Origin of the sequence: Mesorhizobium sp. LSHC420B00 (genome assembly GCF_000503055.1) — a bacterium.
Lineage (GTDB): Bacteria > Pseudomonadota > Alphaproteobacteria > Rhizobiales > Rhizobiaceae > Mesorhizobium.
On record NZ_AYVY01000002.1, the window covers coordinates 397,038 to 507,837 of the forward strand.

The following is a 110,800-nucleotide window of genomic DNA, read 5'->3' on the forward strand; positions in this document are numbered from 1 at the left end:
CGACGAGGTGATCGCGGCCAACCCGGACAAGGTCGAGCAGGCGCGTGCCAAGCCGACCATGGCTGGCTGGTTCGTCGGCCAGGTGATGAAGGCGACCGGCGGCAAGGCCAATCCGCAGGCGGTCAACGAGCTGGTCAAGGCCAAGCTCGGGATCGAGTAGGATGTTCGTCCGCACCGCCGGCGAGCGCGATCTGGCGGCGGTGCGCGCATTGCTGATCGAGACATGGCATGCCACCTATGACGCCATCTACGGCGCGGCGCGGGTTACCGAAATCACCGATGAATGGCATTCGATCGCCGCGCTCAAAGCACGGCTGACGCGGCCGAACTCGGAGTTCCTGGTCGCCGACGACGGCAAAAGCATCGGCGGCATGGCTTTCGCCGCCGCCACCACGGATGCCAGGATCGTCATGCTGAACCAGCTTTACGTGCATCCGGCCTGGCACAGGCAAGGCATCGGCCAGGCGCTGCTGGACGAGATCGAGGCCAGCTTTCCGGAGGCCCGAACGCTACGCGTCGAGGTCGAGGAAGCAAATGCTCCGGCCATCGCCTTCTACCGCTCGAGAGGGTTCTTGCCCGCCGGCAACACGGCCGATTGCGGCGGCGCCACAGGGTTGCCGGCGCTGGTTTTGGAGAAGGCGATCGGCTAGCTCGTTCGCCTGACGCTCAGTTGCGTTTCACAGGCAGGTTGGAGCAGCCGGCGGCGAGAAACTCGCACGGCAGGCTGCCGCCGCCGCCCGACGTGTGCGGGGGCGTAGCGGCTTCGATTTTTTCGACCTCGTAATATTTCGAGGTGACGCCCCATTTTTTGACGCCCTGGCACGTCGAGCGCACGCCAACCTCCGTCGCCTTCGCCGCCGTCTTGTAGTAGGTGGTGATCCGGCAGGATTGGCTGACCGGCAGCGCGTTCGCCGGGCTCGTGACCGGCGGCAGGAAGTTCGGGAAAGCAAGCAGTGAGATTGCCGCAATGATCCGGGCGGCGGGCATGGTGTGGGGAAGGTGCAGCATCGTTTGTCTCCATCGATGGCGCCGCTCGCTCGTGGCGAAGCGGCGCGTTTGTTCCCGCAGGATCAGGCCATGAAGCAGGCGCTGCCGCATCTGCCGCGCGGGGGATGGCGGCGGCGGTCCGAACCGCCGCCGTCATCCGCGAGTGGCCGCGTCAGGGCGTTTTCGGCTTGATGAGCTTCTTTATCGGAACAGCGACTTTTGGTGGCCGGACCGTACTGGCTCCACCGCCGACGGCCAGCCCGCCGCTGTTGAGATAGCGCACCGTATAGCGCAGCTCGTAGCCCGGAACTCTGATCCATGTAGGCTTGTGATTGAACTGGTCCGGAGGCCTCGAATACCACTTCGGGATCTGCATGATCTTGGAACCGGCACCGAATCCCGCAGTCTTGGCCGCTACCGCGAAGGCGCTGTCTCTGGGATCGTTCGGCGGCTGGTCGACATTGCCGATGACGACCAGCGAGTCGTATTTTCGCGCGTCGAGCCTGAGTGCGGGAAGGTTCAGCGCAGCCACGTTGCCTTCGCGCATCGTCAGCGCCTTCTGAAGGCCGTCCTCATTGGCGTAGACGTTGAGGTTAATGGCCTCGGATTCCGCATAGACCACATTGTTGTGGAAGTCGCGGGCTGCCAGGCGTGTGAGGCTGTCGAAGGTCACTTCAACCGTCGGCTTGGCTATGGCGTCCGTCACAATCAGGTTGCGTCGCGGCACCGTCCAGAAGATGAGATCGTCGCCGGTGGCTTGCGTGCCGGCATCGGACCCGTCGATTGCCGAGCATTTCGAAATCGGAACCGGCGTCGTCACCGGCAGGGGTGCCGAAAACGAGCTGCGTACCTGAGCATCGATGTAGTTGCCGATGTTGAAAACATCTTCGAGGATGTTGCCGCCTTCGAAGCTCGCCGGGCCGGGTTGCGAGCGGATGATGACCTGGCTGGAATCGGTCTGCCAGCGGCTGCAGAAGACGTTGACGTCTATGGGAATGCCGATGTGACGGTCGGACGTCACCGGGATCGAGACCTTGATGGTGAGGATATAAGGAACTTTGACAAACCAGCTGTTCGGCTGGTTCAGCATCTGCGTCGCAAAGCGCGACGGCCGCCATTGCTTCAGCGATTCGATCGATGCGCGCGATGATCGTCCCTGGGCGGCTAGCTGTGCGTTGGTGGCGTCGACCTTGGCCTGCGCCAGGTTGCGGACGGTGTTGGTGATCAGGAACACGCCGAGTTCGGCTTTGCAGGGCCTGTTCGATTGTGTGGGGTTGCATGGGGCAAGTGCCGCACTGGCAACCGGCGGCCCCGAAGGCGGCGGCTGGGCGGCCGCGATGGCCGCCATCAGGCCGAAGAACAGCATCGTGCAGGTTTTCAACATGGTATCCTCGCTCTGTCGTTGGAAACCACCCTCCGGCTAGACAGCAGCATTTGTCCGATGGCGGTTCATCGCCCGCACGGGGGATGAACCGCGAAAACATCGGGCGGGCCTAGCGACGTCGAGCCGCCGTCCTTTCGGATTGGATGGCTACTGCTTCACGACGCCTTTGGTCGTCGCCTTCGGCGCGACGACCTTGGGCTTGGGGGTTTTCGGACCTGGGTCGACTACCAATGCGGCCGTGCAGGAGCATTTGCCCGAACCGCAGTTCAGGTCGCCCTTGCACATTTTGGAATGCCGCATGTCGGTGCAGTCGGCGGTCCGGAGCAGGAGCAACTGCCTTGCCCGATCGTACCCGACTGACATTTGAAGCTCCATGCCGGATCGGCAGCAAGGCCGGCCACAGCGAGCGATAAGACAAAAAGCGTTGTCGAGATGAGCTTGCGCATGAATACCTCCCGGTTCTATCGAGCGATGGAACCACGGAGCAGCAACGCCTTCATCTCCCGCGCGGGAGATGAATTCGCGTACCGGTGACGATCGTCAATGCTGTCCCTTCAGCACGACGAGATAACCGCGTTCGACGCGAAGCCGGAACGCGATTTGCCCTGCGGTGCCGGGATCCTTGGAAACCTTGTCGATGACATAGCCGCTGGGATGCGAGCCAAGCCATTCTTCCGGTTTGTCGGTGGTTTCGAATGGCTTTTGCAACCGGGCCAGGAAGCCGACTTCGCCTTGATAGTCGAAAGCCACGGCCCAGTCCGCATCCTTTCGCTCGTCGACGAAGTTGGCGAGCGGCGTCAGGTCATAGCGTTTGAACGCGGTTGCCGATGCCACCGCGTGGCCGATGCCGAAAATGACAAGCATGACGACGGCCGAGCTTTTCAGCCTGGCGAGCGGGATCTCCGCCATGAAATACCCGAATAGGATGGTCACGAACGGCAACATCGGCACGACATAGTGGGGCTGCTTGCCGGATATCGCGCTGAATGCCAGCAACACGGCAACGAACGAGAACGACAGCAGGCGCAAGGCGCGCAGATCGGGCGACTTCGTCTCGATCAGGCTGCGTATCCGCGTGCGCAGCTTCAATCGCCATACCTCAGGTATAAAAATCCACGGTATGAACATGACCGGCAGCAGCAGCAGATAGAAATAGAACGGCCGGCCGTGCGAATTGCGCAAATTGCCGGTGACGCGCCCCGCCGATTGGTTCCAGACCAGATCATAGACGAAACTGCCCTTTGTCAGGATGGTCGCCGGCACCAGCCAAATCGCCACCGGAATTAGCGCGGCGAGCACTGCCAGGCCCACTCCAGCGAGGAAGTTCGGTGTCGCCAGTCCCGCCCGCCGGTCGCGCCAGAACGGGTAGAACAGGATGGGCGCGCCGATATGGATGAGCACCACCGGGCCTTTCGTCAGCACGCCCATGCCGATGAACAACCCGGCCAGAACGGCCTGCCAGCGGTCGCCGCTCCGGGCAAAGGCAATCAACGACAACAGCGCGGCGAGCACGAAGACCGTCAGCAACAGGTCGAACAGGATCAGCGTCGAATAGATGACGAACACGCTGCTTCCGACGACCAGCCAGGGGACGCGCCGTGCGATGTCGTCGCGGCCGGGAAACAGGGTCCTTGCCAAAGCCGTCGTCAGCCAGATGACGAGTGAGGAGGCGGCGAAGATGACCAGCATCGCCGCCGGCCGGCTGGCGCCGAAAACGGTCCAGACAAGGTCGATAAGCCAAAACAGCAGCGGCGGCTTCTGCAGATAGGGCGCGAAATTCATCGTCGGGACGAAGATCTGTCCGCTCAGATACATTTCCCAGGTGACGCTGAGATATCGCGTTTCGTCGACGGGCAGCAGTGGCCGGAAAGCGACCGCGATGACGATCAGCCCAAGCAGGAAAAGGTAGGGGAGCAGCCGCTCGGTAGATGTCGGTATCAAAGATCGAGATCCGCGCCAGAAACCATTTTCTTTCCAGCCGAGCATAGTGCCGCGTTTCTGGACCGCGAACGACCGCACCATGATTTTGGCCGAATTGCAACGATGCCGGTTTCGTTTTGCAGATTTTGCGGATGATGTTCTTAAAGGCTTGGAAAACTTACCGGCCGAGCCTTTTGGACCACGGCCGGTCCGGGGGATCTGCGCAAATCAACTGGAGCGCAACGGCGGCGACAATTCGCGCATCAAGAGTTCGAGCTCGCGCTGATCGCCGGTACCGGTCTTGTCGAAGATCGTTGCCAGCTGCGACTTGACGGTGCCATCCGAGACGCCGCCGGCTGCGGCGATTTCCTTTCGCGTCAGGCCGGCGGCAACGTGACCGGCGACGCGCCTTTCTGCCGCGGTCAGTCCGAACAGCGCCGCAATGGCGTCCAGCGCCGGGATTGGTGCCGAACCGGCCGCGGCGATGAAGATCGCCGCGGCGGCGCGCTGCGAGATACGCGCCGAGATTTCACGCCGCGCCAGCGGCATGACATGGGCCACCGCCGGAACGGCCGTCTTGGCCAGCGGAATGTTGATGCCGCAAGGTCCGAGCGCGAATTCGTCGCGCGTGCCGAGCTGGACGGCACGGCCGATCGCGGCATTGGCGTTGGCATAGGTGAAGGAAAGCTGTCCGCGCACGCAAGCGACCGAGATGTTTTCGGCGAGCAGCGCTTCGGCTGTCGGGTTGGCGAAGATGATGGTCATGTCTTCGGCGACGATCAGCACGGGATGGTCAAGGCTTTCGATGATGGAACGGAAGATTTCGGCCTTGCGCCGCTCCGCCTCGAACAGGTCGCCGATGGTCACCGCGCGCCGCACATGCGGCGCCAGCAGGCAGACAAGCTCGAGGTCCTCGCTGGAAATCTGGCGCCTGTCCTTGTCGGTAACCACCATCAGCGTGCCGATCCGGGTCGGCCGCTTCATCAACGCCACCCAGAAGAAATCGTCCAGCCGGTTGGGTTGCACCCATTCGCGCACGATGCGGCTTTCGAGCCATCTCTGTCGCGTATCCGGACCTTGCAGGGCGTAGATCGAATCGACAGTGAACGGCACGTCGATCCCCATCTTGGGAACCGCCGCATAGAACGGCACTTGCGAGCCGTAGTCATGCTTCAACGGCTCAAGAACTGCGGGATCGCCGCAAGACACCGAAAACCGCGCGGAACTGCTGATCGTGTCGATGACGGCGAGCATGGCAAGCTGGCCTTCCGCCAGGCTGCAGATGGCCTCGAGTGTCGCTTGCCAGCGGCCGACGTCGGCAATCGAATCGTAGATCGCCTCAACGACCTGCGGCAATGCGCGACCGGCCGTGCCCGCCAGCGATGACATGAGCCCCTCTCATTTGCCGCCCTTGAGGCGACGAAGCATCAATTCCTAGAATAACGCTGCGTAAGGTTGCCAACAACCCATTTCATCTGCTTCGCGCGGACGCGAGGATCGCATGAACGTATAGTTTGCCCGCCAGCCATTTGCTCGTCGGTTGCGGCAAGACCCTTGCCTTCGCAATGCCGTGACGCCATAAGCAGGAACAGGCGCCGCGAGGACTTGCTACAAGGACTTGCCACGAGGATTTGGATGAAAACTTTCCTTCTGCAGTTTTTCACCTGGTGGAACAGCCAGACGCTGGGAACGCGCTTCCACACCTGGCGGCACGGCAAGATGGTCGGGCAGGACGAGGTCGGCAACGTCTACTACGAGGGCGGCGTCGATTCGGAAGGCCGCACCCGCCGCTGGGTCATCTACCGCGACTATTCGGAAGCCTCGGCGATTCCGCCCGGCTGGCATGGCTGGATCCATCACCGTGTCGACGTTGCGCCGCCAACGGAAGACTACAAGCCCCGCGACTGGCAAAAGCCGCATGTGCCGAACCTCACCGGCAGCCCCGCAGCCTATCGCCCGAAGGGCTCGGTGCTGACCAACCAGCATCGTCCGCAGGTGACGGGCGACTACGACGCCTGGACGCCCGGTTTGTGATCGATCGCCGCGACACGCGCGCGGTTCCCACAGGCACCGTCCCCACGGGCGCGGTCCTTTGTCGCCACAATTGCTGTTTAGCTGTTTGCTGATCCGACAGCAGCAACTAGCCTTGGCGTTAAGAGAATCACCCGGGCGCAAACCACCGGACCTTGCATGAGCATGTTCAGCCGAATTTTGACGGGCGGATCAACCGCGGTCGTTCTCGCTTCTATGGTGGCGCTTGCTGCTGCGCAGGAGTTGGCACCGCCTGCGCCGGACGCGTCGGTGGCACCCGCAGCACCCGCAGTATCCGAGCGCATCACCAATCCCGTCGCTGAATTCGCCGGCATCGACAAGATCACCGGCCGGATCATCACCTTCGACGTCTATATCGACGAGACGGTGCAATTCGGCGCTTTGCAGGTGACGCCGCGCATCTGCTATTCGCGGCCGGAAAACGAAGAGCCGAAGACGGATTCGTTCGTCGAGGTCGACGAGATCACGCTCGACCGGAAAATCCGCCGTATCTTCACCGGCTGGATGTTTGCCGAAAGCCCCGGGATCAACGCCGTCGAGCACGCCGTCTATGATATCTGGCTGAAGGGCTGCAAGCAGAAGTCCGACGTGCCGGCACCCGCTGCCCCCAAAACCAACTAGAACCTGTCAGCGCGGCGGATACGGCGTCTTGCGGAACCGCCTTGTTGTCCGAGCGTTGGGGCTTCTCTAGGGAGGAGGTTGCCATGATGATGGCCAACAAAAGCGAGCTTCTCGACATCGAAAAGGGATTCTGGACCGGCGACGCCGACTATTTCAAGGCCAACGCCGACACCGAATGCCTGGTGGCCTTCCCGCAGATGGCGCGGGTGATGAGCAACGCCGATCTGGCCAAAACCGCGACGGAGCCGAAGCGCTGGCGCGAGCTCGACATCGACCTCAAGGGCATCATCGAGCCCGGCAGCGACATCGTCATGCTGACCTACGAGGCGCGTGCGACCCGGCAAAATGGCGAAGCCTATGCAGCACTGGTCAGTACCGGCTATGTCCACCGCGTCAATGGCTGGAAGATGATGTTCCATGCACAGACACCGCTGGTGACGGCGACCAAGGGCTGACCGGCCGGTAGAGCAATTCCAGGAAAAGTGTGAACGGTTTTCCGTGCGGAATTGCGTCAAAACACAAAATAGACCGGTTCGGCGTTTCCGTGAAACGATGAACCGTTCTAGATCACGGAAAAAACACAGCCTCGCCCTTTAGCGCCTCGGCCAGCATCTTCTCGTACTTGCCACGTGGCACGTCGATTGCGCCGAAACGTTTGAGATGCTCGGTCGTGAACTGCGTATCGAGCAGCGCAAAGCCGCGCGCCTTCAGGCGCTCGACCAGATGAACCAGACAGGCCTTCGAGGCGTCGGTCTCCCTGGCAAACATGCTCTCGCCGAAGAACACCCGGCCGAGCGACACCCCGTAGAGCCCGCCGACCAGCCGGTCGTCGTGCCAGGCCTCGACCGAATGGCAATGGCCCATCCGATGCAGCTCGACATAGGCTTCGCGGATTGGTGCGTTGATCCAGGTCGACCGCCGTTCCTCGCGTCTTTCGGCGCAGGCGTCGATCGTCGCCTCGAAATCGAAATCGATGCGGAATTCGAACAGATCCTTGCGGATCGTCTTCCTCAGGCTCTTCGGGATGTGGAAACCGTCGAGCGGAATGATGCCGCGCGTCTCCGGCCGCACCCAGAACACCTCGGGGTCATTGGCATTTTCGGCCATCGGGAAGACGCCGGAGGCATAGGCTTTGAGCAACAGGTCGGTCGGGATGCGATAGCCGGGTGCGTAGGGGCGGGTCATCGCGTCGCCCCTGTGTCACTCGCCTTTGGCCAGATATTTTTCCAGCCAGTGGATGTCGTAGTCGCCATTGGCGATGTCGGCGTTGCCGACGAGGTCGCGAAACAGCGGCAGCGTGGTCTTGATGCCGTCGACCACGAATTCATCGAGCGCGCGTCGCAGCCGCATCATGCACTCGACGCGGTTGCGGCCGTGCACGATCAGCTTGCCGATCAGGCTGTCGTAGTAGGGCGGGATCTTGTAGCCGGAATAGACGCCGGAATCGACGCGGATGCCGAGGCCGCCTGGCGTGTGGAAGTGGGTGATGGTGCCCGGCGAGGGGGTGAAGGTGCGCGGATCCTCGGCATTGATGCGGCATTCGATAGCATGGCCGTGGAAGCGGATATCTTCCTGGCGCACCGAAAGCCCGCCGCCCGAGGCGACGCGGATCTGCTCGTGCACGAGGTCGATGCCGGTAATCGCCTCGGTCACCGGATGTTCGACCTGCAGGCGCGTGTTCATCTCGATGAAATAGAACTCGCCGTTCTCATAAAGGAATTCGATGGTGCCGGCGCCGGAATAGCCGAGATCGGCGATCGCCTTGGCGCAGACGCCGCCAATATGTGCGCGCTCCTCGGCATTGAGCGCCGGCGAGGGCGCTTCTTCCCAGACCTTCTGGTGGCGGCGCTGCAGCGAACAGTCGCGCTCGCCGAAATGCACGCCGCGCCCGGCGCCGTCGCCGAACACCTGCACTTCGATATGGCGCGGCTTCTGCAGATACTTCTCGATATAGACGGCGTCGTCGCCGAAGGCGGCGCCCGCCTCCGAGCGTGCCGTCTGCAGCGCCACCTCGAGGTCGGCCTGGCTATGCGCCACTTTCATGCCGCGCCCGCCGCCGCCGGCCGACGCCTTGATGATCACGGGGTAGCCGATCTCGGCGGCAATGCGCTTGGCCTCCTTTTCCTCGGTGACCGCGCCGTCGGAGCCGGGTACCACGGGAATGCCGAGGCGCTTTGCGGTGCGCTTGGCCTCGATCTTGTCGCCCATGATGCGGATATGGTCGCCGGTCGGGCCAATGAAGGTGATGTTGTGAGCGGCGAGGATGTCGGCGAACTTGGCATTCTCCGACAAAAAACCGTAGCCGGGATGCACCGCGTCGGCGCCGGTGATCTCGCAGGCGGCGACGATCTGGTGGATGTTGAGATAGGAGTCGCGCGACGGCGGCGGGCCGATGCAGACGCTCTCGTCGGCGAGACGCACATGCATGGCGTCGGCGTCGGCGGTCGAATGCACCACCACCGTCTGGATGCCAAGCTCCTTGCAGGCGCGCAGCACCCTGAGGGCAATTTCGCCGCGATTGGCGATGAGGATTTTCTGGAACATCTTTCGCCTGTTCCCGGCTCTACTCGATCACGACGAGCGGCATGCCGTATTCGACCGGCTGCGCATCTTCGAACAGGATCGCTGTCACCATGCCGGCGCGCGGCGAGGGGATCTGGTTCATCGTCTTCATCGCCTCGATGATCAGCAGCGTCTGGCCTTCCTTGACCTTCTGGCCGATTTCGATGAACGGCTTGGCGTCGGGCGACGGTGCCAGATAGGCGGTGCCGACCATTGGCGAGGCGACGGCGTTCTTCGACACGTCGGGCGTCGCCGGCGCGGCCGCTGCCGCAGGCTGCGCTGCTGCCGGGGCATAGGCTGGCGGCGCTGCGGCGATCGCATGGACGGCCGGCGCCTGCCGCGAGACGCGCACCTTCAGATCGCCCAGCTCGACCTCGATCTCAGTGAGGTTGGTGTCGTTCAGTATGCCCGCCAGGTCGCGGATCAGCTGCTGGTCAACACCGTTCTTCTTTATCGACATTTTCGAGCCTTCTGTTTGTTGGCCGGTCATAGGCGTGCAGCCAGCGCCTGCAGCGCCAGCGTGTAGCCGAGCGGCCCGAACCCGCAGATCATGCCGACGGCGACCGGCGCGACCATGGAGACGTGGCGGAATGGTTCCCGCGCGTGGATGTTGGAGAGATGCACCTCAGCGACCGGCAGCGGCGCGACAGCGCGGATGGCATCGTGAATGGCGATCGAGGTATGGCCGTAGGCGCCTGGATTGATGACGATTGCGGCGGCCTTGTCGGCGGCCTCGTGGATCCAGTCGACGAGGTCGCCCTCATGGTTCGACTGGCGGAAATCGATCTCCAGCCCAAGTGCGGCACCCGCCTGCTTGCAGTCGTCGGCGATCGCCGCAAGCGTCTTGCCGCCATAGATGCCCGGCTCGCGCTTGCCGAGCGCGTTGAGATTGGGGCCGTTCAGGACGAAAACCGTTTTCAAAAAATGCCGACCTTTCCCGGCGCGGCTAAGCCGGCGCGCCGGACCCTCTATAATGGGCATAGACGCTGGCGAAAAGAGCGCAAGTGCGTTCTTTCGCCGTCCACAACAGCCGGAAAACGGCCCGCGCCGGAAACCCGCAGCCTGATCGAAACCCGAACGCTAATCAGAGTGCGGCCTTCGCCGCCTCGATCTTTTCGGCCAGCACTTCCTGGCCGAGCGCGCCGAACACAACCTCGTTGCCGACGACATAGGACGGCGTTCCGGTGATGGCGAGCTTGGTGGCAAGATCATATGTTTTGGAGAAGGCCTCGGTGATGCTCGGGTCCTTCATCTTTTCGCGCAGCGCCGCCTCGTCGGCGCCGAGCGACAGCGCCACCTTGATTGCCGCCGCCTCGGTGGCGCGTCCCTGGCCGCCGAGCAGCGCGTTGTGGAATTCGCCGTATTTCTCCGGCTTCATCAAGTGGAAGGCCATCGAAACGACGCTCGCCTTCTGCGAATCAGGGCCGAGGATCGGGAATTCCTTGAGCACGAAACGCAGGTCCGGATCGGCCTTGGTCAGCGCGCGCATGTCATCGATGGCGCGTTTGCAGTAACCGCAATTGTAATCGTAGAACTCGACGATGGTGACCTTGCCGTTCGGATTGCCGACAACGCCGTCGAAGGCGGAGTTGAAAATCTGGTCCTTGGCGTCTTTGATGACGCCGAGACTGGCGACGCGCTGTTCTTCCTTCTGCTTGGCCTCGAGCGCCTGCTGGGCTTCCAGAAGCACTTCCGGGTTCTTCAGCAGATAGTCGCGGACGATGCCTTCGACTTCGGTGCGGTCGAGCTTGGTTTCCGAGGACGCCGTCTGGACAAGCTGCGCCGTGCCGGCCTTCGCCGTCTGCGGACTTCCGGCGACGAAGCCGAACGCCAGCATGGCGAGGGCGGCTGCCACTCCGGTAGTGCCCAGCAGAATTGCCTTGGTCATGATCCTCGATCCTCTAGCCTGTGTTCGGGTCCGCTCGGTTCGGCTGTGTCGCAGCGTGCGTCCGAAAGGTTCACTTCTTCTTACCTGATGGTGCGTAGTTTATAATGTCCTGCGCGCGAAGCCAGCCCGGCTCGCCCCGCTTCATGCTCTGCTGCGCCCGCATGGCGAAGATCTTCGCATTCTTGTAGTCGCCGGAATAGAAATGCCCTTCGGCGGTTGCAAGCTCGGCCGCCGGGATGTTGCCGAGTTCGCCATAGGCCTGTGCCAGATAGCGGTATCCGGCGGCGTTTTCGCGATCCCGCCCGAGGCCCGTGTTGATCTGCGCCACCGCCTTCTTCAGCGCATCCGGCGTGCCGATAGCCATCAGCGCCTGGCCGTAAGAGACCGGCAGCAGCCCGGACCGCGCCGGATCGAGGCTGACCGACCTGGCATAGGCGTCCGCCGCATCCTTCGGCCGGTTCGCCTTCATCAGGACGTCGCCGCGCAATTCCTGGAAATAGGGATTTTTCGGCTGTTCCTTGATCAGTGCGTTGGTCTTGGTGAGCGCAGAGGCCAGATTGCCGAAGAGATAGGTCATCTGCGCGTCGCCATAGCGCGAGGCGAGGCTGCCGGGGTTCTTGCGCATCAATCGCGACGCCGCGGCCTGTCCTTGCATATAAGCGGCGATCTTGATGCGCATCATGTCGTGGCGCTGCTGCAGTGCCGGCGGGTCGACCTTGTCGACGTAAGGGCTCTGCTTCACCAGCACTTCGAGATTGGCGATACGCTCCTGCGGCATCGGATGGCTGATCTTGTAGGGATCGACTTGGGCGCCCGAGAGCGACAATGCGTTCTGGAAACGGCTGAACGTCTTCAGCATGCCCATGCCGGACTGGCCGGTAGCATTGAGATAAGCGATTGCCGAGCGGTCGGCGGTCATCTCTTCGGTGCGCTGATAGGCGAGGATACTGCGTTGCGCCATCTCGCCGCCGCCGGCCATCACGCCCATGCCGGCCCCAGCGAGGCCGCGGCTATTGCTGGTGGCGCCGGCCACCATGGCGCCGGCGCCAAGCAGCGTCGCCAGGATTGCCATCGTCTTGGCGCGCTCGAGCTGTTCGCGCAACTTTTGCTGGTGTCCGCCGGCGATATGGCCGGCCTCGTGGGCGATGACCCCGATGATCTCGTTGGGCGTTTCGGCTGTCATCAGCGCGCCGGTGTTGATGAACATGCGGCGGCCAGCAACAAAGGCGTTGAAGCTCTGGTCGTTGACCAGCACGATGTTGATGGCGTCGCCCGATAAGCCGGCCGCTTTGAAGATCGGCCGTGCGTAATCCCGCACCAGCGCCTCGATCTCGGCATCGCGCACCACCGGCACATTCTGCGCAAACGCGTTGACCGAGCCAGCCGTGGCTAGCACCGCGGCAAGCGAAAGCGTCGCGAAGGCGCGCCCTGTCCTGGCGATCGTCGATCTGGGTCGGCTTAACATGGCAGGTCCACTGGTAGACGAGCGGGCGAAGGATGAAAAGTCGGCACCTTAAAACTTACCGAACTTGTGATCCCCACATCAATCGGGCATTTGTGCGGCGCGGCCTGCATGGCCGGCACGTGCGGACAAGTGTGGTGGATTGAAAAATGGTTGTTTCGCTTTCGCGCCGCGGCGCCGTCGAGCCGTTCCACGCCATGGACATCCTGGCCGAGGCGAATCGGCTGAAGGCCAAGGGCGTGCCGGTCGTTTCCATGGCAGTCGGCCAGCCGTCCGACCCGGCACCGGCCGGGGTTCGCGAAGCGGCGGCGAGCGCCTTGAAAGCAGGCCGCATCGGCTATACCGACGCGCTGGGCCTCGCCGGCCTGCGCAAGGCAATCGCGGCCCATTATGGCGAGCATTACGGGCTTGACGTGCCGCCCGAGCGGGTAGCCGTTACCACCGGATCGTCGGCTGCCTTCAACCTTGCCTTCCTGGCGATGTTCGATCCGGGCGACCGCGTCGCCATCGCCGCGCCGGGCTATCCGGCCTATCGCAACATCATGGCTGCGCTCGGCATCGACATCGCCGAGATCGAGCTCGGCGGCGCCGCCTATCTTCATGCCGAGCACCTGAAAACCGCGCACCGCGAAAAACCGCTGAAAGGCGTGCTGTTCGCCAGCCCGGCCAATCCGACCGGCGCGGTCATTCCCGCCGGCGATCTCGAGGCGCTGGTCGAGACGGCGCGCGAGCTTGGCATCGCCGTGATCTCAGACGAGATCTACCACCGGCTGGCCTATGCGGCGCCCGACACGACGGCGCTGTCTTTCGGCGCGGACGTGACGGTGATCAATTCCTTCTCGAAATATTATTGCATGACCGGCTGGCGCATCGGCTGGATGGTGCTGCCGCAGGATTTGGTGCGGCCGATCGAGCGCATCGCCCAGAGCCTCTACATCTCGCCGCCCGAACTGTCCCAGATTGCCGCGATCGAAGCGTTCAAGGCGACAGAAGAGCTGGAGGCGGTGAAGGCGCGTTACGCCTGGAACCGCGAGCTCTTGATGCAACGCCTGCCGGACCTCGGCTTTGCGCTTGCCGCGCCCATGGACGGCGCCTTCTACGCCTTCTGCGACGTCACCCGGCACACCAACGACAGCATGGCGTTTGCGCGCAGGATGCTTGCCGAGGCGCATGTGGCGGCGACGCCCGGCCGCGATTTCGATCCGCTGCAGGGCCATCGCACGATGCGCTTTTCCTACGCCGGCAGCCACGACGACATGGTCGAGGCGATGGCGCGTATCGAACGCTGGCTGAAGTAGCGGGGACGACGATGCCGGAGCTTGAACAGGCGCCGCAACGCGGACAGGCGCCCCAACTTGGACAGGCGCCCCAGCTTGAACAGGCGCCCCAGCTTGAACAGGCACTGCGCGAGGTTGCCGCCGAAATGGCGGAGCGTGCCGATCGCGGCGACGTTGCCAGCTATATTCCGCAGCTGAGCAAGATCGACCCGAAAAAATTCGGCATTGCCGCGGTGACCAATGACGGCCGCGTGCTGACCGCGGGCGACGCCGACGAGGCATTTTCGATCCAGAGCATCTCAAAGGTATTCACGCTGACGCTGGCGCTCGGCAATGTCGGCGACGCGCTATGGCAACGGGTCGGACGCGAACCGTCGGGCAATCCGTTCAACTCGATCGTCCAGCTCGAGCACGAGAACGGCATTCCGCGCAATCCGTTCATCAATGCCGGCGCCATCGTCGTTTCAGACATCCTGCTTGCCGGCCATCAGCCGCGCGAGGCGATCGGCGAGATCCTGCGCTTCATCCAGTTCCTGGCCGATGACGACACGATCATCATCGATCGCGAGGTCGCGGCGTCCGAACGTGCCACCGGCTTTCGCAATTTCGCGCTTGCCAATTACATGAAATCGTTCGGTAATCTCAATCATGCGCCGGAACTGGCGCTGGGCGTTTATTTCCACCATTGCGCGATCGCCATGAGCTGCCGGCAACTCGCCCTGGCCGGGCGCTTTCTCGCCAATGGCGGCAACAATCCGGCGACCGGGCATTCCGTCGTCTCGGCCGAGCGCGCCCGCCGCATCGGCGCGATGATGCTGACCTGCGGCCATTATGACGGCTCCGGCGACTTCGCTTTCCGTGTCGGCATTCCCGGCAAGAGCGGCGTTGGCGGCGGCATATTGGGGATCGTGCCGGGCGTCGCCTCGCTTGCGGTGTGGTCGCCTGGCCTCAATGCCAATGGCAATTCCAGGCTGGGCTCGATCGCGCTGGAGAAACTGGCGAAGATGATGAACTGGTCGATCTTCGCGCCATAGTGCCTGTCGCCTGGAATTGGCACGAAGAAATCCCGCGCAGCCAGTCGGCAGCGCGGGATTCTTTTAATCAGAAAGTCTGGCTAATACACGGAAAAGCTTAGAAAAAGCCCTTCCGCTGCCACCAGCCGGCACGCTTCGGCTTGTCCTCGGCCTTTGCTTCCTCGGTCTTTGCCTCGTCGGGGACGATCGAGGAGACGACCGGCACGACCGGAGCATCCACCGGTGCGGGTTTGCGCCGCGACGGCCGGGCTTTCGGCGTTTCCTTGCCAGCCGCCACTTCGGTCTCCTGCCGAACCGGCGCAGCGGTCTCGCCGGAAGCCACCGCCGCGGCTTCGGCGGCCGATGTCTCGGCGCCCGCAATCTCGGCAACTGCTTCCGCCGCGGCCTTCTTCGGCTTGGCGGCACGGCGCGGCTTCTTCGGCTTTTCGGCGCTCGGCGTGTCGTCGTTCGCCGGAGCACGCACCGCAAGCTCTTCGGCAGGCGGCGCACCTTCCGGCTCGCCAGTCACCGGCTCTGCTTCCGATACGGCACCTTCTGTCATGCCGGCCGGCTCGCCGGCGCTGGCTTCGACGCCGTCCTCACCGTCTTCACGGCGATTGCGCTTGCCGCCGCGCTTGCCGCGCCGGCGCTTCTTGCCGTGACCGTCGTCCGCCGCTTCCGCAGTTTCGGCAACCCCGGCCGGCGCTTCACGTTCCGCTTCGGCGCCTTGATCGCCGGCGGCTACGAGGGCGTCGTCCGTCGGCGCCGAAACGGAAGCACCTTCCCCGGCAGCGGCCTGTTCGCGGTCCCCGTGTTCACGATCCCCGTGTTCGCGATCCCCGTGTTCGCGATCCTTGCCGCCGCGCCGTCTGCGGCGCTTGCGGCGCTTGCGATCGCGGCCTTCGCCGTCCTCGCCGGACCTTGGCTGCTGCGGCTGCTGGGCAGGGCGTGGCTGCTCAGCCTGCACCGGTGCCTCCTCTTCCTCCTCGATGACGATCTCGTCCTCGGGTTCTTCCGGCTCGACATAGGCCGGGAACGTGCGGGCCTCGACAAAGCCTTCCGGCTTTTCGGCCAGCGCGCCGCGGAAGATGGCATAGTGTTGTGCACCGACCGTGTCATCGGCTTCGATGGTGATGGTCACGCCGAAGCGGTGCTCGAATTCCACCAGCGTGCCGCGCTTGTGATTGAGCACATAGAGCGCGGTCGCTGCCGGCGTCCGCACCGTGATGTGGCTGCGCGAATCCTTGAGCAGGAATTCCTCGATTGCCCGCACCACCATCAGCGCAACCGACGAATCGGAGCGCACATGGCCGGTGCCGCCGCAATGCGGGCAAGGCTTCATCGTCGATTCCAGCACGCTGGCACGGATGCGCTGACGCGACATTTCCATCAGCCCGAAATGCGAGATGCGGCCGACCTGGATGCGGGCGCGGTCGTTCTTGAGGTGATCCTTCAGCCGCTTCTCGACGGAGCGGTTGTTGCGGTTCTCCTCCATGTCGATGAAGTCGATGACGATCAGGCCGGCGAGATCGCGTAGCCTCAATTGCCGGGCGACTTCCTCGGCGGCTTCCAGATTGGTGTGAAGCGCGGTGTCCTCGATCGAGTGCTCCTTGGTGGAACGGCCCGAATTGACGTCGATGGCGACCAGCGCTTCCGTCTGGTTGATGATGATGTAGCCGCCGCTCTTCAGCGTCACCTGCGGCTGCAGCATGCGGTCGAGCTGTGCTTCGATGCCGTTGCGCACAAAGATCGGCGTCGTGTCGCGGAACGGCTGTACCACCTTGGCGTGGCTCGGCATCAGCATGCGCATGAAATCCTTGGCCTCGCGGTAGCCTTCTTCGCCGGAAACCAGGATCTCGTCGATATCCTTGTTGTAGAGGTCGCGCACCGACCGCTTGATCAGGCTGCCTTCCTCATAAACCAGGGCAGGGGCCGTGGATTGAAGCGTCAGATTGCGGACATTTTCCCAAAGCCGCATCAAATATTCGTAGTCGCGCTTGATCTCTGCCTTGGTGCGGCTTTCGCCGGCCGTACGCAGGATGACGCCCATGCCTTGCGGCACTTCGAGATCGGCGACCACTTCCTTCAGCCGCTTGCGGTCTTGCGCATTGGTGATCTTGCGCGAAATGCCGCCGCCGCGCGCCGTGTTCGGCATCAGCACCGAATAGCGGCCGGCCAGCGACAGGTAGGTGGTCAGCGCCGCACCCTTGTTGCCGCGCTCTTCCTTGACGACCTGCACCAGCAGGATCTGCCGACGCTTGATCACTTCCTGGATCTTGTACTGGCGGCGCACCGGCTTGCGGCGGTTGCGCACTTCTTCAAGCGCGTCTTCGGCGCCGACCGATTCGACCTCGTGATCGTCCGAATGCGAGGATTGCACCTCCTCCAGCATGCCGCGATCATTGTCTTCGGACGTCGCTTCGCCGCTCGTCTCGGCCCCGCCTGTCTCGACCTCCCTTGTCTCTACTTGCGGGACGGCTTCCGAGATTACGTCGGCGTCGACGCTGGCAGCGATGGAACTGGATCCGCCTTCGGACGGCTCGGTCTCGCCGCTATCGGCGACTTCATCACTCTGTCCGGCGGCATCCTCGCTCTGTCCGACAGTATCGGACATGGTGTCGCCGCCGTCGGCAGCGGCATCCAGGTTCTCTGCGACGGCATCTTCGCCGCTCTCGCCATTCTCACCGTCGGACGCGCCTGCCTCGCGCCTGTGCTCGCCGCGGTCGCGGCTCTTGCCGCCACGCCGGCGTCCGCGCTTGCCGCGGTCGCGGCTCTGGCGGTCGTCGCCCTCGGCGGCTTCCTCGTCCTCTTCGTCCTGGGCTTCCTGTGCTTCCGCACGCAGCAGCGCCTGACGGTCGGCGACCGGAATCTGGTAATAGTCGGGGTGTATTTCACTGAAGGCGAGGAAACCGTGACGGTTGCCGCCATATTCGACGAAGGCTGCCTGGAGGGAAGGTTCGACGCGCGTTACGCGGGCGAGATAGATGTTTCCTTTGAGCTGCTTCTTGTCCTGGGATTCAAAGTCGAATTCTTCAATACGGTTACCGCGAACGACGACAACGCGTGTTTCCTCCGGGTGGGAGGCGTCTATCAGCATTTTGTTGGGCATTATTTCGTTTCCCCCCGGCAGCCGTCGGCCGCAGCTTGCGGGGCAATGCCCGCTGCCGTGGACCTGGAACATGGGTGCCGGACAATTGAACGTCCGCCGGCCGCTGCCTGAGCGCCATGGCGGTGCCGCCCGCAGCCGTAGTGGCGCGGTTTGTTGCGGACCTTTCCATGATTGCGCTTGAAGCCATCGTAACCAGCAGAACCTTTTGAACCAAAGCCCGGGAAAAACCGGACCAGCTTGTTTGCTCATACAGAGCCGGCGCGGGACAATCCCGGCCGTTTTGCTCACGCAGGCGATTCCCCCGCCACGGGAGCACGCCTGCGAAAATCGTCGCGATCACCGATGCCTTCTTCGCCTGAAGCGAAAGGAGCCGTCTTGCGTCTGACCTGTAGCAGGAAGCTGCGGAGGAGGACGGTTCCAGGATTGCAGTGATCCACCATCGCTTTTATGATTTGGCGGGTTGGAAGGCAACCCCGATTCCCGACGCCGGCAAAAAGCCGTTCCGCAACGGAAGCCCAGGTTCCAAGCCTTCCATGAAAAGGCTTGGTTAACCTTCTCTGGATACCAATCGTTAATCGAGTTCGCGGCCTGCCGGAACTTTGACAAGCAATAGGGCACTTTGACGAACGATCGGGCATGACGCCAAACAGGAGCGACTGGTAGAAAGATGGGACTGGCAGGCTTCGCAGACAAGGGCCGTCATCATGGAGGCTGGTTGTTCCGCACCGCCTGCCTGCTGCCGCTGATCCTGGCTTGCCTAGTCTTTCCGCCACTTTCGCGTGCTGCCGACGTACCGATCGGCGCCACAAGCTACAAGATGGCCGGCGATGCCACCAAGATGCGCATCGTCATCAATTTCGACCGCGATCCCGACATCAAATGGTTCCTGCTGCGCGGCCCCAATCGTCTGGTCATCGATCTGCCGGCCACGAGATTCGCCCTAAATGCCAAGGATGTGAAGCCGCGCGGCCTTGTCCGCGCCGTACGTTACGGCGGACTCGGCGAGGGAAAATCGCGGCTGATTCTCACCGGCAAGGGACCGTTTGCCGTCGACAATCTCGACGTGCTGAAGAACGATGATGGCAGTGGCTACCGCATCGCCATCGACATGTCGGCGGCGTCGCAGCGGGAATTCGATGCAGCGCTCGCCAATCAGGCGCTGACCACCGGCTCGACAGTCTCTGCCGACAAGGCCGGCAGGGTCGGTACCGGGCCGGTCTCCAATCCGGGCCATCGTTTCACCGTCGTCGTCGATCCCGGCCACGGCGGCATCGACGGTGGTGCCGAGGGCCTGAACGGCACTGTCGAGAAGAACGTGACGCTCGCCTTTGCCATGGAACTGCGCGACAAGCTCACCGCCAGCGGCAAATATGACGTGTTCCTGACGCGCGAAACGGACGAGTTCCTGCGGCTCGACGATCGCGTGCGCATTGCTCGCCAGCATGAGGCCGACCTGCTCATCTCGATCCATGCCGACACGATCAGCCTCAAGGGCATTCGCGGCGCAACCGTCTACACCGTGTCCGACAAGGCTTCCGATCCCGAGGCACAGGCGCTTGCCGACCGTGAAAATCTTTCCGACCAGTTCGCTGGCATGGAGATCAAGGACGACAGCAAGGAAGTGACCGATATCCTGATCGACCTGATCCGCCGCGAGACGCATAATTTTTCGATGAGCTTCGCGCACACTCTTGTCGGCCAGCTTTCCACCAGCGTCGGCCTGATCAACAACCCGCAGCGTTCTGCCGGCTTCAAGGTGCTGAAGGCGCCGGACGTTCCGTCCGTGCTGGTCGAACTCGGCTATCTGTCGAACGCCAAGGACGAAGCGCAGTTGCTCAGCGCCGATTGGCGCAACAAGGCGACCCAAAGCATAACCAACGCCGTTGCACTGTTTGCTTCGGCCAAGAGCGGAACGGGGGCCGGAGGCTGAAACGCCCGCCGGCGCCCACAACCTGAGGCAGCGTTGCACGGCGACAACACCCTGTGCTTTTATTTCCGGCATTCGAAACCGAAATTCCACGCTGCCGTATTTTGCCCACATGGTCGCGACATGGCTTTTGCGATTACGGGTTGGGATCGTCCCGAAAGCTTGCGCGAAGGGCGGCTTCGTTTAGGAAATTCCCGAACCAAGGACTGGAGCGGGTATGATTCGTCTCATTGGCTATTTCTTCGGCATCGGCACGACGCTGGCCCTTTTGGTCGCGGCGGGCGTGGCGATCTATATCGGCCATTTGTCGAAGGACCTGCCCGATTACGAGGTGCTGGCCAAATACGAGCCGCCGGTGACGACCCGCATCCACGCGTCGGATGGCGCGCTGATGGCCGAATATGCGCGTGAGCGGCGGCTTTATCTGCCGATTCAGGCGATCCCGGATCGAGTCAAGGCGGCCTTCCTGTCGGCCGAGGACAAGAACTTTTACAATCATCCCGGCATCGACGTGACCGGCCTTGGCCGCGCCATTGTCGTCAACCTGCAGAATCTTGGCTCGGGAAAGCGCCAGGTCGGCGCCTCGACCATCACCCAGCAGGTGGCGAAGAACTTCCTGTTGTCTTCAGACCAGACCTACGAGCGCAAGATCAAGGAGATGATCCTCGCCTTCCGCATCGAGCAGGCCTATTCGAAGGATCGCATTCTCGAGCTCTATCTCAACGAGATTTTCTTCGGTTTCGGTGCCTATGGCGTCGCCGGTGCTGCGCTCACCTATTTCGACAAATCGGTGAACGAGCTCACCGTGGCCGAGGCTGCCTATCTTGCCTCTCTGCCGAAGGGGCCGAACAACTATCATCCCTTCAAGCATGCCGATCGCGCCTTGGAGCGCCGCAACTGGGTCATCGACCAGATGGTCGAGAACGGTTACGTCACCCATGAAGAAGGCGAGAAGGCCAAGGCCGAGCCGCTCGGCGTCACGCCGCGCCGCACCGGCAACTATCTCTTCGCCGGGGAATATTTCACCGAGGAAGTGCGTCGCCAGATCATCGCGCGCTACGGCGAGAATGCGCTCTACGAGGGCGGCCTTTCCGTCCGTACCACGCTCGATCCGAAGATGCAGTTGATTGCCCGCAAGGCCATGCAGAACGGTCTCATGAAGTTCGATACGCTGCGCGGCTACCGCGGGCCGGTCACGAGCATCGATGTTTCCGGCGACTGGGGCGTGCCGCTGGGCAACGTCAAGCGACTGGAGGACGTGCCGGAATGGTCGCTTGCCGTCGTGCTCGATAGCTCGGCCACCGGCCTGTCCATCGGCCTGCAGCCGACGCGCCAGATCTCCGGCGAAATCGTCAAGGACCGCCTCGAAGGCACCGTCAGCAAGGAAGACATGAGCTTCGCCATGCGCCACGTGGTCGACGGCAAAACCGTCAAGGCGAAGTCGCCGGCCGACGTGCTGAAGCCGGGCGACGTGATTTTCGTGCAGAGGAACGACGGCTCGGACAACAGCTACAGCTTGCGCCAGGTTCCCGAAGTGGAAGGCGGCCTGATCGCCATGGATCCGCATACCGGACGCGTCCTGGCCATGGTCGGCGGTTTCTCCTATGCGCAGTCGGAGTTCAACCGGGCGACGCAGGCCATGCGCCAGCCGGGGTCGTCGTTCAAGCCGATCGTTTATTCGGCCGCCCTCGACAATGGCTATACGCCCGCCTCTGTGATCATGGACGGGCCGATCACCATCCAGAGCGGCAACACGACCTGGACGCCCAAGAATTACGACGGAACGGTGGCCGGTCCGGCGACCTTGCGCTCCGGCATCGAGAAATCGCGCAATCTGATGACGGTGCGGCTTGCCAACGACATGGGCATGAAACTGGTCGTGGAGTATGCCGAGCGTTTCGGCGTCTACGACCATCTCGCGCCGTATCTGCCGATGGCGCTGGGTTCCGGCGAGACGACGGTGATGCGCATGGTATCGGCCTATTCGATCATGGCCAATGGCGGCAAGTCGATCAAGCCGTCGCTGATCGACCGCATCCAGGACCGCTACGGCAAGACCGTCTTTAGGCAGGACGAACGCGGCTGCTCAAACTGCAACGCCGCAGAATGGCAGAACCAGCCAGAGCCGGAGTTGGTCGACAATTCCGAGCAGGTGCTCGATCCGATGACCGCCTACCAGATCACATCGATGATGGAGGGCGTCGTTCAACGCGGTACCGGCGCCACCATCAACGAACTCGGCCGTCACATCGCCGGCAAGACCGGAACGACCAACGACGAAAAGGATGCCTGGTTCATCGGCTATACGCCGAACCTCGTTGTCGGCCTTTATATGGGCTACGATCAGCCGAAAGGTCTTGGCAAGGGCGCGACCGGCGGCGGCCTTGCCGCGCCGATCTTCAAGGATTTCATGCGCGTAGCGCTGGACGGCACGCCCAATGTCGACTTCAAGGTTCCCGAAGGCATGAAGCTGATTGCGATCAATCGCAAGACCGGCATGCGGGCCAACGAGGGTGACGCCGGAACCATCATCGAAGCCTTCAAGCCGGGTACCGGTCCCGCCGACAGCTACTGGGTGATCGGCATGGGTGCGGACGGCTCCAACGCCACCGGCGGGGCGCTGTCGCCGCAGGCCAACCAGGCTATCCAGTCGGGCGGCGGCGGGCTCTACTGACAATCGTTACATCCGGTCGGGCCGGCTTGACGATCATGGTCGAGCCGGCCCATCCCGCTTTACAGGGGCCGGTGCTTTACAGGGGACATTGCCGTCCCTATGTATCGCGCCACCAAACCGCCATTCAGCAACAGGACAGAACAGCCAGCCATGCGCGCGGAAACGCAAAATATTGTCGACGAGATCAGGCAGGCGATCACCCTGCTGAGGAGGCATCTTTGACTGGGACCAGGCCATAAAGCGGCTTGAGTACCTGAATGTCCGCGCCGAGGATTCGAGCCTCTGGAACGAGCCGTTGGAAGCGCAAAAGCTGATGCGCGAGCGTCAGGGCCTCGAGGAAGGCATTGCCGCGGTCAAAGGCCTCACCCAGGCTCTGGAAGACAATATCGGCCTGATCGAGCTTGGCGAGGAAGAGGGCGACGAGGGCGTCGTCGCGGAGGCCGAGGCGGCGATCCGCTCGATGCGCGGCGAGGCCAAGGCGCGCCAGATCGAAACGCTGCTGTCGGGCGAGGCGGACGCCAACGATAGCTATCTGGAAGTCCATGCCGGCGCCGGCGGCACCGAAAGCCAGGACTGGGCCTCGATGCTTCTGCGCATGTATACGCGCTGGGCCGAGCGCCGCCGCTTCAAGGTCGAGGTGCTGGAAGTGCATGACGGCGAAGAGGCCGGCATCAAGTCAGCCACGCTGCTGATCAAGGGCCACAACGCCTATGGCTGGCTGAAGACGGAATCCGGCGTGCATCGTCTCGTGCGTATTTCGCCCTACGACAGCAATGCGCGCCGCCACACCTCGTTCGCCAGCGTCTGGGTCTATCCCGTCATCGACGATACGATCGACATCGACGTTTCCGAATCCGACGTCCGCATCGATACGTATCGTTCCTCGGGATCAGGCGGCCAGCACGTCAACACAACCGATTCGGCGGTCCGCATCACCCATCTCGCCACTGGCATCGCGGTTGCCTGCCAGGCGGAGCGCTCCCAGCACAAGAACAAGGCCAAGGCATGGGAAATGCTGCGCTCGCGGCTTTACGAGGAAGAGCTGAAGAAACGCGAAGCGGTGGCGAACGCCACCGAAGCGTCGAAGAGCGATATTGGCTGGGGCCACCAGATACGGTCCTACGTGCTGCAGCCCTATCAGCTGGTGAAAGATCTGCGCACCGGCGTCGAGAGCACCAGCCCGTCGAGCGTGCTCGACGGCGACCTCGACGATTTCATGGAGGCCTCGCTGTCGCAGCGCATCGAGGGTGGCGCCGGAGAAACGGTGGCCGACATCGACTGAAGGCGGGCACCAACCCGGCAATTTCAATCCATCACGCGAGAGTTACGGCCACGGCGCGAGAGTGACGAGTTCTCAGCTTGAACTTACCTGTCGTTCTACAACTTTGTTTTTCATCAGAATTTCCAAAATCGATTTCCGCTTTTGACGCGAATGCTTCGAGCCTGCCGGTGCCGAGCCCGGAACCACTGCGAGCCGAATTCCGTTATTGGCAACCCTCGCTGCCGGGGGTGATCGTACCAGTCTCGTCAACCCGGCCGGCAGGCTGGTTCCGGCCGCAGAGGTCGGCGTTCGGTTTGCGACAGCAATTCCTTGCGCCGACCAAGGAATCAGCCCAGCATCCAAGCGCTGGGGAGGAAAAAAGCATTTATGGCCGGGCGCGGCGTATCTGCGACCTGACGATCCGGCCACTGGGAAGACACGTTCCGGGAACGGGCAAGCGAGATGCTTGACAACCGTTGATAGGAACTGCGCCCATGCCTGCTCTTACAACCAGACCGGCCCATGCCGTTCACACGGCGCGCCGATTTCTGAATTCCCTTGTCGCGGCAGTGGTTTTGATAGCTGCCGCGATGCCATTCGCGGCGCCTGCTCTGGCGCATGATGCCAAGCCGACCGCGGCGATGCCGCAAGGCTGGAGCTATCCGTTCTCCTGCTGCTCGGGCTATGACTGCCGCGAGGTTGCGCCGATATCTATCGGCGAGCGCCCCGAAGGCTATGTCATCAAGGGGACAGGCGAAGTCGTGGCCTATAGCGACAAGCGCATCAAGAATTCGCCCGACGGCGCATATCACTGGTGCTCGGTCGCCGGCGCCAATGACGGAAAGACCATCTGTCTGTTCGTGCCGCCATCGTCCTATTGATGCATGTCGCCCCCAAAAGCTTGCCCTTGGGCTTGACCCGAGGGTGTGCAGGGTTTTTGGGATCGACACGCCCTCGATTGGGTTACAGCACTTTTGAAACTGCGCATTGCAGACGACAGATCTGCTGACGGAGAGTTGTCAGGAGCGTTTCTTTATGGTGCCTTGCCGTAGGGGCGGCGGGCATTGTGAGGGACTAATCCATGACCATCAAGGCAAGCTGCCACTGCAAGGCGACGACGTTCGAGGTTTCGCAAGCGCCGCAGACGGTGACGCGATGCACCTGTTCCTTCTGTTCGAAACGCGGGTCGTTGTGGGCCTATTACACGCCATCGCAATTCAGACTTACCAGCCCGCCCGAGAATGTTTCGTTCTACCGATGGGGATCGAAAACCATAAAACACGGTTTTTGCGCCACCTGCGGCTGCGGCACCTTCACCGAAACGCCGGACTGGTCGACGGGCGAGCCGAATTTCGACAATCCGAAGATCAGCGTGAATTCGCGGCTGTTCGACTATTTCGATCTCGACAAGGTCGAAGTGGTGGTCATCGACGGCAAGAACCTCTGGTAGACGGTCGAATTGCGGTGGTCGCGCGAGCCGCTGGCAGCCGGGTGGAATGAGCCGGGGAAAGCCGCCGCAGCGGCTTTTGCTGGTCCGCTTTTCGCCGCATTTCATGTTACAAGTCGCTGGAAGGGCTGATGCGGTGCGCCATTGCGCGGCCGTGGTATGGAGAGGGACCACCATATGAAAAAGATTGTGCTCGCCGTCGTGGCGACGGCTGTGCTCGTGAGCGCATGCACCACCGATCCCTACACCGGGGAGCAGAAGGTTTCCAACACCGCTGCCGGCGCCGGTCTGGGAGCGTTGGCTGGTGCCGGGCTCGGCATGCTTGCCGGCGGCAACGACCGCCGCAACGCGCTGATCGGCGCCGGGATCGGTGCGCTTGCCGGCGGCGCCATCGGCGCCACCATGGACCAGAACGAGGCCGAACTGCGCCGGCAGCTTGAGGGCACCGGCGTCAGCGTCACCCGCACCGGCGACCAGATCATCCTCAACATGCCGTCCGACATCACTTTCAACGTCGACCAGGATGCGGTGAAGGCTGGGTTCTATCCGGTGCTGAATTCGGTTGCCCTTGTGCTGAAAAAGTTCCGGCAGACCACCGTCGACGTGTTCGGCCACACCGACTCGACCGGCGGCGACGAGCACAATTTCGACCTGTCGCAGCGCCGCGCCCTGGCGGTCGCCAACTATCTGTCCGGGCAGGGCGTCGATTCCCGCCGCTTCGCCGTCACCGGCTTCGGCAAGACGCGTCCGATCGCCTCCAACGCGACCGCTGCCGGCCGGGCTCAGAACCGCCGCGTCGAGATCCAGCTGTCGCCGCTCACCTGAGGCAAGCGCATGAACCGAGAGCGGCTCCGTACGGGGCCGCTCTAATGGTTATGCCGGACCGCCGGCCGCCGGCGCGCTGCGTTTGTGATATCAGGACCGGGCCGGCTGATCGACAATCGCGGCAACGATCCGGCGCACGATCGGAAGCACAATCAGCAGGCTGGGAAACGCAACAAGCCATGAAGCGCCCCATGCATAGCTCCAGGCCGCAATAAACCCGTCCGTCCAGCCTGCGCCGATTGCCGTCGAAACCGCCGAGACAATCGAGGACATCAGAATCGAAAGAACCAACGGCATCACCACCGCGCCGTAGGAGGGCGGCAGCTTTCTCAATTTGAAGGCTCGGTCCGGTGATGCTTGCATCGAAATCTCCTAATCAGAAAGTGTGCGTAAGCGTTATTGTGAGGACGATCAGGCGGCATGTGCCACCGGCAGCGCCAATTCCCGAATGAAGCTTCGCAGCGAACGCGGCTCGCGGCCAAGCGCGGCGCGCAACGCCAGGCTGTTCCCGCCGAGGCCGTATTTGGCGTAGTGGCTGTGTACTTTGGCCAGCATCTGCAACTGCCGGTCGGTATAGGGAAGGCGGGCTTTCGCCGCCCAGTCCTGAAATGTCGGCTCGCCTGCTGAAACCGGCCGGCCAAGCGCCTCGCTCATCATGGCAACGACCTCTTCGCGGCTGTGCATACCGTCGGCGCACAGCTCGAGGGTCGCATAGGACAAACGCGTTTCGGTCAGTGCGATCGCTGCCACTTCAGCCACGTCGCGATAGTCGACGCGGGCCAGCTTCGCCGTCTTTGGAAACGGCTCGGCGAAAACGCCATGCTCGACGATGGACGGCCAGGCCGCCGCGATATTTTGCATGAAATTGGCCGGGTGCAGAATGGTGTATTCCATGTTCGTCGAATAGAGGGCGGCTTCGACCGGTACCTTGCTTGCGTGGTTCTCCAGCCTCGTGTTGGTGGGCTGGATCACCGATGAGAAGACGAATTTCCGAACGCCTGCACGCGCCGCTGCCTCAACCATGGCAACCCCCATGGCGGCTTCGTCGGGAGCAAAGGCCGGTCCGATGTGGAAGACACCGTCGACACCTTCGACGGCCTGTTCAACGCTTTGATGGTTGCGCAGATCCCCGATCGCGATCTCGGTTGCGCCGGCTTTCCGGGCTTTTTCGGCAGCCGCGGCGTCACGAACAAGCGCTCTAACCCTGGCATTGCGGCGGGCGAGTTCAGGCACCACCAAACCGGCAACGCGGCCTGCGGCGCCTACGACCAGGACGGTTGGACTGGGTGTTCGCATGACGATCTCCTTCCCTCGAGTCTGCCTTTCGGCCTGTGCAGGGAAGATAAAATCTAGCGAACTGCGTTACAATTGATCGATGTGGCGATAGTTTATCCCGATTTTCGGGAGAAATACGCGATGAGCCGGATAGATGATTTCGAAGCCTTCATTGCCATTGTCGAGCATGGCAGCCTGACGGCTGCCGCACGCCGGCTGAACCGCTCACTGCAGTCGGTCAGTCGGTCTTTGGCGACATTGGAGGAATCCATCGGGGTCGAGCTTCTGCACAGGACGACGCGCCGCTCGACGCCGAGCGAAGCCGGTGCGGCCTTTTTCCAACGCATCAAGCCCGCCATCGGGGAAATAAACGAAGCCAGGCTTCAGGCGGCCAACCGACGATCCGAGCCGTCCGGCATCCTGCGTGTGAGTGCCCCGGTTCTGTTCGGCCCGGATTTCCTGATGCCGGTCATCGCCGACTATATGCGGACATATCCCCAGGTTGAGGTTGACCTCCAGCTTTCCGATGAATTTGTCGATCTGGATGCCGTGGGTCTCGATCTGGCGGTCCGGATCGGCGATTTGCCGGATTCCAGTCTACGGGCGAAGCGGCTGGGGGCGCTGCGGCGCGTCGTGTTCGGCGCACCTGCCTACTTTCGACAACACGGCCGACCGGCCCATCCGCTTGAATTGCGTGAGCATGAATGCATCGTACGAACCGTTGACGGCCGCCCGGGCGAATGGATGTTTCAGATTGAAGGCAAGCCCCGGCCGGTGAAGGTCGCGGGCACCTTCCGGTCGAATTTGATGATATCGATCTATGCAGCCGCGGTTCACGGCTTGGGTTTGGGCTACTCCCCGCTTTGGCAGGTAAAACACCTGGTGGACGATGGCCGCCTGGAGCTGGTTCTGACCGAATTCGAGCCGGTGCCGGTGCCGATACATGCCGTGTGGCCGGAAGGCAGGTCGTCCTCGGCCAAAGTACGCGCTTTTCTGGACCTGTTGGCATCTCGCCTGGAACTCAGGAACCTTTAGGGCCCAAACCAAACTGAGCGCCGATCTTACCTCATCGATATCAAGTTCGTGATCAGAACTGCCTTGACGGCGTCGGGTGCTGGTTGATGGACCTCCAAATGTCCGATGTCGTTCAGCTGATCGATCGTCAAATCTGCCAGTGCCCTGCGTCTTACGGCGGTCCGCCGCCATCTCGTGAAGACAGCGATCATCATTGCTGCGCTTTTCAAGCCAGACCCAAGCAAGCGTTTGGACATGCCGCGGGCGGCGCGAGTTTCCGTGTGAGCCATTGTTTTGGTCTCCCATTTCGAGTTTGCGGATGGGAGCGTGCCACGCAGGCGTTTTCGGGCTGTTCGGCTGTGTGTGAACAATTGGGAGGAGTCCGACGATCCGCCGTTAAATCGGTGTTAAATCGATCCACCGAGATGCTATTCTGTCGCTGCGGTCGAAGTCTGGAGACGATTTGTGCGCATCCGGTTGCTTGGTGGCCTGGAGGTTACTTCCCCGGAGCGCCGGCCCGTCCGGTTCGCCACACGCAAGACTTCGCTTCTTTTTGCTGCTCTGGTTCTCGCAGGCCGCCGCGGCCATCGTCGCGAGCAGCTTTCCGAAGCCTTTTGGCCGGGGCGAAGCAATGGTCAGGCCCGCAATAGTTTGCGTCAGGCGCTGGTCGACATCAGGCGCACGTTCCCCGCCAGCTCGGATGCAACCATCTACATCGATGGGGATCAGGAAACCGTCGCGCTTATTGCCGGTCCGGATGAGGCGGACATCTCGATCTTCGACCGGAAGCTGGAGGAGGGCCGGACCACTGATCTCGCCTTCGCCGCCGATCTGTACCGCGGTGAGCTGCTTGCCGGGCAAGCCATTCCTGACGAACTGGACGAGTGGTTCAGACCTTATCTGAGCAAGTATCAGCGCAAAGCGCTGCAGTTGGTCGATCGGCTGAGCCTGGCGCTGCCCGCACCCGGCTCAGCGGAAGAGACGGCCTGCGAAGGGCTCGCGGAGAGATTGCTCGCCCCGGATCCGACGGCGGAGGCGGCCCATCGGGCGCTGATCCGCATCCACGCTCATCGAGGTCACGAAAACGCCGCCTTACGCCAGTTCGAGCTGTGTCGGGCAGCTTTGAAAAAACATCTGGATGCAGAGCCTGAGGAGCAGACAAGCTCGCTGGCGGCTTCTCTGCAGTCCCGTGAACGACCTGAACGTCCGCGGCCGGAGCCAAGCTCCGGCGTCGCATCACTGGCGCAGGTTCTGGCGGCCCCGACGAGGCGCGACGACCACCCATCGATAGCGGTGCTGCCGTTTCAGAATCTAAGCGGTGATATGGAGCAGGAATATTTTGCCGACGGTATGGTGGAAGACATTGTCACGGCCTTGGCTCACTTTCGTCACCTGTTCGTAGTCGCACGGAATTCGAGCTTCACCTACAGGGGACGGTCCGTAGACATAGAGCAGGTCGGGCGTGAGCTGGGCGTGCGCTATGTGGTCGAGGGAAGTGTTCGCCGGGCTGGCGACCGCCTGCGCATCGCCGGGCAGCTCATCGACACCTCGACAGGGGCCTATCTCTGGGCCGACCGTTTTGACGGAGCGCTCGCCGAAGTCTTCGATCTGCAGGACCAGGTCGCCTCGAGCATTGTCGGCGCAATCACACCGAAAATGGAGGAGGCTGAGATCGAGCGTGCCAAACGCAAACCGACTGAAAGCCTCGACGCCTATGACTACTATCTCCGCGGGCTGGCGGCCTTTGACCGGACGATCACTAGTAGGTCGGCCATTGACGATGCCTTGCGCCTCTTCATGAAGGCGATCGACGGTGACCCGGAGTTTGCCGCAGCCTATGCGCGGGCGGCGCGGTGCTATGCTACCCGAAAAAGCAACGGCTGGATGGTCGACCGCGCGAAAGAGAATGCCGAGGCTACTCGACTGGCCAGGAGAGCGGTCGAACTCGGAAGGGACGATGCGATTGCGCTTTCCTTCGGTGGATACGTGCTCGGCTACGTAGGTGGCGACCTTGACGACAGTGCGGCTTGCATCGATCGCGCGCTCGTTCTCAACCCGAATCTAGCGGCCGCGTGGGGCCTAAGCAGCTGGGTCAGGGCTTGCTTTGGCGAGCCAGGCAAGGCCGTCGAGCACGCCGCGCTTGCCATGCGCCTAAGCCCATTGGATCCACGCCTGTTCGCTTGGCAATTCAACACCGGGCTCGCTCATTTTTGTGCCGGCCACTACGATGACGCCGCCACTTGGGCGGGAAAGTCGCTGCGGTACCAACCGAACTACGTGAGCGCGATGCGTGTAGTGGCGGCGAGTCATGCCCTTGCGGGGCGCCTGTCGGAAGCGCAGCAGATGATGGCCCGGGTCTGCGAGCTCGATCCCTCGCTGCGGCTTTCGAATCTTGCCGAGGTGCTGCCGCCGTTTTATCGACCGGACGATCGCAGCAGGTACATCGAAGGCCTTCGCAAGGCGGGCCTGCCGGACTAACGCCATCTCAGCGTGAGGCGAGGCCGTCTTATGCCGGCTTCGTGCTTCGCGCGTCGGCGGGACGCGCGAGCGCTGTGGTATCAGACCTTGGCGACGATCCGCATGAAGGCCGGCATGTCGTCGCCGAAGCCCACGGTCGCGTCATTGTCTTCCTGGCGCTGACGGGCAGGGCGCTCGCGCTGTGGCCTGGTATCGCCGCGTTCCGGCGCGCGCCGCTCGCTGCGATCGGGCGAAGCCTTCCGTTCAGGTGAAGCTTGGCGCTCGCTGTTTTCCGAGCGGATCGCCTCTTTGCGGGTACGCCGCTCGCCGATGTCGGCGACCGCGGCTTCGGCCACGACCGGCTGTTCCTCGCTTACCGCTTCCGGCGCCGTTTCCTCGCCACGTTTGGCGTGGCGTTCACGCGGCTTGCGCTCGCCCCTGTCCTTGGCGTCGTCCTTGCGCCCGGCGCGGCGTGGCGCACCACGGCCACGGCGGGGGGCCTCATCCTCGCCGCCTTCGCTGACGACGACCGTCGACAGGTCGCCGTCATGCCACTCGATCTTGGTGCCGATCAGCCGTTCGATGGCGTCGATGTATTTGGTGTCCGATTTGGTCGCGATGGTGAAGGATTTGCCGGAGCGTCCGGCGCGGCCGGTACGGCCGATGCGGTGGACATAATCCTCGGCGTGGATCGGCACGTCGTAGTTGAAGACATGGCTGACGTCGGGAATGTCGAGGCCGCGCGCCGCGACGTCCGAAGCAACGAGATAGCGCAGCTTGCCGTCACGGAAATTGGCCAGCATCTGCATGCGCGCGCGCTGGTCCATGTCGCCGTGCAGGGCGCCGGCGTCGAAATCATATTTCAGCAGCGAGCGGAACAGCTCCGACACCTCGACCTTGCGGTTGCAGAAGATGATGGCGTTCTTCAGCTCGGCATCCTCGGCCTTCATCAGATTGCGCAGCGTCTCGCGCTTGTCCCAAGGCTTTGGCCCGGATTTCACCAGCCGCTGGATGATGTTGGTGGCGGCCGATGCAGCCTTCGACACTTCGACGCGCACCGGCGCGTGCAGGAACTTCTCGGTGAGCTTGGTGATCTCCGGCGGCATCGTCGCTGAGAAGAACAGCGTCTGCCTGGTGAACGGGATCATCTCGCAGATGCGCTCGATGTCGGGGATGAAGCCCATGTCGAGCATGCGGTCGGCCTCGTCGATGACGAGGATCTCGACGCCATTGAGCAGGAGCTTGCCGCGCTCGCGATGGTCGAGCAGGCGGCCGGGAGTCGCGATCAGCACGTCGGCGCCGCGCTCGAGCTTCTTGTCCTGCTCGTCGAAGGACACGCCGCCGATCAGCAGCGCGATGTTGAGCTTGTGGTTCTTGCCGTATTTGACGAAGTTTTCCTCGACCTGCGCGGCTAGCTCGCGCGTCGGCTCGAGGATCAGCGTACGCGGCATGCGGGCGCGGGCGCGGCCCTTTTCCAGCCGGGTGAGCATCGGCAGGACGAAGGACGCCGTCTTGCCGGTGCCGGTCTGGGCAATGCCCAGCACGTCCTTGCCGAGCAAGGCGTGCGGGATAGCACCAGCCTGGATCGGCGTCGGCTCGGTGTAGCCGGCATCGGTAACTGCGGAAAGGACCTTCGGCGACAGGCCGAGGTCTGCGAAGGTCAACGCTTCTTGAGCGATCTGGGTGTCTGAGGACAAGTTTGGCTGTCTTTGGCTGGTTCGGGGGCGCAACATAGGCAGTCGCGGCAAGCGCCGCGCGCCTGCAAGATTGGTATTGCAGGTAGGCGCAAGCCTACGATTTGTCAACACAAACGGGCGGCATTGGCGCGATTGTGAAGTCGTAACCTTAATCGCGATGCTTAATTTGCGCAGTGGCTGCTGCGCCGGCTCAGTAGCGGAACTGTTCGGCGAGAATGCGCTCGTTCCACGAATGGTTGGGATCGAACAGCAGCGTCGCCGTCGCCGTCGGCGATTCCCTCACCGTGACCGTCGTCACCGCCTTGACCTCGGTGTGGTCGGCGGCGGCATTCACCGGCCGCTTTTCCGGCTCCAGAATGTCGAAACGCACGATCGCCTTGTTGGACAGCAGCGCGCCGCGCCAGCGGCGCGGACGAAACGGGCTGACCGGGGTCAGTGCCAGCAGCGGAGCGTCGAGCGGCAGGATCGGCCCGTGCGCCGACAGATTATACGCGGTCGAGCCGGCCGGCGTCGCAATCATCACGCCGTCGCAGTGCAATTCCTCCAGCCGCTCTTGCCCATCCACGGTGATGCGGATCTTGGCCGTCTGGTAGGATTGGCGCCAAAGCGCGACCTCGTTGATCGCCAGCGCCGAAATCGTCTCACCCTCCGCCGTCACCGCCTGCATCTCCAGCGGACGGATCGTTTCGGCGACCGCAGCCGCGATGCGCCCGGTCAAGCCGCTGGCGCGGTATTCGTTCATCAGGAAACCGATGGTGCCACGGTTCATGCCGTAGACCTTCTTTCCCGTGCTCATCGTGTCGCGCAAGGTCTGCAGCAGGANTCTTTCCCGTGCTCATCGTCTCGCGCAGGGTCTGTAGCAGAAAGCCGTCGCCACCGAGCGCCACGACGATTCCGGCATCCTCGACGGATGCCTGGCCGTAGCGTGCCGAAAGGCTTTCCAGCGCTGCATTGGCGTCGGCTGTACCGGATGAGACGAAGGCGAAACGGCTGGCGGTTTTGCTCATGGCTCTCAACGACAACCGATTGGCAACGACCGATTGGTGGCGACCGGTTGCGGGGTCGCGCCAGCGCCGGGTTAGCATGGGCGGGCATTTCTGCAAAGGGAGGGAGGTGTCTTGAGATGGCGGCCAAACAGGCGCGCTCGCGCATCATGTCGGGGGACAAAATGATGTGATGGTTAAGACCTGCCTTAAACTCTCGTAAAGCCGTATCGATCATGTTAGCCGGCAGTGGATGGGCGGCGTGGGGCTAACCAGTCGAGGCCGATCTATTGCCGCTGGCACGCTTGATTATCGTCTTCCTGATGCTGGCAAGTTTTGCCCTGGCTTTCGCGGAACTGGTGCGTCAGTCGGAGGAAAAGAGTTTTAGACCCGAGCCCACGGCCTCACGCTGCGGCGACGCGGCGGGCACACCCTGCCCGCAAAGGGCGCTTTGACGCTACAACGCTAGTCCCTATCGGGCGAGCAGATGGCAGCCGGCCTGGCGCTTCTGCGCGAGATACTCGTCGACAAGCTGGCGATAGCGGATTTTGCCGAAGCTCGGGAAATGGCCGCCATGCACGACCGAGACATCGAGATCGCGCATGCGCAGCAGCGTTTCGACATAGTCGTCGATATCGGAGTGATAGACATCGTCGATCAGCGGGCCGTCATAGATGATGTCGCCGGAAAACAGGATGCCCGTCCTGTTTTCGTAGAGCGCAATGCCGCCGGGTGAATGGCCGGGCGTATGGATGACCTCGAAGGTACGGTCGCCAAGATCGACGATGTCGCCTTGTTCGAGCAACCGGCCGGCTGGTGCGGGTAGGATCCGGTAGCGATTCGTGTCCCAGCCTTGCGGCATGCCGTCGAACATCTCCTCGGTGGCATAGCGGTCGGCAACCGTCCATTCGTTGCGCGGGTCGGCGAGGATCTCGGCCTCGGCCGGGTGCACGCAGCGGTCGGGAAATTCGTGATGGCAGCCGATATGGTCGAAATGCGTGTGGCTGGCCACGCAGGTGAGCTTGCGTTCCGTGACCAGCGGTACGTGGCGGCGCAGGCTGAAATGGCCGAGGCCCGTGTCAAACAGCAGGTCGCGGTCGCGGCCCCGCACATGCCAGATGTTGCAGCGGAAGAACGGCTTGATCCACGGCTCGTGGATCAGCGTCACGCCATCGCCCATGCGGATGCTTTCGTACCAGTGGCCGGCGTCGATGATTGGAAGCGTGCTCATGTTCAGTCCGCAAGCAGGATGACGTCGCCAGCATCGCACGATACGGCGACAACGTCGCCCGGCTGGACGGCCGATGCGGAGGGGACCTTGGCGATGAAGTGCAACGCCGGGTCGGTCGTGGAGGTTCCCAGCACGCGCTTGAAGCTACCCTGGAAGACGACGTCGCTGACCTTGGCCATGCCAAGCGCTACAGGGCCGCTGGCAGCGCCGAGGACAAGATGCTCAGGCCGGACGGCCAGCGCAACCGTCGAGCCGGCCGGCAATGTGCCAGCCAGCGAGAGCGACCCAAGCTTCGTGGTGACGGTGATTTTGCCGCTCTTCGCCTCGGTCACCGTTCCGGAAATCAGCGTGCTTTCGCCCATGAAGGTCGCGGAAAAGCGCGTCGCCGGCCGTGCATAGACGCGCTCTGGTGGCCCTTCATCCTCGATGCGCCCGTCATTCATCACCACGCAATGGTCGGCCAGCGCCATCGCCTCTTCCTGGTCGTGGGTGACGTGGATGAAGGCGGTGCCGACACGCTTCTGGATCGCCTTCAACTCGTCCTGCATCTGCCGGCGCAATTTGAGGTCGAGCGCACCGAGCGGCTCGTCGAGCAGGAGCACCGCCGGCTCGACCACCAGGGCGCGCGCCAGTGCCACGCGCTGCCGCTGCCCGCCGGAAAGCTGGTGCGGCTTCTTGTCGAAGGCGGTGGCGAGGCCAACCAGCGCCAGCGCCTCGCGCGCCCTTGCTGCCCGGGTTGCGCCATTGACACCCTGCATGCGCAGGCCGAAGCCGACATTGCTGCCGACGCTCATATGTGGGAACAGCGCATAGTCCTGGAACACGGTCGTCGTCGGCCGCTTCGCCGGTGGTACTGCGGTGCAGTCCTCGCCGCGGATCAGCACCTTGCCTTCGCTCGGCATGACGAAGCCGCCGAGAATGGACAAAAGCGTCGTCTTGCCGGAGCCGGACGGCCCAAGCAGGATCGTGTAGCTGCCCGGCTCGATCGTCAGCGAGACGTTCTTCAGCACCGTGTGCTGGCCGAAGCGATGCGAGACAGAGCTTATATCGACCAGTGGCGCCGTCATGCCGGCTTCCTCCGCAACAGCATCAGTTCGAACAATACCACCAACACGATGGAGACGGCGAAGACCAGCGAGCCGACGGCGTTGGTCTTGGGATTGAGACCGGAGCGCAGCAGGTTCCAGATCTCGACAGGCAGCGTCGTGTCGAAGCGCGTCAACAGGAACGAGATGACGAATTCGTCCCAGGAGAAGGTCATCGACAGGAAGAAACCGGCGAAGATCGCCGGCGCCATCACAGGCACGGTGATCAGCAGCAGCACCTTCCATTCGGGCGCGCCGAGGTCGCGCGCGGCGCGCTCGATATTGATCTGGTGGTCGCCCATCTGACTGTAGACGATGGCAAAGCACAGCGGCAGGTTGATCACGACATGGCCGATGCCGGCGGCAAGAAGCGACTTCGGCACGCCGGCCCAGTTGAACAGCACCAGCAGCCCCATGCCGATGATGAGATAGCTGACGGTCAGTGGCAGCGTGATCAGTCCACGCATCAGGCCCGAGCCCGGCAAGGCGAAGCGTGCAAAACCCCAGGCCGAGAGAAAGCCGAGCGTGACGGCGACAGCCGAAGAGAGGACGGCAACCAGCAGCGAGTTGACCAGCGCCGAGGTGAGCCGCGTATCGGCGAGCACGGCCTCGTACCAGCGCAGCGACGGCCCGGTGAAGGGCGGGATCGGAAACGACGTCGCCTGCAGCGAAAACAGTATCAGCACAACCACCGGCAGGAAGATGAAGCCGTAGATGGCGATGGCGTAAAGGCCGGAGACGAGGCGGATGAGAGCGCGCATGGTCAAGCCCGCTCGATCTTCAGCCAGCGGGCGCAGGCGAGATAGGCGATGGTGACGACCGCCATCAGGATGATCGACAGCGCCGAGGCGAGCGGAAAGTCGCCGCGCCGGCCGATCTGCATCATGACGAGCTGCGGCATCAACAGCTCATTGTTGCCGCCGAGGATCTGCGGTGTGATGTAGTCGCCGATGCACAGCACAAAGGTGAGGAAGGCGCCGACCATGATGCCAGGCAGCGTCAGCGGCAGAACGACATGCAGGAATGTCCGGATCGGCCCGGCGCCGAGGTCGGCTGCGGCCTTGCGGTAGCTGGGGCTGAGCTGCTTCAGATTGGCGAAGATCGTCAGCGTCAACAGCATGACGAAGAAATGCACGAAGCCGGTGACGGTCGCTAGCCGCGTATTGGCAAGCTGCAGCGGTTCGCTGAACAGCCCGGAGCCGGTCAACGCGCGGTTGACGACGCCGTTCTGCGCCAGCACCAGCAGCCACGAATAGGAACGCACGACATAGGAGGTCCAGAACGGCAGCACCGCCAGCATCAGCGCCAGCCGCTGCCAGCGCTCCGGCACCTGCTCGGCCAGGATCCAGGCGAAGGGATAGGCAAGCAGCACCGAGATCACGGTGACGATGGCCGTGACCTGCAGCGAATTCACCATCGCCTGCCAGTAGGATGGATTGGCAAAAAACTGGCTGTAGTTGGATAGCGTGAAGCCGCCGCCTTCATGCGCCGTCAGGCTGGATACCGCCATGGCGACGAAGGGCAGCACGAAGAACAGCAGCGTCCAGCCGAGCGCCGGCGTGACCAGCGCCCAGGGTAGGGCACGCCCGCTGCTGGCGGAGTTCACGACCGGCAGCCGGTCATTGCGCCTGCAGCATTTCGGTCCAGACGTCCTGCATCTTCTTGTCGAGATCGGCATTCGGCGCCGGATAGGATTGCGCGCGGGCGAGGAATTCCTCCTGCTCGTCGAAGCGCAGGATCTTCTTCTGCTCGTCGCTCAGCGCCGCCTTGGTGTTGGCCGGCATGCCCCAATAGCAGGACGAGGTGGCGAGCCGCGCCTGGCCTTCGGGGCTCATAATGTACTGGATGAATTTAAGTGCCAGGTTCTTGTTCTTGGAATCCTTGAACATTGCCAGCGACTGCGACCACAGCACGGCGCCTTCCTTCGGGATCGAGAAGTCGAGCGCCGGGTTTTCCTTGGCCAGCCCCGCCGTCACCCATTCGCCACCTCCGACCAGTATGTCGACCTCGCCGGTCGCCAGCGCTGTCTGGCTGGCGGTCACTTCGCCGACCAGCTTGGCATTGGCCTTCATTTTGAGCAGCTGTTCCTTGATGGCGGGAAGGTCGGCTTCGGTCAGTTCCGCCGTCTTCTTGCCGATCGCCAGGGCGGCCATGCCGATGACCGGCAGGTAATAGTCGTAGATGGCGATCTTGCCTTTGTATTTATCGCCGGTCAGCGCCGCCATCGACTGCATGTCGGCCGGGTCGACTTTGGTCTTGTTGTAGCCGATCGTGTTGTACCCGAACTTTTCGGTGATGCCGTAGCGCTTGCCGTCGACCACGGTGGAGCTATCCATCTTCACCTGCGGAAACAGGTCGGCCAGCGGCAGCTTGTCTTCCGGCAGTGGCTCGAACAGGCCTTTTTCGACGCCGCGCGGTATGTCGATGCTGTCGATCACCATCACGTCCCAATCGCCGGGCTGCGATTGTTCGACGATCGCCAGGCCAGCGCCGGTGCCTTCGAACTCCTTGACATTGACCCTGACGCCGTTGGCCTCCTCGAAAGGCTGCAACAGCGCCGGATCGGCGTGATCGCACCAGATCAGCGCGTTGAGGTCCTGCGCCTGAGCGAGGCTGCCCGTCGCCAGCAGCAGTGCCGCCGCGGCACATGCGCTGTGGAGATGGCTCTTCAGAACCGAAATCGTATTCCTGGTAGTTGGATTGGGGGTCTTTGGATTGATGGACATCGAGTGTTCTCCCTTGCCTTTTTTGGCTTGTGGCAAAAAATTGAACCAATTCTAAAATTGAGTCAATTCTGTTTTTGTGGCAAACAGCCGCTATGAGCGGATTGCGGGCAAGGCAGAAGGCGGATCGGCACCGCCGCATCATCGAGGCGGCGGCGGCGCTTTTCCGCGATGCCGGTTATGAAGGCGCCAAGATCGAGACGATTGCCGCGCAGGCTGAAGTCTCGGTCGGCACGATCTACAATTATTACCAGAACAAGGGCGACATCCTCGGCGCCATCGTTTCGATGGAGGTCAACGAAGTGCTCAATGCCGGGCGCGGCGTGGTGGCCAACCCGCCGGCCAATGTCGGCGACGCGCTGGACACACTGCTCGGCATCTATATCGAGCATTCGCTGCATTATCTCAGCAAGGAGATGTGGCGACAGGCGATGGCGATCTCGACGCAACTGCCGGACAGCCCGTTCGGCCAGGCCTATACCGCGCTCGACCGGGCACTGACCGAGCAGATCCGTGCGCTGATCGCCCGCCTGCAGGCGCTCGGCCTGGTGCGCCGCGACATCGATGGACACGCCTTGGGCGAACTGGTGTTCAACAACATGAACATGATGTTCATCGAGTTCGTGAAGCGCGACGGGGCGAGGATGGCCGAACTGCGCACTGCGATACGGCGGCAGAATAGGATATTGGTGGCGGCGATTGGGGTTTGACTGCAGTCACCCAGCCGAAAGACCTGCCCGAGCGAGGGCTTCGGGCGCCGGCGTGACGTGCCCGTGCGGCTTGCAATAGCCGGGGTCGATCGCGCGATAGCCGAGCAGATGGCCGAGTGGCGCCAGGATCCCCAGCGCCACTCGCTGAATCGCAGGTGGCGGGTGCGTGAAGACGATAACGTCGGCAAATTCCCTGGCGATGACCGCCGCCTGAAGCGGCGAAGGCCTGCCTTTTTTGTCCACCTTGCCGGCATTGGCCAGGCCGAAGAGCATGCCAATCAGCAGCTCGAAACGGTTCGGGTCGATATCGTCCGCACCCGGCGCCCGGTCGACTTCGACCAGGACATGCGCTTCTTCGGTTTTGCTGCTGTTCCACCAATCATGTGCGACGCCTGCTTCGATCGCGGCGGATTGGCCAGGCCCCAGAGACAAAGTCTTCCCGGCGATGCAAGCATCGAGCCGGCCGCCGAGGACGGTAAACCGTTCCGTCAGGTTCGGGTGGAAGTGCTCGCCCACCACTGCGGCTCCCGGCCGAGCGGTCAGATGGGCGATGCCTGGCCCATCTCCGCGGTCTTCCGTGCCACGCAGGATGACAGCATATTCGCCGGTCACCTTGTTCTCGTAGACATCTCCACAGCGTGACATGGATCAGCTCGTGGGTTCATAGCATCAGCGCCGCCAACTATACGGTTGAAGGCATGGTGCTTCAACGCCTACAGGCGCCGACGTTCTGTTAACACAGGCGCGACGCCCTACCGAACATGCTTTGGAGGCCGCGCTCGCGGAAACGGCACGACCGTCAGCGGCGCCTTGCGGAATTCTGCGATGGCTATTTCTTCAATCAGCGCGTCGAGGGCCTCGTTGACGCGCCGGCTCGTTTCATCCGCGCCGCAGAGGCGGTTTTGTGCGCACTCCAAAAGCTCGCGCGCCGCGGCGAAATCGCTTCGCATGACAACACCCTTTGGTTTTTGGCCCGCCGCACCGACATTGTCGGCGCGCTTAATTGAGCGAGTGCTAATATACACAGGAGCAATTTAATCGAATGGTACGAGATGGCCGAGGCCGGGAGAGCGGGCCGAAATGACGGCTCTGCAACGGCGAAGACACGCCCGGGCTCAGCGTTTCCAGATATGAGATGCTAGCTCGTTGTCTGGCGACAGATTTTGCCAGCAATTTCACGGAAGTTTCTGGTGACCCGACGAGGACGGTCCCGACACGTACGCCCCTAGTACGATCTTGGGCGGCTTAGATATTCTCTGGCGGCGGCAATCTGGCGTCGATGCTCGCGGAGGAAAGCCGCGCCGAAACAAATCGCAAAGGCCAGTACGGAAAGGCTTGTCGTTGCTCTTGATGCTGGATCGGGATCGGGACTTATCAGGAAACGGAAACCAAGCGCGAAGGCGAAGACGATAAGGCCGCCAAACATACCGTTGATGAAGGGGGCGGTCGTGCGTTTCTGCTCCAACGAAGACTCCTAGGTTTTCCGCTAGGGAACTATGGTTTCCGCTAGGGAATATATGCGTTGAAGCTGATGTGCTACCGATCTGACGGCCCCGGCCTGTGGATATCGGGGACGAGCAGATATCAAGCGCCCCCGAGGTCTCAAGAAGCCCGCACTGGTGCCCCCGGACGGAATCGAACCGCCGACCTTCGGTTTACAAAACCGCTGCTCTACCAGCTGAGCTACAAGGGCACGGCGCTCGGGTTAGCATATTTGCTGCGCCAGTAAAGACAAAACTCCGTTTTCGGCTGCCGCGACCGCGCCGGTTCTGCCGCCAGGGCGTCCTGAAAACGGCCAATTCGCTTCCTATATTGACCGAAGGTGCAATCGCATCAGCGAGGCTGTCGCATGATCAGGTTTGTCATCATTCTCCCGCTCGTCGTCGTGGCCTGGGTTCTCCTGGTGAAGCTCGTCAGGGATCTGAAGCGCGCCAATATCGACTGGACCGGCGTCACCACCATCATCGGCTTCATCGCGCTCGCCTTCTGGCTTCGCCATATCACCGGCATGGGCTGAGGTCTGCCGATTGTTCCGGTGAACTGTCGACCGGCGACTGTTCGTGGTCGCGGCCGACGCATCAGGCCGGGCGATTTCTCCCTTCGAGAAAAAATCCAAAAAGATCTTCGAACCTTTTTCCTTGTTGCGACGACTGACGGTCAAGAGGCGGTGGGTCGCCTCTCACAACAAGGAGATCGTCATGTTCAAACGCACCATCGTTTCCGGCCTCGTCGCCACCACCGTCGCCGCCGCCATGCTGGTTGGTACGGTTCAGCCTTCGGCCGCCCATCACAAGCACTACAACAAGCACCTCGGCATCGGCATTGCTGCAGGTGTCGGCGGCTTCCTGCTCGGCAGCGCGCTCGCCCAGCCGCGCACCGTCTATATCGAGGAAGACGGCGGCTCCTGGCATGTCCGGCGCTGCCTCAATCGCTACCAGAGCTACGACCCGTACTCGGACACCTATGTCGGGTACGACGGTTATCGCCATCGCTGCCACCTTTGAGAGCCACTACCGCCCGTTTTGAGAGGAGGTGACCGTTTCAGGCAACCGGAAGAAGGGGCATCCCACCGCCCCTTTTTCTGTATGTCTGAGTTCCTATTCGAATGGTCGACTGCCAATGTCGGCATAGCTCATCATTTTTGAATTGGGCGCCGTCGACGAAACTGCCAATCTCCCCCCTTGCGGGGGAGATGCCCGGCAGGGCAGAGGGGGGTGCTGCCCCGCACTACTTGCCAGGCAATCGGAGCCTCCCCCTCAAGACGTTCGGAATGGGCTAAATCGAAAATTTGCGATCCTTCGCACCCCCCTCTGTCCTGCCGGACATCTCCCCCGCAAGGGGGGAGATTGGCAGCTTCAATTTCACCGCNCCCCCTCTGTCCTGCCGGACATCTCCCCCGCAAGGGGGGAGATTGGATTGCCGCACGGCTTTCGCCAATCGCCAACACTGAAAACTGCCTTATCCCGCCGTTCGGCTCTTGCCGATGTACAGGGGTTTCCCAGCAGCCTAATCTACAAGCCGAACAGCAATCTACTGCCGAGCCGAAACAGGGAGAGGGCGCTTGGGCGAGCACGATCCGAACGAAGAGCCGATCGAGACGATTTTCCGCAACGGCACAATCACCACCGTCGGCATCCTGCTGGCGTTCTCGCTGGGCTTCATCACGCATTGGGCCGCCAACCCGATACCATGGGAAATCTATCACCTGGCCGCCGTCGTGCCGATTTTGATCGGCATTGCCCTGCAGATACGAGCGCTGCGGTTGCTGCTCGACATAACGTGTCTACAACGGCGCGTTTATGAACGCGCCAATCGCATCTTCATTGCCGGCCTCATCTTCACCGCCTGCGGAGTTGGGCTGGCGATGCTGCTTGATTTCTACGACCTATCGACCAAGAGCGCGGTGCCCGGGGCCTAGCTCTGGCCATCCTGGCAGATGTCGCACCATTCGGCGCTGGTCAGCGCTGCCATGCGCTCGGTTCGCTGCCAAAGCCGGGAGGTGTCGGCAGGCCGCCGATCATCCTCGTCACCTCCGCAGCTGCATCGCGCACCAACGGGCCGATCTCGGCCAGCCGTTCCGGCGTGACCCGCACCGTCGGCCCGGAGACTGAAACGCCGCCAATCGGCTCGCCGAACTCGTTGAAGATGGCGGCGGCAACGCAGCGCATGCCCGGATGCCGCTCCTCGTCGTCTACTGACCAGCCGCGCAGCTTGATCGTCACCAGGTCGCGGGCGAGAGCCGAGATGTCGGACAGCGTGTTTTCAGTGAAGCGCTCCAGCCCGGCCCGGCGCAGGATAGTGGCGACGCGCTCCGGCTCGAGATGCGCCAGCACCNCAGTGAAGCGCTCCAGCCCGGCCCGGCGCAGGATAGTGGCGACGCGCTCCGGCTCGAGATGCGCCAGCACCGCCTTGCCGATGCCCGAGGCGTGGAAAGAACTGCGCGTGCCCGGCCGGAAGAAGGCGCGGATCGCCTGGTGCGTCTCGACCTGGCTGACGAAGACGACGCAATCGTCCTCGGCGACACCGAGATTGGCGGTCTCGCCGGTCTTCTCCATCAATTCCTGCATGACGATGCGGGCGCGATCGACCAGCTTGCGGCGGCGCAGGAACGCCGCGCCCATGCGATAGGTCTCGACGCCGATCGACCACAGCTGGTCGGTGCCGTCGAACTCGACCATGCCATGGTTCTCCAGCGTCGTCAGCATGCGGTAGGCGGTGGATGCCGGCAGACTGGAGCTGGCGGCGATCTCGCTCAGCGACAGGCCACTGCCGTCGGCCACGATTGCCAGGATGCGAAGCGCCCGGTCCAGCGACTGCACCGAAGCGGCCTCGGACGGTCCGTTGAAGGCGCGCGGCCGGCCGCGCTGGCGTTTTTCGGTGGTTTCCATGGATCCATTCTTCCCCTGTTCGCCCAAGCAAGCAATGAAAAAGTTTTTCATCGATTTGCGAAGCGAATTCATGGAAAACAGAAAGGCCAATCAATTCAATTCACAAGAGCCGCTCTCTAGAAATGAAAAAATATTCTGAAAAAATTGAAAAATAGTCGGCGCACTGGCATCATCGGCCATCAACAATTCCGTGGAGGCTGACATGGCCAAGATGCGCGCAGTCGACGCAGCGGTTCTCGTCCTCGAAAAAGAAGGCATTTCCTGTGCCTTCGGCGTGCCGGGTGCTGCGATCAACCCGCTTTATTCGGCGCTGAAGGCGAGGGGCAGTATCCGCCACATCCTTGCGCGGCACGTCGAGGCGGCTTCGCATATGGCCGAAGGATTTACCCGCGCCAGATCGGGCAATATCGGTCTGTGCATCGGCACTTCGGGTCCCGCCGGCACCGACATGATCACCGGCCTCTATTCGGCCGCTGCCGATTCCATCCCGATCCTCTGCATCACCGGGCAGGCGCCGCGGGCTCGCCTCAACAAAGAGGATTTCCAGGCTGTCGACATCGCCGCCATCGCCGCGCCCGTCGCCAAATGGGCTGTTACCGTCATGGAACCCTATTTGGTGCCGATGGCGTTGCAGAAGGCGTTCCATCTGATGCGCTCGTCGCGGCCGGGGCCGGTTCTCGTTGATCTGCCGGTCGATGTGCAACTGGCTGAGATCGAGTTCGACATCGATGCTTATGAGCCGCTGGTGCCGTTCAAGCCGGCAATGTCGCGCGCTCAGGCGGAGAAGGCCCTGAAAATGCTCAATGCGGCCGACAAGCCGCTGATCGTCGCCGGTGGCGGCATCATCAACGCCGATGCGTCGGACCTGTTGATCGAATTCGCCGAAGTCACCGGCGTGCCTGTCATTCCGACGCTGATGGGCTGGGGCGCGATCCCCGACGACCACCGCCTGATGGCTGGCATGTGCGGGCTGCAGACCTCGCACCGCTACGGCAATGCGACGATGCTCGAAGCCGATTTCGTATTAGGCATCGGCAACCGCTGGGCCAACCGCCACACCGGTTCGGTCGACGTCTACACCAAGGGCAAGAAATTCATCCACGTCGATATCGAACCGACGCAGATCGGCCGCGTCTTCGCGCCGGACCTTGGCGTCGTCTCGGACGCCGGTGCGGCGCTTAAAATGCTGCTCGACGTCGCCACCGAATGGAGGACGGCCGGGAAATTGCGCGACTGGTCGGGCTGGGCCGGCGAATGCCGGCAGCGCAAGAAGACGATGAAGCGCAAGACGCATTTCGACCAGGTGCCGCTGAAGCCGCAGCGCATCTACGAGGAGATGAACAAGGCGTTCGGCCGCGACACCACCTACGTCACCACGATCGGCCTGTCGCAGATCGCCGGGGCGCAGTTCCTGCATGTCTACAAGCCGCGCAACTGGATCAATTGCGGCCAGGCCGGGCCGCTCGGCTGGACATTGCCGGCGGCGCTCGGCGTTCGCGCCGCCGATCCGGACCGTACCATTGTCGCACTTTCCGGCGATTATGATTTCCAGTTCATGATCGAGGAACTGGCAGCCGGCGCGCAGCACAGACTGCCCTACATCCATGTCGTCGTGAACAATGCCTATCTCGGCCTGATCCGCCAGGCGCAGCGCGGGTTTTCGATGGATTTCGAAGTCAGCCTGGCCTTCGAGAACGTCAATCGACAGGGCGATGCCGAAGCTGGCTACGGCGTCGACCACGTCGCTGTCGCCGAGGCGATGGGCTGCAAGGCCGTCAGGGTGCGCAAGCCGGAGGAATTCGCCGGTGCCTTCGATGAGGCGCAGCGCCTGATGAACGAGCACCAGGTTCCGGTTGTGCTCGAATTCATCCTCGAGCGCGTCACCAACGTTTCGATGGGCACCGAAATCGACAAGATCACCGAGTTCGAGGAGCTTGCCGAGCATCACGAAGACGCGCCGACGGCGATCGTCATGCTCGACTAGCTGTTTTATGAGGAATTACTGCCATGCCACGGTTTTCAGCCAATCTTTCGATGCTCTTTGGCGAGCACGACTTCCTCGACCGCTTCGATGCCGCCGCCCGAGCGGGCTTTAGGGGTGTCGAGTATATCGGTCCCTATGACCATGCGCCGGATGTCGTTGCGGCAAGGTTGAAGCAGAACGGGTTGACGCAGGTCCTGTTCAACCTGCCTGCCGGTGACTGGGCCAAGGGCGAGCGCGGCATCGCGATCCTGCCGGACCGCATCCCGGAGTTCCGGCAAGGCATTGCCAAGGTCGTCACCTACGCGCACGCGCTGGGTTGCGAGCAGGTCAATTGCCTCGCCGGCATCGCGCCGCAGGGCGTCGATCGCTCCGTGCTGGAAGACGTCTTCGCCGAAAATCTGGCTTTCGCGGCGGAAAAGCTGGAGCAGGCCGGCATCCGGCTGCTGATCGAGCCGATCAACACCCGCGATATCCCGGGCTTCTTCCTGAATTACTCGGACCAGGCGCTGGCGCTGATCGACCGCGTCGGCTCGAAGAACCTGTTCCTGCAATACGACATCTATCACATGCAGATGATGGAGGGGGATCTCGCCCGTACCATCGAGGCAAACCTCAACCGCATCGCGCATATCCAGCTTGCGGACAATCCTGGCCGTCATGAGCCGGGGACGGGCGAGATCAATTTTCCTTTTTTATACAAGCACATCGACAGGATCGGGTACCCCGGCTGGGTCGGGGCGGAGTACAAGCCGAAGGGCGGAACGGAAGCCGGGCTCGGGTGGTTTCGGGACGGGGCCGGGCAGGGGAGTGCGGCGGCATAGACGCTACGTATCGCACGTCGCGTTCCTGCGCGCCCCCTCTGGCCTGCCGGCCATCTCCCCCACAAGGAGGGAGATTGGATGTCACCGCCGCTTTCGCCAATTTTCGAGGTCGGGAAAGTTTAACGGCCGGAGCGCGAACTGCCGATCTCCCCACTCGTGGGGAGATGGCCGGCAGGCCAGAGGGGGGCGCGCAGGAACGCCGCCTTAACAAGAAACGGAGAAAGACATGGAAACCATCGGCTTCATCGGACTCGGCATTATGGGCGCGCCGATGGCGGGGCATCTGCTCAATGCTGGCTATCACCTCGTCGCCAGCGACCACCGCTCGAAACCGCCGGCGGATCTGGTCACCAGGGGATTAAAGACCATCACCGGCCATGACGCTGTCGCCCGTGCCGCCGACATTGTCATCACCATGGTTCCCGACACACCGCAGGTCGCCGACGTGCTGTTCGGCCAAAACGGCGTCGCATCCGGCCTGAAAAGAGGCAAGCTGGTCATCGACATGAGCTCGATCTCGCCGATCGAGACCAAGGCCTTTGCAAGAAAGGTCAACGATCTCGGCTGCGACTATCTCGATGCGCCGGTGTCGGGCGGCGAGGTCGGCGCCAAAGCGGCATCGCTGACCATCATGGTCGGCGGCGAGGAAACAGCCTTCGAACGCGCCAGGCCCATCTTCGAGAGGATGGGCAAGAACATCACTTTGGTCGGGCCCAACGGCGTCGGCCAGACCACCAAGGTCGCCAATCAGATCGTCGTCGCGCTGACCATCGAGGCCGTCGCCGAAGCGCTTGTCTTTGCTTCAAAAGCCGGCGCCGACCCGGCCAAGGTCAGGCAAGCGCTGATGGGCGGGCTGGCCGCCTCGCGCATNTTGCTTCAAAAGCCGGCGCCGACCCGGCCAAGGTCAGGCAAGCGCTGATGGGCGGGCTGGCCGCCTCGCGCATCCTGGAAGTGCACGGCGAGCGCATGATCAAGCGCACCTTCGCACCCGGCTTCCGCATCGAACTCCACCAGAAGGATCTCAATCTCGCGCTGGAAGGCGCGAAAGCCCTCGGCGTGGCGCTGCCCAACACCTCAACGACGCAGCAATTGTTCAATTCCTGCGCCGCTAATGGCGGGGCCAAGGAGGATCACTCGGCGCTTGTTCGAGCGCTGGAGCGGATGGCGGGATGTGAAGTAGGGAAGTAGGGAATAGGAGAGAATAAGGGAGTAGAGACGTGCAGTTAGCGAATACCGTGAATATGCTTTCCCCTACTCCCTTATTCCCCTATTCCCTAACCTAGAAACTTCCTCGCCGCATAAAGCGCCACCGCCGCCGCATTCGACACGTTGAGCGAGCGGATGGCGCCGGGCATGTCGAGCCGGGCCAGCGTCGTCACCGTCTCGCGCGTCTTCTGGCGCAGGCCCTTGCCTTCGGCGCCGAGCACCAGCGCTATTCTGTCGCCGGAAAAACTCTTTTCAAGCTCCGCCGGTCCATCCGAATCGAGACCGATGGTCTGGAATCCGGCATCGTGCAGCTGGCCGAGCGCATCGGCGAGGTTCTTTACCTCGATTTGGTCGATATGCTCGAGCGCGCCGGAGGCCGACTTCGCCAGCACGCCGGATTCCTGCGGGCTGTGGCGCGCCGTGGTGATCAGTGCGCCGGCACCGAAGGCCACCGCCGAGCGCAGGATCGCGCCGACATTGTGCGGATCGGTGATCTGGTCGAGCACCAGCACCAACCTGGTGTCGCCGAGCGCATCGAGGCGTTTCGGTTTCAGCGGCTCGGCCTCGATCAGCACGCCCTGGTGCACGGCATCCGAGCCGGTGACCTTGTCGATGTCCCTGGGTTCGACCAACTCCGCCTTGAAGGGCAAAGCGCCGAGATCGGCGATTGCCAGCCGCTCGGCAGCGTTGCGCGTCACCAGCATTTTCTTGATCTTGCGGCGCGGATTGTCGAGTGCGGCCCGCACCGTGTGCAGCCCGTAAAGCCGCACCAGCCCGTCCGCCGCGTTCTCCCCGGGCGGCACCGGCTGGCGTGGCCTGAACGCCGGCGCGCCGCCGCTCTTCTCGTCGCGATGCGCGCGGCGCAGCTTGGCGTAGTGGGTATCTTTCGGGGTCTTCGATTTGTTATCGTTGCTCATGGCGGCCTCTATAGCCGTGTCGTCCGGCGATGGATACAGCTGCACAAGGTGCTTGTCAGGCGAGGTGCGAAATTCAGCGCTTTTTGCCGGGCTGTTGTGGTTGACAGTTTTGGGCGCTGCCGCCATAAGGCGCTTCGCGGAAGGGCTGCTTTGGCGGCCGCGACGCGTCGATGCCTCGTTGCATGGCTCCGGCGGCAGACTGGAGAGGTGCCCGAGTGGTTAAAGGGGACGGACTGTAAATCCGTTGGCTATGCCTACGTTGGTTCAAATCCAACCCTCTCCACCACTGCCGGCCCGGAAGCCCTGAAACGCAGAGCGAGCGTCGGAGCGTATCCGATGCTTGACTGAAAGGCGCGGGTATAGCTCAGTGGTAGAGCAGCAGCCTTCCAAGCTGAATATGCGGGTTCGATTCCCGCTACCCGCTCCAGATTTCCCGCAGCCGCGGCGTCCCTCGCGCACGATCCCGAAGCAGGCACCGCCAAGTGAAGCGCTTTGCCGATAATTCAAAGTGTTGGTTGCGCGTCCAGACGGACGCGCAACGACCTCAATCCGTTGTTTTATGCATGTCGTTGTACCAAACCGCAGGGGGTGTTGGGCGACATGCCTTAACTCGCGAATTTGCTGAATATGGACGCGAGCTGGTTCTGCTGCGGCACTTGCCCGTTCGGCGTCAGCTGGTCGACAAGCCCTGGCAAGGCTGCGGACAGTTGCTTGAGCAGGTCCTGCTGGTTCAGCCCCGTCCTTTGCGCGATCTCCTGAATGATTTGTGGCCCGAGAGCGCTGCCCAGATCGCTGGGGTTGATCGGCTGGTTCTGACCGGTACCGACCCACGAATTGGCGACGTTGCCGTGGCCGGCGTCCTTCAGTTTGTCGAGCAGGCCGCCCAGACCGCCGAGCAGGCCGCCATCGGCAGATGCTGTTGTATCAGGCGGGACGGGGGCAGGGCTTTGCGTTGCCTCCGGCTGGGCGGAACTTCCACCGCTCAGCATTTTTCCCACCAAAAGTGCGCCGAGCGCGATCATCAGCGGCTTGGCGACGTTGCCGCCGGGAACGGCATTGTCAAACAGTCCCATTGTGGATCTCCATGTCAAATTGCCCGTCCGTCTCCGACAATGACGCATCCATGGCGAATTTCAAGCCGGTTTGAGCTTTCCGTAATCATGATTTTCAAGTTGGCTTGAGCTTTGCTTAATAATGTGGAAGTAATCGAGCGCGGGGAACGGAGAGGAAAAATGTCAATATTAAGCTGGATTATTCTCGGCGTCATCGCCGGCTTCATAGGCAGCAAGATCGTCAATAAAAGCGGGCAAGGCCTTGTGCTCGACATCGTGCTCGGGATTGTCGGGGCCATCGTCGGAGGGCTCATCTTCAGCGCGTTTGGCGCGTCGGGCGTTACCGGGCTCAACATCTATAGCCTGATCGTAGCCGTGGTCGGTGCCGTGGTTGTCCTCTGGGCCTATCATCAGTTCAGCGGCAAGAGGGCTCTATAGAAGCCGTCCGGCAGTTGCGTCGGCATTCGGGTGAATGCCGACCGCCTATCTGATCCTTCTGAGGATTTCGCGGATCAGCGTGTTGAGGCCGGCTTCCAGCCCTCTCACCATGATCGGCCATAGTTCCTCCAGCAATCGCTGCCATACGGCATCCCGCCCAATCCTCACCGGCAGATTTGGCATCGAGCTCATTGCCGCCGTCACGTCGCGGCGCAGCCGCTCGCCGCAGCCGCTTGCGCCGCTGATCGTCGGATCGAAAGGCAGCCGGGTGAAATCCCATTTTCCGCGTTGCTCGATGCCGAGATTGCTTTCGACCTCGGCGTGCGAGAGCACCGTTTTGGGCGTGACCTTGATGCGGTAATATTTGCAGAGTTCGGCGACAACCGCGGTCATCGCGTCCCACTGCGCCCTGGTCATCGGATAGCGGCCGGCATCGAACGGCCTTTCCTCCGCCCCGGCCATGCAACAGAGCGAAACCCCGATCGAGCCGCCGTTGCAGTTGAGCGTGTGCGCGGCATATCCCGGTTTTACCCGGCCGGAATTGAGCGCGATCGAAGGCCGGCCCCTGACCAGACGGCCATTCCCCTCGACCAGTATGTGATATGCATCCTTCTCGGTATCGCCGGCCGAATGCGAGCCCGCCGTCCAATGGCAAATGACGCGCCTCATCGCAACATTGGGCAACCACTCGGGCGGTAATGCCACAGAAATCCCCGCGACATAGGTTCGGTGACGGAGCACAGTATAGTTTCTTTGGCGACGGACGCGAAAACGAAACGATAATTTGGTTGAGCGTTTTCTAACGGTCAGCTATTCGTCGGCATCTCCAGCGACCACGTGTTCTTCATATTGCGGCAGGTCGTCGGTGATCGTGAACCACTTCGCCTTGGAGCCGACAAAGATGTGCTGCGTCGGGCGGATGGTCGGCTCGTCGACCAGGGTTCCCATGGCGACATGCACGAAGGCACCGCCGCGGACCACCGAATAGAGCAACGAGCCGCAAGTCTTGCAGTGCGCGTTATGGCCGGTTTCGTCGCCGAAGATCATGAGATTGTCCTCGCCCCTGGTCAGGCTCAGCCTGTCGCGTTCGATGCCGGCGAATGGCTTGAACGCCGAACCGGTGGTGCGCCGGCAGTTCGAGCAGTGGCAGTTCGCGGCATAGATGAACGCGTCCGCCACCGCATACTGAACGGCGCCGCACAGGCACTTTCCGGTGAGCGTGCGGTTGCTTGCATTCTGGTTGCTTTCCGGGCTTGCCATGCGCTTCTCCACTTCCGCTCTAGGCGACGACAGTCAACCGGCGCTTGCGCTCGTCGAGCGAGACGATTGTCAACCCGCTGGCCACCACCAGCAGGATACCGCAGATGGCCAGCGCATTCGGGAGTTGCCGGAATACCACCAGGCCCGAAATCACCGCCCAGACGGTGAAGCAATAGTAGAACGGCGCCACCACGCTGGTCGGCCCGACCCGATAGGCCATGAAGATGAAGAAGTGGCCGAAGATCAGGAACAGTCCGGCCCCCGCCATCAGCAGCAGGTGATGGGTTTCAGGCACGACCCACTGCTCGGAAAGCAGATGCGCGACGCCGGCGCCGGCGAGCACCACGACCACCGCGGAAATGGCAACAACCATCCCCGGCACCTCGGCGGCGACCTTGCGTCCCGCCAGATCGCGTGCCGCGGACAGAGCGGCATTGCCCAGCGCCAGCAGGGCGTAGACCGAAATCCCCTGCATCGTCGGTTGTGCCACCATCACCGCGCCGATAAAGCCAAGGCCGATCAGCGCCAGCCGCACCCCGCCGATCCGTTCGCCAAACAGGATCGAGGAGCCGACCAGCATCAGCAAGGGTGTGATCTGCCCAAGCGCGGTCGAATCGGCGATCTGCATGTTGGCGAGCGCCACCACGTAGCAAAGGATAGCACCCAGTTCGAGCAGGTTCCTGCGCAACACCTTCGCGTCGAGGATCAGCGGGATCTGCTTGCCATAGCCCAGCATGAACAGCAGCGGAATGCCCCACAATGTTGCCGCAGCGCCGCGCAGGAACAGCACCTCATAGGGCGGCAGTCCCGCGGTTGCGAGCTTCATCATCGTGTCGTTCACGATGTAGGACCCGGTCGAAACGACCATGAACAGCGGGCCTCGGATGGCAGTCGGGATGAAATGCATGGGCCGACGAAATCAGACCGGCGCAGCAGCGGCAATGGGCCAGCGGCAAGCGAACGGATTTCCAGCGGCAAGCGAACGGATTATGGCTTCAATTCACGTTGAGCGCTCCAGCCCGCGAAGCCAAGCGTGTCGGAAAAGCCTGCCATGCGCGGCCGACCACCAGGCCTGACACAAGCAGCGCCGAGAGAAAGGCGGTGGCCAGGTGGTCCGAGGGGCCCGAGACGAGCAGAATTCCGGCAGCGATCACGACAGCGCTTTCTTTCGCCGAAAATCCTGATTTTCCTAGAAACGCCAGCGGGATGGCAAGAGCCACGAAATCATAGATGAACGCGTAAGGCGAAGCGAGAATCGTCACGGTTGCGAGCGCTGCTGCCTTGACGTCGAACGCCACTTTTTGACGCCATATCCAGACAATGCCGGCGCTCAGAACTGCGATGAGCAGGCCCTGCGCGGTCCATGCGAGCGTCCAATTCCACCCAAGCGCGCGGACAAAACCGTAGAGGCTTTGAAGCTTGGAGAAGTCAGCCCTACCATCGACGAGAATGGTGCCGTTGACCTTGGCGGCGGCATCGAAGAAATCGGACCAAATCTCGGCGCCGAAGAGGCCGATGGAAAGCATGATCATGACGGTGGTGGAAACAGCGGCCCAACCGATCACTCGCCAAAAGCCTCCGGCGATGAGCGCAAGCGGGATCATCAGACCGAATTGCGGCTTATAGGTGAGCAGGCCGAAGCAGAGGCCGGCCAGCGCGGGGCGTTTTTCGATCGAGGCGATGGCTGCGCCAAGCAACGCAGCGGTAATGAAGCCGTTTTGGCCGACCACGGTATTCCAAAGCACGGGGGGCCAGGCCATGGCTGCCAGAATCGCAACGCGTGTGTTCCCGATCAGCCGTATGGCGGCGGCGTAGAGCGTTATCCCGGTCGCCATCCATGCAACCAATGCAGCCGGATAGGATAGCAACGCCAGTGCGGCGGTCACGATCAGGAAAGTCGGAGGATACTGCCATGAAAAATAGCCGTCGAAGGTAGCACCGCTTTCAGCGGTCGCGATGCTCTTGTGCAGGTCCCAATTATAGGCATCGGCGGCATGGCCTTGCAGGACAAGCTTGCCAGCCCCCCAGAATGCGATGAAGTCGGTCGCCAGCGGCCGCCCGTTTTCGTCGAACAGCCAGCTGCCGATCAATATCGAAATGCCAAGCACGCCGATGTAAGTGCAGATCAAGCCGCATATGGCCAGATAGATCAGACGTTGCAGGTTCTGCCCTGTCGCGATGGTGGCAATCCGCATGATGCTCATTTACCCGCAAGTGCCCAGGCGCCATTCTGCTCCAGTGTCATTAAGCCAGTCTCATTAAGGGAGTGTCATTAAGGGTTTGTGGCGCCTCCGGCCTTGGGTCGTGCCCATCTTACATTTCCGTCTTGCCATTCCCATATCGGCCACATCCCCTAAATCGGATCATGGGTTCGAACCGAGTGAGCCGCGCTCAGCCACAAGGCACTTGTGTTTTTCGGCCTTAGTCGCTAATCGCCCCGCATTCGACTGAACTGAAGGTCCAGGCCGTCCTTAGGCCGTCCAAGGAAAGAGACTATGGCAAAAGGTAAATTCGAGCGCACTAAGCCTCATGTGAACATTGGCACGATTGGTCACGTCGACCACGGCAAGACGTCGCTGACGGCGGCGATCACCAAGTATTTTGGCGAATACAAGCGCTACGACCAGATCGATGCGGCGCCGGAAGAGAAGGCGCGCGGCATCACCATTTCGACGGCACACGTCGAATACGAGACGGCTGCCCGCCACTATGCCCATGTCGACTGCCCCGGCCACGCCGATTATGTGAAGAACATGATCACCGGTGCCGCGCAGATGGACGGCGCGATCCTGGTCGTGTCGGCCGCCGACGGCCCGATGCCGCAGACCCGCGAGCACATCCTTTTGGCCCGCCAGGTCGGCGTGCCGTCGATCGTGGTGTTCTTGAACAAGGTCGACCAGGTCGACGACGCCGAGCTGCTCGAGCTGGTCGAGCTNAAGAACGAGTTCCCCGGCGACGACATTCCGATCGTCAAGGGTTCGGCGCTTGCCGCACTTGAAGATTCTGACAAGAAGATCGGCGAGGACGCGATCCGCGAATTGATGGCGGCGGTCGATGCCTACATCCCGACGCCGGTTCGTCCGCTCGACAAGCCGTTCCTGATGCCGATCGAGGACGTGTTCTCGATTTCGGGCCGCGGCACGGTGGTGACCGGCCGCGTCGAGCGCGGCGTCGTCAAGGTCGGCGAGGAGCTGGAGATCATCGGCATCCGTCCGACCACCAAGACGACCTGCACGGGCGTCGAGATGTTCCGCAAGCTGCTCGACCAGGGCCAGGCCGGCGACAACATCGGCGCGCTGTTGCGCGGTGTCGACCGTGAAGGCGTCGAGCGCGGCCAGGTTCTGGCCAAGCCCGGCACCGTCAAGCCGCACAAGAAGTTCGTCGCCGAAGCCTACATCCTGACCAAGGACGAGGGNCCTGCACGGGCGTCGAGATGTTCCGCAAGCTGCTCGACCAGGGCCAGGCCGGCGACAACATCGGCGCGCTGCTGCGCGGTGTCGACCGTGAAGGCGTCGAGCGCGGCCAGGTTCTGGCCAAGCCCGGCACCGTCAAGCCGCACAAGAAGTTCGTCGCCGAAGCCTACATCCTGACCAAGGACGAGGGGGGCCGTCACACGCCGTTCTTCACCAACTACCGTCCGCAGTTCTATTTCCGCACGACGGATGTGACCGGCATCGTGTCGCTGCCGGAAGGCACCGAAATGGTGATGCCGGGCGATAACATCACCGTCGATGTCGAGCTGATCGTGCCGATCGCCATGGAAGAGAAGCTGCGCTTCGCCATCCGTGAAGGCGGCCGCACCGTCGGTGCNCGAGCTGATCGTGCCGATCGCCATGGAAGAGAAGCTGCGCTTCGCCATCCGTGAAGGCGGCCGCACCGTCGGTGCCGGCATCGTCGTCACCATCAAAGAGTAATTTGGACTTAAACCGATCTGTCGCGGGCGCTGCCCGCGCCGCGCCAGAACAAGGAAGTGACGCATGAACGGACAGAATATCCGCATCCGCCTGAAGGCGTTTGATCACCGGGTGCTCGACGCCTCGACACGGGAAATCGTGTCGACCGCCAAGCGCACCGGCGCCAACGTCCGCGGCCCCATTCCGCTGCCGACGCGGATCGAAAAGTTCACGGTCAACCGGTCGCCTCACGTCGACAAGAAGAGCCGCGAGCAGTTCGAGATGCGCACGCACAAGCGTCTGCTCGACATCGTCGACCCGACCCCGCAGACGGTCGATGCTTTGATGAAGCTCGATCTGGCCGCCGGTGTCGACGTCGAGATCAAGCTCTAAGGAACCAGAGGTCAGCGGGGCGACCCGGAACTCTGAAGGAACAAGAGGCGTGGAGGGGCGACAGCCCCGACAGGGAACTCTAAAGGAATTGAACCGATGCGTTCAGGTGTGATTGCAAAGAAGGTGGGAATGACCCGCATCTACAACGATGCCGGGGAACATGTTCCCGTCACTGTTCTCCAGATGGAGAACTGCCAGGTCGTGGCGCAGCGCACGCAGGAGAAGAACGGCTATACCGCCGTCCAGCTCGGCGTTGGCCTTGCCAAGGTGAAGAACACGTCGAAGGCGATGCGCGGCCATTTCGCGACCGCTTCCGTCGAGCCCAAGGCCAAGGTTGCCGAGTTCCGCGTCTCCGCCGACAACATGATCGATGTCGGCGCCGAAATCACCGTCGAGCATTTCGTCGTCGGCCAGAAGGTCGATGTGACGGGAACCACGATCGGCAAGGGTTTCCAGGGCGTCATCAAGCGGCACCACATGGGTGGCGGCCGCGCGACGCACGGCAACTCGGTGTCGCACCGTACGCACGGCTCGACCGGCCAGCGCCAGGATCCGGGCAAGGTGTTCAAGGGCAAGCATATGGCCGGCCACATGGGTGACACCCGCGTCACCACGCAGAATGTCGAGGTCGTCTCGACCGACGCCGATCGCGGCCTGATCCTGATCCGCGGTGCGGTCCCGGGTTCGAAGGGTGCATGGATCCTGGTCCGCGACGCGGCCAAGGTGGCGCTTCCGGCCAATGCGCCGAAGCCCGCCGCGATCCGCGCCGTTGCGACCGATGGTGCCGCCAAGAACGAGGCCCCGGCCACAGAGGGAGCGGAATAATGGACCTCAAGATTACAACGCTTGGCGGCAAGGACGCCGGCAAGCTGAAGCTCTCCGAAGAGATATTCGGCCTTGATCCGCGCGAGGACATCCTGCAGCGCGTCGTGCGCTGGCAGCTTGCCAAGAAGCAGCAGGGCACCCACAAGGCCAAGGGCCGCGCTGAAATCGCCCGCACAGGCGCCAAGATGTACAAGCAGAAGGGTACCGGCCGCGCCCGTCACCATTCGGCTCGCGCTCCGCAGTTCCGCGGCGGTGGCAAGGCCCACGGCCCGGTCGTGCGCAGCCACGAGCACGATCTGCCGAAGAAGGTGCGTGCGCTCGGTCTCAAGCATGCGCTTTCGGCCAAGGCCAAGAGTGCGTCGATCATCATCATCGACGAGCTGAAGCTGACCGAGGCCAAGACCAAGGCACTGATTGCGAATTTCGCGACGCTGGGCCTGAGCAACGCCCTGGTGATCGGCGGCGCCGAGCTTGACAAGAATTTCAAGCTGGCGGCGACCAACATCCCGAACATCGACGTGCTGCCCATCCAGGGCATCAACGTCTACGACATTCTGCGCCGCGGCACGCTGGTCCTTTCCAAGGCCGCCGTCGAGGCTCTCGAGGAGCGCTTCAAATGACCGACCTTCGTCATTACGATGTGATCGTCTCGCCGGCGATCACCGAAAAGTCGACCATGGCTTCCGAGCAGAACCAGGTCGTCTTCAACGTCGCCAAGAAGGCGTCGAAGCCGGAAATCAAGGCCGCCGTCGAAGCGCTGTTCGGCGTCAAGGTGATGGCCGTGAACACGCTTGTCCGCAAGGGCAAGATCAAGCGCTTCCGCGGCACGATCGGCCGCCAGAGCGACGTCAAGAAGGCGGTTGTGACGCTGGCCGACGGCCAGTCGATCGACGTCGCGACGGGTCTCTGAGCAAGGTCGCGAGGACAGAACAATGGCACTGAAAAAATTCAACCCGGTAACGCCGAGCACCCGTCAGCTGGTCATCGTCGACCGCTCGGGCCTCTACAAGGGCAAGCCCGTCAAGGGTCTGACCGAAGGCCTGACCAAATCGGGCGGCCGCAACAATTACGGCCGCATCACGGCACGCTTCATCGGCGGCGGTCACAAGCGCACCTACCGCATCATCGACTTCAAGCGCCGCAAGTTCGACGTCGTCGGCACGGTCGAGCGTATCGAATACGATCCGAACCGCACCGCCTTCATCGCGCTGATCAAGTATGACGATGGTGAGCTGTCCTACATCATCGCCCCGCAGCGTCTGGCTCCCGGCGACAAGATCGTGGCCGGTGAATCGGTCGACGTGAAGCCGGGCAACGCGATGCCGCTGGCCTCGATGCCGGTCGGCACGATCGTCCACAATATCGAGCTGAAGCCTGGCAAGGGCGCTCAGGTCGCCCGCTCGGCGGGCGGTTATGGCCAGCTTGTCGGCCGCGACCAGGGCATGGCGATCCTGCGCCTCAACTCGGGCGAGCAGCGTGTCGTCCACGGCTCCTGCATGGCCACTGTCGGTGCCGTGTCCAACCCGGACCACGGCAACATCAATGACGGCAAGGCAGGCCGCACCGTGTGGCGCGGCAAGCGTCCGCACAATCGCGGCGTGACCATGAACCCGGTCGACCATCCACATGGCGGCGGCGAAGGCCGCACCTCGGGTGGCCGCCATCCGGTTTCGCCCTGGGGCAAGCCGACCAAGGGCAAGAAGACGCGGTCCAACAAGGCGACCGACAAGTTCATCCTGCGCTCGCGCCATCAGCGCAAGAGCTAAGAAGAGGTAACGCCAAGTGACTCGTTCGATTTGGAAAGGCCCCTTCATCGACGGCTACCTTCTGAAGAAGGTGGACAAGGTTCGTGAAGGTGGTCGCAATGAGGTGATCAAGATGTGGAGCCGCCGCTCCACCATCCTGCCGCAGTTCGTCGGCTTCACCTTCGGTGTCTACAACGGCCAGAAGCACGTTCCCGTCTCGGTGAACGAGGACATGGTCGGTCACAAGTTCGGTGAATTCGCTCCGACCCGGACCTATTACGGTCACGGCGCGGATAAGAAGGCGAAGAGGAAATAATCATGGGCAAGGCCAAAGCTCCGCGCAGGCTTGCTGACAACGAAGCGCGCGCCGTGTTGCGCACGATCCGTATCAGCCCGCAGAAGCTGAACCTGGTTGCCGCGCTGATCCGCGGCAAGAAGGTCGCGACAGCGCTTTCCGACCTCGAATTCTCGGCCAAGCGGATTTCCGGCACGGTCAAGAAGACGCTGGAATCGGCGATCGCCAACGCGGAAAACAACCACGACCTCGACGTCGATGCGCTGATCGTGGCGGAAGCCTATGTCGGCAAGTCGATCGTCATGAAGCGGTTCCATGCCCGTGGCCGTGGTCGCGCCAGCCGTATCGAGAAGCCGTTCTCGCACCTCACGATCGTCGTTCGTGAAGTCGAAGAAAAAGGGGAGGCCGCATAATGGGCCAGAAAGTCAATCCGATCGGTCTGCGTCTCGGCATCAACCGCACCTGGGATTCGCGCTGGTTCGCGAATACAGGCGAGTACGGCAAGCTGCTGCACGAGGACATCAAGATCCGCAAATATCTTGAGAAGGAACTCAAGCAGGCTGCGATCTCGAAGGTCGTGATCGAGCGTCCGCACAAGAAGTGCCGCGTCACCATCCATGCGGCGCGTCCGGGCCTGATCATCGGCAAGAAGGGCGCCGACATCGAGAAGCTTCGCAAGAAGCTGATGGAGATGACCAAGTCCGAGACGCATCTGAACATCGTCGAAGTGCGCAAGCCGGAGATCGACGCGACCCTGGTCGCCCAGTCGATCGCCCAGCAGCTCGAGCGCCGCATCGCGTTCCGCCGCGCCATGAAGCGCGCCGTGCAGTCGGCGATGCGCCTCGGTGCCGAAGGCATCCGCATCAACTGCGCCGGCCGTCTCGGCGGCGCCGAGATCGCGCGCATGGAATGGTACCGCGAGGGCCGCGTGCCGCTGCATACGCTGCGTGCCGACGTCGACTACGGCACGGCCGAAGCGAATACGGCCTACGGCATTTGCGGCGTCAAGGTCTGGGTGTTCAAGGGCGAGATCCTCGAGCACGACCCGATGGCTTCGGAGCGCCGCGCCACCGAGGGCGATCATGCGCATGGCGGTGGTGGTGAGCGCGAACGCGGTCGCCGTCGCGAAAACGCGTAAGACAGTTAGGAATTTGGAGTTAGAACGATGCTGCAGCCAAAGCGCACAAAGTTCCGTAAGCAGTTCAAAGGCCGCATCCACGGTACCGCCAAGGGCGGCACCAACCTGGATTTCGGTGGTTTCGGGCTGAAGGCGCTTGAGCCGAACCGCGTCACCGCGCGTGAGATCGAGGCGGCCCGCCGCGCGATCACCCGCGAGATGAAGCGCGCCGGCCGCGTGTGGATCCGTATCTTCCCGGACGTGCCGGTGACGTCGAAGCCGACCGAAGTCCGCATGGGCAAGGGCAAGGGCGCGGTCGATTACTGGGCGGCACGCGTCAAGCCAGGCCGCATCATGTTCGAGATCGACGGCGTCAACGAGGAAACCGCCCGTGAGGCGCTGCGTCTCGGCGCGGCCAAGCTCTCGGTCAGGACGCGCTTCGTACAGCGCATCGCAGAATAAGGACGGGCTGATCATGAAAGCCGAAGACATCCGGACCAAGACCCAGGACCAGCTGACCGACGACCTGGCCAGCCTGAAGAAGGAGCAGTTCAACCTGCGCTTCCAAAAGGCCACCGGCCAGCTTGAGAAGACCGCGCGCGTGAGGCAGGTCCGCAAGGACATTGCGCGTATCAAGACCATCGCTGCGGAAAAGTCCGCGGCCAAGAAGGCTTAAGGACGAAAACCATGCCAAAGCGCATTCTGCAGGGCACCGTCGTCAGCGACAAGAACGAGAAGACGGTTGTCGTCAAGGTCGAACGGCGCTTCACGCATCCCGTGATGAAGAAGACCGTGCGCATGACAAAGAAGTACAAGGCGCACGACGAGAACAACGCCCACAAGGTCGGCGATCAGGTGTTCATCCAGGAATCGAAGCCGATTTCCAAGGACAAGCGCTGGGTCGTGGTGTCTTCGGACCAGGCCTGATCAGGGCTAACGAAACGAATTTTGGACAGACCGGGGAGGGGTGAGAAACCCGTCCCGTTAGAAAAAAAGAAGGCGGCCAGTCATGATTCAGATGCAAACAAACCTCGACGTCGCGGATAATTCCGGCGCCCGTCGTGTCATGTGCATCAAGGTGCTGGGCGGCTCGAAGCGGAAATACGCTTCCGTGGGCGACATCATCGTGGTGTCGATCAAGGAAGCCATCCCGCGCGGCCGCGTCAAGAAGGGCGATGTGATGAAGGCGGTCGTGGTTCGCACGGCCAAGGACATCCGCCGCCCGGACGGCAGCGTGATCCGTTTCGACAAGAACGCAGCCGTTCTCGTCGACAACAAGAAAGAGCCGATCGGCACGCGTATCTTCGGACCGGTTCCGCGCGAACTCCGCGCCAAGAACCACATGAAGATCATCTCGCTCGCGCCTGAAGTGCTGTAAGGAGCCGGACCAATGCAAAAGATTAGAAAAGGCGACAAGGTCGTCGTGCTGGCCGGCAAGGACAAGGGCCGTTCGGGCGAAGTCCTCTCGGTGCAGCCGAAGGACGACACCGCGCTGGTGCGCGGCGTCAACCTGATCCGTCGTCACCAGAAGCAGTCCCAGTCCCAGGAGGGCGGGATCATCACCAAGGAAGCGCCGATCCAGCTGTCGAACATCGCGCTGGCCGACCCCAAGGATGGCAAGCCGACCCGCGTCGGCTTCACCTTCCAGAAGGACGGCAAGAAGGTGCGCGTCGCCAAGCGCTCGGGAGAAGTCATCAATGGCTAAGGCTCAAACCAAGCAGGCAACTGCCCAGAACACGCCCCGCCTCAAGCAGGTCTATAACGAGACCATCCGCAAGGCGCTGCAGGAGCAGTTCGGCTACGACAACGAGATGCAGGTTCCGCGCATCGACAAGATCGTGCTGAACATGGGCGTCGGCGAGGCGACCGGCGATTCGAAGAAGCCTTCGATCGCGGCGGAAGACCTTGCGATGATCGCCGGCCAGAAGGCCGTCGTCACCCGCGCCCGCAACTCGATCGCCGGCTTCAAGGTTCGCGAGAAGATGCCGATCGGCGCCAAGGTCACGCTGCGCAAGGAACGCATGTACGAGTTCCTCGACCGTCTCGTGAACATCGCGCTGCCGCGCGTCCGCGACTTCCGCGGACTCAACCCGAAGAGCTTCGATGGCCGTGGCAACTATGCCATGGGCATCAAGGAACACATCGTGTTTCCGGAGATCAACTACGACAAGGTTGATCAGATCTGGGGCATGGACGTCATCGTTTGTACGACTGCGAAGACGGACGACGAAGCCAGGGCATTGCTCAAGGCCTTCAACTTCCCCTTCCGCCAGTAACGGCAGCGAGAAAAGGAAAAATCTGAAATGGCAAAGACCAGCTCAGTCGAGAAGAACAACAGGCGCCGCAAGCTTGCGGACCAGTTCGCTGCCAAGCGCAAGGTGCTCAAGGCGATCATCATGGATCAGTCCAAGCCGATGGAAGAGCGCTTCCGCGCTCAGCTGAAGCTTTCGGCGCTGCCACGCAACTCGGCCAAGACCCGCATCCGCAACCGCTGCGAAGTCACCGGACGCCCGCGTGCCTATTATCGCAAGCTCAAAGTATCGCGTATCGCGCTTCGTGATCTCGGCAATAACGGCCAGATCCCGGGCCTGGTCAAGTCGAGCTGGTAAGGAGGACATAACATGTCATTGAGCGATCCTCTCGGCGATATGCTGACCCGCATCCGCAACGCGTATGGCCGTAAGAAGTCGAGCGTTTCGACGCCGGCCTCGCGCCTGCGTACCCGCGTCCTCGACGTGCTGAAGGCCGAAGGCTATATCCGCGACTACAGCCAGACCGACTTCGACAACGGCAAGTCCGAAATCGAGATCGAGCTGAAGTATTTCGACGGTGCGCCGGTGGTGCGCGAAATCGCCCGGGTCTCGAAGCCCGGCCGCCGCGTCTACGTTTCGGCCAAGTCGATACCGCACGTCGCCAACGGCCTCGGCATCGCCATCCTTTCGACGCCGAAGGGCGTGATGGCCGACCACGAAGCGCGCGAACAGAATGTCGGCGGGGAAATCCTCTGCCAGATCTTCTGATCTGGTATGTCACCCCAATTGGAAACCGGTTTTCGGGATCAAGTCCCGAAGGCCGAGACCTGAAACAAGAGAAGTGACGAGGACAACAAAATGTCTCGTATTGGAAAGAAACCCGTTTCGCTGCCGCAGGGCGTGACCGCGACCGTCAACGGCCAGACCGTGACGGCGAAGGGTCCGAAGGGCGAGCTGAAGTTCGTGGTGAACGACGAAGTGCTGGTCAAGATGGAAGGCAGCGAGATCGCTGTCCAGCCGCGCGACCAGACCAAGACCGCCCGCTCCAAATGGGGCATGTCGCGCACGCAGATCGTCAATATCCTGCAGGGCGTCAAGGACGGCTTCGAAAAGAAGCTCGAGATCACAGGCGTCGGCTATCGTGCCGCCATGCAGGGCAAGAACCTGCAGCTGGCGCTCGGCTTCAGCCACGACGTTGTCTACGAGACGCCGCAGGGCGTGACGATTTCGGTGCCGAAGCCGACGGAAATCACCGTGACCGGAATCGACAAGCAGCAGGTCGGCCAGGTTGCCGCCGAGATCCGCGAGTACCGCAGCCCCGAGCCCTACAAGGGCAAGGGCGTTCGCTATGCTGGCGAGAAGATCGTCCGCAAGGAAGGCAAGAAGAAGTAATTTTAACGCCGCGGGGAGCGGTCGCGGGAGGCTTGTCCTACCGCATATGGTTGCCCCCGTCTTTTGAAGGCAAGGAACTGATATCATGGGCTCGAAAGAATCCACCCAGCGCCGCGCTCAGCGCGTCCGCCGCCAGATCAAGAAGGTCGCTGGCGATCGTCCGCGCCTGTCGGTCCATCGCACGTCGAAGAACATCTACGTCCAGGTCATCGACGACGCCAAGGGCCACACCATCGCCGCTGCTTCGACGCTCGAGAAGGAGCTCAAGGGTTCGCTCAAGACCGGCGCCGACACCGCGGCCGCAGCTGCCATCGGCAAGCTGATCGCCGAGCGTGCCTCGAAGGCCGGCGTCAAGGAAGTCGTCTTCGACCGCGGCGCCTACATCTACCACGGCCGTGTCAAGGCGCTTGCCGAGGCTGCCCGTGAAGGTGGTCTGAGCTTCTAAAGCGTGATCCCGAACCGGAGGTCAGCGCAGCAAAAAGTTGCAGACTTTTCGGATAGGATCATGCGAAGGAAAAAAGAGTTTTCGCCCCCGGCGACCCACAGAGGCGCCGGATATCATCATCAACCGTGCTTCCGGAAAAAAACAAGGAACAGGATATGGCACAGGAACGTAGGGATGGCGGCCGCGGCCGTGATCGCGAAGAGCGCGACGACGGCATGGTCGACAAGCTCGTCCACATCAACCGGGTCGCCAAGGTCGTCAAGGGCGGCCGGCGCTTCGGCTTTGCAGCGCTCGTCGTCGTCGGCGACCAGAAGGGCCGCGTCGGCTTCGGCCACGGCAAGGCGCGCGAAGTGCCGGAGGCGATCCGCAAGGCGACCGAATCGGCCAAGCGCGACATGATCTTCGTGCCGCTGCGCTCGGGCCGCACGCTGCACCATGACGTCGAGGGACGCTGGGGCGCGGGACGTGTTCTGCTGCGCGCTGCCAAGCAAGGTACCGGCATCATCGCCGGCGGCCCGATGCGCGCCGTCTTCGAGACGCTCGGCATGCATGACGTGGTCGCCAAGTCGATGGGTTCTTCGAACCCCTACAACATGGTTCGCGCCACATTCGACGCGTTGAAGAGCCAGATGCATCCGAAGGATGTGGCTGCTGCGCGCGGCATCAAGTATTCGACCCTTCAGGCCCGCCGCGGCACCGCCGTTGCGGCTGAAGAATAGTCGAAGCTGACCAGGGATCTGACCATGGCCAAGAAAGCAACCAAGACCATCACCGTCGAGCAGATCGGCTCGCCGATCCGCCGGCCGAAGGAGCAGCGCGCAACGCTGGTCGGCCTCGGCCTCAACAAGATGCACAAGCAGCGCACGCTGGAGGATACGCCCTCGGTGCGCGGCATGATCGCTGCCGTCCAGCATCTCGTCCGCGTCGTGGACGAGGGCTGAGCCAGAGCGCAGGAGAACCCAGATGAAACTCAACGATCTGCGTGACAAGGACGGCGCGACGCATTCCAAGAAGCGTCTTGGCCGTGGCATCGGCTCCGGTTCGGGCAAGACCGCCGGTCGCGGCGTCAAGGGCCAGAAGGCGCGCTCCGGCGTCGCCGTCAACGGCTTCGAGGGTGGCCAGATGCCGCTCTACCGTCGTCTGCCGAAGCGCGGCTTCAACAATATCTTCGCCAAGAGCTTCACCGTTGTGTCGCTGGCCCGCATCCAGGCCGCGCTCGATGCCAAGAAGCTTGACGCTAAGACAGTTGTGACAGCCGAGGCGCTGGTTGCGGCCGGCGTCATCCGTCGCGTCAAGGACGGCGTGCGCATCCTTTCGGACGGCGACATCAAGGCCAAGCTTGCCTTCGACGTGGCCGGAGCCTCCAAGGCCGCGGTCGAGAAGATCGAAAAGGCCGGCGGTTCGGTGAAGTTGCCTGAGAAAGCAGCCGCCGAGTAACGGCAATTTGAAGCACGGTCGGCAAAGGTGGAATTCGGTTTTGCCTTCGGTCGTGCTTTGATCCGACAGATGTGGCGGCCGCATCAACGCGGCCGCTTGCATGTTTGCAGTCCGGAGCTTATCTCGTGAGCTTCGGTGACACGCGCCGCCTGAGCTGCGGGCATCGAGCGTGACCAAGCGGAGAATCAGGCATGGCTTCGGCTGCTGAACAACTAGCCTCGAATCTGAATTTTTCGGCCTTCGCCAAAGCCGAGGATCTGAAGAAGCGCATCTGGTTCACCATCGGCGCGCTGCTCGTTTACCGCCTTGGCACCTATATCCCGCTGCCCGGCATCAATCCCGACGCTTTCGCCCAGGCCTTCTCGTCGCAGAGCAAGGGCGTACTCGGCATGTTCAACATGTTCGCCGGTGGCGCCGTGCAGCGCATGGCGATCTTTGCCCTCGGCATCATGCCCTATATCTCCGCCTCCATCATCATGCAGCTGATGACCTCGGTCATTCCTTCGCTGGAAGCGCTGAAGAAGGAGGGCGAGCAGGGTCGCAAGATCATCAACCAGTACACGCGCTACGGCACCGTGCTTCTGGCGCTGGTCCAGGCCTATGGCATTTCGGTCGGGCTTGAGGGCGGCAATGGCATCGTCAACGATCCCGGCATGTTCTTCCGCATCTCCACCGTCGTCACGCTGGTCGGCGGTACCATGTTCCTGATGTGGCTTGGCGAGCAGATCACCGCCCGCGGCATCGGCAACGGCATTTCGCTGATCATCTTCTCCGGCATCGTCGCCGGCCTGCCCCGCGCCATCTCCGGCACGCTGGAGCTTGGCCGCACCGGCGCACTGTCGACCGGCCTGATCCTGGCGATCATCGTGCTCGCCATCGTCGTCATCGCGCTGATCGTCTTCTTCGAGCGCGCCCAGCGCCGCCTGCTGATCCAGTATCCCAAGCGCCAGGTCGGCAATCGCATGTTCCAGGGCGATACCTCGCATCTGCCGCTGAAGCTCAACACGTCCGGCGTCATTCCGCCGATCTTCGCCTCGTCGCTGCTGCTGCTTCCGGCAACGGTTGCCGGCTTCTCGCAGACGACCAATATGCCTGCCTGGGCGAGCACCATCCTGGCGGCGCTCGGCCACGGCCAGCCGCTCTATATGGCCTTCTACGCTGCCATGATCGTGTTCTTCGCCTTCTTCTATACGGCGATCGTCTTCAATCCGAAGGACACCGCCGACCAGCTCAAGAAGCATTCGGGCTTCATCCCGGGCTATCGTCCGGGCGAGCGCACTGCGGACTATATCGACTATGTGCTCACCCGCATCACCGTCGTCGGCGCCATCTATCTGGTGCTGGTGTGTCTGCTGCCCGAGTTCCTGATTTCAGCGACTGGCGTACCGTTCTACCTTGGTGGCACTTCGCTCCTGATCGTGGTCAGTGTAACGCTCGATACGGTGGCGCAGATTCAGGGTCACCTGATCGCGCACCAGTATGAGGGCCTGATCAAGAAGTCGAAGCTGCGCGGGGGGAAGAAGGCCAGATGAGGTTGATATTGCTTGGACCGCCGGGGGCGGGCAAGGGGACACAAGCACTGAGACTGGTAGAAAGACACGGCATCCCACAGCTTTCCACGGGGGACATGCTGCGTGCTGCTGTTCAGGCCGGCACCGAAGTCGGCAGGCGAGCCAAGGCGGTGATGGATGCTGGTGAACTGGTGTCCGACGCTATCGTCAACGCCATCGTGGCCGAGCGCATCGATCAAGCCGATTGCGCAAACGGCTTCATCCTTGACGGATACCCGCGAACCCTGGTGCAAGCGGACGCCGTTGAGGAAATGCTTTCGGATCGCGGGCTGGAGCTAGACGCGGTCATCGAATTTGTCGTCGACGACAAGGCGCTGGTTGGCCGAATCGTCAAACGCGCCGAGGACGCCAAGGCCGCAGGCCTGCCGGTGCGCAAGGACGACAGCCCAGCGGTGTTCGAAGAACGCTTGAGGGAATATTACAAGAAAACCTCGCCGCTGATCGGCTACTACTACGCCAAGGGCAAGCTCAGGGGCGTCGATGGCATGGCCGACATCGATGCGGTGACGCAGCAGATCGAGGCGGTGCTCAGGGCGACGACCCGGCAGGTTGGCCAGGCGGCCGGCTAGAGAAACGAACGATTGCGCTTGACTGGAGCGGTCCGCTGGGGTATGGCGGCCCGTCTTCCTATCAGGCATGAGGCTTGCTTGTCCGCAAGGGCAAGGCAGGCCGCTTTGAACTGGAAACTCCCGCAAGGGCCGGCCTCCACCGGACGCGGGGCAACTTGAAGCGCCGGCTCGTCCGGCTTATATGGAGAAGAGAAGAACATGGCTCGTATAGCCGGCGTCAACATTCCTACCAACAAGCGCGTCGTCATTGCGCTTCAATACATTCACGGCATTGGCAAGAAGTTCGCCCAGGAGATCGTCGACAAGGTCGGCATCCCGGCCGAGCGCCGCGTCAACCAGCTGACCGACGCGGAAGTGCTGCAGATCCGGGAGACCATCGACCGCGACTACCAGGTCGAGGGCGACCTGCGCCGCGAAGTGTCGATGAACATCAAGCGGCTCATGGACCTCGGCTGCTACCGCGGCCTGCGTCACCGCCGCTCGCTGCCGGTTCGTGGCCAGCGCACGCACACCAATGCGCGCACCCGCAAAGGCCCAGCCAAGTCGATTGCCGGAAAGAAGAAGTAATTTAGGGCAGTAAGAGAGTAGGGCAGTAAGGCAATAGGAACGGCAGACATACTGCCCTACTGCCATATTCCCCTACTGCCTTCTCCCTGGTGGAGCCGCTGGCATTACGGCGGTGTAGAGATCAACTGAAAGGACTATCATGGCCAAGGAAGCCGCTCGTGTTCGCCGTCGCGAACGCAAGAACATCTCGTCGGGCGTTGCCCACGTCAATTCGACCTTCAACAACACGATGATCACCATCACCGACGCGCAGGGCAATTCCATTGCCTGGTCGTCGGCCGGAGCCCAGGGCTTCAAGGGATCGCGCAAGTCGACCCCTTTCGCTGCCCAGATGGCCGCCGAAGATGTTGCCAAGAAGGCTCAGGAACACGGCATGCGCATGCTCGAGGTCGAGGTCTGTGGACCCGGCTCCGGTCGTGAATCGGCGCTGCGGGCGCTGCAGGCAGCAGGCTTCACCATCACCTCGATCCGTGATGTGACGCCGATCCCGCACAATGGCTGCCGCCCGCGCAAGAAGCGCCGCGTCTAAAGAGAATTTACCGAACGCCGCGCGAGCGCCTCAAGGGCGCTCCTCCACGGCATTCCAGGTCGCCCGCCACGATTGGATGGTGGCGGGACAACGGAAGGAAAGCACTATGATCCAGAAAAATTGGCAGGAACTGATCAAGCCGAACAAGATCGAGTTCTCGTCGAAGAAGAAGACGCTGACCACGCTGGTCGCCGAGCCGCTCGAGCGCGGCTTCGGCCTCACCCTCGGCAACGCGCTGCGCCGCGTGCTTCTGTCTTCGCTGCGTGGCGCGGCTGTGACCGCCGTGCAGATCGACGGCGTTCTGCATGAATTCTCGTCCATCGCCGGCGTGCGCGAGGACGTGACCGACATCGTGTTGAACATCAAGGAAATCGCCATCCGCATGGAAGGCGATGGCCCCAAGCGCATGGTCGTGCGCAAGCAGGGACCGGGCGCGGTTCTCGCCGGCGACATCCAGACGGTCGGCGACGTCGAGATCCTCAATCCCGACCACGTCATCTGCACGCTGGACGAAGGCGCTGAGATCCGCATGGAATTCACCGTCGACACCGGCAAGGGCTATGTGCCGGCCGACCGCAACCGCGCCGAAGACGCGCCGATAGGGCTGATCCCGGTCGACAGCCTGTATTCGCCGGTCAAGAAGGTCTCCTACAAGGTCGAGAACACCCGTGAGGGGCAGGTTCTCGATTATGACAAGCTGACCATGACCATCGAGACCGATGGTTCGATCTCGGGCGAGGACGCGGTGGCCTTCGCCGCTCGCATCCTGCAGGACCAGCTCGGCCTGTTCGTCAATTTCGACGAGCCGCAGAAGGAAGTCGCTGCCGAACAGGTTACCGAGCTTGCCTTCAACCCGGCGCTGCTCAAGAAGGTCGACGAACTCGAGCTTTCGGTGCGTTCGGCCAACTGCCTGAAGAACGACAACATCGTCTATATCGGCGATCTAATCCAGAAGACCGAAGCCGAGATGCTGCGCACCCCGAACTTCGGCCGCAAGTCGCTGAACGAGATCAAGGAAGTCCTGGCGGCGATGGGCCTGCATCTCGGCATGGAAGTGCCGGACTGGCCGCCGGAAAACATCGAAGACCTCGCCAAGCGTTACGAAGATCAATACTGAGGCTCAGGCCTCTTGAACCCGCAATGAAGGAGAAGAGCCATGCGCCACGGATTTAAAGGCCGCCGGTTCGCCCGCAGCATAAGCCATCGCAAGTCGATGTTTGCCAACCTTGCCGTGTCGCTTATCGAGCACGAGCAGATCCTCACCACGCTGCCGAAGGCGAAGGATCTGCGTCCGATCGTCGAGAAGCTGGTGACGCTCGGCAAGCGCGGCGACCTGCACGCCCGCCGCCAAGTGATTGCCCAGATCGGCAATGAGGGCGTCGTCAAGCGTCTGTTCGACACAATCGCGCCACGTTACGCCACTCGCAATGGCGGCTATCTGCGCATCATGAAGGCCGGCTTCCGTCACGGTGACAATGCCGCAATGGCCGTCATCGAATTCGTCGACCGCGACACCTCGGCCAAAGGCGCCGGCGACCGCGCCCGCATCGAGGCCGAAGGCACCGAAGAGGAAGCCGCAGCCGCATGAGCTTCGGTTTTTCTGAGAAGTTCAAAGGGGCCTGCTGGCCCCTTTTTCTGTTTCCGAAGCTGCCGGGCAGGGCTTGCAGGGGTTTTGTCACCGGTTTTTGCGGCGACTATCCAAAATAATCGGATTTCAGCGGCTTAGCCTTTCATTTTGCACAATCGTCAGGACAATGGCGCCCGACTTGGAGGATTCGGAATGCGCGTTAAACGGCTGTCCCTTGTTCTGATCTGCGCCTTGATGGCGCTGGCCGTCGTGCCGGCGGCCAGGCACGCGCTGGCGGAGGAGACCAAGCCAGATCCCGGTCTGTCCGACGTGCTGACCGATCTGCTGCATGGCGTCGAAGGCGAAAACGCCACCTCCGGCCCCGACAAGCGCGTGCCGTTCGGCCGCGAGGAGGTGCAGCTGTCCTTCGCGCCGCTGGTCAAGCAGACGGCCCCGGCCGTGGTCAATGTCTACGCCTCGCAAACCGCCAAGGTGACGTCGCCCTTTGATGGCGATCCGTTCTTCGAGGAGTTCTTCGGCCGCTCGCAGCCGCGCGCGCAGTCTTCGCTCGGTTCGGGGGTGCTGGTCGATCCGACCGGCGTCGTGGTCACCAATTTCCACGTCGTCAAGGACGCCGACCAGGTCAAGGTCGCGACCGCCGACGGGCGCGAATTCGACAGCAAGGTGCTGCTCAAGGATGAGACGCTCGACCTCGCCGTGCTCAAGATTTCTTCCGACAAGCCGTTCCCGGTGATCGCCATTGGCGATTCCGACGCGCTCGAGGTCGGCGACCTGGTGCTGGCGATCGGCAATCCGTTCGGTGTCGGCCAGACCACCACCAGCGGCATCATTTCGGCTGTGGCGCGCAGCCATATCGGCGTCTCCGATTCCAGCTTCTTCATCCAGACCGACGCCGCCATCAACCCGGGCAATTCCGGTGGCGCGCTGGTCAACATGGGTGGTCAACTGATCGGCATCAACACTGCGATCTATAGCCGTAGCGGCGGCTCGATCGGTATCGGCTTTGCCATCCCTTCGAACATGGTTCGCGCCTTCGCCGATGCGGCCAAGGCCGGGCTCGACTTCTTCGAGCGGCCGTATGTCGGTGCCGAGTTCGAGGCGGTGACGCCGCAGATTGCCGAATCGCTCGGCATGGACAAACCGGCCGGCTCGCTGGTTTCTTCGGTCGAAGAGGCAGGACCCGCTGCCAAGGCAGGGCTCAAGCCTGGTGACGTGGTGCTGTCGCTCAACGGCAAGCCGGTCGAGAGCGTCGGGGCGCTGGACTACCGGATGGCGACGCTGTCGATCGGTACGAATGCCAGCTTCGGCGTTCTAAGCAAGGGTCAGCAGGCGACGATGGACATCGCGCTGGAACGGCCGCCTGAGGGCGCCAAAGCTGCGGAGCTCACATTGCGCGGCCGTAGCCCGTTTTCCGGTGCCAGGGTTGCCGAACTATCGCCACGGCTTGCCCAGCGGCTTGGTCTGCGCACCGATGTCAAAGGCGTCACCGTCGTCGATATCAACCGCGATTCGCCCGCTGCCGATTTTGGTTTCCAGCCGGGCGACATCGTGCGTGAGGTCAATGGCCTGACGATCGACAAGGCGGCGACCCTGGAACAGATAGCCCAGCAGGATACACGCTGGTGGCGCTTTACCGTCGAGCGCGGCGGGCAGATACTGCGCCAGGTGTTGCGTTACTAAGCCCGACGTCAGCATGGTCGGGCTCCAGGCAGAAGAAGTTGCATGGCCGATCTGTTCAGTGTCGATGAACCGGAAAAGACGCCGCCCGGCAGGCCGCTGGCCGACCGTCTGCGCCCGAAGAACCTCGGCGAGGTCGTCGGCCAGGAGCATCTGACCGGTCCCGACGGCGCGCTGACGCGGCTGATCGGCTCCGGCTCGCTCGGCTCGATGATCTTCTGGGGCCCGCCCGGCACCGGCAAGACCACGGTCGCACGGCTGCTTGCCGGCGAGACAAGCCTCGCTTTCGAACAGATCTCGGCCGTGTTTTCCGGCGTTGCCGACCTGAAGAAAGTGTTCGAGGCAGCGAAGCTGCGCCGCTCCAACGGCCGCCAGACACTGCTGTTCGTCGACGAGATCCATCGCTTCAACCGCGCCCAGCAGGACAGTTTTCTGCCCGTGATGGAAGACGGCACCGTCGTGCTGGTCGGCGCCACCACGGAGAACCCGTCCTTCGAGCTTAACGCCGCGCTGTTGTCGCGCGCACGCGTCCTGGTCTTTCACTCGCTCGGCGAGGACAGCATCGCCAAGCTCCTGGCGCGGGCCGAGGAGGCAGAGGGCAGGGCGCTGCCGCTCGATGACGAGGCGCGGGCGATGCTCATCCGCATGAGCGACGGCGACGGCCGCGCGGCGCTGACACTGGCCGAAGAGGTCTGGCGTGCCGCCAAATCAGGTGAAGTGTTTGGCGCCGAGGCCTTACAGCGCATCGTCCAGCGCCGCGCGCCGATCTACGACAAGGGCCAGGACGGCCATTACAATTTGATCTCCGCCTTGCACAAATCGGTGCGCGGCTCCGACCCCGACGCGGCACTCTACTATCTGGCCCGCATGTTCGACGCCGGCGAGGATCCGCTCTATCTCGGGCGCCGGTTGGTGCGCATGGCGATGGAGGATATCGGGCTGGCCGACCCGCAGGCACTCGTCGTCGCCAACGCCGCCAAGGACGCCTACGACTATCTGGGCTCGCCCGAGGGCGAACTGGCCTTCGCCGAGGCTACCGTCTATCTCGCTACCGCGCCGAAATCCAATGCAGTCTATACCGCATTCAAGGCCGCCACACAGGCGGCCAAGGAATTCGGTTCGCTGCTGCCGCCCAAGCACATTCTCAATGCGCCGACCAAGCTGATGAAACAGGAAGATTACGGCGCCGGCTATCGCTACGACCACGACGAGCCCGACGCTTTTTCCGGCCAGGACTATTTTCCTGAGAAGATGGGAAGGCAGACATTCTACGATCCGCCCGAGCGCGGCTTCGAGCGCGATATCAGGAAGCGGCTGGACTATTGGGCGAAGCTGCGCAGCGAGCGGGAAAAGTAGCTGCCAGTCGCACACTGGTGTGATCGGCGTTGTCTGGTGGGATAAAAAACCCTATCAAGATGCGCCTTCGGCCGGCGGCAGGCCAGAAACGTACCGACGATATTCAGAACGGAATCGCGCCTGGCGCGTGGAAAAATGACAAAAAAATCCCGCAAAACCCTTCGGAAGTTCGCCATAGCCATTCCGCTGCTGGCGCTCGGCTTCTATGTCATTCCCATTCTGACGACGATTTTCATCGTCCTCGGCCTGATCGACGTGTTGCGCAACGACAACAAGAATTGGGCGCTGTTCAGTGGTTATTTCCTGGGCAACGGCATCTTCACCTGGCTGCTTTCGCCCTTCAATCTGCTGGTGGATCTGCTGTGCTATAGAAACCGCGGTGTCTGGAAATTGGACCAGTTTCCTCCGGACTACCAGCGCGAGGTCAACGAGGTCCTGGATGTCTTCAAGGCACGCAAGGACGAGATCATCGCCGACATCGACGCCAATTTCGGCAGCGGCCGGCGCGGCATGTATGTCTATCAGTGGTATGGCAAGCACAAAATAGACAACGTCGCCGAATTCAACAAGGATTTCAAATACATCAAGACGATTGCCGTCTCTGTGTTCAGCGGCAGGGAATCGACTTCCTGGCACTTTGGCCCGCTCCGGCTCAGCCTGCGCATTCTCTACAACCTCATCCCGGTGAAATCGGAAGTGTTCGTCCAGTGTGGCAACGCCAAGAATTACTGGCACGAGAACCCGCTGTTCATCTTCGACGACACGCTGCTTCATCGCTCGGTCAACGAGTATGACGGGCGCCGCTACTGCGTGTTCATGGACATCATTCGCCCATCGCCGTTTCCCGGTCTGATCTCGACGCTCCTCGCCATTGTTTCGGTCAGCGTCGAGCGCATCAATGCCATGTTCTACAAGAACTGGAAGATGATCGCCTCCAGCAAGCCGAAGAAGGTCGGAGCTGCCTGACACCGTAGCGTAACTGGCGCGAGGGAGCACGATGTATCATCTGTTGCTTGTCTGTCTTGGTGGCGCGATCGGTGCAATGGCCCGCTTCTTCCTGTCCGGCTTCGTCGCCCGCCGGGTCGGCGAGACCTTTCCTTGGGGCACGATGGTCGTCAATGTGTCGGGGGCGTTTGCAATCGGCGTCGTTGCGCATGCCGTGGCGCGCGACGGCATGCCTGCCCTTTGGGCCTTTGTCGTCACCGGCGGCCTCGGCTGCTACACCACGGTCTCTTCATTCAGCCTGCAGACGCTGGCGCTGGCGCGTGAGGGCGAATGGCTGCGCGCCGGCGGAAATGTGCTGCTTTCGGTTTTCCTGAGCCTCGGCGGCGTGACGCTGGGCTTTGCCGCGGGAAGTCTTCTGATTGGCAGCGGGGCGCCATGAGCGGCCCGCAGAAGCTCCGCTCCGACGGGATGGCGGGGCGTGCGGCGCGCCTCATTGGCTCGCGCCGAACGAGCCAAACGGTTCGTATCTATGCGACCGTGACCGCTGGCAGCATGATCGGCGGCGTGCTGCGGGCGCTCGCCTCATTGGCGAGCACCGCCTGGTGGGGCACTGGATTTCCCTTCGGCACGCTCCTCGTCAACATTGTCGGCTCATTCCTCATCGGCTTCTATGCGACATTGACGGGACCGGATGGTCGCGTCTTCGCCAGTCCGCTGCAGCGCCAGTTCTTCATGGCCGGCTTCTGCGGTGGCCTGACGACCTTCTCCGCTTTCAGCCTTGAAACACTCACCCTCGCGCAAAGCGGGAAGCTTGTGGCGGCGGCACTCAATATCGCGATCTCCGTGGTGGCCTGGCTTGCCGCCGTCTGGCTTGGCCACATCTTTGCAGTGCGCCTCAACCAGCTGAGAGGATCCAGGCAATGAAGATACCACCACAGGCACAATTGCTGCGCATATTTATCGGCGAAAACGACAGGGCAGATGGCCGTCCGCTGTATGAGGTCATCGTGCTGAAGGCCCGCGAAATGCAGATTGCCGGCGCGACCGTCCTGCGCGGGGCGATGGGATTTGGCCATTCCAGCCGACTTCACACCACGAAGATCCTCCGTCTCTCGGAGGACCTTCCCCTTGTCATCGAGATCGTCGACGACGAGGAAAAATTGGCCGCTTTTCTGCCCGTGCTTGAAACAATCATGACAAGTGGCTTGATCACGCTGGAGAAAGTTCAGGTTCTGCAATATGGAACCGACAACGAATAACCGAGTGAGATTGCGGGTGCCGGCGAATGCCGTTGCATGTTCGCAAAACGGCGATTGGAATCATGGCAGGCGTTGAACAGATCACAGTGGATACCGGTGAGGCGGGCATGCGGCTCGACCGCTGGTTCAAGACCCATTTCCCCGGTCTCGGTTTCGGTCATCTGCAGAAGCTGCTGCGTTCCGGCCAGATCCGCGTCGACGGCGGCAGGGTGAAGGCCGATACACGCGTCGAAGCCGGCCAGACGGTGCGTGTGCCGCCGCTCGAAGTGGACAAGAAAGGCGAAAGCCCGCTCACCGGCCATTCGATACGCAACCAGGGCGATGCCGATGTCTTGGCCAAGATGCTGATCCATGAGGACCCGAAGGTCTTCGTCTTCAACAAGCCGGCCGGCCTGGCGGTGCAAGGCGGCTCCGGGGTCACCCGCAATGTCGACGACATGCTGGAAGCCTGGCGCAACCAGAAGGGCGAGAAGCCGCGTCTGGTGCACCGGCTCGACCGCGACACGTCGGGTGTTCTGGTTGTCGCCCGTACAAGGCTCGCCGCCATGAAGCTCGCCGAAGCGTTCCGGGCGCGTGAGACGAAGAAAACCTACTGGGCGCTGGTCAAGGGTGTGCCGCCGAAGCGCGAGGACAAGATCTCGACCTGGTTGATCAAGGAACCGACGCCCGACGGCGATCGCGTGCGCATCGCCAAGCATGGCGAAAAGGGTGCCGACCACGCCGTGTCCTACTACCGTGTCATCGAGCAGGCTGCACAGACGATGACCTGGCTGGAGATGGAGCCGTATACCGGCCGCACCCACCAGCTTCGTGTCCATGCCGCGCATATCGGCTGCCCGATCATCGGCGACCCCAAATATTTCGAGGCCGACACCAATTGGGATTTTCCCGGCGGCATGCAGAACCGCCTGCATCTGCACGCCCGCCGCATCGTCATCCCGCATCCCGATAAGGGGTTTGTCGACGTCACCGCGCCGATGCCGCCGCACATGCGCCAGAGCTGGAACCTGATCGGCTTCGACGACGCAAGCGCGGAGGACTAGGGCCGGTGGGCGTCGCCACAGATACGCTCGACCGCCGTGACGCGGTCGATCTGGCGGCCGCCGCCATCATGGTCGGGCTGACCTTTTCCTGGGGCCTAAACTACGTCGCCGCCAAGATCTCCTATGCCGGCTACGATCCCGTTTTCCTATCGATCGCCCGCTCGGTGATCGGCGGCCTGTGTGTTTTCGGCTGGTGCCGCTGGCGCGGCATCGCGCTGTTCACGCCCGACAAGACTCTCGTCGCCGGCATTCTGGCAGGCGCGCTTTTCGGTCTCGAGTTCCTGTTTCTGTATGTCGGGCTCGAGCACACCACCGTCGTGCGCAACACCTTGCTGGTCAACACCATGCCGTTCTGGATGCTGGTCGGCGGCCATTTCCTGCTGGACGAAAGCATCACGGCACGCAAGCTCGTTGGGCTTCTGCTCGCTTTCGCCGGGCTGGTCGCGGTGTTTTCCGACAAACTGAGCGCTAATGGTGGCGAGACGTTGAGCGGCGACCTGCTCAGTCTCGGCGCCGGCATTCTGTGGGCCGTGACCAACATTGTCATCAAGCGGTCGAAACTGGTGGAGGCCAGCGCCGAAAAGCTGCTGCTCTATCAGCTGGCCGGTGCCGCCGCCGTCGGCATTTTGGTGATGCCCTTTGCCGGGCCGCCCGTCCGCAGCTTTACCCTTCTGCCGACCTTGGCGCTGTTGTTCCAGGCCGTCTACGTTGTCGCCTTCACCTATGTGCTGTGGTTCTGGCTGCTGCGGCGCTACCCTGCATCTGGCCTGTCGAGCTTCACCTTCCTGTCGCCGGTCTTCGGCGTGCTTTGCGGCGCCGTGTTCTTGAACGAGCCGTTGACCGTTCGTATCTTTCTGGCACTCGGCCTGATCGCCGCCGGTCTTATCATCGTCAACCGGCCGGCCCGAAAACAAAGCCCCGGATGAGCATGCGCGATATTTTGAACGACCTCGAAGCTGGAAAGCAGCTCTCCGATCCGGATCCGGTGNCCCCGGATGAGCATGCGCGATATTTTGAACGACCTCGAAGCTGGAAAGCAGCTCTCCGATCCGGATCCGGTGCGTCGCGCCCAGATCCAGATGAAGACGCCGCTGCCAAAACGCTTCTACAAGACCGTCGCGGTGGCACCGGTCGAGGATGGTTTTGCCGTCCATCTCGATGGCAAGCCCGTCCGCACGCCCGCCAAGGCGCTGCTGGCGCTGCCGACCGAAAAGGCGGCTGCTCTTATTGCGGACGAATTCGCCGCACAGGAGGAGACCATCGACCCGGTAACGATGCCGTTGATGCGTCTGGTCAATACGGCAATCGATGGGGTCGCCAGTGATCCCCAGGCGGTGCTGGAGGATATCCTGCGTTTCGCCTCATCAGATATGCTCTGCTACCGCGCCGATGCACCACAGGGGTTGGTCGACCGGCAGAACGAGCATTGGGATCCGGTCATCGACTGGGCGCGCAGCGCGCTCGGCGCCCGGTTCCAGCTCGCCGAAGGCGTGATCCACGTCGAGCAGCCGCGCGAGAGTATCGCGCTGCTTGGCCAGCATCTAGCCCAACGTGCCGATCCGCTGCGCCTTGCTGCCATCCACGTCATGACCTCGCTGACCGGATCGGCGCTGCTGGCGCTGGCCGTCGATTTCGGCGAGCTCGACGGCGAGGTGGCCTGGGCTGCCGGCCATGTCGACGAGGACTGGCAGGCCGAGCAATGGGGCCATGATGCCGAGGCCGTCGCCCGCCGCGCCGCCCGCAAGCGCGACATGATGGCGGCAGTCAGCCTGCTCGAAGCGCTCAAAGGCTGACGGCACCGCCCGCTATTTCGCACTGCACATTAGACCAAAGTCATAATCCCAAAGGCGGTCTGCCTCTGGGCACTGCTTTCTGTCATTTTTTGCACCGGTGGCTGCACTGAGTCTGCGTTCCGAGGAAACGCGGACGATGACGCGCAGCATCGAGGACCGACGGAATCACACGGGAGGATACACTCATGGCAATGGCATCGACCGCCGGCAAAACAAGCCGCGGCATGACGCGCGAGGAGAAGAAGGTCATCTTCGCCTCCTCGCTCGGCACCGTTTTCGAATGGTATGATTTTTATCTCTACGGCTCGTTGGCAGTGTTCATTGGTTCGACTTTTTTCAGCCCAACCATCCCGGAAGCTACGCGCAATATCTTCGCGCTGCTGGCTTTCGCCGCTGGCTTCCTCGTGCGTCCGTTCGGCGCATTGCTGTTCGGCCGCATCGGCGATCTTGTCGGCCGTAAATACACTTTCCTTGTCACGATGACGATCATGGGCCTGTCGACCTTCCTGGTCGGCTTGCTGCCTGGCTATGCGACTTTGGGCATTGCCGCTCCCGTGATCCTGATCATCTTGCGCATGTTGCAAGGCCTGGCGCTCGGTGGCGAGTATGGCGGTGCCGCGACCTATGTCGCCGAGCACGCACCCGACGATCGCCGCGGCTACTACACGTCGTGGATACAGACGACGGCAACGCTCGGCCTGTTCCTGTCGCTGGTCGTCATCCTGATCGTCCAGGGGTCGATGGCCAAGGAAACCTACGCCGCGTGGGGTTGGCGCATTCCTTTCATCGTTTCCTTTCTGCTCCTCGGGATTTCGATATGGATCCGGCTGTCGCTTTCTGAATCGCCGACCTTCCAGCGCATGAAGGACGAAGGCAAAGGCTCCAAGGCGCCATTGACGGAAGCCTTCGGCCAATGGAAGAACGCAAAGATTGCGCTGCTGGCACTGCTCGGCCTCACAGCCGGCCAGGCCGTGGTCTGGTACAATGGCCAGTTCTACGCGCTGTTCTTCCTAACCAACGTGCTCAAGGTCGACGCGCAGTCGGTCAACATCATGATCGCAATCGCGCTGGCGGTCGGCTCCATCTTTTTCGTCGTGTTCGGCTGGCTCTCCGACAAGATCGGTCGCAAGCCGATCATCATGGCCGGCCTTGCACTGGCGATCGTCTGCACTTTCCCGTTGTTCAAGGCGCTGACCTGGGCAGCCAACCCGGCGCTCGCCACCGCGCAGCAAAACACGCGCGCGACGGTCACCGCGGCACCGGGCGACTGCAAGTTCCAGTTCAATCCGGTGGGCACGGCGAAGTTCACGACGTCCTGCGATATCGCCACCTCGTTCTTGACCAAGAACTCAGTGCCTTATGACGTGGTAACGACGGCAGCCCCCGGCACTGCAGCGTCGGTCAAAATCGGCAACGAGACAGTTGAGTCGTACGACGCGACTGCGGCCGGCGATCAAGCCAAGGCTAAGGACGCCGTTTTCGCCAAAGCGGTAAACACAGCGCTTCGGGACGGCGGCTATCCGCTGAAGCGGGCAGCGGCCAAGGTGCCGGACCAGAAGCTTGAGGCCTTCATTGCGGCCAATCCCGAGCTGAAGCTCGATACGGCCGCGATCCGCTCCGGCGACAAGGCGACGGTCCCGACCGACCAGGCGATCAAGGACAAGCTGCTGACTGCCGATGAGGCTGCGGGAGCCCCCGAGGTCACTGTCTACACCATACCGGGCGGCGGTCCCTTTGCCATGTTTGCCGACCCGGCCGCGGTCAACTGGCCGATGACGATCGCCATCCTGTTCGTCCTCGTGATCTTCGTCACGATGGTGTACGGGCCGATCGCCGCGATCCTGGTCGAGATGTTTCCGACCCGCATCCGCTACACCGGAATGTCGCTGCCCTACCATATCGGCAATGGCTGGTTCGGCGGGCTGCTGCCGGCGACGGTGTTCGCGCTCAGCGCCTACAAGGGCGACATCTACTACGGTCTCTGGTACCCGGTGGTGATCGCGGCGATGTCGCTGGTCATCGGCATGATCTTCATCAGGGATACCCTCGGAACAGACCTGCATACCAAGCAATAGCCGACCTGTCCCGATTCAAAGCAAAGCCCGGCGCGAGCGATCGCGCCGGGCTTTGCGATTCATCGGAGGGAGACGAGAGATGGGGAGGCTCAGCTCTTCCGATCGTTTTTCGCTTCTTCGATCGCTGCCTCATGATACCAGGCACTTCCGAAATCCGTTCGGTTGCGCAAAGAAGCAAGTTCTGCTGCGAACTTAGCCTTTCCGCTTAAATTTGAGGCAGAAGCGCGCGCTGCCACCGGGAACATCAGGATTTTGGCCGACTGAGGAGTGGAAGTGATTTCCATTGTCGGTTTCCTTTCTTCGGCACAACCTTGCCGATTCAACCTTTCCCCAAGATAGGTTTCGCAATCGAATTAGGCAACATGATTATAAAAAGATCAGTAGCTGCACAATATTTATGCAAACTATGCTTGTGAGCGATCCGATCGCACAATTACGACGGCTCAGCAATTTTGCGCCGACACTACATCGCTTTTGCCGCACCCGTCGCCAGCCAAATGGCACACGAATTGCATTTTAACAGTCGGCAGGTCGGCTGCTGGATAGGCCGGCTCGCCCCGGCGCCATCCAGGGTTCGGTGATCAAGCAACGAGAGGCTAGAATGACGAAATACAAGCTCGAGTACATTTGGCTCGATGGATACACCCCGGTTCCCAATCTTCGCGGAAAGACGCAGGTCAAGGACTATGCCGAGTTTCCGACGCTCGACCAGCTTCCGCTGTGGGGCTTCGACGGTTCTTCGACCATGCAGGCCGAGGGCCACAGCTCCGACTGCGTTTTGAAGCCGGTCGCCGTCTATCCGGATCCCGCCCGCACCAATGGCGCGCTCGTCATGTGCGAGGTCATGATGCCGGACGGCGTGACGCCGCATGCATCCAACAAGCGCGCCACCATCCTCGACGACGAGGGTGCCTGGTTTGGCTTCGAGCAGGAGTATTTCTTCTACAAGGACGGCCGCCCGCTCGGCTTCCCCGAGAGTGGCTATCCGGCGCCGCAAGGCCCGTACTACACCGGCGTCGGCTACAGCAATGTCGGCTCCGTCGCCAGGCAGATCGTCGAGGAGCATCTCGACCTTTGCCTCGCCGCCGGCATCAACCATGAAGGCATCAACGCCGAAGTGGCCAAAGGCCAGTGGGAATTCCAGATTTTCGGCAAGGGCTCCAAGAAGGCCGCCGACCAGATGTGGATGGCACGCTATCTGATGCAGCGCCTGACCGAGAAATACGGCATCGACATCGAATATCACTGCAAGCCGCTCGGCGATACCGACTGGAACGGCTCCGGCATGCATGCCAACTTCTCGACCGCCTATATGCGAGAAGTCGGCGGCAAGGCGTATTTCGAAGCGCTGATGGCGGCTTTCGACAAGAACCTGATGGATCACATCGCCGTCTACGGTCCGGACAACGACAAGCGTTTGACCGGCAAGCACGAGACCGCGCCGTGGAACAGGTTCAGCTACGGCATCGCCGACCGCGGCGCCTCGATCCGTGTGCCGCACTCCTTCATCAACAACGGCTACAAGGGCTATCTCGAGGATCGCCGTCCGAACTCGCAGGGCGACCCCTACCAGATAGCCTCGCAGATATTGAAGACGATCGCCTCCGTCCCGACCAGCGCCGAGGTTTCGGCCGCGGCTTGAACATTCGTCCCGGCGTAGACCTCAGGTCTGCGCCGTGACGTTCTCTCCGATCGCATCGCAATAAAAAAAACCCCGGCGTCTCCGCCGGGGTTTTTTTGTTGGCTGCAACGATCCAGATCAGACCGAATAGTACATATCGTATTCGACCGGATGCGGGGTCATTTCGAAGCGCATCACCTCGGCCATCTTAAGCTCGATGTAGCTGTCGATCTGGTCGTCGTCGAAGACGCCGCCGGCCTTCAGGAAGCCGCGGTCCTTGTCGAGGCTCTGCAGGGCTTCGCGCAGCGAGCCGCAGACGGTCGGGATCTTCTTCAATTCCTTCGGCGGAAGGTCGTAGAGATCCTTGTCCATCGGCTGTCCCGGGTGGATCTTGTTCTTGATGCCGTCGAGGCCGGCCATCAGCATGGCGGCGAAGGCAAGATAGGGGTTCGCGCCCGGATCGGGGAAGCGGACCTCGACGCGCTTGGCCTTCGGCGACGAGCCGAACGGAATACGGCACGAGGCCGAGCGGTTGCGTGCCGAATAGGCGAGCAGCACCGGCGCTTCATAGCCGGGTACCAGGCGCTTGTAGGAGTTGGTCAGCGGGTTGGTGAAGGCGTTGATCGCCTTGGCATGCTTGATGATACCACCGATGTAGAACAGGCAGCTCTCGGACAGGCCGGCATATTCGTTGCCGGCGAAGGTCGGCTTGCCTTCCTTCCAGATCGACTGGTGGACGTGCATGCCAGAGCCATTGTCGCCGAATACCGGCTTCGGCATGAAAGTGGCCGTCTTGCCATACGCATTGGCGACCTGGTGCACGACGTATTTGTAGATCAGCATCTTGTCGGCGTTGCGGACCAGCGTGTCGAACTTGATCCCGAGCTCGTGCTGGGCGGCGGCCACTTCATGGTGGTGCTTTTCGACGCGCACGCCCATCTCGGCGAGCACGGTGAGCATTTCCGAGCGCATGTCCTGTGCCGAATCGATCGGCGGCACCGGGAAATAGCCGCCCTTGATGCGCGGCCGGTGGCCGAGGTTACCCGTCTCGTAATCGGTGTCGTCATTGGACGGCAATTCGGTCGAATCCAGCCGGAAGCCGGTATTATAGGGATCGGCCTTGTACTTGACGTCGTCGAACACGAAGAACTCGGCTTCAGGACCGACGAAGATCTGGTCGCCGATGCCTTCCGCCTTCATGTAGGCCTCGGCCTTTTTGGCGGTGCCGCGCGGGTCGCGGTTGTAGGATTCTCCCGAGATCGGGTCGAGGATGTCGCACAGGATGACCATGGTCGACTGAGCGAAGAACGGGTCCATATGCACCGTATCGGGATCGGGCATCAGCACCATGTCGGACTCGTTGATCGCCTTCCAGCCGGCGATCGAGGAACCGTCGAACATGACACCATCGGCAAACATGTCTTCCTCGACCTCGACGACATCCATCGTAACGTGCTGCAGTTTGCCCTTCGGATCGGTGAAGCGCAGATCGACGAACTTCACGTCGTTGTCCTTGATCTGCTTCATGATGTCTTTGGCTGTCGTCATGTCCCTGCTTCCCTATGTGATGACGTTTTGAACATGGCCTTTTAACGGGAAAATTCAGACCGCGTCCATGCCGGTTTCGCCGGTGCGGATGCGCACGACTTCCTCAATGTTGGAGACGAAGATCTTGCCGTCGCCAATGCGACCGGTCTGGGCCGCCTTGCGGATGGCTTCGATCGCGGCTTCGACCGCATCGTCGCCGAGCACGACCTCGATTTTCACCTTCGGCAGGAAGTCGACGACATATTCGGCACCGCGATAAAGCTCGGTATGGCCCTTCTGGCGGCCAAACCCTTTGGCCTCGGTAACGGTGATACCTTGCAGCCCGGCCTCCTGAAGCGCTTCTTTCACTTCGTCTAGCTTGAACGGCTTGATGATCGCTTCGATCTTTTTCATGTAAAAAGTGGCCTCCACTGCCAAAAAAGACGGGTTGTGAGCCCCGCTTGCGCTTCAATCAAGCACGAACTGTGCCAATTGATGGGGCGCCGAGCAGCCTCACATGATTTGGATACCATGCCGCGCAGGAATGTACATTCGCATCATTCGCTGCGTCGGATGCGCCATGAACACCGCGAGCCTACACACCGCCGGTCCTGCCGTCCGCACAAAAATTGGGCAGATCGGATATTTCATGAGCAGCTGCGCGCCGTCGTCCCGAACGAGGTACGCCGCCAACTTTGCTTAGGGACCTTCGTTGTTTGCGTCGGATCAAAAACTGGACAATGCTTGGGGAAATGATGTGCATGTCGCCTGATATTCCATGAGCAACGAACTTTTGTCTCCGTCTGAAATGGCCGAGGCCGATCGGCTGGCGATTGCGGCCGGGCCACTCGATGGCTTCGGCCTCATGCGGCGCGCCGGCGAAGCGGTCGCTGCCGTCGTCCTGGCGCGCTATCCCCAGGCGAGACGCGTCCATGTCCTGTGCGGCCCCGGCAACAATGGCGGCGACGGCTATGTCGTGGCGCGGTTGTTGGCAGAGGCCGGCATGAACGTTGCCGTATGGGCCGAAGGCAAGCAGAAACCCGGAAGCGATGCCGCGTTGGCCTCTGATGCCTGCAACTTGCCCGTGGAACACATTGGCCATTGCTACCCGGAAGCGGGTGAAGTGGTCGTGGACGCACTCTACGGCGCGGGACTGTCCAAGGACATTTCGATGCATGCGTTGGCCGTCTCAGGCTTGAGCAGCGCTGAGCGCGTCCCGGTGGTCTCGATCGATTTGCCTTCGGGTGTGTCAGGCGAGACCGGCTTGACTAACGCTCGCTTCCAGGCCGAGGTCACGGTGACTTTCGTGCGGAAAAAGCCAGGCCATCTGCTGATGCCGGGGCGCGAGCTGTGCGGCGAGATCATCGTCGCCGATATCGGCATTCCGGATGGGATCATCGATCAGCTCAAGGTCACGGCGTTCGAGAACACACCGGAACTTTGGCTGCGATGGTACTACCCGAGAACGGCTGTCGATTCGCATAAATACAAGCGTGGCCATGTTGCTGTCTTTTCCGGCGGACCGAGTGCGACGGGCGCAGCGAGGTTGTCGGCCATGGCCGCGGCTCGCAGTGGGGCAGGGGCAGTAACTGTGCTTTCACCTGGAAACGCCATGCAGGTGAACGCCGCGCATCTGACCTCGATCATGCTGCGCGAGGCCGGCTCGCTCGAAGAGGTGCAGGAATTCCTCGTGGCGCGGCATCCCGAGGCGCTGGTGTTCGGACCGGGGCTCGGGCCGAAACCCAAGGTCGGCGATTTCGCATTGCAGTTGATTGCGGCGATCGCGGATCTGACCCGCGCATCAGCGGCTACGCCTGAAATTCACGCCAGTGCCATCGTTCTGGATGCCGACGCCATCACCTCGTTGGCGCTTCAGCCTCAGGCACTGTTCGACGCAGCGCGTCAGACATGGTCGCCGGCACTGGTGCTGACGCCACATGAGGGTGAATTCGCCAGGCTTTTTCCAGATATCGCTGGGAACAAAAAACAGTCCAAAGTGACCAAGGCGCGCGAAGCAGCAAAGCGCGCCAATGCCATTGTCGTCTACAAGGGTGCCGATACGGTGATCGCGGCGCCCGACGGCAGGGCCGCGATCAATGCCAACGGTGCGCCGTGGCTGGCCACGGCTGGCTCTGGTGACGTTCTGTCGGGGATCGCGGCCGGATTGCTGGCGCAAGGCATGGCGGCCTTCCAGGCTGCCTGCGCGGCGGTCTGGATCCACGCCGAGGCCGGCCGTCGTTTCGGGCCCGGCTTGATCGCCGAGGATCTACCGTCGGCTCTGGTGCCAGTGCTGCGGGAATTGATCGAAAGCCAGCCGGACCTTCGATGAGACGCATTGCACTCCTTTTCACCACGCTCGTCATGGCCGCTTTGGCGACACTGTCGGCGAATGCCGCTGAGCAGCCGGTGACCATCGTCGATGATCCAGCGGTACTTGCTGCTCTCGATGCCAAGGGCTTTGGCTTCGCCGGCATTTTCGGCGTCGACGGCAAGGGCGATTTGAAGACGCTTTATGACAAGGCGCCGGCTTACCACGCGATCGTCGAAACGATTGCAAGCGACGTCGCAGCATTGCGGACCGAGATGAAGGCCGGCGGCCGGCCGCTGTACGAGGTGACCGACGGCAATGTTGGCCGTGTCATGGACATACGCTGACTGAGGACCGACGCAGCGCGCTTCCGCCTCGTCGGCGTGGTCAACCGGCTCGACCGGCGCGACTTCGCCGCGCTGAAAGGCGACGGGAGTTGCGGCGAAGTGCGCTTCATCTATCGCCTCGCCTACAGCTTCAAGAAGAACGGCAAGGTTTTGGCCTCGCGCCTGCCGTTCAATTTCAGTGCCGTCTACAATGCCACGCCGGATGTCGATGGCGGCTGTGTCGGCGTCGCCGGACGCTGGGCACCACAGCTCGACGAGAGCGTCGATGCCGGCTGGCTGACCGGCGGGCCGCTGGAAAGAGCGGCGCTCACCTTCAAGCAGCTCGAGCTCAATGCGCAAGTGGTCCGCTTCCCCTCCGGCCAGGAGACCGAATTCGGCGGGCAGGCTGCCTATCTCATGCGAATTTTCGGCATCGACGGAACGGCTGTCAGCGAAAAGCCGCTGGAAAACACGCCCGACATGGCACGTCTTGCCGAAGACGCCGCGCTGAAAGCAAGACTTGCCGACTATGTCCGCACCAATGTTGCGGCGGTCGATCTCGGCGTCTACCAAATCCCCGATGAGTTTTTGGCAAGGAAGGTCATTTCGTGGTCGACCTTCGGCAGCGCAAGGCAGGCCAACCACCCGTTCACGCCGCTGTTCCAGCCCGCGGATTTCGAAGGGCTCGATTTCTCTGCGCTGAAGCTGGTGCGCACGCCAGAGGCATTGGTCGAGCGGCTGGACAACGGCGCCTGCCAAGGCTGCCATCAGGCGGGCTCGACCGCCGGTTTCCATTTCATCGGCCTCGATGACAAGACGACCTCGCCGCTCAACCGCATCGAGGTCGGCATCTCGCCGCATCTCCACGCCGACATCCCGCGTCGCGTCGCCTGGCTGCACGCGACTGCCGACGGCAAGGAACCGAACCGCTTCCGCCCGCTGTCCTTCGCGCCGCCGGCGACATGGAGCGATGCTGGACAGATCGCCTATTCGCCGGCCGAGATGGCGATGCCGTGCCTGATGCCGGCGGATGCGGCCCGCTTTGGCGCGACTTGGCAATGCGGCGGCGGCACCGTCTGCACGCCGCTGGCGACCGTGTCCGGCGTGCGCACCAAGCTGGCGCAATGCCTGCTGCCCAAGGACAGCGAAAACATGTTTTCCGGCCATCCATGCCTGACCGGCTCGATCGCCAGCAACCCGGAACAGCCTTTCAATGACCGCTATACCATCACCGGCCAGTTCGCGGCGTTCGCGCCAAGCATTTCGCGCGCCGCCTACACCTGCCGGCCGCCGAAGATCGGTGTGCCGGCGGGGATTGCCTATCGCGGCTGCGACGACCGGGATCGCAGCTTTGCCGCCTTCAAGACGGGCAAACCGATGCCGAACGAGATTTGCGGGTTGGTCGGCGGCAAAAAATTCGACACCTGCGTAGCGACCAATAATTTCGACCAGTGCCTGGGCGGTGCCGTCAATCGCGGCAATCGTCCTGCCTGCTCGGCCGACCATTTCTGCCGCGAGGATTACATGTGCCAGTCGCTGCCACCCGATACGCCCGGCATCGGCAAGGTGAAAGGCATCGGCTTCTGCTCGCCGACCTATTTTATCTTCCAGATGCGCATCGACAATCACGCCACGCCGTGGTCGGGCGCTGCCCGCGCGACGATGGGGGCCGGGTTCGGTGCTGCGGAAGAGGAATAGGCCACCGACTGAGGCATTGGCCGCAGTAGTTCCAGGTGGATAGCTATCGATCGAGGTCGTCGGCGATGTTCGATGTCCATTCGCCGTCGAAATGGCGGACGCGTTCGGCGACGAACGCATCGCTCAGCAGGCTCGACAAGGCAGAAACCAGAATTGGTTCTATCTCTGGAGCCGAGCTAAATCCAAGAGCAATCAGACGTTCGGACCAGGGCGGATGGTCCGCACTTTCGTTATCTCGCGCGTCCCACGCCTTTTTGAGCATACTCCTGCAGAATGGGAAGTCTCGACAAGTGAGCGGCGGCCGCCAGGACCCTTTCGAGTGGTGGACGGGGCGGAGCCATGGCGCCAAGCAGTTCACGCTGGAGCGGGCTATAGACTTGATCATCGAAGAACGCACTGGCGGCACCGATCAGAAGCAGGGCGCGGGCCGCATCATGTGCGTCGCCGGACGTCGCTGCATGGCGATCTGCGTCAATTTCCGCTCGTCGCGACAACCGTATTTCTTCGCGCTCCAGAGTGCGCGACAGCGGACCAAGCATCCAGTAGAACAGGCTGCCTGAAACGGTTTTCCCCGGAGGAGCGAAGTCGAAGATTAGATCGAAGCTTTTCTCGAGTTCGGCCAGGTTGAGTCCGCCATTTGTATCTTTGTTTTTCAGATGGGCGTCCTCATGAGCCAAGATCGCCGCAAATGCCTTTTGGTCGGTCGCTGCGAGCAATGGCAGGCCGATGGTGAGAATCGGCCTGCGACCAAGCAAGCCTAGAAACGGCCGCTCTTCACCGACGCTGGCGTTGAGATCGTCGCTCAGGATGATCCTCGTTCGGCTGGCGCGGTGTTTGCCGGCAATACTCTCCCAGACAGCCCACAGCTTCGGGGCTGATTCCCGAGTAATCCCCTTGACCTTGCTGGGTCGAAAACCGGCGAACAATGTTCCGATCAACAGAACGATGGCCAGCATCGCGGCCGGGATTGCAACAGCACCAGTCGCGATGACGGCGAGCGGATGCCAATCGAGGAGCCAGAACCACAGGACTATTGGGCAGAACAGCGGGAGAGCGAAGAGCAGGATGGCAAATCTGCCGAAACGCGCTCCCATGTAGAGGACCAGGCGCGACATCAGCCCCTCACAGCGGGATGTTGTCGTGTTTCTTCCAAGGGTTTTGCATATCCTTGTTGCGCAGCATCCTGAGCGCGCGGGCGATGCGGCGGCGGGTCGAATGCGGCATGATCACCTCGTCGACATAGCCGCGCTCGGCGGCAACGAAGGGCGATAGAAAGCGATCCTCGTAAGCCTTTGTGTGTGCTGCAATTTTCTCCGCGTCGCCGATGTCCTTGCGATAGATGATCTCGACCGCGCCCCTGGCGCCCATCACCGCAATCTGCGCCGTTGGCCAGGCATAGTTCATATCGCCGCGCAGATGTTTTGACGCCATGACATCATAGGCGCCGCCATAGGCCTTTCTGGTGATGACGGTGATCTTTGGCACGGTCGCTTCGGCATAGGCGAACAGAAGCTTGGCGCCGTGCTTGATCAACCCGCCATATTCCTGCGCGGTGCCGGGCAGGAAGCCCGGCACGTCGACGAAGGTGACGATCGGGATCGAGAAGCAGTCGCAGAAGCGCACGAAACGCGCGGCCTTGCGGCTGGCATCCGAATCGAGCACGCCGGCCAGCACCATCGGCTGGTTGGCCACGAAGCCGACTGTGCGGCCTTCGACACGGCCGAAGCCGGTGACGATGTTTTTCGCAAAATTCTGCTGGATCTCGAAGAAGTCACCCTCGTCGGAAACTTTAAGGATCAACTCTTTGATGTCGTAAGGTTTGTTGGCATTGTCGGGAATCAGCCGGTCGAGCGACAGATCGTGATCGGTGACCGATTGGTAGCATTCGATCTCGGGAATTTCCGCCGTGTTGGAGGCGGGCAGCAGATCGACCAGCCGGCGCATCTGCAGCAGCGCCTCGACGTCATTGTCGTAGGCTCCGTCGGCGATCGAGGACTTCGTCGTGTGGACGGAAGCGCCGCCGAGGCTTTCGGCGGTGACCGTCTCATTGGTGACGGTCTTCACCACATCCGGGCCGGTGACGAACATATAGGAGGTGTCGCGGACCATGAAGATGAAGTCGGTCATCGCCGGCGAATAGACGTCGCCGCCGGCGCAAGGGCCCATGATCAGTGAAATCTGCGGAATGACGCCGGAGGCCAGTACATTGCGCTGGAAGATCTCGGCATAGCCGCCGAGGGCCGCCACGCCTTCCTGGATGCGGGCGCCGCCGGCGTCGTAGAGGCCGATGATCGGCGCGCGGTTGCGCAGTGCCATCTCCTGCACCTTGACCACCTTTTCGGCATGCGCCTCGGACAGCGAGCCGCCGAACACGGTGAAATCCTTGGCGAAAAGATAGACCGGGCGACCGTTGACGGTGCCCCAGCCGGTAACGACGCCGTCGCCGGCGATCTTGGTTTTCTCCATGCCGAAATCGGTCGAGCGGTGCTCGACATACATGTCGAACTCCTCGAACGAGCCCTCGTCGAGAAAGACGTCTATGCGTTCGCGGGCGGTCAGCTTGCCCTTCTTGTGCTGGGCGTCGATGCGGGCCTGGCCGCCGCCCATGCGAGCGACCTCGCGGCGGCGCTCGAGTTCCTTCAGCACGTCCTTCATGACCGGTCCCCGAAACGGAAAGCTTGATTGTGGTAATCATGCCTGGGGGAGAGCGCAAGCGCCGCTTCCTAATGGCTTTTGCTGCGCTGCAGCATCAGGCCCCTTGCATTTCGATGCGAACTGGGCCATATGCGGCGGCATAGGCGCTTGGGCCGGGATAATCCGGCCTTCTCGATGAATGAGACTGGTTGCGTCTGTTTTCCCTCTTCCCGACATATCGGCAAGGTGGCGAAAAAGCCCCGTGGCATGATGCCTGCGGGCACGACAGCGCTGCCGTGCGGACGATAACGTCCGCCCGCCTTGTCGTTTCATGACAATTTTCGACGGCAGGTTGCGCCCTGCCGCCATTGATGTTTGCGGCCAGGAGCCGCATGAAAGAAGAATATTTTGACCAATGAAAACACTTTGACCGGTAAGGACGCTGGGGAACTGAACGGTTTCGCCGCACTTGGAATTACCGGCGCACTGCTCAAGGCCACGAATGCCGCCGGCTTTACCGATCCGAAGCCGATCCAGGCCCAGGCGATCCCGCCGCAGCTCGAAGGCCGCGACATTTTCGGCATCGCCCAGACCGGCTCGGGCAAGACGGCGGCGTTCGCGCTGCCGATCCTGTCGAAGATCATCGCACTTGGCACCAAGCGCCGGCCGAAGACAGCCCGCGCACTGATCCTGGCGCCGACGCGCGAACTCGCCGTGCAGATCGAGGAGATGATCAAGCTGCTTGCCAAGGGCGCGCATGTCTCGACAGCGCTGGTGCTTGGCGGCGTCTCGCGCTTCAGCCAGGTGAAGAAGGTTGCGCCCGGCGTCGACATCCTGATCGCAACGCCAGGTCGGCTGACCGACCTGGTGCGTGAAGGCGACCTCGTGCTTGCCGACACCAAATGGCTGGTGCTGGATGAAGGCGACCGCATGCTCGACATGGGCTTCATCAACGACGTCAAGCGCATCGCCAGGGCGACGGCGCCGGACCGTCAGACGGTGCTGTTCTCGGCAACCATGCCGGCCGAAATCGCCGAACTGGCGAAAGGCCTGCTGAAGAACCCGATTCGCGTCGAAGTCGCTCCTCACAGCACCGCGGCCGCCGAGATCGTGCAGGGCGTCGTCTTTGCCCGCACCAAGCAGAAGCGTCAGGTGCTGGCCAACATGCTTGCCGACGAGGCGATGAAGTCCGTCATCATCTTTTCGCGCACCAAGCATGGCGCCGACAGGGTGACAAAGGATCTCGAGCGTGACGGCTTCAAGGCCGCCGTCATCCACGGCAACAAGTCGCAGAACGCTCGCCAGAAGGCACTCAACGATTTCCGCGAGGGTTCGGTGCGCATTCTCGTGGCGACCGACATTGCGGCGCGCGGCATCGACGTGCCGGGCATAAGCCATGTGGTGAATTTCGACCTGCCGGACGAGGCGGAGAGCTATGTCCACCGCATCGGCCGCACCGGCCGTAACGGCATGGACGGCATCGCCATCACGCTCTGCGACCCGTCCGAAAACAGCAAGCTGCGCCAGGTCGAGCGCATCATCCGCACCAAGCTGCCGATCGTTGCCGACCATCTCGGCAGCCCCGATCCACAGCGCAATCCCGCCGAGAAGAACGAGCGTAGTTTCGAACCGGCCAATGATCGCAACGACCACAATGGCCGTCGCGACGGCAGGCGGCCCGGCGGCGCAAACAACGGCTTCGGCAAGAAGCGGTTCGGCGACAAGCCAGCCTTTGCGGGCGAGCGCAAGCCGGAAGGCGCCAAGCCCTTCAAGGGCAACAACAAGCGCCGCTTCGGCGGTAAGCGGCCGGCAGCGCGGGCCGCATAGCCTGACCGTGTTGCGGTCGGCCAAGCTTGGCTTGGTCACTCACGATTGAAAAGGGCGACCGGAGTGATGCTCCGGTCGCCCTTTTGCTTTGAGGCCTTTGGTTACTTCACCACCGCCTCGACCCACACGACAATCCGCTGCGCCAGGAAAGCCGTGGTCGATGGCGACAGCGCGTCACCCGCAATGACGTGGTTGTCGGGGTCGCCGGTATCGTCGACCGGCACCAATTCATGTGCGGCGCCCCAGCGAGCCGCGATTTCGCGGGTGCGATCTGGTCGTACCACCTTGTCCGAATCCGAAAAGATGAACAGGGCAGGGATGGACGTCTTCTCCACCGGCGCGCCGTAGGCAAGCTCTGTCAGCGCCGCCATCGGCAATGTCGCGGCGATCGGGTAGCGTTAGGTCCAGAACCTTTCATGCAGCGCGTTGCGTGGCACGAAGCTACGCTCCTTGCCGGCGACGAGCTCGACGATCTGTCTGCCCCACGGTAGGGTCAGCAATTCGGCGCCGGAAGCCTTGACGCCGAAATTCGGCGAGATGAATGCGATCGCCGCGACGCTGTTCGATGCGCTTGGCTGCGTCGCGGCCCACGCCGCCAGCGAGCCGCCGGTCGAGGTGGCTATGACGATCACCTTGTCGCCGATCGCTCGGCCGATAGCGAGCGCTTCCTCGTAGTCGTTGATCCAGGCACCGACGCTGCCTTGCGTCATCGCGGCGCCATCCTGTCCATGTCCCCTCAGGCGCGTGTAGAAAAGATTGGCGTCAAGCTGGTCGGCCACCTCGTCGGGCAATGGACGAATCTCGCCCTTCGACGCAGAAAAACCGTGGATGTAAACGATCGCGAATGGCGTCTTGGCATGGACCATCGGGTCGGCCCAGATGATTTCCTTGTCCAGCCCGTCGCGGATGCCGGGCACGGCCGCCTCCTGGCGCGCCAGATAGGCCTGCGGATCGTCGCCGATCACTGAGGGATCGAAACGGATCGTGGTTTCGACGAGGACGCGCGGACCAAGCGCCAAGGCCAGGACAAGGATGAGGACAAGACCCAGCACCGCAAACATGATCCGTCGCCCCATCACGGATCCTATTCGACCGGTGGCTTGCGGTCGAAATTCAGCGGCCGCGCATTCCAGCGGGTGACCGTGCTGATCACCCATCGGCAGAACGGCCTCGGCAGTATCCTGAGCAGCTTCAGTGTCCAGCTCAGGCGGCGTGGGAAAGTGACTTCGAAGCCACCGCATTCGATGCCTCGCGCGATGCGGCGCGAGGCCAGATTGACCGGCATCAAGCCCGGCATCGGCAGGAAGTTCTTCTCGGTCAGCCGCGTGTCGACAAAGCCCGGATTTATCACCTGGATGCGGACGTTCATCTTGTCGAAATCGTATTTCAGCGACTCGGCCAAGATATTGACTGCCGCCTTGGTGCCGCCATAAGCGGCGGTCGTGGGCCAGCCGAAATAGGCGGTGACCGAACCGATCAGCACGACATGGCCGCGCGAGCGCACGCGCATGCGTTCGATGACCGGCAGCAGGCCATTGATGATGCCGAAATAATTGACTTCGAAAGACCGACGGAAATTGCGCGCGACAAGATCCTCGCCCGGCGTTGCGATATAGCTTCCCGCGTTGAACACTGCCAACACGATTGGACCGAGATCTTTCTCGATCGCTGCAACCGTCTTTGCCATGCGTTTTTCGTCGGTCACGTCGCAGGGAAAGGCTACGACACGGCCCGCCATCTGCGCCGTCTCGACGATGAGCGTATCGATCGGATGGTCATCGGGCGCTGTCACCGCGACGACATAGCCCTGAGCGGCAAGATCCTTGGCCAGCGAACGGCCGATACCGCTGCTGCCGCCCGTAATCCAGGCGACGCCATGCTTCGGATTGGCCCGATAGAGTGTCATGCTGCGCCCCGCCGGCTCTTCTTAGCCTGTGCTCTAGCGGTGAAGAAATCGAATGAAAAGAGTGCTTTTCGGTACATGGTTGAAATGAATGCCGGCCGGGCGCTCCTGGCTGCAGCAATTGCAGTGTGCGAAATGCGACTGGACCAGGCAAATTCTTGCCTTGAAACCGAAGCGTCGGGTTTCTAGGGTTTCGCCGCACCCACAAAGGAATCTCCATGCCCCGTTCTGTGATCGACGTGATCGGCAACACGCCCCTGATCCGCCTCAACAAGGCCTCGGAAGCAACCGGCTGCGAGATCCTGGGCAAGGCCGAATTCATGAATCCCGGGCAGTCGGTCAAGGACCGCGCCGGCCTGTTCATAATCCGCGATGCGGAACAGCGCGGGCTGCTGCGGCCCGGCGGCGTCATCGTCGAAGGGACGGCTGGAAATACCGGCATCGGATTGACACTGGTTGCCAAGGCGCTCGGCTACCGCACGGTGATCGTCATTCCCGATACCCAGAGCCAGGAGAAGAAGGATACGATCAAACTGCTCGGCGCCGAGCTGATCGAAGTGCCAGCCGTGCCCTACAAGAACCCGAACAACTACGTGAAGCTGTCGGGCCGGCTGGCCGAGCAGATGGCGAAGACCGAGCCGAACGGCGCGATCTGGGCCAACCAGTTCGACAATGTCGCCAACCGCGACGGCCATATCCGCACCACAGCCGAAGAAATCTGGAACCAGACCGGCGGCAAGGTGGATGGTTTCGTGTCGGCGGTCGGTTCCGGCGGCACGCTGGCAGGCGTTGGCTTCGGGCTGAAGGCCAAGAACAGCCAGGTCAAGATCGCACTGGCCGATCCGCTGGGGGCTGCGCTCTATTCCTTCTACACCAGCGGCGAGTTGAAATCCGAGGGCAGTTCGATCACCGAAGGCATCGGGCAGGGGCGGATCACCGCCAACCTCCAAGGCTTTACACCCGATTTTGCCTTCCAGATCCCCGATGAGGACGCACTGCCGATCGTATTCGACTTGATCCAGGAGGAGGGACTTTGCGTTGGCGGCTCGACCGGCATTAACATTGCCGGCGCCATTCGCCTGGCGCGCGAGCTAGGCCCCGGCCAAACCATCGTGACCATGCTTTGCGACTACGGCACGCGCTATCAGTCGAAGCTGTTCAATCCTGAATTCCTGCGCGAAAAGAAGCTGCCGGTGCCGGGCTGGATGGAGCAACGGAGCACGATTTCGGTGCCGTTCGAAAGGGTCGCGTGATGGCGCACAAGACCGAAGCGCTGTTTCGTGACGACGCCTATCTGGGGACGGCCGACGCCACCGTCGTCGCAGTCAACGATCGCGGCGGCATCATTCTGGACCGGACCGTGTTTTACGCCACATCGGGCGGGCAGCCGGGCGACACTGGCAGCCTCGAACGCGCCGACGGCACCGGCATTGCGATTGCCGCTACGATCACCGGCGAAACCAAGGACGAGATCATCCATGTGCCGGCGCCGGAGCAGGCGGTTCCACGGTTGGGCGAGCGGATGAGGCTCGCCATCGACTGGCCGCGGCGGCAGCTGCTGATGCGTATGCACTCGGCCTGCCATCTGCTTACCGTCGTCTGTCCGTTCCCGATCACCGGTGCCGCGGTTTCCGAGGACGACAGCCGTATCGATTTCGACATCCCGGATGCCGGCTTCACCAAGGAAGACGTGACGGCCAGGCTGATGGAACTGGTGCGGGCCGACCACCCGATCTTCACCCGGCTGATCTCCGACGAGGAGCTGGCATCCAATCCAAGCCTGGTGAAATCCAAGAATGTGCGGCCGCCGGCCGGCACGGGAAAGATCAGGCTGGTCTGCATCGGCGAGAATGCTTCGGTCGACAGCCAGCCTTGCGGCGGTACCCATGTGAGGAGCACCGGCGAAATCGGCGAGATCCATATCGGCAAGATCGAGAAGAAGGGCCGCGAGAACCGGCGCTTCCGCATTCGCTTTGGCCCGATGCCGCCAGCCTGATATAGGACTGGGACAGGCGGGACAGGAGAGAAAAGATGGCCGACGACAGTCCTTTCACCATCGATGCCGATTGGTTGCAGAAGCGGCTCGGCGAGCCTGGGCTGACGATCGTCGACGCGTCCTGGTATCTGCCGGCGCAAAAGCGCGACGCGCGCGCCGAGTATGACGCAGCGCATATTCCAGGCGCCCGCTTCCTCGACCAGGATGCGGTTTCGGACCCCGACGCGGCTCTGCCTCACACGCTGCCGTCGCCGCAGCATTTTGCCCAATATGTCGGCGCGATGGGCATTTCGGCCGACGACACGATTGTTGTCTATGACGGGCCAGGGTTCTTTTCTGCACCGCGCGCCTGGTGGTTGTTTCGCGTTATGGGCGTGTTCCAGGTCTATATACTCGACGGCGGTTTCGATCGTTGGAAAGCCGCCGGACGGCCGGTGACGGCGGAGCCGACGAAGATCGCGCCTTGCGTGTTTTATGCCAACTTCGATGCCGCCCGCGTCGCCAGCCTTGCCGACATGCGCCGGATCGTCGAGACGGGGGAGAGCCAGATCGCCGACGCACGCTCGCCTGGCCGTTTTGCCGGCACCGAGCCGGAGCCGCGCCCCGGCATCCGCTCCGGCCACATGCCGGGCGCGCACAACGTGCCGTTTTCGGCGCTTTCGGAAAACGGCGAATTGCTGCCCAAGGACAGGCTGCGCAAAGTGATCGAGGAGGCCGGCATCGATCTGTCGAAGCCGGTCGTCACCTCCTGCGGTTCGGGGGTCACCGCGGCAGCCATCACGCTGGCCCTGGAGACGCTTGGCCATGCCGAAAACAGGCTTTACGACGGGTCATGGACGGAATGGGGTGGGCTTTCCGACACGCCCGTCGTGACGGGCAAGGACCGACGGTGATGAAAAACGGAGCGCTGGAAGACATCGACGTCACCGTGACGTTTCTCGAAATGCATGTGCCGCCTGCCTATTCGCCGCCGCTGCCGTACAACCGCCAGATCGCGCTGCTCAAGACCAAAGACATTCCGCTGCATTTCTACCGCTATTTGATGGATCGGGTCGGCCGCAAATGGCACTGGGTCAACGTGCTGAGACTGAATGACGAGGAGCTTGCGGCGGGCATCCACCGCGAGGACCGCGACATCAGGGTGCTTTATCTCGACGGCGCGCCGGCCGGCTTCTTCGACCTCAAGCCGCATCTGCCGGAGGAAGTGGAACTCGCTTATTTCGGCATGATGGAGCACGCGACCGGGCAAGGCATTGGCCGCTGGTTCCTCGGTGCGGCAATCGCCGCAGCCTGGGCGCACGGACCCAAGCGGGTGACGGTGCAGACCTGCACCCTTGATCACCCAGCAGCCTTGCCGCTTTATCAAAAACTCGGCTTCACGCCGGTGGCGCAAAAAAAGGAGGTCGTACATCCGATGCCTTTTGCCGAGCGCGCGGCCAGCGTCATGCGGCCCTGATTTTCAGGCTCGTTCATCCAAGCTTCAGCTAGTCTTTGCCATCTTGTCGGCATCACAATGCGGCCGAGGGCCGAAGGAGAAAAGACATGCTGACCCGACGCACATTTGCCGCCGTGCTGGTTGCGGCACTCGCCATGCCGACCCTTGCCGTTGCCCAGGCGACCACGCCTTCGGCCGCCACGATCGAGCGCCAGCTTGAAGCCGCGCCCCGGGTGAAGCTGCGCCCGAATCAGCGCGTCACCATCCGCGAATTCAAGAAGCGGCCGGACTTGCGGCGCATGGCCCGCTCTATCGATATCCAGTCGATCAATTTCGCCCTCGGCTCGGCTGCCATTTCCGAATCGCAATACGCCAAGATCGAAAACATCGCCGATGCACTTCAGCGCATTCTGCGGCGCGATCCGGGTGCCCGCGTGCTGATCGAAGGCCATACCGATGCTGTGGGCTCCTTCCAGTCGAATCAGATTTTGTCCGAACAACGTGCCGCCTCGCTGAAGCGCACCTTGCTGCGTGAATTCGGTGTGCCGGGCTATGCGCTCGAAACCGTCGGCTACGGCGAGGAGTTCCTGCTCGTGCAGACGCAGAATGAGAACTGGCGAAATCGCCGGGTGACGCTGCGCCGCTTCGACGACTTCATCCGTTAAAATGATCTAGCCGTTCAAGGTCTGGATCAATATTCAAAGGCGAGCCCGACTTGAATGAGCCGGGCTCTTTCCATATCGCTGTCGTCTAAAAACCGATGGTGATGGAGGATCGCACGATGGCAATTCGCGTGGTAATGGCCGGCGCGACCGGTTGGGTCGGCAAGGCGCTGGTTCCGGCGATCGGGGCGCAAGGTGACATGGCGCTGGCCGGGGCTGTGTCACGTAGCGGCGCGGGGCAGGATTCCGGCCTGCTGGTTGGCATGCCGGCTAATGGTATCTCCGTTTCGGCCTCGCTGGCCGAGGCGCTGGAGGCGCCGTCGGACGTACTGGTCGACTTCACCAAGCCACATGTCGTGAAAGACCATGTGCTGCTCGCCATCGACAAGGGACGGCACGCTGTGATCGGCACATCGGGACTGGGTGCTGCCGACTATGCCGACATCGACGCCGCGGCGCGCGCCCACGGCGTCGGCGTCGTTGCCGCCGGCAACTTTTCCATCACCGCTACGCTGATGAAGCGGTTTGCACTTATGGCGGCAAAATACGTGCCGGATGTCGAGGTCATCGATTATGCCAGTGCAAAGAAGCCCGACGCGCCCTCCGGTACCGCGCGGGAACTTGCTGAAGCGCTGGCCGACATCCGCAAGGCCTCAACGGCAAAGCCGGTCTCCGAGGTCTCCGGCGTGCCGGCTACACGCGGTGCTGCGGTCGGCGCGGGCGAGGGTGTGCAAGTGCACGCGCTTCGCCTGCCGTCCTACATCCTGTCCTGCGAGGCGTTGTTCGGCCTGCCAGACGAGCGGCTGACCATCCGCCACGATGCCGGCTCGTCCGCGGCGCCTTACGTGGCCGGCACGCTGCTCGCCATCAGGCGGGTACAGCAGATCAAAGGCCTGGTGCGTGGTCTCGACGCGTTGATGGACTGATCCGGCAGGAATCGGGTGGGAAGCTTTGCATGGAAAGCATAATTTCCGGTCGACGCCACCGGAGATTCGTCATGACCGTAAAATTCAAAGCCTTGCCAACCGATGCGGTTCGCGCGCTTCAGCGCGGCGGGCCTGATGCTTATGACTTGAAGCCAGAGCGGCAGATTTCGGATGGCGACGGCGTGCCCTGCCGTCATTGCCTGAAGAATGTTGCTGCGGGAGAAGCCTATCTTGTTCTGGCCTATCGGCCTTTTCCGGAACTGCAGCCTTATGCCGAAACCGGGCCGATCTTTCTGCATGCGGAGGAATGCGAACGCGCCGCCGAGGGGGAAACGCTTCCCGATATACTCGAAAGCAGCGATTACATCGTGCGCGGCTACGGCAAGGACGACCGCATCGTCTATGGCAGCGGCGGCGTCATTCCGACCGATGCCATCGCGGCACGGGCGGAGACGTTGTNGGACGACCGCATCGTCTATGGCAGCGGCGGCGTCATTCCGACCGATGCCATCGCGGCACGGGCGGAGACGTTGTTCGAGCGCGACGACATTGCTTACGTCCACATCCGCTCTGCACGCAACAATTGCTATCAGTGTCGGATCGACCGCGTGTAATCGGATCGGCTGCACCGGCTTGAGGCTGTCGTACTCCCGTCGTATTCTTGCGATAGAGAGGAATGGTCGATCGATTTGCCGACCGCGGATGAACCGGCGGAAATCTCGATAACCGAGGAAGCGGGGCTTTGGCTCCGCTTTTTTGTTGTCGGGTTATTCCGCGCGCCCGACACTTTTCAGTTTTTCGACATAAGAAAAACCCGTCGGACGAAACCGACGGGCACTGGAGAGGCAGATTCGGACAGCTCAGGCCGCCAGAACGGCCTTCGGCTCGACCAGCTCATAGCCGAGTGCTTCGGCCACTGCGCGATTCGTGATCTTGCCCTTGTGGACGTTCAGCCCGTTGCGCAGATGGTGGTCGTCTACCAGCGCCTTGAGGCCCTTGTCGGCGAGCTGCAGGCCATAGTGCAGCGTCGCATTGTTGAGCGCGTGGGCCGATGTGACCGGCACCGCACCCGGCATGTTGGCGACGCAATAGTGGATGACGCCGTCGACCGCATAGGTCGGCTCGGCATGGGTGGTGGCGTGCGAGGTCTCGAAGCAGCCGCCCTGGTCGATGGCGACGTCGACCAGCACGGCGCCTTTCTTCATGCCCGAGAGCATTTCGCGCGTCACCAGCTTGGGCGCGGCTGCCCCCGGGATCAGCACGGCGCCGACGACGATGTCAGCCGAAAAACATTCTTCCTCCAGCGCCTCGACGGTCGAGTAGCGGGTGTGGACGCGGCCTCCAAAGATATCGTCGAGCTGACGCAGGCGCGGGATCGAGCGGTCGATGATGGTGACGTCGGCGCCAAGCCCGGCAGCCATCCGTGCAGCATGCAGGCCGACGACGCCGCCACCGAGCACAGTGACCTTGCCGGGCAGCACGCCGGGCACGCCGCCAAGCAGCACACCGCGGCCGCCATTGGCCTTTTGCAGCGCCGTGGCCCCCGCCTGGATCGACAGGCGGCCGGCAACTTCCGACATCGGTGCCAAGAGCGGCAGGCCGCCGCGCTCGTCGGTGACGGTCTCGTAAGCTATTGCGGTGACGCCGGAGGCCAGCAGGCCCTTGGTCTGCTCCGGATCCGGGGCGAGATGCAGATAGGTGTAGAGGATCTGGCCGTCGCGGAGCTGAACCCATTCGTTGGGCTGCGGCTCCTTGACCTTCACGATCATGTCCGACTTGGCAAACACGTCGGCCGCCGTCTTGGCGATCGTGGCGCCGGCGGCGCGGTACGCGTTGTCGTCGGCTCCGATGCCGGCGCCGGCGCCGGTCTCGATCAGCACTTCATGGCCATGCGCGACATATTCGCGGACCGAGCCCGGTGTCAGGCCGACGCGGTATTCATGGTTCTTGATTTCCCGGGGGCAACCGACGCGCATCTTTTTTCTCCTGATCCGGCCCTTTTAGGGCCTGTTCCCTGTCTAGAGATAGTGAACCACGAATCGTTCGGGAAGTGTTTGCGAATGCGCTTGCCGAAGAGACTACTGTTCGATAATCGTTGCGCGAAACAGTAGAATTATCGCAGGAACCCGCAAAAATGCCGCTCGACAGGATTGATATCGCCATTCTCGAGACATTGCAGAAGGATGGGCGGATACCCAATGCAGCGCTCGCCGAAAAGGTCGGCCTGTCGCAGTCGGCCTGTTCGCGGCGGCTGGACAATCTGGAGAAATCCGGAACCATCCGCGGCTATCACGCCCGGCTGTCCAACGCCGCACTTGGGCACCAGATGACGGCGATCGTGCATATATCGCTGTCCGGGCAGTTCGAGAAAACGTTGTCGGATTTCGAAGCGGCGATAAAGCGCTGCCCGAACGTCCTGTCCTGCCATCTGATGTCGGGCGAGTATGATTACATCTTGCGCATCGCGGCGAAGGATCTCGTCGACTACGAACGCATCCACAAGGAGTGGCTTTCGGCAATGCCGCATGTGACGAAGATCAATTCGTCCTTTGCCTTGCGCGAAATCGTCGATCGCACGGCCGTTGGAATGAAGCCTGAGCTAGCCTAGGCCCTAGGCCCCAAACTCGCCTAAACGTTGAATGACTCGGTCACCACACGGTCCATCGGAATATCGTGCGGCTGCGGGTAGATGGTCACGATGCGCTGCAACTCGTAGCCGACGCCGACGACCAGCGGCTTGAACGGCATCGCGGCAAGCGTGCGATCGAAGAAGCCGCCGCCATAGCCCAGGCGAAAATGTCCGGGATCGATGCCGACGATCGGCGAAATGACGATGTCGGGCAGTACCGGATCGCCCTCGGCCGGTATCGGGATATTCCAGACGCCCTTCTCCAGCCGGTCTCCGTGGGTATAGGCGCGAAAGATAAGCGGCCGGTCTTTCTCCACGACAACGGGCAGCGCCGTGCGGCCACCTCGCGCGTTAACGGTTTCCATCCACGGGCGCAGGTCCGGCTCGCCGCGAAACGGCCAGTAGAGGCTGACCATGCGCCCGGCGATGTCGCCGATCACCGCATCGAGACCATCGGCAATGCGCTGCGACATGGCTGTGCGCATGTCGGCGGAAACGGCAAGGCGGGATGCGATCAACCGCTCGCGCTCGGCCCTGCGCCAGCGCCTGACATCGGTCCATTCGGATAGCGGCGCTTGGAACTCCGGATCGAGCTCGTGCATAAAACAAGGCGGCGAGGCGTACTGCCCTGAGCCTTCATCTTCATCCTTAGCCATGATTCACCTGCAATATACTGTTCCGACCAAGCCCTATCCGGGACGTAGGCTATATCCGGGAATGAGTCTGCAGCATGCGTATTCACGACATCAGGCGACGAGTCCCAGGCAGGTGCAGCGCAGGCATTGCTGCACTGCACAAGGATACTTACATCAGCCTTGGCGAGAGGGATGAGTGAGATGAACACAGCCAACCATCACGTCGTCGTCGTAGGCGCCGGATTCGGCGGCCTCGAATTCACCCGCGCACTTACTGGCGCGCCGGTGCGCATCACCATGATCGATAGGCGCAATCATCACCTCTTTCAGCCGCTACTCTACCAGGTGGCGACGACGGCGCTGGCAACCTCCGAAGTCGCCTGGCCGATCCGCCATCTCCTGCGCAAACGCAAGGACGTGACGACGCTGCTTGCGACCGTGACTGGCATCGACCGCACCGGCAAGCGCGTGCTGCTGCAGGATGGCGGAGCGGTCGCCTACGACACGCTGCTGCTGGCCACCGGTGCGCGGCACGCCTATTTCGGCCATGACGAATGGGAGCCGTTCGCGCCGGGCCTGAAGACGCTGGAGGACGCCACCACCATCCGACGGCGTATTCTTTTGGCTTTCGAGCAGGCCGAGCGGGAAACCGATCCCGCCAAGCGCCAGGCACTGCTGACGCTGGCGATCGTCGGCGGCGGGCCGACCGGCGTGGAATTGGCCGGCACGATTGCCGAACTGGCGCATGACACGATGCGCGGCGAGTTCCGCAACATCGACACGCGCGAGACGCGTGTGGTGCTGATTGAGGCCGGCGACCGCGTTCTTGCCAATTTCGCGCCGGAGCTCTCCGTTTATGCAATGAAGGCGCTCGAACGACTCGGCGTGACCGTCGAACTCGGCCGGGCGGTTACACGCTGCGATGCTGAGGGTGTCGTCTTCGGCGACAGGCATTTGCCGGCCAGGACAATTCTTTGGGCGGCGGGCGTCGCCGCTTCGCCGGCCGCCGAATGGCTCGGCACGGCAGCGGACCGCGCGGGCAGGGTGCTTGTCGAGCCCGACCTCACTGTGCCGGGAAACCCGGAGATTTTCGTCATCGGTGACGCAGCACACGTCCTGCGGCCGGATGGCCGGCTGGTGCCGGGCGTCGCGCCCGCCGCCAAGCAGCAGGGACGGCACGTCGCCGCGACGATCAAGGCCAGGCTCGCCGGCGAAACAACGGTACGTCCGTTCCGCTACAGGCATGACGGCGATTTGGCGACGATCGGCAAGCGCGCCGCGGCCATCGATTTCGGCTGGATCAAGCTCACCGGCCGGCTTGCCTGGTGGCTATGGGGCTTGGCGCATATCTACTTCCTGATCGGCTTCCGTAACCGGCTTGCGGTTTCCCTGAGCTGGCTATGGATCTACTTCACCGGTCAGCGCAGCGCGCGATTGATCACCCAGGGCGACGACGACAAGGGCTGATTGTTCGCTGCCGGACATTCATCAGCGCGTCACCTCCTCTTGATGGAATCGACTTCTGGACTCGGCTGGATTTCGGCGCGAAGCTTTGCTTCGGGCAGGACTTGTCACGTCGTGGAAGAAAGAGAAACGAATGTCCCAATTGCGCCACCTCGTCTCACGCCGCGATTTCCTCGCCGGCGTCGCCACCGGTGGAGCGCTGATCATGCTGCACCCGTTCTCCGCCCGGGCTCAAGCCAATCAGTCGCATCTGAGGATTATGGAGACGACCGACATCCACGTGAACGTGCTGCCTTACGATTACTACGCCGACAAAGCTAACGACACGATGGGGCTGTCGCGAACGGCATCATTGATTGAAGCCGTGCGCAAGGAAGCAACCAACGCGATGCTGATCGACAATGGCGACCTTTTGCAAGGCAACCCGATGGGCGACTACATCGCCTACGAGAGGGGCATGAAGGACGGCGATCTGCATCCGGTGATGAAGGGCATGAACCTGCTCGGCTACGAATGCTCGACGCTCGGCAACCACGAGTTCAACTACGGCCTGTCGTTCATGGACAAGGTGCTGGCCGGTGCCAATTTCCCGTTTGTCTGCGCGAATTTGATCCGCGGCACGGAGCTTGCCGCGAACCCGCGCGACGACAAGCTTTATCTCAAACCTTTCGTCATCCTCGACAGGAAGATCAAAGACGGGTCGGGCGCCGAGCAGCCGATCAGGATCGGCATCATCGGCTTCGTGCCGCCGCAGATCATGGTCTGGGATCTGAAAAATCTCGAGGGCAGCGTCAAGACGCGCGACATCGTCGAGGCGGCCAAGGCGTGGGTGCCGCAGATGAAGGAAGAAGGCGCCGACATCATCATTGCGCTCTCCCATTCTGGCATCGACGTGAAGCAAGGCGACATGATGGAGAATGCCTCCTTCTTCGTTGCCGGCGTCGAAGGTATCGATGCTGTGTTCACCGGCCACCAGCATCTGGTCTTCCCTGGCAAGAAGGACTTTCAGTCGCTGGAAGCCGTCGATACGGCGAAAGGCACGTTGCAAGGTAAGCCCGCCGTCATGGCCGGCTTCTGGGGCTCGCATATGGGGCTGATCGATCTGTTGCTGGAGCGCGACGGATCGACATGGAAAATCGTCTCGGCGACCTCTGAGGCCAGGCCTATCTTTGAGCGGGTCGACAAGACGAACAAGCCGATCGTCGCTGACTACCAGCGCATCGTCGACGCGCTCAAACAGGACCACGAGGCGACGCTTGCCTATGTGCGTCGGCCGGTCGGCAAAACCTCGGCGCCGCTCTATTCCTATTTTGCACTGGTCGCCGACGATCCATCGGTGCAGATCGTGAGCCAGGCGCAGACCTGGTACTTGAAGGACATCCTGAAGAACACCGAATGGAAGGATATGCCGCTGCTGTCGGCGGCGGCACCATTCAAGGCGGGCGGGCGCAACGGCGCCGACTATTACACCGACGTGCCGGTAGGCGATATCGCCATAAAGAACGTCGCCGACCTCTATCTCTATCCAAACACGGTGCGCGCCGTCGAAATCACGGGGGCAGAGGTGAAGGAATGGCTGGAAATGTCGGCCGGCATCTTCAACCGGATCGAGCCGGGCAAAGCTGACCAGGCGCTCATCAACACCGACTTCCCGTCTTATAATTTCGACGTGATCGACGGCGTCACCTACCGGATCGACCTGTCGCAGCCACTGAAATATGATTCGAAGGGCGGGCTGGTGAACGCCGGCTCGAACCGCATCATTGACTTGATGTTCGACGGCAAACCAATTGATCCCATGCGGAAATTCGTCGTCGCAACCAACAACTACCGGGCCGGCGGCGGCGGCAATTTCCCGGAGATCAATGCCTCGAAGATCATCTACGAAGCGCCCGACACCAACCGCGACGTGATCGTGCGCTATATCGTCAGCAAAGGCACCATCAACCCGTCGGCGGATGCCAACTGGTCGTTTGCGCCGCTGCCGGAAACCAGCGTCGTGTTCGAGACCGGCGCCAAGGCGAGAGAATTTATTGCGCAAGTGAAGTCGCTGAAGATCGAGCCGGCGGGCGAGGGCGAAGCGGGGTTTTCCAAATACCGCATCACTCTTTGAGGCGAGGATTTGAGCGTCGGCTCGAAACTGTCTCAGCGTTAAGATACTGTCCCGATACGGCCGATCCGTTTGAGGCAGGCAGCCTCTTCAGGCAGGTGGTGCGAAACGCCGCTTGACGGCAGGCATGACCAGATCCAGCGCATCCGTCGAAATCCCACCGGAATAATCGTCCGGCAGTTGGTCGATCGAGGCGGGGTCGTCGAGGCCTTGTGAAAAGCCGCCGCCGGAATAGGGACCGAGCAGGTAGACGCGGCTGCCGACGCTGTCCATACGGTCGAGAAAACGGGCGGGCCAGCCCCACGTCCACTTTGCGACATTGACGGGGATGAGCAAGGTGCCCTGGCGGCAGGCATCCGGAACGTAGCCACTCCAGCCGAGCGCAGCATAGCGAAGAATGCAGCGCGTCAGGGATGCGCGGCTCAGCGTATGCATGTCCGGCAACGCTGCCTTCACTGCTTCTATAGGCCTGTCGCCGCCATAGACCGTCAGATTGGCGCGCTCGGCCGGCGTCAATGTGGCGAGCCAGGCGGCCAGCATCTCGCCTTCCTTGGGATCGTTGCTTTTGATGTTGATATTAAAACGCCGGTTCGGGAAGCGCTGCAAGACTTCATCCAGCGACGGCATCATGCCGACACCCTTGCCGCGAAACGGAAAGGTCTTGCCGCCATCGGCAGTGTAGCCATAACCGATATCGAGCGTCTTCAATTCGGACATCGCATGGCGGCGCGTTTCTCCCTTGCCGTTGGTGCGACAATCCAGCGTCCAATCGTGGAAGACGGCGAACTTGCCGTCCGTAGTGGGATGGACATCGAGTTCGAGCGCGTCCGCACCGAGCGCGAAGGCGGCTTCCATCGAGGGTATCGTGTTTTCGAGGAAGGAATGGCGCGGCGTCAGCATGCGATCGGCCGTGCATGTTTCCGATCCGAGGTTCGTACGGTCGAAATCCTGAGCCAGGCCGCGATGGGCAAGCACCGAAGGGGTGACGGCCGGCCGGCTCGACAGCAGCGAAGTGTTGTTGAGCCAGATGCCGCCTGCAGCGACAAGAACTGCAATGAGGGAGATCGTCCGTTTTCGCATGGTATGATTCCTGAAGCGGTCGTCGAAGCCGAGCGGGGTTATCTTTCCAAGCCGCCTGCAGCGGTAGCGCCAGTTTGGCCAGCAAGCATCGCAGCAGACAGACCAAAGACCGTTAAAATTCGGGGAGGGTCCCAGCAGAGCCGGAATCACTATGGTTGCAACCACCCATATGCGCTAGTTTTAGCCATGCGTTATGTCATCATCATCACGACCGTCACCTTCTTCCTGATCTGGGACGGCATTTACAACCAAGGCCGCTACCTCGACAGGACCATCAGGGAGGTGACCCGCGTCGTGCACTATGTAACCAGTATGGTGTAGTTTCTCTTCTTCGCCACGGTTCGCCGACGCGACATCCTGCCGATTGACGGCACGCTCCCGCTGACACAAAAGAACGCCGGTCCAACGGTCGAGGAGGCTGGGTTGATCCGGCATATCGTTTTCTTCAGCGCGCGTCGTAAAGTGGACGTCGAGGCGGTGCGTACGGGTCTGCTGGCGCTCGGCAAGATACCCCACTCGCGCCGTTTCGAGGTGACGCTCAACACCAAGGTCGACCCGCTCTCGGATGAAATCGATGTGGTCGTCTACGCCGAGTTCGAAGACGAGGCAGCGCTCGCCGCCTACAAGGCGCATCCGCTCTATGCAGAGACCACCAGCCGGGTAAAACCGCTGCGCGAATTGCGTTATTCGGCCGATATAGTGGCAAGTTGACCGCCCTAAGGCAGATTTCACGTCGCGGAGCGGGGCCGCGCCGCAGCCCGATTCATTCCGTCTGAGCCGCGGAGGTCTCGGTCGGATCGACGCCCGGCCGCTTTGGCGCGTTCCAGACCAGCACGGCGATAACTGCTATCGCAATAACGGCCAGGGCAATGAAAAGGTCTCTTCCCCTGGCAATGAGCTAGGATGATTTTTGACGGCGGCAAGTCGGCTCCTCGCGGCCGGGCACTGCGATCGCCGCCGAGGTGCCGGCTAAGCCCTTGAACCATTTTCAGGAATGAGGCACACCGCGCGGGACATGACCGAGAACACCCCCGCAAGCCCTCATCCGCTCGATCACCTGGTGTTGCCGACCGCGAGCCTCGATGTTGCGCGGGCGCGCTTGACCTTGCTCGGCTTTACCGTTGCGCCGACGGGTATCCATCCCTTCGGAACGGAAAACTGTTGTGTCTTCCTCACCGACGGTACCTATCTCGAGCCGCTCGCGGTCGCCGACCGACAGGCCGTGGCAACGGCGATCGCGAACCGCAATGTCTTTGTCGCGCGGGATCACACCTATCGCGAAAGAAACGGTGATGAAGGATTTTCTGCCGTGGTGCTGGGCACCGAAAGCGCCGCCGCGGACCACGCGCGCTTCATCGAAGCCGGACTGTCGGCGGGAGACATGCTCAGCTTTTCGCGCGCCTTCGCTGATGCGACAGGAAAGAGCGACACCGCATCATTCAAGCTTGCCTTCGCGGCTCTAGGCAAGGCAACGGACGCTTTTCTCTTCGCCTGCGAACGGATCAATGCGCCGAAGGTCGACCGCACCGCTTTGCAGGCCCACGCTAATGGCGCAACCGGCATTGTCGAAGTCGTGGCAGTCAGCCGCGAACCTTCCGAACAAGGCCATGTGATTTCGATCGCAGCCGGGATGGAGGCGCAGAGCGGCACTGTCTATAAGCTGCCGAATGCCGCTGTGACCGTTCTGGATCCTGCAGCCTTTGCGGCACGCTTCGGCATTCCCGCCGGCGCGCCGTCTGAACTCCGCTTTGCTGGGATCGTCTTTTCGATTAGGCACTGCGACACCGTCGCAAAGCTGCTTGCAGCCAATTCCGTCGAACACGACATACGCGGCGGTGATATCATCGTGTCGCCGGCGCCAGGGCAGGGCGCGGCCTTCATTTTCCGGGAGATCGCATGAACAAGCTCAATCCTCTGATGCCAAATTCTTCCGTTGCGATCGGAAAGGTCATTTTCGGCAACAGCGCGCCCCTATCGCTGATCGCCGGTCCATGCCAGCTGGAATCGCGGCAGCACGCTTTCGACATGGCCGGTGCGCTGAAGGAATTGACCGAACGGCTCGGCATCGGGCTCGTCTACAAGACCAGCTACGACAAGGCCAATCGCACCTCGCTTGGCGGCACGCGCGGTGCGGGACTTGAAGCGGCAATGCCGATCTTCGACGATTTGCGCAAGAATTTTTCGCTGCCGATCCTGACCGACGTCCACACTGAGGAACAATGCGCGATCGTCGCGCCGCATGTCGACATTCTGCAGATTCCTGCCTTCCTCAGCCGGCAGACCGATTTGCTGATTGCTGCGGCAAGAACCGGCAAGGTGGTCAATGTAAAGAAGGGCCAATTCCTCGCGCCATGGGACATGAAGAACGTCGTCGCCAAGATCACCGGCTCCGGCAACGCCAATGTCTTGGTGACCGAGCGCGGCGCATCCTTTGGTTACAACACCTTGGTGTCCGACATGAGGGCGCTGCCGATCATGGCCGAGATCGGCGCGCCGGTCATTTTCGATGCCACTCATTCGGTGCAGCAGCCGGGCGGGCAGGGCGGTTCGTCTGGGGGCGACCGGCGCTTTGTCGAGACGCTGGCGCGCGCGGCTGTCGCGGTTGGCGTCGCCGGCGTCTTCATCGAGACGCACCAGGACCCCGACAACGCGCCTTCCGACGGCCCCAACATGGTGCCGCTAAAGGATCTTCCCGCATTGCTTGAACGGCTGATGGCGTTCGATCGCATCGCCAAGAGCGTGGGTTGAACCAGCAGTTGCGCCACAGCAGCGTCGCCAAGAAAACTTTGAAGAATTTCGAACCTGTCTGGAACCTTAGCCCGCGGCCCTCATTGTCAAAATCTAATGTCAACGACGACGAGGAGCACACCATGACGACCCAGACGGGACACACCGAAGCCATTGCCGCTTCGCGGGTTATCGGCACATCGGTCTACAACACGGAAGGCACTCATATCGGCGACATTGAGGACGTCATGCTCGACAAATTGTCGAACGGAATCATGTTCGCCGTGATCGGTTTTGGCGGATTTCTCGGCATTGGCGAGAAATACCACGCCATTCCGTGGGCGAGCCTTGATTATGATGAGAACAGGGGTGGCTATGTCGTGCCGTTCACCAAAGACCAGCTGATGGCCGCTCCTTCCTACTCGATCAACGAGCTGACCGGCGCCGACGGCGAGGCTGCACGTGACGCCTCATACAACTACTACAAGGTCGAGCCTTACTGGCACTGACTAAGTCTCCTGGAATCAAAAAGGCCCCCGGGAAATCGGGGGCCTTTCGATGGGGCGGGATGCTACTGCGCAATTTGCAGGGCCGGCAAAGGCGACGATCCCTGCGGGGGTTGCTGATTGTCGCACGACGTCAGGAACGCAGCCGCAATCAGGAACAAACTCACAATACCGCTCAACTGGGACATGGCGAAACTCCTCCTGTTTCGCCCCGCGCGACAACAGCCATAAACCAGAAACCGGCATGCCGCGCATGACAAATGATGACAGCGCTTTGTGCTTCGTGAATCCCAAGAGCGGCAATGGGCGCACGAGCAATATTTGCAAGTGCCCCGATTGCGTTTTGCAGCGCTTTGGCTAAGAGGTGCGC

General features: G+C 62.1%; 120 protein-coding genes, 3 tRNA genes and 5 pseudogenes (1 of these 128 running past the window's edge). 85 read left to right on the top strand and 43 right to left on the bottom strand.

The genetic code is table 11. From position 1 onward, the window contains the following. Both gatB and X760_RS45795 read left to right on the top strand, forming a co-directional pair. Positions 1-160, top strand: partial view of an Asp-tRNA(Asn)/Glu-tRNA(Gln) amidotransferase subunit GatB gene (gene gatB, locus X760_RS45790; protein WP_023717465.1) — the 3' portion only. The gene continues 1,340 nt to the left of window position 1, outside the view; only the last 160 of its 1,500 coding nucleotides appear in the window; its start codon lies off the left edge, out of view; it ends in the stop codon at positions 158-160. Between the two features lies 1 nt (position 161). After that, a complete protein-coding gene (locus X760_RS45795; RefSeq protein ID WP_023717466.1) occupies positions 162-650 on the top strand; it encodes a GNAT family N-acetyltransferase in 489 nt (162 codons plus the stop codon). A gap of 16 nt (positions 651-666) precedes the next feature. On the opposite strand, the gene X760_RS45800 is transcribed toward X760_RS45795, so the two are convergent. The 5 genes from X760_RS45800 to X760_RS45820 form a co-directional block, all read right to left on the bottom strand. Next, complete coding sequence (locus X760_RS45800; protein WP_023717467.1) at positions 667-1,098, bottom strand: hypothetical protein; 432 nt, start codon at positions 1,096-1,098, stop codon at positions 667-669. Positions 1,099-1,159: 61 nt separating this feature from the next. Continuing rightward, on the bottom strand, positions 1,160-2,371 hold the full coding sequence (locus X760_RS45805; protein ID WP_023717468.1) for a hypothetical protein: 1,212 nt from the start codon (positions 2,369-2,371) through the stop codon (positions 1,160-1,162). A gap of 147 nt (positions 2,372-2,518) precedes the next feature. Beyond that, positions 2,519-2,734: a hypothetical protein gene (locus X760_RS45810; protein WP_156948020.1), complete on the bottom strand. Its 216-nt coding sequence runs from the start codon at positions 2,732-2,734 to the stop codon at positions 2,519-2,521. A gap of 177 nt (positions 2,735-2,911) precedes the next feature. Then, positions 2,912-4,312, bottom strand: coding sequence for a glycosyltransferase family 39 protein (locus tag X760_RS45815; RefSeq protein ID WP_198030459.1), 1,401 nt, complete (start codon positions 4,310-4,312; stop codon positions 2,912-2,914). Positions 4,313-4,519: 207 nt separating this feature from the next. Further along, on the bottom strand, positions 4,520-5,680 hold the full coding sequence (locus tag X760_RS45820) for a helix-turn-helix transcriptional regulator (RefSeq protein WP_023717471.1): 1,161 nt from the start codon (positions 5,678-5,680) through the stop codon (positions 4,520-4,522). A 246-nt stretch (positions 5,681-5,926) separates the two neighbouring features. Between X760_RS45820 and X760_RS45825 the strand changes: the two genes are divergently transcribed. From X760_RS45825 to X760_RS45835, 3 genes are all read left to right on the top strand, one after another. After that, complete coding sequence (locus tag X760_RS45825) at positions 5,927-6,325, top strand: NADH:ubiquinone oxidoreductase subunit NDUFA12 (protein WP_023717472.1); 399 nt, start codon at positions 5,927-5,929, stop codon at positions 6,323-6,325. Between the two features lie 156 nt (positions 6,326-6,481). Continuing rightward, positions 6,482-6,964 (top strand): DUF2155 domain-containing protein, encoded by a 483-nt coding sequence (locus X760_RS45830; protein WP_023717473.1) that lies wholly within the window; start codon positions 6,482-6,484, stop codon positions 6,962-6,964. 86 nt (positions 6,965-7,050) lie between these two features. After that, positions 7,051-7,419, top strand: coding sequence for a hypothetical protein (locus tag X760_RS45835; RefSeq protein WP_023717474.1), 369 nt, complete (start codon positions 7,051-7,053; stop codon positions 7,417-7,419). A gap of 112 nt (positions 7,420-7,531) precedes the next feature. Here the strand turns inward: X760_RS45835 and aat are convergent, their stop codons facing one another. From aat to X760_RS45865, 6 genes are all read right to left on the bottom strand, one after another. Continuing rightward, positions 7,532-8,149, bottom strand: a complete 618-nt coding sequence (gene aat, locus X760_RS45840; RefSeq protein ID WP_023717475.1) for a leucyl/phenylalanyl-tRNA--protein transferase — start codon at positions 8,147-8,149, stop codon at positions 7,532-7,534. A gap of 15 nt (positions 8,150-8,164) precedes the next feature. Further along, complete coding sequence (accC, locus tag X760_RS45845) at positions 8,165-9,508, bottom strand: acetyl-CoA carboxylase biotin carboxylase subunit (protein WP_023717476.1); 1,344 nt, start codon at positions 9,506-9,508, stop codon at positions 8,165-8,167. Positions 9,509-9,527: 19 nt separating this feature from the next. Then, positions 9,528-9,986 carry an acetyl-CoA carboxylase biotin carboxyl carrier protein gene (gene accB, locus X760_RS45850; protein WP_023717477.1) on the bottom strand — a complete coding sequence of 153 codons (459 nt, stop codon included), beginning with the start codon at positions 9,984-9,986 and terminating at the stop codon, positions 9,528-9,530. Positions 9,987-10,012: 26 nt separating this feature from the next. After that, positions 10,013-10,447 (bottom strand): type II 3-dehydroquinate dehydratase, encoded by a 435-nt coding sequence (aroQ, locus tag X760_RS45855; RefSeq protein ID WP_023717478.1) that lies wholly within the window; start codon positions 10,445-10,447, stop codon positions 10,013-10,015. Positions 10,448-10,610: 163 nt separating this feature from the next. After that, complete coding sequence (locus X760_RS45860; RefSeq protein WP_023717479.1) at positions 10,611-11,414, bottom strand: DsbA family protein; 804 nt, start codon at positions 11,412-11,414, stop codon at positions 10,611-10,613. A 70-nt stretch (positions 11,415-11,484) separates the two neighbouring features. Beyond that, the gene (locus X760_RS45865; protein ID WP_023717480.1) at positions 11,485-12,879 is read right to left on the bottom strand and encodes a M48 family metalloprotease; all 1,395 of its coding nucleotides are present in this window, start codon (positions 12,877-12,879) and stop codon (positions 11,485-11,487) included. A 146-nt stretch (positions 12,880-13,025) separates the two neighbouring features. On the opposite strand from X760_RS45865, the gene X760_RS45870 reads away from it, so the two are divergent. Both X760_RS45870 and X760_RS45875 read left to right on the top strand, forming a co-directional pair. After that, a complete protein-coding gene (locus X760_RS45870; RefSeq protein ID WP_023717481.1) occupies positions 13,026-14,174 on the top strand; it encodes an aminotransferase class I/II-fold pyridoxal phosphate-dependent enzyme in 1,149 nt (382 codons plus the stop codon). Positions 14,175-14,185: 11 nt separating this feature from the next. Beyond that, positions 14,186-15,187, top strand: a complete 1,002-nt coding sequence (locus tag X760_RS45875) for a glutaminase (protein WP_084642445.1) — start codon at positions 14,186-14,188, stop codon at positions 15,185-15,187. A gap of 97 nt (positions 15,188-15,284) precedes the next feature. On the opposite strand, the gene X760_RS45880 is transcribed toward X760_RS45875, so the two are convergent. Next, positions 15,285-18,275 carry a ribonuclease E/G gene (locus tag X760_RS45880; protein ID WP_023717483.1) on the bottom strand — a complete coding sequence of 997 codons (2,991 nt, stop codon included), beginning with the start codon at positions 18,273-18,275 and terminating at the stop codon, positions 15,285-15,287. A 667-nt stretch (positions 18,276-18,942) separates the two neighbouring features. Here X760_RS45880 and X760_RS45885 point away from each other — a divergent pair. The 6 genes from X760_RS45885 (at position 18,943) to X760_RS45910 (ending at position 26,409) form a co-directional block, all read left to right on the top strand. Beyond that, positions 18,943-20,205 (top strand): N-acetylmuramoyl-L-alanine amidase, encoded by a 1,263-nt coding sequence (locus X760_RS45885; RefSeq protein WP_023717484.1) that lies wholly within the window; start codon positions 18,943-18,945, stop codon positions 20,203-20,205. A 214-nt stretch (positions 20,206-20,419) separates the two neighbouring features. Next, the gene (locus X760_RS45890) at positions 20,420-22,876 is read left to right on the top strand and encodes a penicillin-binding protein 1A (RefSeq protein WP_023717485.1); all 2,457 of its coding nucleotides are present in this window, start codon (positions 20,420-20,422) and stop codon (positions 22,874-22,876) included. 150 nt (positions 22,877-23,026) lie between these two features. Further along, positions 23,027-24,158 (top strand): peptide chain release factor 2 gene (prfB, locus tag X760_RS45895; protein ID WP_156948021.1). Its coding sequence is split into 2 segments (ribosomal slippage): positions 23,027-23,092 and positions 23,094-24,158, totalling 1,131 coding nucleotides; the frame shifts between segments, so codons are not numbered across the junction. A gap of 473 nt (positions 24,159-24,631) precedes the next feature. After that, on the top strand, positions 24,632-25,018 hold the full coding sequence (locus X760_RS45900) for a hypothetical protein (protein ID WP_023717488.1): 387 nt from the start codon (positions 24,632-24,634) through the stop codon (positions 25,016-25,018). Between the two features lie 200 nt (positions 25,019-25,218). Next, positions 25,219-25,587: a GFA family protein gene (locus X760_RS45905; RefSeq protein ID WP_023717489.1), complete on the top strand. Its 369-nt coding sequence runs from the start codon at positions 25,219-25,221 to the stop codon at positions 25,585-25,587. Positions 25,588-25,761: 174 nt separating this feature from the next. Beyond that, complete coding sequence (locus X760_RS45910; RefSeq protein WP_023717490.1) at positions 25,762-26,409, top strand: OmpA family protein; 648 nt, start codon at positions 25,762-25,764, stop codon at positions 26,407-26,409. A gap of 90 nt (positions 26,410-26,499) precedes the next feature. Here X760_RS45910 and X760_RS45915 read toward each other — a convergent pair whose 3' ends face one another. Then, positions 26,500-26,772 carry a DUF2798 domain-containing protein gene (locus tag X760_RS45915; protein WP_023717491.1) on the bottom strand — a complete coding sequence of 91 codons (273 nt, stop codon included), beginning with the start codon at positions 26,770-26,772 and terminating at the stop codon, positions 26,500-26,502. Between the two features lie 48 nt (positions 26,773-26,820). Next, a complete protein-coding gene (locus X760_RS45920) occupies positions 26,821-27,705 on the bottom strand; it encodes an NmrA family NAD(P)-binding protein (RefSeq protein ID WP_023717492.1) in 885 nt (294 codons plus the stop codon). Between the two features lie 81 nt (positions 27,706-27,786). Between X760_RS45920 and X760_RS45925 the strand changes: the two genes are divergently transcribed. Continuing rightward, positions 27,787-28,719, top strand: coding sequence for a LysR family transcriptional regulator (locus tag X760_RS45925; protein WP_245278529.1), 933 nt, complete (start codon positions 27,787-27,789; stop codon positions 28,717-28,719). 444 nt (positions 28,720-29,163) lie between these two features. Next, positions 29,164-31,176 carry a BTAD domain-containing putative transcriptional regulator gene (locus tag X760_RS45935; protein WP_023717495.1) on the top strand — a complete coding sequence of 671 codons (2,013 nt, stop codon included), beginning with the start codon at positions 29,164-29,166 and terminating at the stop codon, positions 31,174-31,176. 80 nt (positions 31,177-31,256) lie between these two features. Here the strand turns inward: X760_RS45935 and X760_RS45940 are convergent, their stop codons facing one another. From X760_RS45940 to X760_RS45970, 7 genes and pseudogenes are all read right to left on the bottom strand, one after another. Then, positions 31,257-32,852 carry a DEAD/DEAH box helicase gene (locus X760_RS45940; protein WP_031193535.1) on the bottom strand — a complete coding sequence of 532 codons (1,596 nt, stop codon included), beginning with the start codon at positions 32,850-32,852 and terminating at the stop codon, positions 31,257-31,259. A 190-nt stretch (positions 32,853-33,042) separates the two neighbouring features. After that, a pseudogene (locus tag X760_RS45945) lies at positions 33,043-33,859 on the bottom strand (NAD kinase). A 448-nt stretch (positions 33,860-34,307) separates the two neighbouring features. Further along, positions 34,308-35,066 (bottom strand): MBL fold metallo-hydrolase, encoded by a 759-nt coding sequence (locus tag X760_RS45950; protein WP_023717497.1) that lies wholly within the window; start codon positions 35,064-35,066, stop codon positions 34,308-34,310. Positions 35,067-35,068: 2 nt separating this feature from the next. Then, entirely contained in the window at positions 35,069-36,133 is a 1,065-nt protein-coding gene (locus X760_RS45955) for an ABC transporter ATP-binding protein (RefSeq protein WP_023717498.1), read from the bottom strand. Further along, the gene (locus X760_RS45960) at positions 36,130-36,912 is read right to left on the bottom strand and encodes an ABC transporter permease (RefSeq protein WP_023717499.1); all 783 of its coding nucleotides are present in this window, start codon (positions 36,910-36,912) and stop codon (positions 36,130-36,132) included. Before X760_RS45960 ends, X760_RS45955 begins: the two co-directional genes overlap by 4 nt. Before the next feature lie 2 nt (positions 36,913-36,914). Then, positions 36,915-37,766, bottom strand: coding sequence for an ABC transporter permease (locus tag X760_RS45965; protein ID WP_051409625.1), 852 nt, complete (start codon positions 37,764-37,766; stop codon positions 36,915-36,917). Between the two features lie 4 nt (positions 37,767-37,770). Then, on the bottom strand, positions 37,771-38,877 hold the full coding sequence (locus X760_RS45970) for a spermidine/putrescine ABC transporter substrate-binding protein (RefSeq protein WP_031193537.1): 1,107 nt from the start codon (positions 38,875-38,877) through the stop codon (positions 37,771-37,773). A gap of 92 nt (positions 38,878-38,969) precedes the next feature. Here X760_RS45970 and X760_RS45975 point away from each other — a divergent pair, with 92 nt between their 5' ends. Then, positions 38,970-39,584: a TetR/AcrR family transcriptional regulator gene (locus X760_RS45975; RefSeq protein ID WP_023717502.1), complete on the top strand. Its 615-nt coding sequence runs from the start codon at positions 38,970-38,972 to the stop codon at positions 39,582-39,584. Between the two features lie 6 nt (positions 39,585-39,590). On the opposite strand, the gene X760_RS45980 is transcribed toward X760_RS45975, so the two are convergent. The 4 genes from X760_RS45980 to X760_RS45990 all read right to left on the bottom strand — a co-directional run bounded on the left by X760_RS45980 (position 39,591) and on the right by X760_RS45990 (position 41,277). Beyond that, entirely contained in the window at positions 39,591-40,229 is a 639-nt protein-coding gene (locus X760_RS45980) for a cupin domain-containing protein (protein WP_023717503.1), read from the bottom strand. A 107-nt stretch (positions 40,230-40,336) separates the two neighbouring features. Continuing rightward, complete coding sequence (locus tag X760_RS74390; protein ID WP_084641813.1) at positions 40,337-40,534, bottom strand: hypothetical protein; 198 nt, start codon at positions 40,532-40,534, stop codon at positions 40,337-40,339. A 275-nt stretch (positions 40,535-40,809) separates the two neighbouring features. Further along, complete coding sequence (locus tag X760_RS0137130) at positions 40,810-41,049, bottom strand: hypothetical protein (protein ID WP_031193539.1); 240 nt, start codon at positions 41,047-41,049, stop codon at positions 40,810-40,812. Between the two features lie 152 nt (positions 41,050-41,201). Further along, positions 41,202-41,277: transfer RNA gene (locus tag X760_RS45990), tRNA-Thr, on the bottom strand. A 156-nt stretch (positions 41,278-41,433) separates the two neighbouring features. Between X760_RS45990 and X760_RS74395 the strand changes: the two genes are divergently transcribed. The 3 genes from X760_RS74395 (at position 41,434) to X760_RS46000 (ending at position 43,002) form a co-directional block, all read left to right on the top strand. Next, the gene (locus tag X760_RS74395) at positions 41,434-41,601 is read left to right on the top strand and encodes a hypothetical protein (protein WP_023717505.1); all 168 of its coding nucleotides are present in this window, start codon (positions 41,434-41,436) and stop codon (positions 41,599-41,601) included. A 43-nt stretch (positions 41,602-41,644) separates the two neighbouring features. Next, a complete protein-coding gene (locus X760_RS45995) occupies positions 41,645-42,088 on the top strand; it encodes a BA14K family protein (RefSeq protein ID WP_245278519.1) in 444 nt (147 codons plus the stop codon). Between the two features lie 557 nt (positions 42,089-42,645). Next, positions 42,646-43,002, top strand: a complete 357-nt coding sequence (locus tag X760_RS46000; RefSeq protein WP_023717507.1) for a hypothetical protein — start codon at positions 42,646-42,648, stop codon at positions 43,000-43,002. Positions 43,003-43,042: 40 nt separating this feature from the next. Here the strand turns inward: X760_RS46000 and X760_RS46005 are convergent, their stop codons facing one another. After that, positions 43,043-43,972, bottom strand: coding sequence for an IclR family transcriptional regulator (locus X760_RS46005; protein ID WP_023717508.1), 930 nt, complete (start codon positions 43,970-43,972; stop codon positions 43,043-43,045). A gap of 202 nt (positions 43,973-44,174) precedes the next feature. On the opposite strand from X760_RS46005, the gene gcl reads away from it, so the two are divergent. From gcl to X760_RS46020, 3 genes and pseudogenes are all read left to right on the top strand, one after another. After that, on the top strand, positions 44,175-45,956 hold the full coding sequence (gene gcl / locus X760_RS46010; RefSeq protein ID WP_023717509.1) for a glyoxylate carboligase: 1,782 nt from the start codon (positions 44,175-44,177) through the stop codon (positions 45,954-45,956). A 23-nt stretch (positions 45,957-45,979) separates the two neighbouring features. Further along, a complete protein-coding gene (hyi, locus tag X760_RS46015) occupies positions 45,980-46,777 on the top strand; it encodes a hydroxypyruvate isomerase (RefSeq protein ID WP_023717510.1) in 798 nt (265 codons plus the stop codon). A gap of 226 nt (positions 46,778-47,003) precedes the next feature. Further along, positions 47,004-47,965: pseudogene (locus X760_RS46020) on the top strand (NAD(P)-binding domain-containing protein). Positions 47,966-48,051: 86 nt separating this feature from the next. Here X760_RS46020 and X760_RS46025 read toward each other — a convergent pair. Then, positions 48,052-48,900 carry an RNA methyltransferase gene (locus X760_RS46025; protein ID WP_023717511.1) on the bottom strand — a complete coding sequence of 283 codons (849 nt, stop codon included), beginning with the start codon at positions 48,898-48,900 and terminating at the stop codon, positions 48,052-48,054. Between the two features lie 201 nt (positions 48,901-49,101). On the opposite strand from X760_RS46025, the gene X760_RS46030 reads away from it, so the two are divergent. Both X760_RS46030 and X760_RS46035 read left to right on the top strand, forming a co-directional pair. Continuing rightward, positions 49,102-49,186, top strand: a tRNA-Tyr gene (locus X760_RS46030). A gap of 67 nt (positions 49,187-49,253) precedes the next feature. Next, positions 49,254-49,327, top strand: a tRNA-Gly gene (locus tag X760_RS46035). A 178-nt stretch (positions 49,328-49,505) separates the two neighbouring features. Here X760_RS46035 and X760_RS46040 read toward each other — a convergent pair. Then, positions 49,506-49,973, bottom strand: coding sequence for a YidB family protein (locus X760_RS46040; RefSeq protein ID WP_023717512.1), 468 nt, complete (start codon positions 49,971-49,973; stop codon positions 49,506-49,508). A 159-nt stretch (positions 49,974-50,132) separates the two neighbouring features. Between X760_RS46040 and X760_RS46045 the strand changes: the two genes are divergently transcribed. Then, positions 50,133-50,390, top strand: a complete 258-nt coding sequence (locus X760_RS46045; protein ID WP_023717513.1) for a GlsB/YeaQ/YmgE family stress response membrane protein — start codon at positions 50,133-50,135, stop codon at positions 50,388-50,390. A 45-nt stretch (positions 50,391-50,435) separates the two neighbouring features. On the opposite strand, the gene X760_RS46050 is transcribed toward X760_RS46045, so the two are convergent. From X760_RS46050 to X760_RS46065, 4 genes are all read right to left on the bottom strand, one after another. Beyond that, positions 50,436-51,059, bottom strand: coding sequence for an N-acetylmuramoyl-L-alanine amidase (locus X760_RS46050; protein WP_023717514.1), 624 nt, complete (start codon positions 51,057-51,059; stop codon positions 50,436-50,438). A 141-nt stretch (positions 51,060-51,200) separates the two neighbouring features. Then, complete coding sequence (locus tag X760_RS46055; RefSeq protein ID WP_023717515.1) at positions 51,201-51,650, bottom strand: GFA family protein; 450 nt, start codon at positions 51,648-51,650, stop codon at positions 51,201-51,203. A 19-nt stretch (positions 51,651-51,669) separates the two neighbouring features. Further along, complete coding sequence (locus X760_RS46060; RefSeq protein ID WP_023717516.1) at positions 51,670-52,557, bottom strand: DMT family transporter; 888 nt, start codon at positions 52,555-52,557, stop codon at positions 51,670-51,672. 88 nt (positions 52,558-52,645) lie between these two features. Then, positions 52,646-53,854 carry a glycosyltransferase family 87 protein gene (locus X760_RS46065; protein WP_051409608.1) on the bottom strand — a complete coding sequence of 403 codons (1,209 nt, stop codon included), beginning with the start codon at positions 53,852-53,854 and terminating at the stop codon, positions 52,646-52,648. A 291-nt stretch (positions 53,855-54,145) separates the two neighbouring features. Between X760_RS46065 and tuf the strand changes: the two are divergent. The 40 genes and pseudogenes from tuf to X760_RS46250 form a co-directional block, all read left to right on the top strand. Then, positions 54,146-55,065, top strand: a pseudogene (gene tuf / locus X760_RS0137140) (elongation factor Tu); the annotation flags it as partial. Between the two features lie 6 nt (positions 55,066-55,071). After that, positions 55,072-55,515 (top strand): annotated as a pseudogene (locus X760_RS0137145) (hypothetical protein); the annotation flags it as partial. Continuing rightward, complete coding sequence (locus tag X760_RS78795; protein WP_023717518.1) at positions 55,484-55,564, top strand: elongation factor Tu; 81 nt, start codon at positions 55,484-55,486, stop codon at positions 55,562-55,564. The pseudogene X760_RS0137145 and the gene X760_RS78795, both read left to right, overlap by 32 nt. A 63-nt stretch (positions 55,565-55,627) precedes the next feature. After that, positions 55,628-55,936 carry a 30S ribosomal protein S10 gene (gene rpsJ / locus X760_RS46070; RefSeq protein WP_006205468.1) on the top strand — a complete coding sequence of 103 codons (309 nt, stop codon included), beginning with the start codon at positions 55,628-55,630 and terminating at the stop codon, positions 55,934-55,936. A gap of 96 nt (positions 55,937-56,032) precedes the next feature. Next, positions 56,033-56,761 carry a 50S ribosomal protein L3 gene (gene rplC / locus X760_RS46075; protein ID WP_023717519.1) on the top strand — a complete coding sequence of 243 codons (729 nt, stop codon included), beginning with the start codon at positions 56,033-56,035 and terminating at the stop codon, positions 56,759-56,761. Continuing rightward, complete coding sequence (gene rplD, locus X760_RS46080) at positions 56,761-57,381, top strand: 50S ribosomal protein L4 (protein ID WP_023675140.1); 621 nt, start codon at positions 56,761-56,763, stop codon at positions 57,379-57,381. The genes rplC and rplD overlap by 1 nt, the downstream gene beginning before the upstream one ends. After that, positions 57,378-57,671, top strand: a complete 294-nt coding sequence (locus X760_RS46085; RefSeq protein WP_006205465.1) for a 50S ribosomal protein L23 — start codon at positions 57,378-57,380, stop codon at positions 57,669-57,671. Before rplD ends, X760_RS46085 begins: the two co-directional genes overlap by 4 nt. A 22-nt stretch (positions 57,672-57,693) precedes the next feature. Then, on the top strand, positions 57,694-58,527 hold the full coding sequence (gene rplB, locus X760_RS46090; protein ID WP_023675138.1) for a 50S ribosomal protein L2: 834 nt from the start codon (positions 57,694-57,696) through the stop codon (positions 58,525-58,527). Between the two features lie 16 nt (positions 58,528-58,543). Beyond that, complete coding sequence (gene rpsS, locus X760_RS46095) at positions 58,544-58,822, top strand: 30S ribosomal protein S19 (protein WP_006205463.1); 279 nt, start codon at positions 58,544-58,546, stop codon at positions 58,820-58,822. A gap of 2 nt (positions 58,823-58,824) precedes the next feature. Continuing rightward, on the top strand, positions 58,825-59,214 hold the full coding sequence (gene rplV, locus X760_RS46100; RefSeq protein WP_006205462.1) for a 50S ribosomal protein L22: 390 nt from the start codon (positions 58,825-58,827) through the stop codon (positions 59,212-59,214). Next, positions 59,214-59,939, top strand: a complete 726-nt coding sequence (gene rpsC, locus X760_RS46105) for a 30S ribosomal protein S3 (protein WP_023675137.1) — start codon at positions 59,214-59,216, stop codon at positions 59,937-59,939. The genes rplV and rpsC overlap by 1 nt, the downstream gene beginning before the upstream one ends. A 27-nt stretch (positions 59,940-59,966) precedes the next feature. Beyond that, complete coding sequence (gene rplP / locus X760_RS46110) at positions 59,967-60,380, top strand: 50S ribosomal protein L16 (RefSeq protein WP_006205460.1); 414 nt, start codon at positions 59,967-59,969, stop codon at positions 60,378-60,380. Positions 60,381-60,393: 13 nt separating this feature from the next. After that, positions 60,394-60,594 (top strand): 50S ribosomal protein L29, encoded by a 201-nt coding sequence (gene rpmC / locus X760_RS46115; RefSeq protein ID WP_006205459.1) that lies wholly within the window; start codon positions 60,394-60,396, stop codon positions 60,592-60,594. Positions 60,595-60,605: 11 nt separating this feature from the next. Then, a complete protein-coding gene (gene rpsQ, locus X760_RS46120) occupies positions 60,606-60,845 on the top strand; it encodes a 30S ribosomal protein S17 (protein ID WP_023675136.1) in 240 nt (79 codons plus the stop codon). An 82-nt stretch (positions 60,846-60,927) separates the two neighbouring features. Beyond that, positions 60,928-61,296 carry a 50S ribosomal protein L14 gene (gene rplN / locus X760_RS46125; protein WP_006205457.1) on the top strand — a complete coding sequence of 123 codons (369 nt, stop codon included), beginning with the start codon at positions 60,928-60,930 and terminating at the stop codon, positions 61,294-61,296. Positions 61,297-61,308: 12 nt separating this feature from the next. After that, a complete protein-coding gene (gene rplX / locus X760_RS46130) occupies positions 61,309-61,623 on the top strand; it encodes a 50S ribosomal protein L24 (RefSeq protein ID WP_023717520.1) in 315 nt (104 codons plus the stop codon). Beyond that, a complete protein-coding gene (gene rplE, locus X760_RS46135; protein WP_023717521.1) occupies positions 61,616-62,194 on the top strand; it encodes a 50S ribosomal protein L5 in 579 nt (192 codons plus the stop codon). The genes rplX and rplE overlap by 8 nt, the downstream gene beginning before the upstream one ends. Positions 62,195-62,221: 27 nt before the next feature. Continuing rightward, positions 62,222-62,527: a 30S ribosomal protein S14 gene (gene rpsN / locus X760_RS46140; RefSeq protein WP_023675134.1), complete on the top strand. Its 306-nt coding sequence runs from the start codon at positions 62,222-62,224 to the stop codon at positions 62,525-62,527. A 12-nt stretch (positions 62,528-62,539) separates the two neighbouring features. After that, positions 62,540-62,938 carry a 30S ribosomal protein S8 gene (rpsH, locus tag X760_RS46145; protein WP_006205453.1) on the top strand — a complete coding sequence of 133 codons (399 nt, stop codon included), beginning with the start codon at positions 62,540-62,542 and terminating at the stop codon, positions 62,936-62,938. Between the two features lie 90 nt (positions 62,939-63,028). Continuing rightward, the gene (rplF, locus tag X760_RS46150) at positions 63,029-63,562 is read left to right on the top strand and encodes a 50S ribosomal protein L6 (RefSeq protein WP_023675133.1); all 534 of its coding nucleotides are present in this window, start codon (positions 63,029-63,031) and stop codon (positions 63,560-63,562) included. Positions 63,563-63,647: 85 nt separating this feature from the next. Continuing rightward, positions 63,648-64,007, top strand: coding sequence for a 50S ribosomal protein L18 (gene rplR, locus X760_RS46155; protein ID WP_023675132.1), 360 nt, complete (start codon positions 63,648-63,650; stop codon positions 64,005-64,007). A gap of 155 nt (positions 64,008-64,162) precedes the next feature. Beyond that, positions 64,163-64,726, top strand: a complete 564-nt coding sequence (gene rpsE, locus X760_RS46160) for a 30S ribosomal protein S5 (RefSeq protein WP_006333394.1) — start codon at positions 64,163-64,165, stop codon at positions 64,724-64,726. A gap of 24 nt (positions 64,727-64,750) precedes the next feature. Then, entirely contained in the window at positions 64,751-64,948 is a 198-nt protein-coding gene (gene rpmD / locus X760_RS46165; RefSeq protein ID WP_006205449.1) for a 50S ribosomal protein L30, read from the top strand. Between the two features lie 22 nt (positions 64,949-64,970). Then, positions 64,971-65,444 (top strand): 50S ribosomal protein L15, encoded by a 474-nt coding sequence (gene rplO, locus X760_RS46170; protein ID WP_023717522.1) that lies wholly within the window; start codon positions 64,971-64,973, stop codon positions 65,442-65,444. Positions 65,445-65,635: 191 nt separating this feature from the next. Beyond that, the gene (secY, locus tag X760_RS46175; RefSeq protein ID WP_023717523.1) at positions 65,636-66,976 is read left to right on the top strand and encodes a preprotein translocase subunit SecY; all 1,341 of its coding nucleotides are present in this window, start codon (positions 65,636-65,638) and stop codon (positions 66,974-66,976) included. Next, positions 66,973-67,584 carry an adenylate kinase gene (locus X760_RS46180; protein ID WP_023717524.1) on the top strand — a complete coding sequence of 204 codons (612 nt, stop codon included), beginning with the start codon at positions 66,973-66,975 and terminating at the stop codon, positions 67,582-67,584. Before secY ends, X760_RS46180 begins: the two co-directional genes overlap by 4 nt. 198 nt (positions 67,585-67,782) lie before the next feature. Continuing rightward, complete coding sequence (rpsM, locus tag X760_RS46185) at positions 67,783-68,151, top strand: 30S ribosomal protein S13 (protein ID WP_006205445.1); 369 nt, start codon at positions 67,783-67,785, stop codon at positions 68,149-68,151. A 139-nt stretch (positions 68,152-68,290) separates the two neighbouring features. Continuing rightward, positions 68,291-68,680, top strand: a complete 390-nt coding sequence (gene rpsK, locus X760_RS46190) for a 30S ribosomal protein S11 (protein WP_006205444.1) — start codon at positions 68,291-68,293, stop codon at positions 68,678-68,680. 106 nt (positions 68,681-68,786) lie between these two features. Beyond that, positions 68,787-69,797: a DNA-directed RNA polymerase subunit alpha gene (locus tag X760_RS46195; protein ID WP_023675128.1), complete on the top strand. Its 1,011-nt coding sequence runs from the start codon at positions 68,787-68,789 to the stop codon at positions 69,795-69,797. 39 nt (positions 69,798-69,836) lie between these two features. Then, a complete protein-coding gene (gene rplQ / locus X760_RS46200; RefSeq protein WP_023675127.1) occupies positions 69,837-70,268 on the top strand; it encodes a 50S ribosomal protein L17 in 432 nt (143 codons plus the stop codon). A gap of 192 nt (positions 70,269-70,460) precedes the next feature. Beyond that, the gene (locus X760_RS46205) at positions 70,461-71,948 is read left to right on the top strand and encodes a DegQ family serine endoprotease (protein ID WP_023717525.1); all 1,488 of its coding nucleotides are present in this window, start codon (positions 70,461-70,463) and stop codon (positions 71,946-71,948) included. A gap of 42 nt (positions 71,949-71,990) precedes the next feature. Beyond that, on the top strand, positions 71,991-73,301 hold the full coding sequence (locus X760_RS46210) for a replication-associated recombination protein A (RefSeq protein ID WP_023717526.1): 1,311 nt from the start codon (positions 71,991-71,993) through the stop codon (positions 73,299-73,301). 135 nt (positions 73,302-73,436) lie between these two features. After that, positions 73,437-74,267 (top strand): aspartyl/asparaginyl beta-hydroxylase domain-containing protein, encoded by an 831-nt coding sequence (locus tag X760_RS46215; protein ID WP_023717527.1) that lies wholly within the window; start codon positions 73,437-73,439, stop codon positions 74,265-74,267. Between the two features lie 31 nt (positions 74,268-74,298). Next, entirely contained in the window at positions 74,299-74,685 is a 387-nt protein-coding gene (crcB, locus tag X760_RS46220; protein ID WP_031193553.1) for a fluoride efflux transporter CrcB, read from the top strand. A gap of 29 nt (positions 74,686-74,714) precedes the next feature. Further along, on the top strand, positions 74,715-75,170 hold the full coding sequence (crcB, locus tag X760_RS46225) for a fluoride efflux transporter CrcB (protein WP_051409627.1): 456 nt from the start codon (positions 74,715-74,717) through the stop codon (positions 75,168-75,170). Next, complete coding sequence (locus X760_RS46230) at positions 75,167-75,505, top strand: DUF190 domain-containing protein (protein ID WP_023717530.1); 339 nt, start codon at positions 75,167-75,169, stop codon at positions 75,503-75,505. The genes crcB (X760_RS46225) and X760_RS46230 overlap by 4 nt, the downstream gene beginning before the upstream one ends. A gap of 62 nt (positions 75,506-75,567) precedes the next feature. Next, positions 75,568-76,548, top strand: a complete 981-nt coding sequence (locus X760_RS46235) for an RluA family pseudouridine synthase (protein ID WP_023717531.1) — start codon at positions 75,568-75,570, stop codon at positions 76,546-76,548. 5 nt (positions 76,549-76,553) lie between these two features. Then, positions 76,554-77,474, top strand: a complete 921-nt coding sequence (locus X760_RS46240) for a DMT family transporter (protein ID WP_023717532.1) — start codon at positions 76,554-76,556, stop codon at positions 77,472-77,474. Positions 77,475-77,549: 75 nt separating this feature from the next. Further along, positions 77,550-78,341: an ATP12 family chaperone protein gene (locus X760_RS46245; protein ID WP_023717533.1), complete on the top strand. Its 792-nt coding sequence runs from the start codon at positions 77,550-77,552 to the stop codon at positions 78,339-78,341. A 185-nt stretch (positions 78,342-78,526) separates the two neighbouring features. Continuing rightward, on the top strand, positions 78,527-80,416 hold the full coding sequence (locus tag X760_RS46250) for an MFS transporter (protein ID WP_023717534.1): 1,890 nt from the start codon (positions 78,527-78,529) through the stop codon (positions 80,414-80,416). A gap of 89 nt (positions 80,417-80,505) precedes the next feature. Here the strand turns inward: X760_RS46250 and X760_RS0137155 are convergent, their stop codons facing one another. Further along, positions 80,506-80,700 carry a DUF2735 domain-containing protein gene (locus X760_RS0137155; RefSeq protein WP_031193555.1) on the bottom strand — a complete coding sequence of 65 codons (195 nt, stop codon included), beginning with the start codon at positions 80,698-80,700 and terminating at the stop codon, positions 80,506-80,508. 317 nt (positions 80,701-81,017) lie between these two features. Between X760_RS0137155 and X760_RS46255 the strand changes: the two genes are divergently transcribed. Beyond that, positions 81,018-82,058, top strand: a complete 1,041-nt coding sequence (locus X760_RS46255) for a glutamine synthetase beta-grasp domain-containing protein (RefSeq protein ID WP_023717535.1) — start codon at positions 81,018-81,020, stop codon at positions 82,056-82,058. 117 nt (positions 82,059-82,175) lie between these two features. Here the strand turns inward: X760_RS46255 and glnA are convergent, their stop codons facing one another. Together glnA and X760_RS46265 are read right to left on the bottom strand one after the other, a co-directional pair. Then, positions 82,176-83,585 carry a type I glutamate--ammonia ligase gene (gene glnA, locus X760_RS46260; RefSeq protein WP_023717536.1) on the bottom strand — a complete coding sequence of 470 codons (1,410 nt, stop codon included), beginning with the start codon at positions 83,583-83,585 and terminating at the stop codon, positions 82,176-82,178. A gap of 54 nt (positions 83,586-83,639) precedes the next feature. Next, complete coding sequence (locus X760_RS46265) at positions 83,640-83,978, bottom strand: P-II family nitrogen regulator (protein WP_019857988.1); 339 nt, start codon at positions 83,976-83,978, stop codon at positions 83,640-83,642. Positions 83,979-84,342: 364 nt separating this feature from the next. Here X760_RS46265 and X760_RS46275 point away from each other — a divergent pair, with 364 nt between their 5' ends. The 3 genes from X760_RS46275 to X760_RS46280 are packed head-to-tail and all read left to right on the top strand — an operon-like array spanning position 84,343 to position 87,896. Continuing rightward, positions 84,343-85,893, top strand: a complete 1,551-nt coding sequence (locus X760_RS46275) for a bifunctional ADP-dependent NAD(P)H-hydrate dehydratase/NAD(P)H-hydrate epimerase (RefSeq protein WP_023717538.1) — start codon at positions 84,343-84,345, stop codon at positions 85,891-85,893. After that, positions 85,890-86,219 carry a hypothetical protein gene (locus tag X760_RS77810; protein ID WP_245278521.1) on the top strand — a complete coding sequence of 110 codons (330 nt, stop codon included), beginning with the start codon at positions 85,890-85,892 and terminating at the stop codon, positions 86,217-86,219. Before X760_RS46275 ends, X760_RS77810 begins: the two co-directional genes overlap by 4 nt. Positions 86,220-86,255: 36 nt before the next feature. Further along, positions 86,256-87,896, top strand: coding sequence for a hypothetical protein (locus tag X760_RS46280; RefSeq protein ID WP_245278522.1), 1,641 nt, complete (start codon positions 86,256-86,258; stop codon positions 87,894-87,896). A gap of 43 nt (positions 87,897-87,939) precedes the next feature. Here the strand turns inward: X760_RS46280 and X760_RS76180 are convergent, their stop codons facing one another. Genes X760_RS76180 through X760_RS46290 form a run of 3 tightly spaced genes read right to left on the bottom strand, consistent with a single transcriptional unit; the run spans position 87,940 to position 90,551 of the window. Then, positions 87,940-88,158 (bottom strand): hypothetical protein, encoded by a 219-nt coding sequence (locus tag X760_RS76180; protein WP_156948022.1) that lies wholly within the window; start codon positions 88,156-88,158, stop codon positions 87,940-87,942. Continuing rightward, complete coding sequence (locus X760_RS46285; RefSeq protein WP_023717540.1) at positions 88,127-89,011, bottom strand: M48 family metallopeptidase; 885 nt, start codon at positions 89,009-89,011, stop codon at positions 88,127-88,129. Before X760_RS46285 ends, X760_RS76180 begins: the two co-directional genes overlap by 32 nt. 7 nt (positions 89,012-89,018) lie before the next feature. Continuing rightward, positions 89,019-90,551, bottom strand: a complete 1,533-nt coding sequence (locus X760_RS46290) for an acyl-CoA carboxylase subunit beta (RefSeq protein WP_023717541.1) — start codon at positions 90,549-90,551, stop codon at positions 89,019-89,021. Positions 90,552-90,938: 387 nt separating this feature from the next. On the opposite strand from X760_RS46290, the gene X760_RS46295 reads away from it, so the two are divergent. Then, the gene (locus X760_RS46295; RefSeq protein ID WP_023717542.1) at positions 90,939-92,357 is read left to right on the top strand and encodes a DEAD/DEAH box helicase; all 1,419 of its coding nucleotides are present in this window, start codon (positions 90,939-90,941) and stop codon (positions 92,355-92,357) included. Positions 92,358-92,458: 101 nt separating this feature from the next. Here X760_RS46295 and X760_RS46300 read toward each other — a convergent pair. Together X760_RS46300 and X760_RS46305 are read right to left on the bottom strand one after the other, a co-directional pair. Further along, positions 92,459-93,433, bottom strand: a pseudogene (locus tag X760_RS46300) (alpha/beta fold hydrolase). An 8-nt stretch (positions 93,434-93,441) separates the two neighbouring features. After that, on the bottom strand, positions 93,442-94,263 hold the full coding sequence (locus X760_RS46305; RefSeq protein ID WP_023717543.1) for an SDR family oxidoreductase: 822 nt from the start codon (positions 94,261-94,263) through the stop codon (positions 93,442-93,444). 215 nt (positions 94,264-94,478) lie between these two features. Here X760_RS46305 and X760_RS46310 point away from each other — a divergent pair, with 215 nt between their 5' ends. The 7 genes from X760_RS46310 (at position 94,479) to X760_RS46340 (ending at position 99,893) form a co-directional block, all read left to right on the top strand. Beyond that, positions 94,479-95,513: a cysteine synthase A gene (locus X760_RS46310; RefSeq protein WP_023717544.1), complete on the top strand. Its 1,035-nt coding sequence runs from the start codon at positions 94,479-94,481 to the stop codon at positions 95,511-95,513. Further along, positions 95,513-96,256 (top strand): alanyl-tRNA editing protein, encoded by a 744-nt coding sequence (locus tag X760_RS46315; RefSeq protein ID WP_023717545.1) that lies wholly within the window; start codon positions 95,513-95,515, stop codon positions 96,254-96,256. The genes X760_RS46310 and X760_RS46315 overlap by 1 nt, the downstream gene beginning before the upstream one ends. Before the next feature lie 35 nt (positions 96,257-96,291). Next, positions 96,292-97,149 (top strand): 3-mercaptopyruvate sulfurtransferase, encoded by an 858-nt coding sequence (gene sseA / locus X760_RS46320; RefSeq protein ID WP_023717546.1) that lies wholly within the window; start codon positions 96,292-96,294, stop codon positions 97,147-97,149. Beyond that, a complete protein-coding gene (locus X760_RS46325; RefSeq protein WP_023717547.1) occupies positions 97,149-97,712 on the top strand; it encodes a GNAT family N-acetyltransferase in 564 nt (187 codons plus the stop codon). The genes sseA and X760_RS46325 overlap by 1 nt, the downstream gene beginning before the upstream one ends. An 86-nt stretch (positions 97,713-97,798) precedes the next feature. Then, positions 97,799-98,356 carry an OmpA family protein gene (locus X760_RS46330; protein ID WP_023717548.1) on the top strand — a complete coding sequence of 186 codons (558 nt, stop codon included), beginning with the start codon at positions 97,799-97,801 and terminating at the stop codon, positions 98,354-98,356. A 116-nt stretch (positions 98,357-98,472) separates the two neighbouring features. Beyond that, on the top strand, positions 98,473-99,279 hold the full coding sequence (dapB, locus tag X760_RS46335) for a 4-hydroxy-tetrahydrodipicolinate reductase (RefSeq protein WP_023717549.1): 807 nt from the start codon (positions 98,473-98,475) through the stop codon (positions 99,277-99,279). 71 nt (positions 99,280-99,350) lie between these two features. Then, a complete protein-coding gene (locus X760_RS46340) occupies positions 99,351-99,893 on the top strand; it encodes a DUF1203 domain-containing protein (RefSeq protein WP_023717550.1) in 543 nt (180 codons plus the stop codon). Positions 99,894-100,139: 246 nt separating this feature from the next. Here the strand turns inward: X760_RS46340 and ald are convergent, their stop codons facing one another. Continuing rightward, positions 100,140-101,255: an alanine dehydrogenase gene (gene ald, locus X760_RS46345; protein ID WP_023717551.1), complete on the bottom strand. Its 1,116-nt coding sequence runs from the start codon at positions 101,253-101,255 to the stop codon at positions 100,140-100,142. A gap of 158 nt (positions 101,256-101,413) precedes the next feature. On the opposite strand from ald, the gene X760_RS46350 reads away from it, so the two are divergent. Beyond that, positions 101,414-101,887, top strand: coding sequence for an Lrp/AsnC family transcriptional regulator (locus X760_RS46350; protein WP_023675099.1), 474 nt, complete (start codon positions 101,414-101,416; stop codon positions 101,885-101,887). A gap of 20 nt (positions 101,888-101,907) precedes the next feature. Here the strand turns inward: X760_RS46350 and X760_RS46355 are convergent, their stop codons facing one another. Then, complete coding sequence (locus X760_RS46355) at positions 101,908-102,564, bottom strand: 5-formyltetrahydrofolate cyclo-ligase (RefSeq protein WP_023717552.1); 657 nt, start codon at positions 102,562-102,564, stop codon at positions 101,908-101,910. Between the two features lie 180 nt (positions 102,565-102,744). On the opposite strand from X760_RS46355, the gene X760_RS46360 reads away from it, so the two are divergent. Beyond that, positions 102,745-104,010: an NAD(P)/FAD-dependent oxidoreductase gene (locus X760_RS46360; protein ID WP_031193558.1), complete on the top strand. Its 1,266-nt coding sequence runs from the start codon at positions 102,745-102,747 to the stop codon at positions 104,008-104,010. 130 nt (positions 104,011-104,140) lie between these two features. Beyond that, positions 104,141-106,120, top strand: a complete 1,980-nt coding sequence (locus X760_RS46365; protein ID WP_023717554.1) for a bifunctional 2',3'-cyclic-nucleotide 2'-phosphodiesterase/3'-nucleotidase — start codon at positions 104,141-104,143, stop codon at positions 106,118-106,120. 87 nt (positions 106,121-106,207) lie between these two features. Here the strand turns inward: X760_RS46365 and X760_RS46370 are convergent, their stop codons facing one another. Then, positions 106,208-107,197 carry a glycerophosphodiester phosphodiesterase family protein gene (locus X760_RS46370; protein ID WP_023717555.1) on the bottom strand — a complete coding sequence of 330 codons (990 nt, stop codon included), beginning with the start codon at positions 107,195-107,197 and terminating at the stop codon, positions 106,208-106,210. A 186-nt stretch (positions 107,198-107,383) separates the two neighbouring features. Between X760_RS46370 and X760_RS78800 the strand changes: the two genes are divergently transcribed. The 5 genes from X760_RS78800 (at position 107,384) to X760_RS46390 (ending at position 110,433) form a co-directional block, all read left to right on the top strand. Beyond that, positions 107,384-107,518: a hypothetical protein gene (locus X760_RS78800; RefSeq protein ID WP_023675095.1), complete on the top strand. Its 135-nt coding sequence runs from the start codon at positions 107,384-107,386 to the stop codon at positions 107,516-107,518. Between the two features lie 102 nt (positions 107,519-107,620). After that, complete coding sequence (locus X760_RS46375) at positions 107,621-107,908, top strand: Dabb family protein (RefSeq protein ID WP_023717556.1); 288 nt, start codon at positions 107,621-107,623, stop codon at positions 107,906-107,908. Between the two features lie 304 nt (positions 107,909-108,212). Beyond that, the gene (locus X760_RS46380) at positions 108,213-109,097 is read left to right on the top strand and encodes a VOC family protein (protein WP_023717557.1); all 885 of its coding nucleotides are present in this window, start codon (positions 108,213-108,215) and stop codon (positions 109,095-109,097) included. Further along, positions 109,094-109,945 (top strand): 3-deoxy-8-phosphooctulonate synthase, encoded by an 852-nt coding sequence (gene kdsA, locus X760_RS46385; RefSeq protein ID WP_031193559.1) that lies wholly within the window; start codon positions 109,094-109,096, stop codon positions 109,943-109,945. The genes X760_RS46380 and kdsA overlap by 4 nt, the downstream gene beginning before the upstream one ends. A gap of 122 nt (positions 109,946-110,067) precedes the next feature. After that, on the top strand, positions 110,068-110,433 hold the full coding sequence (locus X760_RS46390; protein ID WP_023717559.1) for a PRC-barrel domain-containing protein: 366 nt from the start codon (positions 110,068-110,070) through the stop codon (positions 110,431-110,433). Positions 110,434-110,800 lie beyond the last annotated feature (367 nt).

Coding starts and splice junctions, on each gene's coding strand:
- X760_RS45795 (WP_023717466.1), top strand. CDS start 162: ATGTTCGTCCGCACCGCCGGCGAGCGCGATCTGGCGGCGGTGCGCGCA.
- X760_RS45800 (WP_023717467.1), bottom strand. CDS start 1,098: ATGCGGCAGCGCCTGCTTCATGGCCTGATCCTGCGGGAACAAACGCGC.
- X760_RS45805 (WP_023717468.1), bottom strand. CDS start 2,371: ATGTTGAAAACCTGCACGATGCTGTTCTTCGGCCTGATGGCGGCCATC.
- X760_RS45810 (WP_156948020.1), bottom strand. CDS start 2,734: ATGTCAGTCGGGTACGATCGGGCAAGGCAGTTGCTCCTGCTCCGGACC.
- X760_RS45820 (WP_023717471.1), bottom strand. CDS start 5,680: ATGTCATCGCTGGCGGGCACGGCCGGTCGCGCATTGCCGCAGGTCGTT.
- X760_RS45825 (WP_023717472.1), top strand. CDS start 5,927: ATGAAAACTTTCCTTCTGCAGTTTTTCACCTGGTGGAACAGCCAGACG.
- X760_RS45830 (WP_023717473.1), top strand. CDS start 6,482: ATGAGCATGTTCAGCCGAATTTTGACGGGCGGATCAACCGCGGTCGTT.
- X760_RS45835 (WP_023717474.1), top strand. CDS start 7,051: ATGATGGCCAACAAAAGCGAGCTTCTCGACATCGAAAAGGGATTCTGG.
- aat (WP_023717475.1), bottom strand. CDS start 8,149: ATGACCCGCCCCTACGCACCCGGCTATCGCATCCCGACCGACCTGTTG.
- accC (WP_023717476.1), bottom strand. CDS start 9,508: ATGTTCCAGAAAATCCTCATCGCCAATCGCGGCGAAATTGCCCTCAGG.
- accB (WP_023717477.1), bottom strand. CDS start 9,986: ATGTCGATAAAGAAGAACGGTGTTGACCAGCAGCTGATCCGCGACCTG.
- X760_RS45860 (WP_023717479.1), bottom strand. CDS start 11,414: ATGACCAAGGCAATTCTGCTGGGCACTACCGGAGTGGCAGCCGCCCTC.
- X760_RS45865 (WP_023717480.1), bottom strand. CDS start 12,879: ATGTTAAGCCGACCCAGATCGACGATCGCCAGGACAGGGCGCGCCTTC.
- X760_RS45870 (WP_023717481.1), top strand. CDS start 13,026: ATGGTTGTTTCGCTTTCGCGCCGCGGCGCCGTCGAGCCGTTCCACGCC.
- X760_RS45875 (WP_084642445.1), top strand. CDS start 14,186: ATGCCGGAGCTTGAACAGGCGCCGCAACGCGGACAGGCGCCCCAACTT.
- X760_RS45880 (WP_023717483.1), bottom strand. CDS start 18,275: ATGCCCAACAAAATGCTGATAGACGCCTCCCACCCGGAGGAAACACGC.
- X760_RS45885 (WP_023717484.1), top strand. CDS start 18,943: ATGGGACTGGCAGGCTTCGCAGACAAGGGCCGTCATCATGGAGGCTGG.
- X760_RS45890 (WP_023717485.1), top strand. CDS start 20,420: ATGATTCGTCTCATTGGCTATTTCTTCGGCATCGGCACGACGCTGGCC.
- X760_RS45900 (WP_023717488.1), top strand. CDS start 24,632: ATGCCTGCTCTTACAACCAGACCGGCCCATGCCGTTCACACGGCGCGC.
- X760_RS45905 (WP_023717489.1), top strand. CDS start 25,219: ATGACCATCAAGGCAAGCTGCCACTGCAAGGCGACGACGTTCGAGGTT.
- X760_RS45910 (WP_023717490.1), top strand. CDS start 25,762: ATGAAAAAGATTGTGCTCGCCGTCGTGGCGACGGCTGTGCTCGTGAGC.
- X760_RS45915 (WP_023717491.1), bottom strand. CDS start 26,772: ATGCAAGCATCACCGGACCGAGCCTTCAAATTGAGAAAGCTGCCGCCC.
- X760_RS45920 (WP_023717492.1), bottom strand. CDS start 27,705: ATGCGAACACCCAGTCCAACCGTCCTGGTCGTAGGCGCCGCAGGCCGC.
- X760_RS45950 (WP_023717497.1), bottom strand. CDS start 35,066: ATGAGCACGCTTCCAATCATCGACGCCGGCCACTGGTACGAAAGCATC.
- X760_RS45955 (WP_023717498.1), bottom strand. CDS start 36,133: ATGACGGCGCCACTGGTCGATATAAGCTCTGTCTCGCATCGCTTCGGC.
- X760_RS45960 (WP_023717499.1), bottom strand. CDS start 36,912: ATGCGCGCTCTCATCCGCCTCGTCTCCGGCCTTTACGCCATCGCCATC.
- X760_RS45970 (WP_031193537.1), bottom strand. CDS start 38,877: ATGTCCATCAATCCAAAGACCCCCAATCCAACTACCAGGAATACGATT.
- X760_RS45975 (WP_023717502.1), top strand. CDS start 38,970: ATGAGCGGATTGCGGGCAAGGCAGAAGGCGGATCGGCACCGCCGCATC.
- X760_RS45980 (WP_023717503.1), bottom strand. CDS start 40,229: ATGTCACGCTGTGGAGATGTCTACGAGAACAAGGTGACCGGCGAATAT.
- X760_RS74390 (WP_084641813.1), bottom strand. CDS start 40,534: ATGCGAAGCGATTTCGCCGCGGCGCGCGAGCTTTTGGAGTGCGCACAA.
- X760_RS74395 (WP_023717505.1), top strand. CDS start 41,434: ATGATCAGGTTTGTCATCATTCTCCCGCTCGTCGTCGTGGCCTGGGTT.
- gcl (WP_023717509.1), top strand. CDS start 44,175: ATGGCCAAGATGCGCGCAGTCGACGCAGCGGTTCTCGTCCTCGAAAAA.
- hyi (WP_023717510.1), top strand. CDS start 45,980: ATGCCACGGTTTTCAGCCAATCTTTCGATGCTCTTTGGCGAGCACGAC.
- X760_RS46025 (WP_023717511.1), bottom strand. CDS start 48,900: ATGAGCAACGATAACAAATCGAAGACCCCGAAAGATACCCACTACGCC.
- X760_RS46040 (WP_023717512.1), bottom strand. CDS start 49,973: ATGGGACTGTTTGACAATGCCGTTCCCGGCGGCAACGTCGCCAAGCCG.
- X760_RS46045 (WP_023717513.1), top strand. CDS start 50,133: ATGTCAATATTAAGCTGGATTATTCTCGGCGTCATCGCCGGCTTCATA.
- X760_RS46050 (WP_023717514.1), bottom strand. CDS start 51,059: ATGAGGCGCGTCATTTGCCATTGGACGGCGGGCTCGCATTCGGCCGGC.
- X760_RS46055 (WP_023717515.1), bottom strand. CDS start 51,650: ATGGCAAGCCCGGAAAGCAACCAGAATGCAAGCAACCGCACGCTCACC.
- X760_RS46060 (WP_023717516.1), bottom strand. CDS start 52,557: ATGCATTTCATCCCGACTGCCATCCGAGGCCCGCTGTTCATGGTCGTT.
- X760_RS46065 (WP_051409608.1), bottom strand. CDS start 53,854: ATGAGCATCATGCGGATTGCCACCATCGCGACAGGGCAGAACCTGCAA.
- X760_RS78795 (WP_023717518.1), top strand. CDS start 55,484: ATGGAAGAGAAGCTGCGCTTCGCCATCCGTGAAGGCGGCCGCACCGTC.
- rpsJ (WP_006205468.1), top strand. CDS start 55,628: ATGAACGGACAGAATATCCGCATCCGCCTGAAGGCGTTTGATCACCGG.
- rplC (WP_023717519.1), top strand. CDS start 56,033: ATGCGTTCAGGTGTGATTGCAAAGAAGGTGGGAATGACCCGCATCTAC.
- rplD (WP_023675140.1), top strand. CDS start 56,761: ATGGACCTCAAGATTACAACGCTTGGCGGCAAGGACGCCGGCAAGCTG.
- X760_RS46085 (WP_006205465.1), top strand. CDS start 57,378: ATGACCGACCTTCGTCATTACGATGTGATCGTCTCGCCGGCGATCACC.
- rplB (WP_023675138.1), top strand. CDS start 57,694: ATGGCACTGAAAAAATTCAACCCGGTAACGCCGAGCACCCGTCAGCTG.
- rplV (WP_006205462.1), top strand. CDS start 58,825: ATGGGCAAGGCCAAAGCTCCGCGCAGGCTTGCTGACAACGAAGCGCGC.
- rpsC (WP_023675137.1), top strand. CDS start 59,214: ATGGGCCAGAAAGTCAATCCGATCGGTCTGCGTCTCGGCATCAACCGC.
- rplP (WP_006205460.1), top strand. CDS start 59,967: ATGCTGCAGCCAAAGCGCACAAAGTTCCGTAAGCAGTTCAAAGGCCGC.
- rpmC (WP_006205459.1), top strand. CDS start 60,394: ATGAAAGCCGAAGACATCCGGACCAAGACCCAGGACCAGCTGACCGAC.
- rpsQ (WP_023675136.1), top strand. CDS start 60,606: ATGCCAAAGCGCATTCTGCAGGGCACCGTCGTCAGCGACAAGAACGAG.
- rplN (WP_006205457.1), top strand. CDS start 60,928: ATGATTCAGATGCAAACAAACCTCGACGTCGCGGATAATTCCGGCGCC.
- rplX (WP_023717520.1), top strand. CDS start 61,309: ATGCAAAAGATTAGAAAAGGCGACAAGGTCGTCGTGCTGGCCGGCAAG.
- rplE (WP_023717521.1), top strand. CDS start 61,616: ATGGCTAAGGCTCAAACCAAGCAGGCAACTGCCCAGAACACGCCCCGC.
- rpsN (WP_023675134.1), top strand. CDS start 62,222: ATGGCAAAGACCAGCTCAGTCGAGAAGAACAACAGGCGCCGCAAGCTT.
- rpsH (WP_006205453.1), top strand. CDS start 62,540: ATGTCATTGAGCGATCCTCTCGGCGATATGCTGACCCGCATCCGCAAC.
- rplF (WP_023675133.1), top strand. CDS start 63,029: ATGTCTCGTATTGGAAAGAAACCCGTTTCGCTGCCGCAGGGCGTGACC.
- rplR (WP_023675132.1), top strand. CDS start 63,648: ATGGGCTCGAAAGAATCCACCCAGCGCCGCGCTCAGCGCGTCCGCCGC.
- rpsE (WP_006333394.1), top strand. CDS start 64,163: ATGGCACAGGAACGTAGGGATGGCGGCCGCGGCCGTGATCGCGAAGAG.
- rpmD (WP_006205449.1), top strand. CDS start 64,751: ATGGCCAAGAAAGCAACCAAGACCATCACCGTCGAGCAGATCGGCTCG.
- rplO (WP_023717522.1), top strand. CDS start 64,971: ATGAAACTCAACGATCTGCGTGACAAGGACGGCGCGACGCATTCCAAG.
- secY (WP_023717523.1), top strand. CDS start 65,636: ATGGCTTCGGCTGCTGAACAACTAGCCTCGAATCTGAATTTTTCGGCC.
- X760_RS46180 (WP_023717524.1), top strand. CDS start 66,973: ATGAGGTTGATATTGCTTGGACCGCCGGGGGCGGGCAAGGGGACACAA.
- rpsM (WP_006205445.1), top strand. CDS start 67,783: ATGGCTCGTATAGCCGGCGTCAACATTCCTACCAACAAGCGCGTCGTC.
- rpsK (WP_006205444.1), top strand. CDS start 68,291: ATGGCCAAGGAAGCCGCTCGTGTTCGCCGTCGCGAACGCAAGAACATC.
- X760_RS46195 (WP_023675128.1), top strand. CDS start 68,787: ATGATCCAGAAAAATTGGCAGGAACTGATCAAGCCGAACAAGATCGAG.
- rplQ (WP_023675127.1), top strand. CDS start 69,837: ATGCGCCACGGATTTAAAGGCCGCCGGTTCGCCCGCAGCATAAGCCAT.
- X760_RS46205 (WP_023717525.1), top strand. CDS start 70,461: ATGCGCGTTAAACGGCTGTCCCTTGTTCTGATCTGCGCCTTGATGGCG.
- X760_RS46210 (WP_023717526.1), top strand. CDS start 71,991: ATGGCCGATCTGTTCAGTGTCGATGAACCGGAAAAGACGCCGCCCGGC.
- X760_RS46215 (WP_023717527.1), top strand. CDS start 73,437: ATGACAAAAAAATCCCGCAAAACCCTTCGGAAGTTCGCCATAGCCATT.
- crcB (WP_031193553.1), top strand. CDS start 74,299: ATGTATCATCTGTTGCTTGTCTGTCTTGGTGGCGCGATCGGTGCAATG.
- crcB (WP_051409627.1), top strand. CDS start 74,715: ATGGCGGGGCGTGCGGCGCGCCTCATTGGCTCGCGCCGAACGAGCCAA.
- X760_RS46230 (WP_023717530.1), top strand. CDS start 75,167: ATGAAGATACCACCACAGGCACAATTGCTGCGCATATTTATCGGCGAA.
- X760_RS46235 (WP_023717531.1), top strand. CDS start 75,568: ATGGCAGGCGTTGAACAGATCACAGTGGATACCGGTGAGGCGGGCATG.
- X760_RS46245 (WP_023717533.1), top strand. CDS start 77,550: ATGCGCGATATTTTGAACGACCTCGAAGCTGGAAAGCAGCTCTCCGAT.
- X760_RS46250 (WP_023717534.1), top strand. CDS start 78,527: ATGGCAATGGCATCGACCGCCGGCAAAACAAGCCGCGGCATGACGCGC.
- X760_RS0137155 (WP_031193555.1), bottom strand. CDS start 80,700: ATGGAAATCACTTCCACTCCTCAGTCGGCCAAAATCCTGATGTTCCCG.
- X760_RS46255 (WP_023717535.1), top strand. CDS start 81,018: ATGACGAAATACAAGCTCGAGTACATTTGGCTCGATGGATACACCCCG.
- glnA (WP_023717536.1), bottom strand. CDS start 83,585: ATGACGACAGCCAAAGACATCATGAAGCAGATCAAGGACAACGACGTG.
- X760_RS46265 (WP_019857988.1), bottom strand. CDS start 83,978: ATGAAAAAGATCGAAGCGATCATCAAGCCGTTCAAGCTAGACGAAGTG.
- X760_RS46275 (WP_023717538.1), top strand. CDS start 84,343: ATGAGCAACGAACTTTTGTCTCCGTCTGAAATGGCCGAGGCCGATCGG.
- X760_RS77810 (WP_245278521.1), top strand. CDS start 85,890: ATGAGACGCATTGCACTCCTTTTCACCACGCTCGTCATGGCCGCTTTG.
- X760_RS76180 (WP_156948022.1), bottom strand. CDS start 88,158: ATGCTCAAAAAGGCGTGGGACGCGCGAGATAACGAAAGTGCGGACCAT.
- X760_RS46285 (WP_023717540.1), bottom strand. CDS start 89,011: ATGTCGCGCCTGGTCCTCTACATGGGAGCGCGTTTCGGCAGATTTGCC.
- X760_RS46290 (WP_023717541.1), bottom strand. CDS start 90,551: ATGAAGGACGTGCTGAAGGAACTCGAGCGCCGCCGCGAGGTCGCTCGC.
- X760_RS46305 (WP_023717543.1), bottom strand. CDS start 94,263: ATGACACTCTATCGGGCCAATCCGAAGCATGGCGTCGCCTGGATTACG.
- X760_RS46310 (WP_023717544.1), top strand. CDS start 94,479: ATGCCCCGTTCTGTGATCGACGTGATCGGCAACACGCCCCTGATCCGC.
- X760_RS46315 (WP_023717545.1), top strand. CDS start 95,513: ATGGCGCACAAGACCGAAGCGCTGTTTCGTGACGACGCCTATCTGGGG.
- sseA (WP_023717546.1), top strand. CDS start 96,292: ATGGCCGACGACAGTCCTTTCACCATCGATGCCGATTGGTTGCAGAAG.
- X760_RS46325 (WP_023717547.1), top strand. CDS start 97,149: ATGAAAAACGGAGCGCTGGAAGACATCGACGTCACCGTGACGTTTCTC.
- X760_RS46330 (WP_023717548.1), top strand. CDS start 97,799: ATGCTGACCCGACGCACATTTGCCGCCGTGCTGGTTGCGGCACTCGCC.
- dapB (WP_023717549.1), top strand. CDS start 98,473: ATGGCAATTCGCGTGGTAATGGCCGGCGCGACCGGTTGGGTCGGCAAG.
- ald (WP_023717551.1), bottom strand. CDS start 101,255: ATGCGCGTCGGTTGCCCCCGGGAAATCAAGAACCATGAATACCGCGTC.
- X760_RS46350 (WP_023675099.1), top strand. CDS start 101,414: ATGCCGCTCGACAGGATTGATATCGCCATTCTCGAGACATTGCAGAAG.
- X760_RS46355 (WP_023717552.1), bottom strand. CDS start 102,564: ATGGCTAAGGATGAAGATGAAGGCTCAGGGCAGTACGCCTCGCCGCCT.
- X760_RS46360 (WP_031193558.1), top strand. CDS start 102,745: ATGAACACAGCCAACCATCACGTCGTCGTCGTAGGCGCCGGATTCGGC.
- X760_RS46365 (WP_023717554.1), top strand. CDS start 104,141: ATGTCCCAATTGCGCCACCTCGTCTCACGCCGCGATTTCCTCGCCGGC.
- X760_RS46370 (WP_023717555.1), bottom strand. CDS start 107,197: ATGCGAAAACGGACGATCTCCCTCATTGCAGTTCTTGTCGCTGCAGGC.
- X760_RS78800 (WP_023675095.1), top strand. CDS start 107,384: ATGCGTTATGTCATCATCATCACGACCGTCACCTTCTTCCTGATCTGG.
- X760_RS46380 (WP_023717557.1), top strand. CDS start 108,213: ATGACCGAGAACACCCCCGCAAGCCCTCATCCGCTCGATCACCTGGTG.
- kdsA (WP_031193559.1), top strand. CDS start 109,094: ATGAACAAGCTCAATCCTCTGATGCCAAATTCTTCCGTTGCGATCGGA.
- X760_RS46390 (WP_023717559.1), top strand. CDS start 110,068: ATGACGACCCAGACGGGACACACCGAAGCCATTGCCGCTTCGCGGGTT.